At 52.4% G+C, this 115,343-nt stretch carries 105 protein-coding genes and 1 pseudogene (1 of these 106 running past the window's edge); 68 read left to right on the forward strand and 38 right to left on the reverse strand.

Going from position 1 to position 115,343, the window contains the following annotated elements:
* Positions 1-131: IS1 family transposase (locus tag BL249_RS12220; RefSeq protein WP_342633895.1), on the reverse strand; the 131-nt coding region annotated here is incomplete at its 3' end.
* 28 nt (positions 132-159) lie between these two features.
* Here BL249_RS12220 and BL249_RS12225 point away from each other — a divergent pair.
* Entirely contained in the window at positions 160-2,580 is a 2,421-nt protein-coding gene (locus BL249_RS12225) for a membrane-bound PQQ-dependent dehydrogenase, glucose/quinate/shikimate family (RefSeq protein ID WP_099704960.1), read from the forward strand.
* A gap of 290 nt (positions 2,581-2,870) precedes the next feature.
* Positions 2,871-3,833 (forward strand): chemotaxis protein, encoded by a 963-nt coding sequence (locus BL249_RS12230; protein WP_099704961.1) that lies wholly within the window; start codon positions 2,871-2,873, stop codon positions 3,831-3,833.
* 128 nt (positions 3,834-3,961) lie between these two features.
* Here BL249_RS12230 and BL249_RS12235 read toward each other — a convergent pair whose 3' ends face one another.
* The 7 genes from BL249_RS12235 to BL249_RS12265 form a co-directional block, all read right to left on the reverse strand.
* Positions 3,962-4,978: a sensor domain-containing diguanylate cyclase gene (locus BL249_RS12235; protein WP_099704962.1), complete on the reverse strand. Its 1,017-nt coding sequence runs from the start codon at positions 4,976-4,978 to the stop codon at positions 3,962-3,964.
* Positions 4,979-5,142: 164 nt separating this feature from the next.
* Complete coding sequence (gene proP, locus BL249_RS12240; protein ID WP_099704963.1) at positions 5,143-6,648, reverse strand: glycine betaine/L-proline transporter ProP; 1,506 nt, start codon at positions 6,646-6,648, stop codon at positions 5,143-5,145.
* 401 nt (positions 6,649-7,049) lie between these two features.
* A complete protein-coding gene (locus BL249_RS12245; RefSeq protein ID WP_241898884.1) occupies positions 7,050-8,639 on the reverse strand; it encodes an EAL domain-containing protein in 1,590 nt (529 codons plus the stop codon).
* A 171-nt stretch (positions 8,640-8,810) separates the two neighbouring features.
* Positions 8,811-9,842 carry an AI-2E family transporter gene (locus BL249_RS12250; RefSeq protein WP_099704965.1) on the reverse strand — a complete coding sequence of 344 codons (1,032 nt, stop codon included), beginning with the start codon at positions 9,840-9,842 and terminating at the stop codon, positions 8,811-8,813.
* A gap of 86 nt (positions 9,843-9,928) precedes the next feature.
* Complete coding sequence (locus BL249_RS12255) at positions 9,929-11,584, reverse strand: ABC transporter permease (RefSeq protein WP_099704966.1); 1,656 nt, start codon at positions 11,582-11,584, stop codon at positions 9,929-9,931.
* Positions 11,585-11,630: 46 nt separating this feature from the next.
* Positions 11,631-12,602: an ABC transporter substrate-binding protein gene (locus tag BL249_RS12260; protein ID WP_099704967.1), complete on the reverse strand. Its 972-nt coding sequence runs from the start codon at positions 12,600-12,602 to the stop codon at positions 11,631-11,633.
* Complete coding sequence (locus BL249_RS12265) at positions 12,599-13,303, reverse strand: ABC transporter ATP-binding protein (RefSeq protein WP_099704968.1); 705 nt, start codon at positions 13,301-13,303, stop codon at positions 12,599-12,601. Before BL249_RS12265 ends, BL249_RS12260 begins: the two co-directional genes overlap by 4 nt.
* Before the next feature lie 254 nt (positions 13,304-13,557).
* Here BL249_RS12265 and BL249_RS12270 point away from each other — a divergent pair, with 254 nt between their 5' ends.
* The 4 genes from BL249_RS12270 (at position 13,558) to BL249_RS12285 (ending at position 17,979) form a co-directional block, all read left to right on the forward strand.
* Positions 13,558-14,766: an MFS transporter gene (locus tag BL249_RS12270; protein ID WP_099704969.1), complete on the forward strand. Its 1,209-nt coding sequence runs from the start codon at positions 13,558-13,560 to the stop codon at positions 14,764-14,766.
* A gap of 342 nt (positions 14,767-15,108) precedes the next feature.
* On the forward strand, positions 15,109-16,614 hold the full coding sequence (locus BL249_RS12275) for a CoA-acylating methylmalonate-semialdehyde dehydrogenase (RefSeq protein WP_099704970.1): 1,506 nt from the start codon (positions 15,109-15,111) through the stop codon (positions 16,612-16,614).
* A gap of 22 nt (positions 16,615-16,636) precedes the next feature.
* Positions 16,637-17,455, forward strand: a complete 819-nt coding sequence (iolB, locus tag BL249_RS12280) for a 5-deoxy-glucuronate isomerase (RefSeq protein WP_099704971.1) — start codon at positions 16,637-16,639, stop codon at positions 17,453-17,455.
* A gap of 161 nt (positions 17,456-17,616) precedes the next feature.
* A complete protein-coding gene (locus BL249_RS12285) occupies positions 17,617-17,979 on the forward strand; it encodes a hypothetical protein (RefSeq protein WP_099704972.1) in 363 nt (120 codons plus the stop codon).
* Here the strand turns inward: BL249_RS12285 and BL249_RS12290 are convergent.
* Together BL249_RS12290 and BL249_RS12295 are read right to left on the reverse strand one after the other, a co-directional pair.
* Entirely contained in the window at positions 17,976-18,818 is an 843-nt protein-coding gene (locus tag BL249_RS12290) for a MurR/RpiR family transcriptional regulator (RefSeq protein ID WP_099705067.1), read from the reverse strand. The genes BL249_RS12285 and BL249_RS12290 overlap by 4 nt on opposite strands.
* 225 nt (positions 18,819-19,043) lie before the next feature.
* The gene (locus BL249_RS12295) at positions 19,044-20,963 is read right to left on the reverse strand and encodes a bifunctional 5-dehydro-2-deoxygluconokinase/5-dehydro-2-deoxyphosphogluconate aldolase (RefSeq protein WP_099704973.1); all 1,920 of its coding nucleotides are present in this window, start codon (positions 20,961-20,963) and stop codon (positions 19,044-19,046) included.
* A 534-nt stretch (positions 20,964-21,497) separates the two neighbouring features.
* Here BL249_RS12295 and iolD point away from each other — a divergent pair.
* From iolD to iolE, 3 genes are all read left to right on the forward strand, one after another.
* Positions 21,498-23,438, forward strand: coding sequence for a 3D-(3,5/4)-trihydroxycyclohexane-1,2-dione acylhydrolase (decyclizing) (gene iolD / locus BL249_RS12300; protein ID WP_099704974.1), 1,941 nt, complete (start codon positions 21,498-21,500; stop codon positions 23,436-23,438).
* 68 nt (positions 23,439-23,506) lie between these two features.
* Positions 23,507-24,520, forward strand: a complete 1,014-nt coding sequence (locus BL249_RS12305) for a Gfo/Idh/MocA family protein (protein ID WP_099704975.1) — start codon at positions 23,507-23,509, stop codon at positions 24,518-24,520.
* A 223-nt stretch (positions 24,521-24,743) separates the two neighbouring features.
* Positions 24,744-25,640 (forward strand): myo-inosose-2 dehydratase, encoded by an 897-nt coding sequence (iolE, locus tag BL249_RS12310; RefSeq protein WP_099704976.1) that lies wholly within the window; start codon positions 24,744-24,746, stop codon positions 25,638-25,640.
* Between the two features lie 119 nt (positions 25,641-25,759).
* Here the strand turns inward: iolE and BL249_RS12315 are convergent, their stop codons facing one another.
* A complete protein-coding gene (locus BL249_RS12315) occupies positions 25,760-26,308 on the reverse strand; it encodes a DcrB family lipoprotein (RefSeq protein ID WP_099704977.1) in 549 nt (182 codons plus the stop codon).
* A gap of 338 nt (positions 26,309-26,646) precedes the next feature.
* Positions 26,647-27,312, reverse strand: a complete 666-nt coding sequence (locus BL249_RS12320; RefSeq protein ID WP_099704978.1) for a 7-cyano-7-deazaguanine/7-aminomethyl-7-deazaguanine transporter — start codon at positions 27,310-27,312, stop codon at positions 26,647-26,649.
* A gap of 214 nt (positions 27,313-27,526) precedes the next feature.
* On the opposite strand from BL249_RS12320, the gene tusA reads away from it, so the two are divergent.
* A complete protein-coding gene (tusA, locus tag BL249_RS12325; RefSeq protein ID WP_099704979.1) occupies positions 27,527-27,778 on the forward strand; it encodes a sulfurtransferase TusA in 252 nt (83 codons plus the stop codon).
* 18 nt (positions 27,779-27,796) lie between these two features.
* On the opposite strand, the gene BL249_RS12330 is transcribed toward tusA, so the two are convergent.
* Entirely contained in the window at positions 27,797-30,091 is a 2,295-nt protein-coding gene (locus BL249_RS12330) for a zinc/cadmium/mercury/lead-transporting ATPase (RefSeq protein WP_099704980.1), read from the reverse strand.
* Between the two features lie 96 nt (positions 30,092-30,187).
* The gene (locus tag BL249_RS12335; RefSeq protein WP_099704981.1) at positions 30,188-30,814 is read right to left on the reverse strand and encodes a lysoplasmalogenase; all 627 of its coding nucleotides are present in this window, start codon (positions 30,812-30,814) and stop codon (positions 30,188-30,190) included.
* A gap of 179 nt (positions 30,815-30,993) precedes the next feature.
* Between BL249_RS12335 and BL249_RS12340 the strand changes: the two genes are divergently transcribed.
* Positions 30,994-31,362 carry a DUF2500 domain-containing protein gene (locus tag BL249_RS12340; RefSeq protein ID WP_099704982.1) on the forward strand — a complete coding sequence of 123 codons (369 nt, stop codon included), beginning with the start codon at positions 30,994-30,996 and terminating at the stop codon, positions 31,360-31,362.
* A gap of 18 nt (positions 31,363-31,380) precedes the next feature.
* On the opposite strand, the gene BL249_RS12345 is transcribed toward BL249_RS12340, so the two are convergent.
* Both BL249_RS12345 and rsmD read right to left on the reverse strand, forming a co-directional pair.
* Positions 31,381-31,653, reverse strand: a complete 273-nt coding sequence (locus BL249_RS12345) for a DUF1145 family protein (protein WP_099704983.1) — start codon at positions 31,651-31,653, stop codon at positions 31,381-31,383.
* On the reverse strand, positions 31,643-32,245 hold the full coding sequence (gene rsmD / locus BL249_RS12350; protein ID WP_099704984.1) for a 16S rRNA (guanine(966)-N(2))-methyltransferase: 603 nt from the start codon (positions 32,243-32,245) through the stop codon (positions 31,643-31,645). The genes BL249_RS12345 and rsmD overlap by 11 nt, the downstream gene beginning before the upstream one ends.
* 178 nt (positions 32,246-32,423) lie before the next feature.
* Here rsmD and ftsY point away from each other — a divergent pair, with 178 nt between their 5' ends.
* From ftsY to rpoH, 4 genes are all read left to right on the forward strand, one after another.
* Positions 32,424-33,785 (forward strand): signal recognition particle-docking protein FtsY, encoded by a 1,362-nt coding sequence (gene ftsY, locus BL249_RS12355; RefSeq protein WP_099704985.1) that lies wholly within the window; start codon positions 32,424-32,426, stop codon positions 33,783-33,785.
* 5 nt (positions 33,786-33,790) lie between these two features.
* Complete coding sequence (ftsE, locus tag BL249_RS12360; RefSeq protein ID WP_099704986.1) at positions 33,791-34,459, forward strand: cell division ATP-binding protein FtsE; 669 nt, start codon at positions 33,791-33,793, stop codon at positions 34,457-34,459.
* Positions 34,449-35,438 (forward strand): permease-like cell division protein FtsX, encoded by a 990-nt coding sequence (ftsX, locus tag BL249_RS12365; RefSeq protein ID WP_099704987.1) that lies wholly within the window; start codon positions 34,449-34,451, stop codon positions 35,436-35,438. The genes ftsE and ftsX overlap by 11 nt, the downstream gene beginning before the upstream one ends.
* A gap of 277 nt (positions 35,439-35,715) precedes the next feature.
* Positions 35,716-36,573 carry an RNA polymerase sigma factor RpoH gene (gene rpoH / locus BL249_RS12370; protein WP_099704988.1) on the forward strand — a complete coding sequence of 286 codons (858 nt, stop codon included), beginning with the start codon at positions 35,716-35,718 and terminating at the stop codon, positions 36,571-36,573.
* Positions 36,574-36,651: 78 nt separating this feature from the next.
* Here rpoH and panM read toward each other — a convergent pair whose 3' ends face one another.
* Complete coding sequence (gene panM, locus BL249_RS12375) at positions 36,652-37,056, reverse strand: aspartate 1-decarboxylase autocleavage activator PanM (RefSeq protein ID WP_099705068.1); 405 nt, start codon at positions 37,054-37,056, stop codon at positions 36,652-36,654.
* Positions 37,057-37,457: 401 nt separating this feature from the next.
* On the opposite strand from panM, the gene BL249_RS12380 reads away from it, so the two are divergent.
* The 10 genes from BL249_RS12380 to ugpQ all read left to right on the forward strand — a co-directional run bounded on the left by BL249_RS12380 (position 37,458) and on the right by ugpQ (position 47,631).
* Positions 37,458-38,585, forward strand: coding sequence for a branched-chain amino acid ABC transporter substrate-binding protein (locus BL249_RS12380; protein WP_099704989.1), 1,128 nt, complete (start codon positions 37,458-37,460; stop codon positions 38,583-38,585).
* A 157-nt stretch (positions 38,586-38,742) separates the two neighbouring features.
* Positions 38,743-39,669 carry a high-affinity branched-chain amino acid ABC transporter permease LivH gene (livH, locus tag BL249_RS12385; protein ID WP_099704990.1) on the forward strand — a complete coding sequence of 309 codons (927 nt, stop codon included), beginning with the start codon at positions 38,743-38,745 and terminating at the stop codon, positions 39,667-39,669.
* Positions 39,666-40,937, forward strand: coding sequence for a high-affinity branched-chain amino acid ABC transporter permease LivM (locus BL249_RS12390; RefSeq protein ID WP_099753255.1), 1,272 nt, complete (start codon positions 39,666-39,668; stop codon positions 40,935-40,937). The genes livH and BL249_RS12390 overlap by 4 nt, the downstream gene beginning before the upstream one ends.
* Positions 40,934-41,701 (forward strand): high-affinity branched-chain amino acid ABC transporter ATP-binding protein LivG, encoded by a 768-nt coding sequence (livG, locus tag BL249_RS12395; protein WP_099704992.1) that lies wholly within the window; start codon positions 40,934-40,936, stop codon positions 41,699-41,701. Before BL249_RS12390 ends, livG begins: the two co-directional genes overlap by 4 nt.
* 1 nt (position 41,702) lies before the next feature.
* Positions 41,703-42,416, forward strand: coding sequence for a high-affinity branched-chain amino acid ABC transporter ATP-binding protein LivF (livF, locus tag BL249_RS12400; protein ID WP_099704993.1), 714 nt, complete (start codon positions 41,703-41,705; stop codon positions 42,414-42,416).
* Positions 42,417-42,685: 269 nt separating this feature from the next.
* Complete coding sequence (gene ugpB / locus BL249_RS12405; RefSeq protein ID WP_099704994.1) at positions 42,686-44,002, forward strand: sn-glycerol-3-phosphate ABC transporter substrate-binding protein UgpB; 1,317 nt, start codon at positions 42,686-42,688, stop codon at positions 44,000-44,002.
* A gap of 83 nt (positions 44,003-44,085) precedes the next feature.
* The gene (ugpA, locus tag BL249_RS12410) at positions 44,086-44,973 is read left to right on the forward strand and encodes a sn-glycerol-3-phosphate ABC transporter permease UgpA (RefSeq protein WP_099704995.1); all 888 of its coding nucleotides are present in this window, start codon (positions 44,086-44,088) and stop codon (positions 44,971-44,973) included.
* Positions 44,970-45,815: a sn-glycerol-3-phosphate ABC transporter permease UgpE gene (gene ugpE / locus BL249_RS12415; protein WP_099704996.1), complete on the forward strand. Its 846-nt coding sequence runs from the start codon at positions 44,970-44,972 to the stop codon at positions 45,813-45,815. Before ugpA ends, ugpE begins: the two co-directional genes overlap by 4 nt.
* Before the next feature lies 1 nt (position 45,816).
* Entirely contained in the window at positions 45,817-46,887 is a 1,071-nt protein-coding gene (locus BL249_RS12420) for a sn-glycerol-3-phosphate import ATP-binding protein UgpC (protein WP_099704997.1), read from the forward strand.
* 3 nt (positions 46,888-46,890) lie between these two features.
* Entirely contained in the window at positions 46,891-47,631 is a 741-nt protein-coding gene (ugpQ, locus tag BL249_RS12425) for a glycerophosphodiester phosphodiesterase (RefSeq protein ID WP_168174279.1), read from the forward strand.
* Here the strand turns inward: ugpQ and BL249_RS12430 are convergent, their stop codons facing one another.
* On the reverse strand, positions 47,632-47,919 hold the full coding sequence (locus BL249_RS12430) for a DUF2756 domain-containing protein (protein WP_099704999.1): 288 nt from the start codon (positions 47,917-47,919) through the stop codon (positions 47,632-47,634).
* Positions 47,920-48,334: 415 nt separating this feature from the next.
* Here BL249_RS12430 and BL249_RS12435 point away from each other — a divergent pair, with 415 nt between their 5' ends.
* The 4 genes from BL249_RS12435 to BL249_RS12450 all read left to right on the forward strand — a co-directional run bounded on the left by BL249_RS12435 (position 48,335) and on the right by BL249_RS12450 (position 51,857).
* Complete coding sequence (locus BL249_RS12435; protein ID WP_099705000.1) at positions 48,335-49,030, forward strand: pirin family protein; 696 nt, start codon at positions 48,335-48,337, stop codon at positions 49,028-49,030.
* Positions 49,031-49,155: 125 nt separating this feature from the next.
* A complete protein-coding gene (gene gntR / locus BL249_RS12440; protein WP_099705001.1) occupies positions 49,156-50,151 on the forward strand; it encodes a gluconate operon transcriptional repressor GntR in 996 nt (331 codons plus the stop codon).
* A 159-nt stretch (positions 50,152-50,310) separates the two neighbouring features.
* Positions 50,311-50,841: a gluconokinase gene (gntK, locus tag BL249_RS12445; RefSeq protein ID WP_099705002.1), complete on the forward strand. Its 531-nt coding sequence runs from the start codon at positions 50,311-50,313 to the stop codon at positions 50,839-50,841.
* 413 nt (positions 50,842-51,254) lie between these two features.
* Positions 51,255-51,857: a hypothetical protein gene (locus BL249_RS12450; protein ID WP_099705003.1), complete on the forward strand. Its 603-nt coding sequence runs from the start codon at positions 51,255-51,257 to the stop codon at positions 51,855-51,857.
* On the opposite strand, the gene BL249_RS12455 is transcribed toward BL249_RS12450, so the two are convergent.
* Entirely contained in the window at positions 51,850-52,755 is a 906-nt protein-coding gene (locus BL249_RS12455; RefSeq protein WP_099705004.1) for a LysR family transcriptional regulator, read from the reverse strand. The two genes, BL249_RS12450 and BL249_RS12455, sit on opposite strands and share 8 nt — an antisense overlap.
* A gap of 137 nt (positions 52,756-52,892) precedes the next feature.
* On the opposite strand from BL249_RS12455, the gene BL249_RS12460 reads away from it, so the two are divergent.
* From BL249_RS12460 to BL249_RS12490, 7 genes and pseudogenes are all read left to right on the forward strand, one after another.
* Positions 52,893-54,446, forward strand: a complete 1,554-nt coding sequence (locus BL249_RS12460; RefSeq protein ID WP_099705005.1) for an ABC transporter substrate-binding protein — start codon at positions 52,893-52,895, stop codon at positions 54,444-54,446.
* Between the two features lie 154 nt (positions 54,447-54,600).
* Positions 54,601-55,485: a dihydrodipicolinate synthase family protein gene (locus tag BL249_RS12465; RefSeq protein WP_099705006.1), complete on the forward strand. Its 885-nt coding sequence runs from the start codon at positions 54,601-54,603 to the stop codon at positions 55,483-55,485.
* Positions 55,482-56,435, forward strand: coding sequence for a nucleoside hydrolase (locus BL249_RS12470; protein ID WP_199073472.1), 954 nt, complete (start codon positions 55,482-55,484; stop codon positions 56,433-56,435). The genes BL249_RS12465 and BL249_RS12470 overlap by 4 nt, the downstream gene beginning before the upstream one ends.
* Positions 56,432-57,382 carry a nucleoside hydrolase gene (locus BL249_RS12475; RefSeq protein ID WP_099705008.1) on the forward strand — a complete coding sequence of 317 codons (951 nt, stop codon included), beginning with the start codon at positions 56,432-56,434 and terminating at the stop codon, positions 57,380-57,382. Before BL249_RS12470 ends, BL249_RS12475 begins: the two co-directional genes overlap by 4 nt.
* A gap of 12 nt (positions 57,383-57,394) precedes the next feature.
* Entirely contained in the window at positions 57,395-58,372 is a 978-nt protein-coding gene (locus BL249_RS12480; RefSeq protein WP_099705009.1) for an ABC transporter permease, read from the forward strand.
* Positions 58,369-59,292, forward strand: a complete 924-nt coding sequence (locus BL249_RS12485; RefSeq protein WP_099705010.1) for an ABC transporter permease — start codon at positions 58,369-58,371, stop codon at positions 59,290-59,292. The genes BL249_RS12480 and BL249_RS12485 overlap by 4 nt, the downstream gene beginning before the upstream one ends.
* A pseudogene (locus tag BL249_RS12490) lies at positions 59,289-61,090 on the forward strand (ABC transporter ATP-binding protein). Before BL249_RS12485 ends, BL249_RS12490 begins: the two are co-directional and overlap by 4 nt.
* 102 nt (positions 61,091-61,192) lie before the next feature.
* Here the strand turns inward: BL249_RS12490 and BL249_RS12495 are convergent.
* Entirely contained in the window at positions 61,193-61,597 is a 405-nt protein-coding gene (locus BL249_RS12495) for an H-NS family histone-like protein (RefSeq protein WP_099705011.1), read from the reverse strand.
* Positions 61,598-63,106: 1,509 nt separating this feature from the next.
* On the opposite strand from BL249_RS12495, the gene BL249_RS12500 reads away from it, so the two are divergent.
* Together BL249_RS12500 and BL249_RS12505 are read left to right on the forward strand one after the other, a co-directional pair.
* A complete protein-coding gene (locus BL249_RS12500; RefSeq protein WP_099705012.1) occupies positions 63,107-63,547 on the forward strand; it encodes a MarR family winged helix-turn-helix transcriptional regulator in 441 nt (146 codons plus the stop codon).
* Positions 63,548-63,592: 45 nt separating this feature from the next.
* Positions 63,593-64,663, forward strand: coding sequence for an AbrB family transcriptional regulator (locus tag BL249_RS12505; RefSeq protein ID WP_241898885.1), 1,071 nt, complete (start codon positions 63,593-63,595; stop codon positions 64,661-64,663).
* A 100-nt stretch (positions 64,664-64,763) separates the two neighbouring features.
* Here the strand turns inward: BL249_RS12505 and BL249_RS12510 are convergent, their stop codons facing one another.
* Positions 64,764-67,154 (reverse strand): glucose/quinate/shikimate family membrane-bound PQQ-dependent dehydrogenase, encoded by a 2,391-nt coding sequence (locus tag BL249_RS12510; RefSeq protein ID WP_099705013.1) that lies wholly within the window; start codon positions 67,152-67,154, stop codon positions 64,764-64,766.
* Positions 67,155-67,683: 529 nt separating this feature from the next.
* On the opposite strand from BL249_RS12510, the gene msrA reads away from it, so the two are divergent.
* Positions 67,684-68,220 carry a peptide-methionine (S)-S-oxide reductase MsrA gene (gene msrA / locus BL249_RS12515; RefSeq protein WP_099705014.1) on the forward strand — a complete coding sequence of 179 codons (537 nt, stop codon included), beginning with the start codon at positions 67,684-67,686 and terminating at the stop codon, positions 68,218-68,220.
* On the opposite strand, the gene BL249_RS12520 is transcribed toward msrA, so the two are convergent.
* Entirely contained in the window at positions 68,210-68,803 is a 594-nt protein-coding gene (locus BL249_RS12520; RefSeq protein WP_099705015.1) for a YhgN family NAAT transporter, read from the reverse strand. The genes msrA and BL249_RS12520 overlap by 11 nt on opposite strands.
* Positions 68,804-68,978: 175 nt before the next feature.
* On the opposite strand from BL249_RS12520, the gene asd reads away from it, so the two are divergent.
* Positions 68,979-70,088: an aspartate-semialdehyde dehydrogenase gene (asd, locus tag BL249_RS12525; protein ID WP_099705016.1), complete on the forward strand. Its 1,110-nt coding sequence runs from the start codon at positions 68,979-68,981 to the stop codon at positions 70,086-70,088.
* Between the two features lie 181 nt (positions 70,089-70,269).
* On the opposite strand, the gene glpD is transcribed toward asd, so the two are convergent.
* Positions 70,270-71,778 carry a glycerol-3-phosphate dehydrogenase gene (glpD, locus tag BL249_RS12530; protein ID WP_099705017.1) on the reverse strand — a complete coding sequence of 503 codons (1,509 nt, stop codon included), beginning with the start codon at positions 71,776-71,778 and terminating at the stop codon, positions 70,270-70,272.
* 217 nt (positions 71,779-71,995) lie between these two features.
* Here glpD and glpE point away from each other — a divergent pair, with 217 nt between their 5' ends.
* The 3 genes from glpE (at position 71,996) to BL249_RS12545 (ending at position 74,011) form a co-directional block, all read left to right on the forward strand.
* Positions 71,996-72,325, forward strand: coding sequence for a thiosulfate sulfurtransferase GlpE (gene glpE / locus BL249_RS12535; RefSeq protein WP_099705018.1), 330 nt, complete (start codon positions 71,996-71,998; stop codon positions 72,323-72,325).
* A 64-nt stretch (positions 72,326-72,389) separates the two neighbouring features.
* Entirely contained in the window at positions 72,390-73,208 is an 819-nt protein-coding gene (gene glpG, locus BL249_RS12540) for a rhomboid family intramembrane serine protease GlpG (protein ID WP_099705070.1), read from the forward strand.
* Positions 73,209-73,252: 44 nt separating this feature from the next.
* A complete protein-coding gene (locus BL249_RS12545; protein ID WP_099705019.1) occupies positions 73,253-74,011 on the forward strand; it encodes a DeoR/GlpR family transcriptional regulator in 759 nt (252 codons plus the stop codon).
* A 101-nt stretch (positions 74,012-74,112) separates the two neighbouring features.
* Here the strand turns inward: BL249_RS12545 and nfuA are convergent, their stop codons facing one another.
* Both nfuA and gntX read right to left on the reverse strand, forming a co-directional pair.
* Positions 74,113-74,688 carry a Fe-S biogenesis protein NfuA gene (nfuA, locus tag BL249_RS12550; RefSeq protein WP_099705020.1) on the reverse strand — a complete coding sequence of 192 codons (576 nt, stop codon included), beginning with the start codon at positions 74,686-74,688 and terminating at the stop codon, positions 74,113-74,115.
* Positions 74,689-74,746: 58 nt separating this feature from the next.
* Entirely contained in the window at positions 74,747-75,430 is a 684-nt protein-coding gene (gene gntX, locus BL249_RS12555; protein WP_099705021.1) for a DNA utilization protein GntX, read from the reverse strand.
* A 34-nt stretch (positions 75,431-75,464) separates the two neighbouring features.
* Between gntX and bioH the strand changes: the two genes are divergently transcribed.
* Together bioH and BL249_RS12565 are read left to right on the forward strand one after the other, a co-directional pair.
* Positions 75,465-76,235 (forward strand): pimeloyl-ACP methyl ester esterase BioH, encoded by a 771-nt coding sequence (bioH, locus tag BL249_RS12560; protein WP_099705022.1) that lies wholly within the window; start codon positions 75,465-75,467, stop codon positions 76,233-76,235.
* Between the two features lie 228 nt (positions 76,236-76,463).
* Positions 76,464-76,730, forward strand: coding sequence for a YdgH/BhsA/McbA-like domain containing protein (locus BL249_RS12565; RefSeq protein WP_099705071.1), 267 nt, complete (start codon positions 76,464-76,466; stop codon positions 76,728-76,730).
* 191 nt (positions 76,731-76,921) lie between these two features.
* Here BL249_RS12565 and BL249_RS12570 read toward each other — a convergent pair whose 3' ends face one another.
* Positions 76,922-79,252, reverse strand: coding sequence for a Tex family protein (locus BL249_RS12570; protein WP_099705023.1), 2,331 nt, complete (start codon positions 79,250-79,252; stop codon positions 76,922-76,924).
* Between the two features lie 269 nt (positions 79,253-79,521).
* A complete protein-coding gene (gene greB / locus BL249_RS12575) occupies positions 79,522-79,998 on the reverse strand; it encodes a transcription elongation factor GreB (protein WP_099705024.1) in 477 nt (158 codons plus the stop codon).
* A gap of 418 nt (positions 79,999-80,416) precedes the next feature.
* Between greB and ompR the strand changes: the two genes are divergently transcribed.
* Positions 80,417-81,136 carry an osmolarity response regulator transcription factor OmpR gene (ompR, locus tag BL249_RS12585; protein ID WP_001157751.1) on the forward strand — a complete coding sequence of 240 codons (720 nt, stop codon included), beginning with the start codon at positions 80,417-80,419 and terminating at the stop codon, positions 81,134-81,136.
* Positions 81,133-82,500, forward strand: coding sequence for a two-component system sensor histidine kinase EnvZ (gene envZ / locus BL249_RS12590; RefSeq protein WP_099705026.1), 1,368 nt, complete (start codon positions 81,133-81,135; stop codon positions 82,498-82,500). The genes ompR and envZ overlap by 4 nt, the downstream gene beginning before the upstream one ends.
* Positions 82,501-82,549: 49 nt before the next feature.
* Here envZ and pckA read toward each other — a convergent pair whose 3' ends face one another.
* The 4 genes from pckA to BL249_RS12610 form a co-directional block, all read right to left on the reverse strand.
* Positions 82,550-84,169 (reverse strand): phosphoenolpyruvate carboxykinase (ATP), encoded by a 1,620-nt coding sequence (pckA, locus tag BL249_RS12595; protein ID WP_099753256.1) that lies wholly within the window; start codon positions 84,167-84,169, stop codon positions 82,550-82,552.
* 302 nt (positions 84,170-84,471) lie between these two features.
* The gene (gene hslO / locus BL249_RS12600) at positions 84,472-85,353 is read right to left on the reverse strand and encodes an Hsp33 family molecular chaperone HslO (RefSeq protein ID WP_099705028.1); all 882 of its coding nucleotides are present in this window, start codon (positions 85,351-85,353) and stop codon (positions 84,472-84,474) included.
* A gap of 121 nt (positions 85,354-85,474) precedes the next feature.
* The gene (gene hslR, locus BL249_RS12605) at positions 85,475-85,876 is read right to left on the reverse strand and encodes a ribosome-associated heat shock protein Hsp15 (RefSeq protein WP_099705029.1); all 402 of its coding nucleotides are present in this window, start codon (positions 85,874-85,876) and stop codon (positions 85,475-85,477) included.
* A 172-nt stretch (positions 85,877-86,048) separates the two neighbouring features.
* Positions 86,049-88,196, reverse strand: coding sequence for an IgaA/UmoB family intracellular growth attenuator (locus BL249_RS12610; protein WP_099705030.1), 2,148 nt, complete (start codon positions 88,194-88,196; stop codon positions 86,049-86,051).
* 403 nt (positions 88,197-88,599) lie between these two features.
* Here BL249_RS12610 and nudE point away from each other — a divergent pair, with 403 nt between their 5' ends.
* Complete coding sequence (gene nudE, locus BL249_RS12615; RefSeq protein WP_099705031.1) at positions 88,600-89,166, forward strand: ADP compounds hydrolase NudE; 567 nt, start codon at positions 88,600-88,602, stop codon at positions 89,164-89,166.
* A 47-nt stretch (positions 89,167-89,213) separates the two neighbouring features.
* On the opposite strand, the gene mrcA is transcribed toward nudE, so the two are convergent.
* Positions 89,214-91,769, reverse strand: a complete 2,556-nt coding sequence (gene mrcA, locus BL249_RS12620) for a peptidoglycan glycosyltransferase/peptidoglycan DD-transpeptidase MrcA (protein ID WP_099705032.1) — start codon at positions 91,767-91,769, stop codon at positions 89,214-89,216.
* 118 nt (positions 91,770-91,887) lie between these two features.
* Here mrcA and pilM point away from each other — a divergent pair, with 118 nt between their 5' ends.
* From pilM to trpS, 12 genes are all read left to right on the forward strand, one after another.
* A complete protein-coding gene (pilM, locus tag BL249_RS12625) occupies positions 91,888-92,733 on the forward strand; it encodes a pilus assembly protein PilM (protein ID WP_099705033.1) in 846 nt (281 codons plus the stop codon).
* Positions 92,721-93,266: a PilN domain-containing protein gene (locus BL249_RS12630; protein ID WP_099705034.1), complete on the forward strand. Its 546-nt coding sequence runs from the start codon at positions 92,721-92,723 to the stop codon at positions 93,264-93,266. Before pilM ends, BL249_RS12630 begins: the two co-directional genes overlap by 13 nt.
* Positions 93,259-93,798, forward strand: a complete 540-nt coding sequence (locus tag BL249_RS12635; protein WP_099705035.1) for a HofO family protein — start codon at positions 93,259-93,261, stop codon at positions 93,796-93,798. The genes BL249_RS12630 and BL249_RS12635 overlap by 8 nt, the downstream gene beginning before the upstream one ends.
* Positions 93,752-94,183: a HofP DNA utilization family protein gene (locus BL249_RS19505; protein WP_099705072.1), complete on the forward strand. Its 432-nt coding sequence runs from the start codon at positions 93,752-93,754 to the stop codon at positions 94,181-94,183. Before BL249_RS12635 ends, BL249_RS19505 begins: the two co-directional genes overlap by 47 nt.
* On the forward strand, positions 94,083-95,324 hold the full coding sequence (gene hofQ, locus BL249_RS12645) for a DNA uptake porin HofQ (RefSeq protein WP_099705036.1): 1,242 nt from the start codon (positions 94,083-94,085) through the stop codon (positions 95,322-95,324). The genes BL249_RS19505 and hofQ overlap by 101 nt, the downstream gene beginning before the upstream one ends.
* Before the next feature lie 361 nt (positions 95,325-95,685).
* Positions 95,686-96,207 (forward strand): shikimate kinase AroK, encoded by a 522-nt coding sequence (aroK, locus tag BL249_RS12655; protein WP_099705037.1) that lies wholly within the window; start codon positions 95,686-95,688, stop codon positions 96,205-96,207.
* Between the two features lie 48 nt (positions 96,208-96,255).
* Positions 96,256-97,353 carry a 3-dehydroquinate synthase gene (aroB, locus tag BL249_RS12660; RefSeq protein WP_099705038.1) on the forward strand — a complete coding sequence of 366 codons (1,098 nt, stop codon included), beginning with the start codon at positions 96,256-96,258 and terminating at the stop codon, positions 97,351-97,353.
* An 83-nt stretch (positions 97,354-97,436) separates the two neighbouring features.
* Positions 97,437-98,441 carry an SPOR domain-containing protein gene (locus tag BL249_RS12665; protein WP_099705039.1) on the forward strand — a complete coding sequence of 335 codons (1,005 nt, stop codon included), beginning with the start codon at positions 97,437-97,439 and terminating at the stop codon, positions 98,439-98,441.
* A gap of 127 nt (positions 98,442-98,568) precedes the next feature.
* Positions 98,569-99,384: an adenine-specific DNA-methyltransferase gene (dam, locus tag BL249_RS12670; protein ID WP_099705040.1), complete on the forward strand. Its 816-nt coding sequence runs from the start codon at positions 98,569-98,571 to the stop codon at positions 99,382-99,384.
* A 67-nt stretch (positions 99,385-99,451) separates the two neighbouring features.
* Positions 99,452-100,138 carry a ribulose-phosphate 3-epimerase gene (rpe, locus tag BL249_RS12675; RefSeq protein ID WP_099705041.1) on the forward strand — a complete coding sequence of 229 codons (687 nt, stop codon included), beginning with the start codon at positions 99,452-99,454 and terminating at the stop codon, positions 100,136-100,138.
* Positions 100,122-100,799 (forward strand): phosphoglycolate phosphatase, encoded by a 678-nt coding sequence (locus BL249_RS12680; protein ID WP_099705042.1) that lies wholly within the window; start codon positions 100,122-100,124, stop codon positions 100,797-100,799. Before rpe ends, BL249_RS12680 begins: the two co-directional genes overlap by 17 nt.
* Positions 100,800-100,813: 14 nt before the next feature.
* Positions 100,814-101,818: a tryptophan--tRNA ligase gene (gene trpS, locus BL249_RS12685; protein WP_099705043.1), complete on the forward strand. Its 1,005-nt coding sequence runs from the start codon at positions 100,814-100,816 to the stop codon at positions 101,816-101,818.
* Between the two features lie 205 nt (positions 101,819-102,023).
* Here trpS and tsgA read toward each other — a convergent pair whose 3' ends face one another.
* On the reverse strand, positions 102,024-103,229 hold the full coding sequence (gene tsgA / locus BL249_RS12690) for an MFS transporter TsgA (protein ID WP_099705044.1): 1,206 nt from the start codon (positions 103,227-103,229) through the stop codon (positions 102,024-102,026).
* A 254-nt stretch (positions 103,230-103,483) separates the two neighbouring features.
* On the opposite strand from tsgA, the gene ppiA reads away from it, so the two are divergent.
* From ppiA to argD, 3 genes are all read left to right on the forward strand, one after another.
* Positions 103,484-104,056 carry a peptidylprolyl isomerase A gene (gene ppiA, locus BL249_RS12695; RefSeq protein ID WP_099705045.1) on the forward strand — a complete coding sequence of 191 codons (573 nt, stop codon included), beginning with the start codon at positions 103,484-103,486 and terminating at the stop codon, positions 104,054-104,056.
* Positions 104,057-104,277: 221 nt separating this feature from the next.
* Positions 104,278-104,853 carry an aminodeoxychorismate synthase component II gene (locus BL249_RS12700; RefSeq protein ID WP_099705046.1) on the forward strand — a complete coding sequence of 192 codons (576 nt, stop codon included), beginning with the start codon at positions 104,278-104,280 and terminating at the stop codon, positions 104,851-104,853.
* A gap of 86 nt (positions 104,854-104,939) precedes the next feature.
* Positions 104,940-106,160: a bifunctional acetylornithine/succinyldiaminopimelate transaminase gene (argD, locus tag BL249_RS12705; RefSeq protein WP_099705047.1), complete on the forward strand. Its 1,221-nt coding sequence runs from the start codon at positions 104,940-104,942 to the stop codon at positions 106,158-106,160.
* 74 nt (positions 106,161-106,234) lie between these two features.
* Here argD and BL249_RS12710 read toward each other — a convergent pair whose 3' ends face one another.
* The 5 genes from BL249_RS12710 to BL249_RS12730 form a co-directional block, all read right to left on the reverse strand.
* Positions 106,235-108,307, reverse strand: coding sequence for a YccS/YhfK family putative transporter (locus BL249_RS12710; RefSeq protein WP_099705048.1), 2,073 nt, complete (start codon positions 108,305-108,307; stop codon positions 106,235-106,237).
* A 65-nt stretch (positions 108,308-108,372) separates the two neighbouring features.
* Positions 108,373-109,005: a cAMP-activated global transcriptional regulator CRP gene (gene crp, locus BL249_RS12715; RefSeq protein ID WP_003852956.1), complete on the reverse strand. Its 633-nt coding sequence runs from the start codon at positions 109,003-109,005 to the stop codon at positions 108,373-108,375.
* Positions 109,006-109,429: 424 nt separating this feature from the next.
* On the reverse strand, positions 109,430-110,299 hold the full coding sequence (locus tag BL249_RS12720; protein WP_099705049.1) for a phosphoribulokinase: 870 nt from the start codon (positions 110,297-110,299) through the stop codon (positions 109,430-109,432).
* A gap of 58 nt (positions 110,300-110,357) precedes the next feature.
* Positions 110,358-110,576, reverse strand: coding sequence for a YheU family protein (locus BL249_RS12725; RefSeq protein WP_099705050.1), 219 nt, complete (start codon positions 110,574-110,576; stop codon positions 110,358-110,360).
* Position 110,577: 1 nt separating this feature from the next.
* Positions 110,578-111,594 carry a hydrolase gene (locus BL249_RS12730; RefSeq protein ID WP_099705051.1) on the reverse strand — a complete coding sequence of 339 codons (1,017 nt, stop codon included), beginning with the start codon at positions 111,592-111,594 and terminating at the stop codon, positions 110,578-110,580.
* Positions 111,595-111,654: 60 nt separating this feature from the next.
* Here BL249_RS12730 and BL249_RS12735 point away from each other — a divergent pair, with 60 nt between their 5' ends.
* From BL249_RS12735 to tauD, 5 genes are all read left to right on the forward strand, one after another.
* On the forward strand, positions 111,655-112,257 hold the full coding sequence (locus BL249_RS12735) for a LysE family translocator (RefSeq protein ID WP_099705052.1): 603 nt from the start codon (positions 111,655-111,657) through the stop codon (positions 112,255-112,257).
* A gap of 160 nt (positions 112,258-112,417) precedes the next feature.
* The gene (tauA, locus tag BL249_RS12740; protein ID WP_099705053.1) at positions 112,418-113,398 is read left to right on the forward strand and encodes a taurine ABC transporter substrate-binding protein; all 981 of its coding nucleotides are present in this window, start codon (positions 112,418-112,420) and stop codon (positions 113,396-113,398) included.
* A 9-nt stretch (positions 113,399-113,407) separates the two neighbouring features.
* Positions 113,408-114,175 carry a taurine ABC transporter ATP-binding subunit gene (gene tauB, locus BL249_RS12745; RefSeq protein ID WP_099705054.1) on the forward strand — a complete coding sequence of 256 codons (768 nt, stop codon included), beginning with the start codon at positions 113,408-113,410 and terminating at the stop codon, positions 114,173-114,175.
* Positions 114,172-114,999, forward strand: coding sequence for a taurine ABC transporter permease TauC (gene tauC / locus BL249_RS12750; RefSeq protein WP_099705055.1), 828 nt, complete (start codon positions 114,172-114,174; stop codon positions 114,997-114,999). The genes tauB and tauC overlap by 4 nt, the downstream gene beginning before the upstream one ends.
* A protein-coding gene (tauD, locus tag BL249_RS12755; RefSeq protein WP_099705056.1) for a taurine dioxygenase crosses the window boundary here: on the forward strand, positions 114,996-115,343 show its 5' end (the start). It continues 501 nt past the right edge of the window; 348 of the gene's 849 nt are visible here — the first part of the coding sequence; it begins with the start codon at positions 114,996-114,998; its stop codon lies beyond the right edge, outside the window. Before tauC ends, tauD begins: the two co-directional genes overlap by 4 nt.

Raw genomic sequence — 115,343 nt, forward strand, 5'->3', positions numbered from 1 at the left:
TAAGCGTAAGTGAGTTGAAACACGCGGTGGCAGTCACGGCAGCGAAATCTGTCATAGCCTTTAGGGTTCTGACCATGGCGGTAAACCTGAACAGACTGACAACGGGGACAATGAACGTTAACGCTGGCCATAAGAGAACCTCAAAAGCCCGCATTATACATCAGATTCAACCAATTAGAGGCATCACCAGGTGGCGGCTGGCTGGTTGCCGTCGGTGGAAACTGGTATCACTTGCTGGCAGGTATTGGCAGCATTCTGGCTGGTATTCTGATATTACGACGACGTACTGCCGGCGCTTATTTATTTGCGCTGGTTTTCGTCGGTACCTTACTCTGGACGATAGCGGAATCTGGCCTTGATTACTGGGGCTGGGTGCCGCGTTTCGATATTATGCTGCTGCTGGGAATTATTTTTGCCTGGCAGCTGCCCGCGCTGCGTCCGGGCACCAGTCGCCGCTTTTCCAGAGGGCTGACCACGGTGCTGATTCTGGGGCTGGTGGTGGCTGCCGCTCTGCCTTTTGCCCCGCTGAATGTGACAACCGCCAGCAATGTCCCGGAAGCTGGTAGCGAGTCTTTTGCCACCGATACCGGCAGCGGTAAAGCCTCCAACCCCGATGCAGGCGACTGGTATACCTACGGCGGTTCACTGGCATCACAACGCTTTTCCAGTGCCAGTCAGATCACCCCTGAAAATGTGAAAAACCTCCGGCTGGCATGGCAGTTCCGCACCGGTGATTTGCCTCAGTCACGTTGGGGCGCGGAAAACACCCCGATTAAAATCGGCGATACGCTATATACCTGTACACCGCATAATCAGGTGTTTGCGCTGGATGCTGCCACAGGTAAACAGAAGTGGCATTTTGATCCTAAAGTTAGTGATAAATCCATTCCCTATACTGCAGCTTGTCGTGGTCTGACGTGGTATGACAGTCAAACCAGCAGTCACGTCACCAGTGGTCAGAACACCGCCAGCGTGACGCCAGCCGCCGCTGGCGGTCAACAGAGCGCCTCAGCCTGTAGCCAGCGTATTATTCTTGGGACGCTCGACGCCCGGGTGATTGAACTGGATGCCAGTACCGGAGAAGTTTGCCGTGATTTTGGTGATCAGGGTACGGTGAATCTTGCTGCGGATATGGGTGAGGTGTACGACGGCTACGTGGCAATCAACTCTGCGCCGGTGGTGATCCGTGACACGTTGGTGGTTGCTCATCAGACCATTGATGGGCAGCGTGCCTTTGGACCGCCCGGTGTGATTAAAGCGTACGATGTCCGCAGCGGCAAACTGAAGTGGGCATGGGACGCGGCCGCTCCGGATACCAGCACACCGAAAACCGGCCCTGATGCCTATAAACGCGGTTCACCCGACGTCTGGACTTCTTTTACCGGTGACGACAAGCTGGGACTGGTTTATCTGCCTCTGGGGAATTCTTCCGGTGATTACTGGAGCAGTTCGCGCACCGAGGCAGAAAATAAATATGCCGTGTCGCTGACAGCCATTAATGTTGAAAGCGGTCTGCCGGTCTGGTCATTCCAGACGGCGCATAAAGATGTCTGGGATTACGATCAGGGTTCCCAGCCAACCTTAATTGATTATCCGGCAAAAAACGGTGAGAGAATCCCGGCAATGATTGTTCCGACCAAGCAAGGGGAAATTTATGTGCTTGATCGGCGTAATGGCAAATCGCTGTTCGGGGTGGAAGAGCGCCCGGTCCCGGGAGGTGGGGTGGAGCCTGACTCACGGTCGCCGACTCAGCCATATTCGCTGTTCCACCATCTTAGCAAGCCCGACCTGACGGCGAAGGATATGTGGGGGCTGACGCCTTTCGATCAAATGGTATGTCGCATTCAGTTCCAGAAAGCGGCCTATAAGGGCCAGTACACGCCGCCGGAATCTGAGCGCCATAGTATTGAATATCCAGGATATAATGGCGGATCGGACTGGGGCAGTGTGGCTGTCGATCCGCAGCGTGGCATTATCATTGCCAACTACAATGACATGCCAAACTACAATATTCTGGTGCCGCGAGCCAAAGCCGATGCGCTGGGATGGAAACCCCGCGATCAGATTCCTTATAACCCGCATGATGTTGGCCATGCCGAAGGGGCCGGCGATCCGCAAATTGGCGTGCCTTATGCGGTTAATGTCAATGCTGGCTGGCGTCTGCCCTTTACCGGTATGCTGTGCAAACAGCCGTCTTATGGCGGTATCCGTGCCATTGACATTCGCGATGGTCGCACGATCTGGGATCGTCCGTTGGGTACCGCACGTCGCAATGGGCCGTTCGGCTTGCCGACCGGGTTGCCAATCAATATTGGCACGCCGAATAACGGCGGTTCGGTGGTAACCGCCGGTGGACTGGTGTTTATCGCCGCGGCGACCGACGACCTGATCCGCGCGATTGATATTAAAAGCGGTAAAACGGTCTGGAGTACGCCGCTGCCTGCCGGTGGCCAGGCAAATCCGATGGTTTATACGCAAAATGGTCGGGAATATCTGGTGATTGTCGCGGCGGGTCATCATTTTATGGAAACGCCGGCCGGCGATTACGTGCTGGCTTATGCGCTGCCGGAAGGTCGCTGACAGATGGCAGGATAGTAAACCGGGCGCCAGGGAAGGCGCACTAAACTGGCCGCAGCGTTTTGCTTCTCTGCACGGCAGGCCGCGGCGATGGCGGTTAGTTGCATACAGAGGGCGTTTTGTCGCTGATACGCCGTGAGTGCGTTAGCCATTCCCGACTTTTTCACTCTTCCCCCCTCTTTTTTTCTCCGGCAGCGCCGATAGTAACTATAGCCCCTGGCCTTAATGCGCCACATGGCTGGCCGCCTGCGCGGCATTTTGTGCACGAACAACCAGCAATCAGAGAGAAGGGCATGGATAATATTCAACGAGACATTGATGAACGTGCCAATCTGGCGCTAACCAATAAATTTGAACTTCTGCTGTTCAGGCTGGGGGTCAACGCGGCAAAAGAGACGGCGGAACTGTACGGTATTAACGTGTTTAAGCTGCGGGAAATCGTGCCAATGCCGGAAATTACCAAAGCCGCAGGTATGGTATCACCGCTGCTTGGCATGACCAGCATTCGCGGACAGATTATCCCGGTGATTGATTTAGCGGCGGTTGCCGGCTGCGTGCCTGAAAGCGGACATAATTTGCTGCTGGTCACCGAATATGCTCGCAGTACTCAGGCTTTTGCCATTGAATCTGTTGATGACATTGTGCGGCTTGAATGGCGTCAGGTTCACCAGGCTGAAATTGCGCTGAACGCGAAATATGTGACCAGTATTGCTTCGCTGGAAGGGATTTCGGGCGATGAAAAAGGGCTGGTGCAAATTCTCGATGTCGAGCAGGTTTTGCATGAAATCATCCCATCGATACGGGAAGTGGACGATGACAGCGTCGTGCAGGACAGAACCATTAACATCAAGCCTGGATCCTGCGTCATCGTCGCTGAAGATTCAAAGGTTGCACGCCAGATGCTGGAAAAGGCCATGAGGGTGATGAAACTGCCGGCGATCATGCATGCCACCGGGCTGGAAGCCTGGAAACATATTCAGCAGATTGCCCGTGAGTCTCTGGAAAGCGGTCGCCCGGTGAGCGACAAAATTGCTCTGGTATTAACCGATTTAGAAATGCCAGAGATGGATGGTTTTACCCTGACACGCAGTATCAAAGGGGACAAGGTGCTGGCGGGGATCCCGGTAATTATCCATTCATCCCTTACCGGCAGCGCTAACGAAGAACATATTCGTAAAGTGCGTGCGGATGGCTATGTGGCAAAATTTGAAATCAATGAGCTGTTTACCGCCATTAAAGGCGTTCTTCAGCGCTGAGGTCGCTGACGTCCCCGGCTATGCATGTTTGCAAGTCATTACTAACATTGTCGTTATATTCATCAGCGGGCCGGGGAGAGCGGTTGCCCCGATGCGGAGAAACCCGCACCGCTAAAAGCCGAAAGCTGTCACTGCAGACCCTTGATTGTCTGGTCATCTGGCGGGTTATCATTGCCGCTGCGGCTGTTGTGACGATGCTGTTTATGCCGGTACATTTTGTTATCACTCTGCTCCAGAAGCTGCTCAAGCGTGAGTGGGTGCTGCGGATCGAAGCCGACAACACCATGAGAAAAGTTCAGCTGATAACGGCGGTTAAGGTTCTCTGCTTGCTGGTGCAGATAGCGGGTGAACGTTTCCAGCAGCGCTTCTGCTTTATCCTGTGGGGTATCATGAAACAGGACCACAAATTCGTCGCCGCCAAGCCGGGCAAACAGGTCAGCATGGCTGAAAATTACCTTCATGGCATCGGCAAAATCCATCAGCGCCCGATCGCCTTCCCGGTGTCCCAGCGTGTCGTTAATGGTTTTAAATTTATCGAGATCGAGAAACGTCAGGCTGGCATGAATGCCGCGCAGCTGACATTGATTCAGCATCATCTGGCCCAGGGTAATAAAGCCACGCCGATTGGTGATCTGCGTCAGCTCATCTGAGGTTGCAGCCTGAAAGGCGATCAGTTCAGCTTCTGCCATCGACGCCAGATCGCGCAGGGTGTGATTATCGTCTTCACTGAAGCGGCGTGGCTTACTGTCAAACAGGCACAACGTGCCGACACGCGCACCGCCAGGTGTGCGCAGCGGACAACCGGCGTAAAAACGGATGTGCGGGATTTCGGTGACCACCGGGTTATCGTGAAAACGATCGTCTCTGCGGGCATCTTCTACCACCAGTACGTCGTCACGCAGAATCGCGTGCGCACAAAAGGTATTTTCCCGTTCAATGGGTTTCGGGTCATAGCTGGCAGAGGATTTCAACCACAAATAGTTATCTTCCAGCAGTGCGACCACTGAATTGGGAACGTTAAATAAGCGTTTTGCTAACCGGGTGAGGCGATCAAAGCGCTCTTCGGCCGGCGTATGCAGCAGGTTGAGGGCACGCAGTTCACGCAGCCGGTACTGCTCATCGGCAGGAGTATCAGGTTTTTTCATAACCGGAACCTTATTACGCTTGTCGGAATGGGGAGCAGACTGCCTCAACGGGTCAGTAGTCTCCGTTCAGAGTAATCGTTTTTATCCGGATTGCCATCATTCCGGGCAAAAAAACAGCAATGCAGGCAAAAGTTTCCCCCGTTAACCGGGGGAAGGTCAGGTCATTATTCGCTAATGGTCGGATGCTGCTGGACCAGTACTTTGCGTTTTGCTTCCAGCTCGTTAATCTGCGCATCAATATCTTCAATCTTGTGCTCGATATTGTCATGATGCTCTTGCAGGATTTCGCGGGCTTCCTCCATGTCAGAAGCGGCAGGTGCCGCGCCGCGCAGAGGCTTGTTGGCAGTCTCTTTCATGACAATGCCGGTAATCAGGCCAATAACGGCAATCACCATCAGATAATACGCCGGCATATAGAGATTTTCGGTAGTCTCAACCAGCCAGGCCGCTGCGGTGGGCGTCAGGCCGGCGATCAGAACCGAAATATTAAAGGCACTGGCAAGCGCACTGTAGCGGATGTGGGTGGGAAACATCGCCGGCAGCGATGCTGCCATCACCCCGGTAAAGGCATTCAGTACGATTGCCATCAGCAGCAGGCCGACGAAAATCAGGCCAAGTACATTACTGTTGATCAGCATAAAGCAGGGAATGGCCAGAATAAACAGGGCGATACTGCCAAAAATGACGAACGGGCGGCGACCGAACTTATCGCTCATCAGCCCCATAACCGGTTGCACAAACAGCATGCCGATCATCACCGCGATGATAATCAGCACGCCGTGATCTTCACTGTAATGCAGGTTATGTGACAGATAGCTCGGCATGTAGGTAAGCAACATGTAGTAAGTCACGTTAGTGGCAATAACCAGGCCAACACAGGTCAGCAGACTTCGCCAGTGGCGGGAAGCCACTTCCTTAAAGGAGATCTGTGGGCCCGCTGCCAGCCCTTCGCGGTCACCTTGTTCCAGTTTATCCACATGCTGCTGAAAAGCCGGCGTCTCCTCCAGCGCATTGCGCAGATAAAGACCAATCATGCCAAGAGGTAGCGCAAGGAAAAAGGGAACGCGCCAGCCCCAGTCGAGAAATTTTTCCTGGCCGACAATGGTCGAAATGACCACTACCACCCCAGCGCCGAGCACAAAGCCGGCAATAGAACCGAAGTCCAGCCAGCTTCCAAGGAAACCGCGTTTACGATCGGGTGAGTATTCGGCAACAAAAATTGATGCGCCGGTATATTCTCCTCCCACCGAGAAGCCCTGGGCCATTTTTGCCAGCAGTAGCAGAATCGGTGCCCAGATGCCAATGGAGGCAAAAGAGGGAATCAAACCGATAGCAAAAGTGCTAAGAGACATAATGACGATGGTAATGGCGAGAATTTTCTGGCGGCCGTAGCGATCGCCCAGTGCGCCAAAGAACATACCGCCGAGCGGGCGAATTAAAAAGGGAACTGAGAATGTTGCCAGGGCGGCGACCATTTGCACGCCGGGGTTGGCATCGGGGAAAAAAACCTGGCCCAGTGCGTAAGCAACAAAGCCGTAAACGCCAAAATCAAACCACTCCATTGCATTACCGAGCGCGGCGGCAGTAATGGCTTTTCGTAACTTCGCATCATCTATAATAGTGATATCTTTTAAGCCAATTGGTTTAACACGCTTCCTACGTAACTTCATATCAAACACCCTGTAGTTACAAATCCTGTGAAAATCCGGTAGAACTTTCCTGCCATGGTTATCCATAGTGGATGAACCAGAGAATCGCCGTAAGGCTTGAGGTTAAAAACAGATCTGAATGACATGATTTATCTTCAATTCATCAGGTCAACAGCGCGTTATCTTAACGTTTTCCTTCATGTTTGCATAACGCCTCAAGGTGATGAACCGCTATTTCCAGATTTACCGCCGGTTTTTTTATCGTCAGCAGAGGGTGAACTGTGCGGCAGGATTTTTTAGTAATCTTTTGTAATTATAGCTTTTTTTTGATTATTTTTTGCAGCATGGCCCGATGTGTGCAAGAAAGAACATCAGCCAAAACAGGCTTGTATGGCAACAAAGTAACAACGAAAGTTACGTTTTTATCCTGGGGTTTTGCTGTCAGGTGGAAAGGTCGGCGGATTTTTTAACCAGCGCATTAAGGCGTCACTGCGCATGGGATGTGCGTACAGATACCCCTGGATATAAGCGACGTTGCGTTGCTGCAAATAGTGAAGCTGGATCGGGGTTTCGACCCCTTCAGCTACGGCCTGTAATGCCAGTTTGTGACTTAACTGAATGATAGTATCGAGCACCGGTGTTTCACCCTCGATATCCTCAATAGCAGCGACAAAGCCTTTATCAATTTTCAGATAATCAAGCGGGAACGTTTGCAGGTATGAGAGCGTACAGTGGCCGGTACCGAAATCATCAATGGCGACGTAAAATCCTTCACGACGTAACTCATTCAGCTTGCCAATCACCGCCTGGGGGTCGCCAATCAGGCTGCGTTCGGTAAGTTCCAGCAGGATTTTCAGCTGCCGAGTGTGCAGCGCCATATGGCGGGCAAACCGGCGGATATCGTCAAGAAAACTTTCATCCTGCAGGTGCTCCGCTGCAACGTTGAGCGCAAGGTGAAAGCCGTCCGGAACCTGCCAGCCAGCGCTGTCGCGGATGATTAAAGAAAGCAGATGGCGGGTTAACGGGATGATCATCTGTTCCGCTTCCGCTGCGGCAATAAACATGTCGGGATTTACCCATTCACCATTAGGTCGTTGCCAGCGTAACAAGGCTTCCATACCGCTGGCTGTTCCGGTCTGGTTAGAGTAAACCGGCTGGTAAACAACGAAAAATTCATCTCTGGCGATGGCCCGGCGCATTTCATCGCGAAAAGAATGCCTGCGTTGCAGCCAGTTGTTTGCCAGCAGAATAAAAATCAGGGCCAGAATGATGCCAAGCGACAGGAAAGTCAGCAGTAATTGCAACCAGATACGGATAAATTCGCTGGCGGAAGCGTCCACACTCAGGGTGATGGGATAACGTGCGGAATGCAGCGTCAGATGAAAATTGTGCCAGAGCAGGGTGTTGTCTGGGGCCAGCTGGCTATTGCGAATGGCATAGCCGTCACCAACCTGCAGGCTGAATACATCATTCTGATGGCGACCGACGGCATTCATAAAATCAAGCAGATACTGACCATCAATAATCACGTAGCTGCCACTGCCATCCTGATTACGCTGTACAAACAGGATGGCCGGACGGTTAGGGACACCATAGGTTCCGGCAATCGACAGGGCGGATACCTGACCGGCTTGCAGTGAAAACCAATCGGGTACCAGGCTGTTTAGCGGCCTGACAAGGGAGCCATAGGCAGATGAACACAGGATCTCATGATGTTCAAACAAACCGATGGAGCGAAAATAGGCATTAAGATTGCTAATGCGCTGAATATCAATCAGCACTCTATTACACGGCTGAGCGGAAAACGGTTGCAGCCGATTAAGCATGGCTGCGGCGCGATCGCTTATCTGTTCACTATGATTCATCAGACTTTCGCCGATGCTGCTCATATGATGGCTAAGCTGATTGCGAGCCGCGAAATAACTGAAAATCAGGCTAAGTAAAAGCGGTAATAACACCGCAGCCAGTAGCGACCAGTGTCTGACAATTGGCTTAGAGATCCGTTGTTTCACGGCAGATTCCTCGCTCTGAACCGCAATCATAGCATGACACTGTCAATCTGTCGGGGTTTAGGATGCCGGGCAAGCGCCGGTTATTAAAAAATTGATGCGGCGTTTAATCTTAACCCGCGCAATAGCATTTGCTGATATTCCCTGTTATCGCGCATTGATAACGCCATCGGTTCAGGGGCGACCATTACCCAGTAAAATAGCCAGTTTGCTGCCGCCCGGCGTGGTTTCCATCAGGATTTTACACACGCTGGTCAGGGGGACGGACAATAGCATACCTACCGGACCAAGCAACCAGCCCCAGAAGATTAATGATAAAAACACCACCAGCGATGACAGGCCCAGTCTTTTACCCATAATCCTTGGTTCCAGCATATTGCCAAACACCATATGAATCGCGATAAACAGCAGCGCCACCAGTCCGGCCGTCAGCGGGGTATTCAACAGCAGTGTCTGGGCCAGCGGTGGGATACCGGCAATAATCGGCCCGATATTAGGAATAAAGTTAAAGATAAAAGCCACCAGTCCCCACAATGGTGCGAACTGAACGCCCAGAATCCATAGCGACAGCCAGACAGCAACACCGGTACACAGGCTGACCAGGGTTTTCAGCGCCAGGTAGTGAGTAACCCCTTTCAGTGCGCGATGTAAACCGGCAATACGAATCCGTGGATTCACCAGCGCAAAACGCAGTTTATAAGGCAAATGATGCACTTCCAGTAGCATAAAAATAACGGTCATCAGCAGCAAAACGAAACCGGACATGACGCCGGAAAACTGGCTAAGCAATGTTGATGCCATACTCACCAGAGTATTGGGATCGAGCCGCTGAGCCAGCGCATCGGTGGACACGTTAAGAGGGAAAGGCGCCGCCAGACGCTGTAACCAGTGCATGCGATGCGCAATTTGCGTTTGTAGCTGAGGATAAATTTCGCTGAATTCATGACCCGATCCCGCCAGCACTGCACCTATCAGCGCGAACAGTATCAGTACCACCAGCATCACCAGCGCAATGGAAATGCCACGGCGCAGACCGTGGCGCATCAGCCATGACACTAACGGATTGAGAACAATAGCAATGAACAGCGAAAGTAAAAACGGTACCAGAATTGTCGAGGCAGCATGAATACCCGCGAGCAGAATCACCAGCGTTGCCAGTTTTATCATCAGGTTCTGTCCAATCCGTTCTTGCTGGGGTACCGTCATTCGCGTTCCTTATTTACAGGGTATGCCGCTAAAGTGTAGAGCTTTCTGCGGGCCGCGTTTTCGCGCCGGTCAGTAACGGATTAATCTCATCGACGCTGACTGCGCTGCATAAGGCCGATGGCGGTCAGCATTAACAGCAGCCCGACTAAGGCGGCCAGACTGGCCATCGCCATGCCCTGTCCGACCGACCCCTGTTCAAACTGGCGCCAGACAAACACCGAAATGGTCTGGGTACCGGCCGGGGCCAGCAGCAAGGAGGTCACCAGCTCCCGCAAGGCAACGGCAAAAACCATCAGCATGGATGCCAGCAGACTGGGAAAAATCAGCGGCAGAATAATCAGTCGTAGTGTGTTTAGCAGGCTGGCTCCATGCACCCGTGCGGCCGCTTCAAGGTTGCTTCCCAGCTGGCGTAGCGCACTGCTGATATAACGTACCGGCCAGGGTAACAGCAGGCAGCAGTAGGAGAGCAGCAAAATAAGCGGACTGTTATAGGGGGTGAAGGGCCAGAAAGGCTGATTCCACAACAGGATCAGGCCGACGCCGACCACCACGCCCGGTAGTGCTGCCGGTAGCAGGGAAAGTGCATCAATAAATGCCCCACAGCGTAAGCGGCGGGTGACAACCAGCCAGGCACTGATCAGCCCTAGTGCGCCGGCGATAAAGGCGGATGCCAACGCCAGGCCAATACTGGTTGTCAGTGCCTGTAACGCTTCACCCTGCTGTGAAAAAAGCAGGGAAAAGTGGCGCAAGGTAAAATTTTCGCTGCTGATGCCGCCTGAGAGCGTGGACAAAAACGCTGTCAGTAGCATGGAGGCCATGGGTAGCGCTACCGCCAGCAGGGCAACAAGCGTAAACAACAACACTGCCGGTACCGTCCAGCCTGCCAGCGTGATTCCCTGATTTTCCGTCGGTTTACCCGTAATACTGGTCACCTCTTTCTTGCCGATCAGCTGACGTTGCACTATCCAGCCTGCCAGTGCCACCAGCACTAACAACAAAGAAAGCAGTGCCGCGCCGGAGAGATCGATTGGCCAGTCCGCCAGCTTTTTCTCAATTGCGACCGTCAGCATCAGTACCCCTGAACGGCTGCCCAGTGCGGCAGGTACACCGTACTCCTCAATCGCCATGGTAAAGGACAGCAGCATTCCTGCTGCCAGCGCCGGCAGCAGCATTGGCAGGGTGATATGCCAGAAAGCGCGACAGGCGCTGGCGCCGTGTACCCGACCGACGGTCGCCAGGCGCTGTCCGCTGGCCAGCAGGCTGCGCGAGACGGCAAAATAGACCACCGGAAAAATATTCAGCGTCATCACCAGGATAACTCCCGTTGCACTGAACAGCAGAGCGTTCAGATCGAAACCGATCAGCTGGGCCAGATAACCATGGGGCTGTAGCGCCAGTATCCAGGAGAGCGCTGCAATATAAGGCGGCGTCAAAAATGGGATCAGAAACAGCAAATCCCACCAACGTGCCGCCGGTAAATTGAACAGTCCGCGCAGTACGCCCAGCGGTAAACCTAATAGCGCGCTGGCCGTGGCAACAGCAAGACCAATACCGAGGGTACCGCCGAGCAATGCCCCGGATTGTCTGTCATGCCAGAGTACCAGCAGAGGCGTAAAAGCCCCGCGCAGCGAGCCTTCACTAAACGCCGGAAAGATGGCCTGTAGCAGAATAAATAACAGCGGTAGTGCCACCAGCAGTATCAGCAGGCCGATGGTCAGAATAGTGATAGCGTGGATTTTCACGACGGCGTCCTGAAAAGGCGGGTAAATACCCGCCGCAGCCTGAAGATTAGCGGGAAAAAAGCCGGTTAAAACGTTGCAGAACCTGTGCGCGATCGCTGCCGCCCTGATTACTGACGGGCAATAGCTTCAGGTCACGTAACAGCGGGCGCTTTGCGTTAACGTCTGAACGGGCCGGCATCAGCCACGCATCCGCCACCATTGACTGACCTTCCGCAGAGAGAACATAGTCAATAAAGGCTTTCGCTTCGCTGGCATAGCGGGTGCTTTTCAGGATCATCATAGGGCGCGGCGCCGCGACGGTCCCACTGGCCGGAAAAATCACCTTAATGGCTTCTCCGTCTTTAATGTTCTTATAGGAGACATAATCCACCGCGCCAAACACCGCAGCTTTAGCACCCTGCATCACCGGTGTGACCGCCTGTGCATTGGGGCCGCTGATGACCATTCCGTTATCTTTCAGCTGGTTGAATAATTGCCATGCCTGATCATCAAGGCTGTTTTGCAGACCGATTAACAGATCAAGTGAGGCGCCGGAAAGCGCCGGATCCGGGGTCGTGACTTTGTCTTTAAATGCCGGAGTGGTCAGATCCTGCCACTCTTTCGGTTCCGGAGTGCCGCTGCGGGTATTCCAGACGATAGCCAGTGCTGATATCCCCTGTGCCACATAATCCGACGTTTTCAACGCAGCAGGGACCTGTTCTGCATTGGCACTTTGGTAGGGCAGGAGCCAGCCACGATTATGCAGCTCTTCCGCAGTATCCCAGGAGGCGGAGATCAGAATATCTGCCAGCGGATTCGCCTGTTCGGCCTCCAGGCGGGCCATAACCTTCCCGGTGGTTGCCTGAAAGATATTGACCTTGACGCCGGTTTTTTTCTCATAGCCTGCGGCAAGATTTTTCGCCAGTGAACCGGGACCGGCAGTGTAAACGGTCAGCGCGCGCGCCTCATTCATCATCATGGCGGAGGTCAATATCATGGTGAAGATCGCTCCTGTTTTATACTGGCTTAACCATTTCATGCAGATTTCCCTGTAGGTAAAGTAGCGGTTTGGATGGCCGTAACCTGGCCGGAGGAGAGTTGCACAATGCGATCGGCCAGTAGCCCGGCTTCATGACGGTCATGGGTCACGTAAACCGCCGTGGCGCCCAGCTGACGTAGTAACACGGCAATTTCGTGGCATAGTTCTTCGCGCAAGGTGCTATCAAGATTGGACAGTGGCTCATCAAACAACAGTGTGCGTGGTCCGGCCACGATGGCGCGCGCCAACGCAACACGTTGCTGCTGACCGCCTGAAAGATCCGACGGTTTTCGCTTAGCCATATTTGCCAGGCCAACCCGGCTTAATGCCGTTTGCACGCGCTGCTGGCGTTGCGATGACGGAATTTTTCGCATCCGCAAAGGGAAATCAACATTTTGCGCGACCGTCATGTGGGGCCACAGGGCGTAGTCCTGAAAAACCATGCCTAAATCACGTTGTTCAGGTGGCAGCATCCCGCCGGCGCTGGCAACCAGCCGATCGCCAAAGAATATTTCCCCGCATTGCGGCTGCAGCAAACCCGCCAGCAGTTTCAGGAGCGTACTTTTTCCACAGCCGGACGGCCCGAGTAAGGCGACCACTTCACCTGGTTCAATCGTCAGGCTGAGGGCATTGAGCACCTTATTGCCGGCAAAAGCGTAATCAATATTGTGCAGTGAGATACCGCCAGCTGAGAGCGTCATACCGTCACCTGACCGCAGGCAACAGGGCACGCCAGAGCCGCAGTCAGCATCCGGCAGGGGGCTCTCACCTGTGAGAAAGACAGGGGAGTCGACATGTTTTTATCCTCTTTGGGATTTGATGGAGCGCAGTATAGAGAGGCTGTATGAAGGTTTTATTAAATGGCGGTGAGGCGTGGCCGGGACTTTGTGGGTTAAACTCTTAGCAGGCGTATAGTATGCTGAACGTTAACTTTTGCCGATGAGCTATTTTTTTCATGTCTGAGCCGGCCGCCCCGCAACCTGTGCAAAGCGCGTTACGTCTTAATCTGCGCATTCTTTCGGTGATTATTTTTAATTTTGCCAGTTTCCTGACGATTGGCCTGCCGCTGGCAGTGCTTCCAGGCTACGTACATGATGTCATGGGTTATAGCGCCTTCTGGGCTGGATTGGTTATCAGCCTGCAATATTTCGCCACCCTGTTGAGCCGGCCACATGCGGGTCGCTATGCCGACCGCTGGGGACCCAAAAAAGTGGTGGTGCTCGGTTTGTGTTGCTGTTTTCTCAGTGGACTGTGTTATTTGCTGGCCACGCTGTTTCTCTCCACGCCACTTGTTAGCCTGATCCTTTTGTGTAGCGGGCGGTTAATTCTCGGCGTCGGACAAAGTCTGGCCGGTACCGGCGCCTCGCTTTGGGGCATTGGTGTTGTGGGGTCTTTGCACATCGGACGGGTGATTTCCTGGAACGGTGTTATGAGCTACGGTGCAATGGCGGTCGGTGCGCCGCTCGGGGTACTGATTTACCAGCATGGCGGGTTATTCATGCTGGCGGTAACTATTTTAACTATCGCACTGGTGGCAATTGCCGGCGCCTTGCCGCGCACGCCGGTGGCCGGAAGTAAAGGTAAATTGCTGCCGTTTCGCGCGGTACTGGGCAAAATCTGGCGTTACGGTATTATTCTGGCATTGGGGTCAGTGGGTTTTGGCGTTATTGCAACGTTCATTACCTTGTTTTATCAGTATAAAGGCTGGCAAGGCGGCGCTTACGCACTGGCGCTGTTCAGTGCGGCTTTCGTGCTGACCCGCTTGCTCTTTCCCAACGCCATCAACCGCTATGGTGGCATGAGGGTTGCGGTGATCTGTTTTGGCGTCGAAGCACTGGGCTTACTGCTGGTTGGCGTGGCTTTTTCGCCGTGGCTGGCAAAACTGGGGGCGCTGTTAACGGGCTGCGGATTTTCACTGGTCTTTCCGGCCATTGGCGTGGTAGCGGTAAAACGGGTACCGCCACAAAATCAGGGAAGCGCACTGGCGACCTATACCGCATTTATGGACTTATCATTAGGACTGACTGGTCCGTTGGCCGGATTAGCCATCAGCTTTGCCGGGGTGCCGGCGGTTTATCTGCTCAGTGCCGCCCTGGTGTTAACGGCGCTGTTGCTGACCATCAGGTTGAAACGAGGTACGCCTCTACCGGCGGCGTCACAATGAGCCGGGCATTGAATACCGGCATCTGACGGATTGCGTCTGAAAAGAAATATTTATTTCATTTTTTATTATTCCAGTCGGCTATCATTTTAATCTGTTGTCTGATCGTCATCGCCCTCTGATACTTGTTTTTCTCCTGTTATTGCTGAAAATTCGCTAAATAAAGGCGTGGTGGTTTTATTTTTCTGAGAAAAATGCGATCAATCACGCTAAAAATGATTTTTCTAAAAATTCATATTTGAAAAAAATATTCCATTATTATACTGTTTTGTGATGTAGACGGCTTGTCCGGCCGGCCCATTTTTCAGCGGCTACAAGGATCTCTCACTTTACAGAGGCAACAACATGCAAATCACAGGAAACTTTATCGGTGGTCAAACTTCGCTGAGCGCCACTAACGAAACGATCCCGGTGTACGATCCCGCAACCGGTAAAATTATTCGTGAACTGACGCAAAGTTCATCTGCGGAAGTATCGCAGGCTATTGCTGTGGCCCACGAGGCCTTCGACCGCTGGTCACACACTTCGCCGCTGCGTCGTGCCCGGGTACTGTTTAACTTTAAAGCGTTGTTAGAAAAGCATCGTGACGAACTGGCGGCGCTGATTGTTAGCGAACATGGCAAGGTCTGGTCGGACGCGCAGGGAGAGCTGACGCGCGGAATGGAAGTGGTTGAGTTTGCCTGTGGAATTCCGCACCTGCTTAAAGGCGAATATTCCGCCAATGTCGGCACAGGGGTTGATAGCTACTCATTAATGCAACCGGTCGGTGTTGTTGCCGGTATTACACCGTTCAATTTCCCGGCGATGGTGCCGTTATGGATGTTTCCTGTTGCGCTGGCCTGTGGCAATACCTTTGTGCTTAAGCCGCCGGCTATGGACCCTTCTGCTGCGGTGCGTATGGCGGAGTTACTTAGCGAAGCGGGCTTGCCGGAAGGCGTATTTAACGTTATTCACTGCTCAAACCAGGCGGCAGAACAGCTTTATCAGGACCCGCGTATTGCCGCCGTCAGCTTTGTCGGATCTTCCGGCGTAGCCGAGCATATATACAAAACGGCCAGCGCCTTTGGTAAACGTGTGCAGGCATTTGGTGCGGCAAAGAACCATGCCATTGTCATGCCGGATGCTGACCTTGATGCAACGGTGAATGCAATTATGGGCGGCGCCTTTGGCTCTGCCGGTGAACGTTGTATGGCATTGCCGGTGGTGGTTGCTGTCGGTGATGACACCGCCAATACCTTAATTGCACGTTTAACACCGCTGATTAAAGCGCTGCGTGTCGGGCCTGGCAATCAGCGAGGCGATGAAGAAAACCAGATGGGACCGCTTATTTCCGCTGCTCACCAGCAAAAAGTAGTGGGTTATATCAATAAAGGTGAACAGGAAGGGGCTACCCTGGTGATTGATGGGCGGCACTGCAAGGTCGCTGGTCACGAACAGGGTTATTACGTAGGTGGAACGCTGTTTGATAACGTCACGCCGGACATGACAATCTGGCGAGAAGAGATTTTCGGACCGGTACTGAGCATTGTGCGCGTCGCTGACTACCCGCGTGCGTTGCAGCTGGTAAACAGCCATGAATTCGGTAATGGCAGCGCTATTTTTACCAGCAATGGTCATACGGCGCGTAGTTTTGTCCAGGACGTTGAGGCTGGAATGGTCGGGGTTAACGTGCCGGTGCCGGTACCGATGGCTTTCCACAGTTTTGGTGGCTGGAAACGCTCGGTGTTTGGTGCGCTTAACGTGCATGGTCCTGATGGGGTGCGTTTTTATACGCGCATGAAGACGGCAACAGCCCGCTGGCCGGCGGGTGAACATATTGTTTCTGAATTCAGCATGCCCACGCTGGGATAGGCTTCTGACAAGGAGAAAGCGAATGACCTTACTGTCTAAACGGCAGCAGCCGGATGCCCGCGGTTGCATTCAACAAATCACACCGCAGACTGCCGGATGGCATTATGTGGGGTTCGCGGCATATCAGCTTAATCAGGGGCAGCGACTGACGCTGGAAAGTCATGATAATGAACTTTGTCTGGTGCTGGTGGCCGGCCTGGCGTCGGTAAAAACCCGTCAGGGAGAATTTCCGCGTATCGGTAAGCGTTTATCTCCTTTCGAGCGCACCCCCCCCTGGTCAGTGTATGTTCCGCCGGGGGATTGCGTTGAAGTGCTGGCCGATACCAATCTGGAGCTGGCGGTTTGCAGCGCACCCGCTACTGGCGGTGGGCTGCCGGCACGGCTTATTGCCGCTGACGATGTAGGTATTGAACAGCGTGGCAAAGGACGTAATAAGCGGCTGGTGCATAATATTCTGCCTGACAGCCAGCCGGCAGACTGTCTGCTGGTGGTTGAAGTGTACACTGATGAAGGCGACACCAGCTCATACCCAAGTCATAAGCATGATCAGAAGCACTCTGCGGATGAAACGTATCTGGAGGAGACCTACTATCATCGTTTTGACCCGCCACAGGGGTTCGCCATGCAGCGGGTTTATACTGACGACCGTTCTCTGGATGAGTGTATGGCGGCATACAATCAGGATGTTGTGATGGTTCCACGTGGTTATCATCCGGTTGCGACAATGGCGGGTTATGATAATTACTATCTTAATGTGATGGCGGGCCCGGTAAGGCGCTGGAAATTTACCTGGGAAAAAGATCATGTCTGGGTAAACAGCGACAGCTATCCGCGTCGTTAATTCTAATTGCTGCGGATTTTACGCTAAAATTGCCTCAGGCTGATTGTTGGAATTTTTTGTTTTTAAAACAGGCCATTTGTGGCCTGTTTTTTTAATCGCTTTCGTCTGCTGGCCCGCTGTGGCACTGTGACAGGCTGAAATTTTATCGTCTGAGTTGTCATATGAATGCATTAAAAAAACAGCGCGTGCTACCTGCGATCCTGTTATGCAGCGCTGCGATTGTCACCGGCTGGTGGGCGCAAAAACCCAGGGTCAGTGAACAGGATAAACAATATTATGCCTCGTTACTCTGCGCTCTGGTTGCCAGAGAACACCGTGCAGTGCCGTCGGCGCAGCTGAGGAAAGAAATAAGCCAGGCTGTTGAACAGGGTAATAACGATTATGCTCTCAGCCGGCGCGATTTTAATGATGCCGCCGCCAGCATGGTGCTTGACCGCTGGCAACAGCTCCGCCCGGAGATACAACAGCAGCTGCGCCAGCAGCAGGAGCACTGCCAGCAGCAGCTCACGCAGGGGGAAAATTAGCGGTCGCTGGCATTGTTGAGGGCCAGTGATACCGCCAGCGTCTGCGCCAGGCAAAGCGAGGCGACCTGTGAACGGAAACCGTCTACCTGCGCCTCGCGTACAACAAAACAGACGTCGCTGAAGGCGACCAGCGGGCTGACCTGGCTGTCGGTAATGGCAATTTGCTGTGCGCCATGGCGGGCACCGAGCTCAACCAGCTCTACCGCTTCGCGGGCATAAGGTGAGTAGCTAATAGCGATAACCACGTCTTTTGGTTTCACCATGCTCAGCTGTTCGGTAAACATACCGCCGATACCGTCAATGAGGAATGCTCTGCGCTCAAGGTGGCGCAGGGCATAAGTGAGATAGGAAGCGACGCTGAATGATCGGCGCAGGCCAATAACATAGATGTTTTCGGCCTGTGATAGCAGCGCCACTGCTTTATTGAGCTGTTCCGCATGGGTCTGCATGGCCAGCTGTTGTAACGCCTGGGTATTCACCATAGTGAACATGTTAAGTATTTCTGCCGGGCTTTCAGGCGCACTGATATCTTCGCTTGCCGTCTGGCGGAACAGCCTGGCCCGTTCAGTATAGCTGGCCGTTTCTTCCATCAGATGCTGACGAAAAACTTGTTTCATTTCATTGAAGCCGCTGAAACCAAATGCATTGGAAAAACGGATCAGGGTTGAGGGCGGAACATCTGCCTGTTGTGCAATAGATGCGACGGTGTCAAAAGCAATATTATTGCTGTTATCAAGAATATAGCGAGCTACCTGCTTTAATCGCTTGCTGAGCGTATCGTAACGGCGGCGGATGTCGTCCTGCAACATCGTCAGCTGGGTAGTGTTGGAAGTGCTCATTGCTTTGTGCTCGCTAAAGTAGGCAAAAATGTCCGATGGGAAATATCTTAGCAAAATGAATAAAAATTTCATTTTAATCCTGAGGTCATCAGCTTTATTTCATTACGCAGATCGCATCGTTACAGCATTAATTGAGCGATATGGCCGGACGGAGCCGGACGCTTGCTGACAGAATGCCTATGGACGGGCTTATTTAGCGCCCCGTGGCGGGGCGCGGAGGGATATTTATCTTGCCGGGCGCACCTCACGCCAGTAGTGAATTAACGTTTGATAATTCTCTTTCACCTGGCTGACCAGCGCCTCATCGTTAATTTTACCTTGCAGCCACTCCCGGGATGGCTGGCCAAAGATGGTGCGACCCACGGCAAATCCTTTTACCCATGGCGCGTCGGCTGCAGCAGCAAAACCCGCTTTAAGGGTCTCTTCCGGCGCATCCAGTCCCAGCAGTAAAATACCGCGACAATGGGGGTCCTCTTTCTCAAGCAGTGTGCCGGCTTCACGCCAGCTGGCGGCAGACAGGGGCGGAAGTTTCCACCAGTCTGGCTGAATACCGAGAGCATAAAAATGGCGCAGAATATCCAGATAAAAGGATTCGTTCTGGTCAGCCTGATTCGGCGACAAAATAATCTCCAACAGAAGTTCATGGCCGGATTGATTACAACTGTGCCAGATATCCAGTATTAGTTCATCCTGCTGCCTGCAGACGACTTCGCCATCGTGCGGATGGTAAAATACCAGACATTTCACCACGTGTTCCTGTGGCCAGTTGATGAGCTGTGAACCAATATTGCCATGCTCAAGGCGCAACGGATGAGCGCCGGGTAACTCAACGGGACGGCCAATCCACCATCCTTTGCCGCTAATGGCATTCAGCGTGGGCTGGCCGTAGGTTGTATCGGCAAGAATGCCACTGCGTCCTTGCAGACCGGCTGCGGCGGCGGTTTCCTGGGCGGCGCGCAGCAATAACATTTTCAGTCTGGGCAATAATGCGCTATCTGCCCCTGCCTGCCGCGCCATATCTTCCAGCTGTTTACGGTGGTCAAAAGCAAACACGCAAAGTTCTGGCCAGTGCTGTTTGCGGGTGGTCACCCGATGTAAATGATTGAGACGGATATCTTTATCCGGGCGTGGTACTAATGCTGTACGTTGCAGATAGTCGTCCAGTTCTTCTTTAGTAGGCATTGCCGGGGCGCAGCCATGGCGTGACACCACCAGCGCGCCGCAGGCGTTAGCATAGCGGCATGCCTGCTCCCAGCTTTCATCATTAAGCCAGCCTCGCAATAATCCGGACATAAACGCGTCTCCTGCGCCCAGCACGTTCAGTACCTCAACCCGTACGCCACGGTGTATTTCCGCTTCCTGCCAGTCCAGGGGGATAGCCTTTTCCAGTACGACGCACCCGAGGGCGCCGCGTTTGCAGACCAGTGTTGCTTGCGTTTTCTTGCGTACCTGTTGCAGCGCGGCCAGGGTGTCGGTGCTTCCTCCGGCAATGTGAAATTCTTCTTCCGTGCCGACAATTAAATCAAAATAATGCAGCACATCCTGTAGTTCTTCAGTTACGCGCTGCGATTCTATATAACGGGTTTCCCCGTCGCCCAGTGATGTCAGGCCCCACAGGACCGGCCGGTAATCAATATCCAGCGCTGTTTTCAGTCCATGTCGCCGGGCTATTTCCAGTGCTTTGAGCACGGCAGCACGCGTATCCTGATGAGACAGATGGGTTCCTGTCACAGCCAGCGCCCGGGATGAGGCAATATAGTCTTCATGAATATCTTCCGGAACCAGCCCCATATCTGCGCACTTTTCACGGTAGAAAATAAGCGGAAAGGTATCCTGATCTTTAATACCAAGAATCACCAGTCCGGTCAGCCGTGTTTTGTCAGTAAATAAGCAGTGGGTATCCACACCGGCCCGTTGAAGCTCTTCACGTAAAAAACGTCCCATGTGTTCGTCACCGACGCGACCGAGCATGCCTGATTTAAGACCCTGAATCGCGGTTCCGTAGGCGACGTTTCCGGACGAGCCGCCGAGATATCTGGCAAATGAACTGGCATCTTCCAGCCGGGCGCCAATCTGCTGACTGTAGAAGTCAACTGCGATACGTCCAATACAAATCACGTCAAGCTGTGAATGTTGTCTTTGCATACCGGTAATTCCTTCGGTGAACAGTGGACTGCGCTGAATTTCGTTGTGTGACGTCAGCGTTAGCTAGTAGTAGCCCATCCAGTGACAAGAAAATGTATGACCAGAATAGGAAATAAAAATTTCATTTTCAAAATAAATTGAAATTAACAGGTCAGAAGTGTGAGCCAGATAAAAGTCTGTCTGCCAGTCGGGATTTACCGGCTTTAACTGGCTTTATCTTCCTTGCTGGGGGTGGGAGGTGATCGCTAACCGGATAATAAAAGGGGCATCATTAGGTTATTATTCCTTACTATTCATTAAGATAGATTGATGGCTGTTGACGCGCCCGGTCAGCATCTTTACCAAACCTTCTGGTTGATATGCGATCTCACTCGCAGAATGAAATGTTTTTTCTATTGTTCATATATAGTGGAAAAAAAATTTGTTTATAATCGCTCTATGTTTCATCTGTTCCCGTAATATTCAGCCGGCACAATCGCTTTGGCGTTAATGTCTGGCTGGTTATATCGCGAACCAGAAAGCAAAGGACGATTTATGAGCACCATCCGATTAACTACCGCCCAGGCCCTGGTCAGATTTCTTAATAATCAGTATTTGTCGGTCGACGGTGTTGAACATCGATTCATCCAGGGTATTTTCGCAATCTTTGGTCACGGTAATGTGCTGGGTCTTGGGCAGGCACTGGAGCAGGAAGGCGGCGATTTGGTGGTGTATCAGGGGCGTAATGAGCAGGGAATGGCCCATGCAGCCATTGGTTTTGCCAGGCAAAAGCTGCGGCGGGAAATTATCGCCTGTACGTCGTCGGTGGGGCCTGGCGCGGCCAATATGATCACCGCTGCTGCCACGGCGACGGCTAACCGTATTCCTTTGCTGTTGCTGCCTGGTGACGTATTTGCAACCCGTCAACCCGACCCGGTATTACAGCAGATTGAGCAAAGTCACGATCTGAGTCTCAGCACCAATGATGCTTTTCGTGCTGTCAGCAAGTACTGGGACAGGATCAATCGCCCGGAACAGTTGATGAGCGCATGTATCAACGCGCTGCGCGTGTTAACCGACCCGGCAGAGACAGGCGCTGTCACGCTCTGTTTACCGCAGGATGTGCAGGGCGAAGCCTGGGATTTTCCTGATTATTTTTTCTGCAAGCGGGTTCATCTTCTCGATCGCCGGCTGCCTGGTGAAGAGCAGCTGGAAGCGGCGCTTTCATTGCTGTGCAGAAAGAAAAAGCCGCTGATTATTTGCGGGGGCGGGGTGAAATACGCCGGGGCAGGTCAGGCATTGCGTCAGTTTGCAGAACGTTTTCAACTTCCTTTTGCTGAAACCCAGGCCGGTAAAGGGACGCTGACGTCCGATCACCCGCTTAACCTTGGGGGAATTGGTGAAACGGGTTGTCTTGCTGCCAATCTGCTGGCAAAAGAAGCCGATCTCATCATTGGTATCGGCACGCGTTATACCGATTTTACAACCTCATCGAAGTGGTTATTTCAGCATCCGCAGGTGGATTATCTCACTATTAATATCAGCCGTTTTGATGCCTACAAGCTGGACGCCGTTCAGCTGGTGGCCGACGCGCGTGCAGCTATCGGTGCACTGGAATCCAGGCTTATCGACAGCGAGTTTCACAGTCACTGGGGTGACAGTATTCAACAGGCACAGAAGAAACAATATGCGGAAACTCAGCGGGTATATGACGCCACCTACCGTGATGACGGTTATGTTCCGGAAATAGACGATGCGTTGGATCGCCAGGCCGTATTTACCGAGTTTCATCGGTTGACCGACTCTTTCCTGACGCAAACCAGCGTGCTGGGTGTGCTAAATGAACAACTGCCGGCTGACGCTGTTATCGTTGGCGCGTCTGGCAGTTTGCCCGGGGATTTGCAACGAATCTGGCGCACCAGAGGTGACAACAGCTATCACGTCGAATACGGCTATTCCTGCATGGGCTATGAAGTGAATGCCGCACTAGGCGTGAAACTGGCAGAACCCCATCGTGAGGTTTACAGCCTGGTCGGTGACGGTGCTTTTATGATGCTGCATTCCGAACTGGTCACTTCCCTTCAGGAAAATGCTAAAGTGAATGTCATCCTGTTCGACAATATGACCAATGGCTGTATCAATAATCTGCAAATCGGCCACGGTATGGACAGTTTCAATACTGAATTTCGTTTCCGCAACCCCCACACTGACGCGCTTAATGGTGACCTGATTCCGGTTGACTATGCCGCTATTGCCGCAGGCTATGGTTGTAAAACCTGGCGGGTTACTACCCTCAGACAACTGGAACAGGCATTGACAGAAGCTCGTCACTCCTGCGTATCCACGCTGATTGATATCAAGGTATTGCCAAAAACCATGGCACATAACTATCTCAGCTGGTGGCATGTAGGTGGTGCCCAGGTTGCCAGGTCTGAACGTATTACTGCGGTTGCTCGTACCCTCAATCAACACATTGAAAAAGCACGTAAATATTAAACCGGTATCGCTGTCAGCCTGACTGACAGCCCTTTTTTACCAACCTTACATTCTACGAAGGTAGCTCTATGACATTGAAACTTGGCGTAATAGGCTGCGGGGCGATTGGTCGCGAACATATTCGTCGCTGTAGCAAAGTACTACAAGGTGCTGAGGTGATAGCCGTTTCAGATATTAATGCGCAAGGTGCCAGAGACGTGGTCAACAGTCTGGGACTGAACGCCGAAATTTACGCGGATGGGATGGATGTGATTAACGCACCACAGGTTGATGCCATCCTGGTGACATCGTGGGACCCGACCCACGAAGCATTTACCCTGGCGGCAGTAGCGGCGGGTAAATATGTGTTCTGCGAAAAGCCACTGGCTATGAGCGCGGAAGGCTGCCGGCGCATTGTTGATGCGGAAATGACCCAGGGAAAACGCCTGGTGCAGGTTGGATTTATGCGCCCTTATGACAGTGGTTACCAGGCGCTGAAGAAGGTGATTGATCGGGGTGATATTGGCGAACTGCTGATGCTGCACTGTGCCCATCGCAACCAGAGTGTGGCTGAAAATTATACTACCGATATGGCCATCACCAACACCTTGATTCATGAACTGGACGTACTGCGCTGGTTAACCGACGATGATTACAAAACGGTACAGGTCGTATATCCGCGTACAACCACAAAGTCCCACAGCGGGCTGAAAGATCCACAGATTGTCCTGTTTGAAACCCAGAAGGGAATTCGCATTGACGTGGAAATATTCGTCAATTGCTCATACGGCTACGACATCCAGTGTGAAGTGGTGGGTGAAGACGGAATTGCACGTTTGCCTGAGCCTTCTTCTATCCAGCTACGCAAAGAGGCCCGTCTGGCCAATACCATTCTGACTGACTGGAAAGATCGCTTTATCGACGCTTATGACGTTGAGTTACAGGCATTTATTAACGATGTCAAAGCAGATCGACTAACCGGGCCTTCTGCCTGGGATGGTTTTGCCGCGTCGGTGGCGGCAGATGCCTGCCTCAGAGCGCAGCAGAGTGCCGCTATCGAGCCGGTGAGTATGCCGCCGCGTCCGTCGTTCTACGGTAACTAATAATCTGCCGGGCCAGACGGGAAAACAGTACGCCCTGACGGGAAGGCGGCATCCAATCCTGTTTGCCGTTGTGATGGAAAACGGATGCCGCAGACCGTTGCGGCTAAGGTGCACGCAACAGGAAACGAATACCCCCAGGGCTGAAACGAATAAAAGAAAAGCGCTGACGTTGGTCAGACGTAATGTTAACGGACAGGAACAGTAAATAAGTAAGGCAGGCATCATGAATAAAAATAATGTCAGGTTGGCTATTGCCCCAATTGGCTGGACAAATGACGATTTGCCGGAATTAGGGAAAGAAAATACCTTTCAGCAAATTATCAGTGAAATGGCGCTGGCAGGTTTTAGTGGCAGTGAAGTCGGCAATAAATATCCACGCGATCCGGCGATATTAAAACCCATGCTGGAGATGCGGGGAATAGAGATTGTTAACGCCTGGTTCAGTACTTTTTTTGCCTGTGGTGAAAAAGCGAAAACCCTTGATGAGTTTATCAATCATCGTGATTTTCTGCATGCAATGGGCGCAAAAGTGATTGGTTGTTCAGAGCAGAGCCACAGTATTCAGGGAACGGATAAAGCAGTGCTGGATGAAAAGCCGATCTTTAGTGATGAAGAGTGGCGTCTGACGGCGGAAGGTTACAATGCGCTGGCCAGACTGGCGGCAGAAAAAGGCATGCAGGTTTGTCTGCACCATCACATGGGAACAGGTATCCAGACAACGGAAGAAATCGATCGCTTTATGGCGATGACCAATGACGATGTCTTTTTACTGTATGATACAGGTCATGCATATTATTCTGAGGGCAGTCAGCAAAAAATGCTGGCGATTCTTAACCGCTATCTGCCCCGCATTAATCATATTCATCTGAAAGATGTCAGAAACCACGTTATTGACCAGGTGCGCCTTGAACACCTGTCATTTCTGGATGGTGTCAAGCGCGGTACCTTTACCGTGCCTGGCGATGGAGATATCGATTTCCGGCCGGTGTTTGATGCGTTAGATAAAGCCAATTATTGTGGCTGGATGGTGGTGGAAGCAGAACAGGACCCGGCGCTGGCTAACCCGTTTGAATATGCGCTGAAGGCCCGACGCTATTTGCGGGAAACGGCTGATATTTGATAGGTGAGTCTGTTCTGACTGAATATTCCTTACAGGCATGCCATGAGGAAATAAAAAGAACGGTAAAAAAAGCGCCTGTTAACCAGGCGCTTTGCTGGTAATTCGCTACCCTGTAAACACTATTTCAGTTTCAGGGAATCAATGATTTTTTTAGCGTCCTGTTGTGCCTGCTGCTGGTTATCTGCTGGCAGGGAAATCTGCATGGTGACAATTTTATCGTCAACCCGGGTCAGAATAATTGAGGACCAGCTGGTCTGATTATGCGCGGAAATCACCGTGTCCAGCTCCTGCGCCTCATGGCCGTTGAGCGTCAGCGACTGATTGCTGATTACCTGAAGCTGGGGATCGCGGCTGCGCTGTTCGTCTTCCAGACGCCTGGCAAACACGTCCAGTTTCTGACGGGTATTATCGCCGATGAGAACAATGATGGTCCGTTGCTGCGTATTGTCAGCATAAACGTGCATGTTGCTGGCCTGGGTGGCAAGCTTGTCACTTTTATCGCTGATGCTGGCAGGCAGAGAGAAGGTCAGCTTGCCATCCATCAGTGAAACTTGTTGTGCTGCCTGAGTGCTGCTGTTTTCGCCGCTGGTTTGATCTTTTTTTCCGTCACAGGCCGCCAGACCAATCACCAGTAAACCTATTCCTGCATATTTCAGTAGATTTCGCATCCGTTTCCCTTAGTTAACGTCTCGATTTTCCTGTCACAGTCAAGCGTATTGCGTCGGTAAAAGCAACCTGTTGTGGTTTCCCGTATTGTTTCGCGGCCGAGTTTAGCGCACTGGCAGTGCCGGCTTCTCTGGCGCTACCAGTGGATAATCATGGCTGACCAGCAATAGTTCGTCTTGCTTTGATGCGATCACGGCCGGTGACACAGCGCCGGGCTGTGAATTCCGGCCGCGGGTTGTCAGGCAGGCAGAGGGATCTCTTTTCGCCTGGGGTGGCGAAGTATGACAGATATGGCGATCTCCGGTTTTGCACGAATCGCCATTGCTGTCACGGCTTAATTTCAGCCGAAGTTGAGGTGTGGCTGCTGGGATTTCTCTGCCAGTCTTTTCAGCAAAGCATTGAGTAATACACCATAGGCCGGTAGAAAGAAGATCATGCAGATCAAAACCTTGAAGCTGTAATCCACCAGGGCGATTTCTACCCAGTGCTGGGCCATAAACGGGTCCGGGCTTTTGTAGAAAGCGATAAAGAAAAAAGCCAGCGTATCGCTGATATTACCCAGGAACATTGCTGCAGCGGGGGCCAGCCACCACTGTGCTTTCTGGCGCAGGCGATTAAAGACATGGACATCCAGTATTTGTCCCAGTACGTAGGCCATAAAACTGGCGCAGGCAATACGAGCAACAAACAGGTTAACCTGCTGTAAGCCGGCCATCCCCTGCCATTCACCGTTAAACCACAGTGCCGAAATCAGATAGGAAATGAAAAGCGCCGGCAGCATGACAGCCAGAATAATACGCCGTGCCAGCGGTGCGCCAAAAATACGTACCGTCAGGTCAGTGGCAAGAAAAATAAAGGGAAAGCTGAATGCACCCCAGGTGGTGTGAAAGCCAAAAATGGCAACAGGTAACTGTACAAGGTAGTTACTGGAGGTAATCACCAGCAGGTGAAAAAGCGATAGCCAGAAAAGCGCATGCCTGCGCTGATGTAATGTAAAAGCGATCATAATGAACCTTTTTATATTGGGGTGAGGGAACCCTGCGTTAATCTGTCACAACAGATAGTCGCATAAATAAAAGAAACGGCGGCATGATACGTGAAACACCATAAGATGCAATGGTTAATTAATGCGCAAACGTTGGCGTCAATATGAGAGTTTGCAGCTGGCATAGCAGGCGCTAAACTAACGTCCCGGTTTTACTTGTGTTGGTGATACGACAATGGCAGGCAACATTGATGTTCATGCGGATAAAATTCTGGATGCGTTGGGATTGCGCTGTCCGGAACCGGTTATGCTGGTCCGCAAAGCGGTACGTGATATGGTGGCGGGAGAAACCCTGTTAATTATTGCTGATGATCCGGCAACTACCCGCGATATTCCGGGCTTTTGTACCTTTATGGAGCATACTTTGCTGGCGCAGGAAACTGACACTAAGCCGTACCGCTATCTGATAAAAAAAGGGATGGCCTGATCCCTCAGGCCACGGGGGTTAGTCAGCGCGGCGCAACAGTCGCAGCGCATTAAGCGTGACCAGCGCGGTTGCGCCAGAGTCCGCCAGAACCGCCAGCCACAAACCGGTGATACCCAGCAGCGAGGTGATAAGAAAAATTCCTTTCAGTCCCAGCGCAATGCCGATATTTTGCTGAATATTCCGACGTGTGCGGCGTGCCAGGCGAATGAGCGGAGCCAGCGCGCTCAGCCGGCTGTGGGTCAGCGCCGCATCTGCTGTTTCCAGCGCAATGTCGCTTCCCCCGCCCATCGCAATTCCAAGCGTCGCGGCCTTCATGGCGGGAGAGTCGTTAATGCCATCGCCGATCATCGCCACCGGCTGTGTTTTGCTAAGTCGCTCGATTTCGTTGACTTTGTCTGCTGGAAGCAAACCTGCGCGCCAGTCAATTTTTAGCTCGGTGGCAATCGCCTGTGCGGTTTGCGGATTATCGCCGGTTAACATCACGCAGTGCAGGCCGAGCTTTTGCAATTCAGCCAGCGCCTGCCCGGCGCTGTCACGCAGCCGATCGCGTAGCGCCAGCAGGCCTTCAGGTTGTCCATCACGCAGCAATATCACCACCGTATTGCCTTTTTCTTCCAGACCACGGACCTGTAACCATTGTCTGGCATCCAGCAGAGCCGGATTCAGGCTTGCAGGTGAGCTGAGCGTTAATAACGATGTGCCGAGCCGGGCGGTGACGCCTGTACCGGCTTGTGCCCGATGATCGCGCGTTGCCGGCAGCGTCAGTTTGCGCGTTTTGGCTTCGCGGATAATGGCTTGTGCCAGTGGATGGCTGGCATTTTGCTCGGTGGCGGCCGCCAGCGCCAGAACGGTGTCAGAGGTAGCGGTGGTGAAACTTTTAACGGTGGTGATGACGGGCTGGCCAGCGGTCAGCGTGCCGGTTTTATCAAATGCCAGCGTGCGAACCTGACTCAGTTGTTCCAGTGCAGCCCCGCCTTTAATCAGTATCCCCAGCCGGCTGGCAGACGCCAGCGCGGAAGTAATGGAGGCAGGGACAGAAATGACCAGTGCGCAAGGGCAACCGATCAGCAATAACGTCAGCCCCTTATATAACCATTCATGCCACGGCTGAGCAAAGAACAAGGGGGCGAGGGTGGCGGTTAGCAGCGCCAGGACCATGATGCCAGGGGTATAAAGGCGGCTGAAACTATCAATAAAACGTTCCACCGGTGCCCGGTGACTTTCTGCCTGCTCAATTAATTGCAGAATACGATCAATTGCGCTTTCTCCAGGGCGTGAGGTGACGCGCAGCTGCACGCTGGCATCAATACTGAGCGCCCCCGCCATCAGCGCTTCACCCGTCTGATGGGCAACCGGCATAGACTCGCCGGTTAATGCGCTCTCATCAAAGCTGGCCTGCGGCGAAAGCAATACTCCGTCGGCAGGCAAACGGCCACCGGGAGAAATGACAATGGTATCGCCTGGTTGCAGGGCGGACAGCGGCACGGTCTCCTGTCCGTTACCATTGATACGCTGCGCTGTTTCAGGTTTTAACGCCATGAGTGCGCTGACGCCACGGCGAGCGCGCTGCGCGGCAAAGGCTTCCAGGCGCTCACCTATCATAAACAGTAACAGCACCATGGCGGCTTCAGCGCTGGCACCAATCAGCAATGCTCCCAGCGTAGCGATACTCATCAGTGTTTCAATGGTAAAAGGCTGCCCATTGCGCAGCAGGCTCCAGGCGCGGCGGGTAACCGGCAGCAGGCCAATAAGCACGGTAACGCTAAAAGCGTAGTTAGCAGCCCCTGGGAGCAGGTGCGCTACCAGCAAACTGGCAGCGGTTAATACCGCAATCAGTAGCAGCGCGGCATTATCACGCCAGATGCCGGACCAGGTAGTGGCTGCGGCGGCAACGTTTTCTGTTTTTAACGCGAAGCCAGCCTGGGCAACCGCCTGTTCAATGGCCGGTAGCAGGTTTGCATGCGCCTCAACCTGTAATATCTGGGTGCTGAACAATACCTGCGCCTGGCTGACGCCAGGGATCCGCCGGGTTACCGCTTCGATTTTGCGTGCGCAGGAAGGGCAATCCATCCCGCTTATCTGCCAGCGATGAGAGAGGGGGCGGCCTGCGCTGTCGCTGTCACTGCCGTCGTCGGGGCTGTCAGCGCTGCTACTGCCACCGCAGTCAGCGTCGTTATCGCAGCAGGTTGCACTACTGCATGTGAGTGGATTGATTTGGCTGATTTTGCCCAGAGCAGGACGCGCGCTGATGCTGCATCCCTGTTGACGGGATGTATGTTTGTGGCCGCAGCCACAGTCAGAGTGTGCGTGCATAGAAACCTCCGATAAGGTAACGGCGGCAAACTCTGCCGCCGTCCGTATCTTACACTCTGGAGTCGACTCCAGAGTCAAGTCTCTTTAATCTGGTCATCACAGCCAGAGCGATCGCACTATCATAAAGTGGCCGGCGAAATAACAGGCGGCGATAAGCGCGCTGTCGGCACGAAAGCGCCGGCGATAATGGCTCAGCAGCCAGATAATAATACCCAGTAGCAGCAGAATGGCACCCACTGCGATGGAAAAACTGCGATCTGACGGCAAAATAATGTAGCTTTCTGTAGCAACCCAGACCATCAGTAACGTCATGCCAGTCAGGGTGCAAACGGGCCAGCGTAAGGTCTCCAGGCGGGTCCAGATGGCGGCGATCACCACGGCGCCAATAACCAGTAATATCAGAGGAACTGGCCAGTAAAAATGCAGCACCATATTGCTGGTAAAGCTAATGGTATACAGCAGATGGGAAAGGAAAAACGCGCCGATTGCGTAAAGCAGACGTTTTTGCGGCAACAACATCAGCGCATCGCCAACCAGGGTTGCCAGCAAACCAAACACAATCAGATATTCGGTGGTACGCAGCATTGGCGCCTGCCAGGCCCAGCCAAGCAGCAGCAGTAAAGTAACCGGCTTAAATACCCAGCGTTGCCATTGGGGGCCGCGATAAGAGGCATCCACATACAGCCAACCGGAAAACAGTACCGCCAAAAAAGACCAGATCATAGTTGTTCCTTTTAAACGGAATATGCAGAACCTGAACCCTGCATAAAAACCAAAGTGTAAATCGAAATCCATTATTGCGCTGACAGTGTAGGTGAGGCCGGGGTGATGTGACAATCAGCGCGCACGGGTTGAATCCTGTCATACTATTCTGATAGAAAAACCGCTGGAGGCGTTAAGTCATGAGTAAACCACCGTTATTTTTCATTATTATTCTGGTTGTTATTGCTGTTCTGGCCTCCCGGCAGTTTATTAAACAGCGACGGGAGTCGGCGCTGAATGACGCTTCGCCGCTGCGTAGCATTCAGGCCGAAGTGAAAGCCAGGCGGGAATATCCGGCTTCCGATTTGCACTCACGTCAGCGTGAGGTGATTGCCGGGGAAGAAATGCGTTATGAGGTCTGGTTTCATCCGTTAAATGGCGCAGAAGATTTTAAATTCACCCTGAAGGAAGCAGAATACCGCCAGCTTAACGAAGGTGAACGCGGAACCCTGGAGCTGCAGGGCTCGCGTTTTATCCGCTTTGTGCCTGCCAGGCCAGCAGCCCGCTGAGGTAGAACGTGGCGGGCGCTATTTTCGTTTTGGATAATATTTTTTTTGCCAGGCCAGTAATTCAAATACACCAAAAATAAACACTTTTAGCTGAGTTTTACCGCTCAGCGGCGCGGCGTCTTTTGGCTGGGTGGCCTTCATAAGGGTAAGCTGCAGCCCGTGCATAATGACCATGAAGAAAAGCGCAACGTGAATAAAATAGCGTAACGGCTTCGGAAAAGGTTCAACCAGATTCCACAGTAAAAATAACCAGACACATAACATCAGCAAGCGACCGATATTAATCATCATGTTCAGTTCCCAGGTGCATTGGCTGGCGTTGATACAGGCGATAAGCAACCTGTCCGGCGATTTTTTCGCGGTATAAATGCCAGTTAACCGGCACCGGCGGTGGTCCGCTTTCTATTTCACTTTCAATATAAACCATAGCTTCCGCTGACAGCCAGCCGTGATCTTCCAGCAAAGGCAGCATCTGTTGCAGTAACCCTTTGCGGAAAGGGGGATCGATAAAAACCACGTCGTAAGCTTCGCCACGCTGAGATAGCCAGTTCAGTGCATCTGTATTAATGACTGCGGCATCACGGGTTCCCAGCGCCTGGCAGTTTTTTTCCAGCTGTTGCGCAACCGGACGCTGTAACTCTAGTAACGTCGCCTGGCTGGCATAGCGGGACAGGGCTTCAAGGCCGAGCGCCCCACTGCCGGCGAAGCAGTCCAGACAGCGGGCGCCGGCCATCACCGGCATCAGCCAGTTGAATAATGTCTCACGGACCCTGTCAGTGGTTGGCCGCAGTCCGTCGCTATCCGGAACCGGTAGCTTACGTCCGCGCCACTGGCCGCCAATAATGCGAATCTGGCCTTCAGCCCGGCCGCGTGGTTTTTTCATGTTTACAACTCGTCATAATTTTTTGCGTAGTTTAACGGGCTTACCGCCCGCTGGAAACGGTAAAAAGGGTGCTGTTTTGCGTCCGCCGGAAAGTGTTAGACTAATGAATTCATTAACTGAACACTAAAAGAACCGGGCGCCTGATGCCGGATCAGCCATCAAGGGGTGTCGTAACACAATGGCAAAAGAGAAAAAACGCGGCTTTTTTTCCTGGCTAGGATTAGGGCAGGATGAACAGAAAGATGCCGGTCAGGCCGCGCAGCAGGATGAAACTGAAACCGCCTCGCGGGACCAGCAAACGCCAGCGCTTGCTGATGAGGATCGCCAGGCGGTTGACACGCCGGTATCTCAAAGCCATAACGCACCGGAATTACCTGAAGATGCCGGACTGGACACAGATCCGCAGCCATCTGCCGGCATACCCGCTGCCGATAACAATGATCTTCTCAGGCCACTGGATGTGATTTCGCCGCCAGCGACAGGCGACAGCGATGCGCAGTCAACGGCCCCGCTGGCGCAACAAGCCGATCGGGACGAACCGCCTTTAGGCAGTGCAGCGCAACAGATACAGCCTGAGAGCGACGATGTGCCGCTGCCTGCAGAGCAGGAACGGCCGACGCGCGAAGGTTTTTTTGCCCGGCTTAAACGCAGCCTGGTTAAAACACGTCAGAATCTGGGTTCCGGATTTATCGGCTTGTTCCAGGGTAAAAAGATTGATGACGATCTGTTCGAAGAGTTAGAAGAACAGTTGCTGATAGCCGATGTCGGCGTGGATACCAGCCAGCGCATTATTAACAGCCTGACGACTCAGGCCAGCCGCCGGCAATTGCGCGATGCAGAAGCGCTGTATGGCCTGCTAAAAAGCGAAATGGCGGCTATCTTGGCGAAGGTTGATGCACCGCTGGACGTTAGCCGTAACACCCCGTTTGTTATCCTGATGGTTGGGGTGAACGGCGTGGGTAAAACGACCACGATTGGCAAGCTGGCGCGCCAGTATCAGTCTGAAGGAAAATCGGTGATGCTGGCGGCGGGAGATACCTTCCGCGCGGCAGCGGTGGAGCAGCTTCAGGTATGGGGCCAGCGTAATAATATTCCGGTGGTGGCGCAGCATACCGGCGCGGATTCCGCATCGGTGATTTTTGATGCCATTCAGGCAGCGAAAGCGCGCAATATTGATGTACTGATTGCTGACACTGCGGGCCGGCTGCAGAATAAAGCACACCTGATGGAAGAACTGAAAAAGATCACCCGGGTCATGAAGAAACTGGATGAAGACGCGCCGCATGAAGTGATGCTGACGATTGATGCCAGCACCGGACAGAATGCCATCAGCCAGACCCGATTGTTTCATGATGCCGTTAATCTGACCGGAATTACCCTGACGAAACTGGACGGCACGGCGAAAGGTGGGGTAATTTTCTCGGTTGCCGATCAATTTGGTATTCCGATTCGTTACATTGGCGTTGGCGAAGGCATTGAGGATTTGCGTCCGTTCAACGCTGATGATTTTATTGAGGCACTTTTTGCCCGGGAGGAGTGATTAGGATGATTCGCTTTGAAGAGGTCAGTAAAGCTTATCTCGGCGGCCGCCAGGCATTGCAGGGCGTGGATTTTCATCTTCGTCCCGGTGAGATGGCCTTCCTGACCGGCCATTCCGGTGCCGGTAAAAGTACACTGCTAAAATTAATCTGTGGTATTGAGCGCCCGAGCGCCGGGCAGATTTGGTTTAGCGGTCATAATATCAGTCGGCTGAAAAACAGTGAGGTGCCTTTTCTGCGGCGGCAGATCGGCATGATTTTTCAGGACCATCATCTGCTGATGGATCGTTCTGTTTATGACAATGTGGCGATTCCCCTGATTATTTCCGGATCCAGCGCCGAGGATATACGCCGGCGGGTGTCTGCCGCACTGGATAAGGTCGGCCTGCTGGACAAAGCGAAGAGTTTTCCCATTCAGCTCTCTGGTGGTGAGCAGCAGCGGGTGGGCATTGCCCGGGCGGTGGTCAACAAGCCGGTGGTGCTGCTGGCGGATGAACCCACCGGTAATCTCGATAATGCACTTTCTGAGGATATTTTGCGCCTGTTTGAGGAGTTTAACCGTGTCGGGGTTACCGTGCTGATGGCTACCCATGATATGGGACTGATAGCCCGTCGCCAGTATCGTGTGATGACGCTTAACCAGGGCCGACTGCATGGGGGGCATCATGGTGAATAAGCGTAATAAGCGCCCAGCCAGCGCTAAAGTGCAAAAGCCGAAGCCTGCAAAAAGCAAAGCGCTGAAAGGGGGCTGGCAGGAGCAGTGGCGTTACGCATGGCGCGGCACGCTTTCTGACATGTGGCGTCAGCCGCTGGCGACGCTGCTGACTGTTATGGTTATCGCTATTTCGTTGACGTTGCCGAGTATCTGTTACATTGCCTGGAAGAATGTCCATCAGGCGGCAACGCAATGGTACCCGGCACCGCAGCTGACGGTGTATCTCGATAAAACCCTGGATGACGATGCGGCAGAAAATGTGGTCGCCACGTTAAAAAAAGAATCCGGTGTGGAAAAAGTAAATTATCTGTCGCGCGAGGAAGCGCGTGGGGAGTTCCGTAACTGGTCTGGTTTCGGCGGTGCGCTGGATATGCTGGAGCAGAATCCGCTGCCGGCAGTGGCGATTATTACACCTAAGCTGGATTTTCAGAATGCCGCCACCATGAAAACCCTGCGCGATCGGGTGGCGCAAACCTCGGGCGTGGATGAAGTGAAAATGGATGACAGCTGGTATGCCCGACTGGCAGCATTGACGGGCCTTGCCGGACAGGTCGCCACCATTATTGGCGTGCTGATGATTATTGCGGTGTTCCTGGTGATTGGGAACAGTGTACGACTGAGTATTTTTGCCCGTCGTGACACCATTAATGTGCAGAAGCTGATTGGCGCCACCGATGGTTTTATATTGCGTCCGTTTCTCTATGGCGGGGCATTGCTGGGCTTTATCGGTGCGGTCTTTTCGCTCATCTTATCCGGCGTGCTGGTGTTACGCCTTGAGTCCGTCGTCTCGCAGGTGGCGGCAGTTTTTGGTACCACCTTTACCCTGCATGGACTGTCATGGGATGAAGGTTTGCTGCTGCTGCTGCTGGCCGCTATTATCGGCTGGAGCGCTGCTTTGCTGGCGACAGCACAACATTTACGTCGATTTACGCCACAGTAATCCCCTTTCACATTTTTTTGATATAATCTTTCCCTGCTGCATGGTAGAGCCGGCAGGGAAAGATAACGTTAACGTCATTTTTTTCTGCTATATCTTCATTATGACGGGTCTGGCGAGACACAAATTTATACACAAGGGTAAAGGAACTTGTGGATAAGTTTAGAGTCTGACTTATAATGAATAAGCACGGATGGCTTCTGATGTTCAGTTGCGGTTAGCTTAAGCTGACTTCGCGTCAGGAATGCAGCGTCTGAATTGACTAATTGAGAGGGTTTGAATGACCAAAGAAATGCAAACTTTAGCTATTGCTCCTTTAGGCAACCTGGATTCTTACATCCGGGCGGCCAATGCCTGGCCTGTGCTGACGGCAGAAGAGGAAAAAGCGCTGGCTGAACGGCTGCATTACCAGGGCGATCTGGATGCGGCAAAGACGCTGATCCTGTCTCACCTGCGCTTTGTTGTTCATGTCGCTCGTAACTATGCAGGTTACGGCCTGCCGCAGGCGGACCTGATTCAGGAAGGTAATATTGGCCTGATGAAAGCGGTACGCCGTTTTAATCCGGAAGTGGGCGTGCGTCTGGTGTCGTTTGCCGTTCACTGGATTAAAGCGGAAATTCACGAATATGTGCTGCGTAACTGGCGTATCGTGAAGGTCGCGACCACCAAAGCGCAACGCAAGCTGTTTTTTAACCTGCGTAAAAACAAGCAGCGTCTGGGCTGGTTTAATCAGGACGAAGTGGACATGGTCGCGCGCGAACTGGGAGTATCCACCCATGACGTTCGCGAAATGGAATCCCGGATGGCCGCGCAGGATATGGCCTTCGATATGGGGGCCGATGATGAACCGGGCGAAGGCAAGCCCATGGCTCCGGTGCTTTTTCTGCAGGATAAAACTTCCGACTTTGCCGATGGCATTGAAGAAGATAACTGGGAAGATCACGCGGCGGACAAGCTTTCCCTGGCGATGGAAGGGCTGGACGAACGTAGCCAGCACATCATCCGGGCCCGCTGGCTGGATGAAGATAACAAAACCACGCTGCAGGAACTGGCCGATCGCTATGGCGTTTCCGCTGAACGAGTCCGTCAGCTGGAAAAAAACGCAATGAAAAAATTGCGTATGGCGATTGAAGCCTGACGGCAGGTCATAGTGAAGCTTTACCGCTAAGCGCTCCCAAAAGGAGCGCTTTTTTACTGGCAGAAAAACAGCAGGTCCTTATTCAGCAATCCGCACACGTTTTACCCAGCCATCCACTTCAGCACGAAAGCCGCAGCTTTGCATAAATGCCGCGATGGTCCCGGGTTCTCCACTATCGTCATTGGCGACATGCCACATGGTCAGGGCACTGTTCCGGGCGATAACTTCCTGTAGCAGGTATTTTCCGACGCCGCGCCGCCGGGTCACATCGCGTACTGCCAGCTGTTGTATCCGGCCGAGTGTGCCGCTGACATCCAGCTGCAACGCTGCCAGCAGCCGATCGTTAAAGCGGGCAGCATAGAGTTGTGACTGCTCGCTAAGGGTTGCCGTCAGCGAAGCGATGTCGGTGTGTGGCCAGATCTTGCGCAGATCTGCCAGATCTTCAGGAGTTGGGTGGGTTAAGCGAATAATGGTGAGTTGCATCGTCAGATCCATCATGGTTAGCCGGAATACTGTAGTGATTTTGAGCGAATATAACGCAAATGCTTCGTTACTGATTGACATCACGAACTCGCCATATTTCAGCGAGCAGGCAGACGAAAGCGGTAAATATCAGACAAAAAGCCAGCATTTTACGCTAGTTATTTGCCTGAAATGCCACCAGAACTATTAGCGAAATAGTCTGAAAGCGGCGCCATTTTCGTCATGAGTGTGTTGATTTAAAGCAGAAAATTCCTGTTTAATAAACTGAATTTAAAAGCCTTATCAATAAAATCGACCAGCTTATTAAGCTAACTCATTATCCACAAAAGAGTTTGCGTTTTTTCTGGTCAGTATAACTAACAAAGCAAACCACAACGCTAAATACAGATGGGGAAGTGCCAATGAAAATGAGTAAAGGTAGCGCACTGCTAGCCGGATGCGTCGCGCTGACAATCAGCCATGCCGCTCTGACAAAAGATATTAAGATCGCAATCGTCGGTGCTGTTACTGGTCCGGTGGCACAATATGGTGACATGCAGTTCACCGGTGCGCAGCAGGCGATTAAAGACATCAACGCCAAAGGTGGGGTAAACGGCGATAAGCTGGTTGGCGTCGAATATGATGATGCCTGCGATCCGAAGCAGGCCGTTGCCGTTGCGAATAAAGTCGTCAATGATGGCATCAGATACGTCATCGGCCACCTGTGCTCGTCTTCCACGCAGCCGGCTTCGGATATTTATAACGATGAAGGTGTCCTGATGATTACTCCGGCAGCGACGGCGCCGGAGCTGACATCACGCGGCTATGAACTGGTGTTGCGTACTACCGGTCTGGACTCCGATCAGGGACCAACGGCTGCGAAGTATATTCTCAGTGAGGTGAAGCCAAAACGCATCGCGGTCATTCATGATAAGCAGCAGTATGGAGAAGGCCTGGCGCGTTCGGTACAGGATAGCCTGAAACAGGCGGGTGCAAATGTGGTGCTGTTTGAAGGGATCACCGCCGGCGATAAAGATTTTTCTGCGCTGATTGCCCGCCTGAAAAAAGACAATATCGACTTTGTCTATTTTGGTGGTTATTACCCGGAAATGGGACAAATTCTGCGCCAGTCGCGGGCTGCAGGATTACAGGCTGGTTTTATGGGCCCGGAAGGGGTAGGCAACGCCTCGCTGTCTAATATTGCCGGTGATGCCTCGGAAGGTATGCTGGTTACACTGCCGAAGCGTTATGACCAGCTGGCCGATAACAAAGCCATTGTTGAGGCGATTAAAGCCAATAAAGCGTCTAACCGTAAAGATCCCACCGGTCCGTTTGTCTGGACGACCTATGCTGCTATTCAGTCGCTTGCCGCCGGTATTGAACGCAGCAAAAGCGATGAACCGGACGCTATTGCCAAAAATCTGAAAACCGGCGCGCCGGTGCCCACGGTGATGGGCAATCTCAGCTGGGATCAGAAGGGCGATCTGAAAGGTTTCGAGTTCGGCGTATTTAAATGGCATAAGGACGGCTCATCCAGCGCCGTGAAATAAAATCAGGTTTTTATCCTGTCCGGCTGGCGTGGCTGCGCTGAGGCAAACGCGTTGTGTTCTGATTGAGCGCCGCCGCGCGGGCCGGATGTGACAATAACGTCTTGTGCAGCGCCAGACGTTTCTGCCTTTCTCAGGCAGGTTGGTAAGGTGTTCAGGTATGTCCGAGCAGTTTCTTTATTTTATTCAGCAGATGTTTAATGGCGTGACCTTAGGCAGCACTTATGCGCTGATCGCCATTGGCTACACCATGGTTTATGGCATTATCGGCATGATCAACTTCGCCCACGGCGAGGTGTATATGATTGGTAGCTATGTGTCATTTATCGTTATTGCGGCACTAATGATGATGGGGATTGATATCGGCTGGCTGTTGATTACTGCCGCCTTCATCATGGCTATTATTATTGCCAGTGCCTATGGCTGGAGTATCGAACGGGTGGCTTATAAGCCGGTGCGTTCATCCAAACGCCTGATTGCCCTTATTTCGGCCATTGGCATGTCGGTTTTTTTACAGAACTATGTCAGCCTGACACAAGGCTCGCGTGACCTGGCGCTGCCCGGTCTGATTAGCGGCCAATGGATACTGGGTGAAAGCAACGGTTTTGCCGCGACGCTCTCTACTATGCAGCTGGTTATCTGGCTGGTGACCCTGACAGCCATGCTGGCACTGACGCTGTTTATCCGCTATTCACGCATGGGACGGGCCTGCCGCGCCTGTGCGGAAGATCTGAAAATGGCCAGCCTGCTGGGCATTAATACCGACCGTGTGATTTCTCTGACGTTTGTTATTGGCGCGGCGATGGCTGCGGTTGCCGGCGTGCTGTTAGGCCAGTTTTATGGCTCGATTAACCCCTTTATTGGTTTTATGGCCGGAATGAAAGCTTTTACCGCCGCGGTGCTGGGGGGAATTGGCAGTATTCCCGGCGCGATGATTGGCGGGCTGGTACTGGGTATTGCCGAAGCACTTACCAGCGCTTATCTGAGTACCGAATATAAAGATGTGGTCTCTTTCGCCCTGCTGATTGTGGTGTTGCTGGTGATGCCGACTGGCATTCTCGGTCGACCGGAGGTGGAGAAAGTATGAAACACGTCAATCTGGTCAACGCGCTGATTTCATCGCTGGTATTGCTGGTCTTAGCGACTTTTTTTATGGGAATGCGTCTTGACCTCGACGGAACCAGGCTGGTGGTGGTTAACGCCGGTTCACTGCGCTGGAACTGGATTTTTATCGCCTGTGGGGTGGTATTTCTGTTTCAGCTGCTGCGCCCATTGTTTCAGGGCGTGCTGAAACGCAGCGGCAAAGGCCTGGTATTACCGGGTTTTGACGGTTCAACCGGCAGACAAAAACTGCTGATGGCGCTGGTTATTCTGGCTGCGGTGGTCTGGCCATTTCTGGTCTCGCGTGGCACGGTGGATATAGCCACCCTGACGCTGATTTACGTCATGCTTGGGCTGGGACTGAACGTCGTGGTAGGGCTTTCCGGACTACTGGTGCTGGGTTATGGCGGTTTTTATGCCATCGGCGCCTATACCTTTGCCTTACTCAATCACTACTTCGGGCTTGGCTTCTGGCAGTGCCTGCCGCTGGCGGGACTGCTATCGGCATTATTTGGCCTGTTGCTGGGGTATCCGGTGCTGCGTCTGCGTGGCGACTATCTGGCAATTGTCACCCTGGGGTTTGGTGAAATTGTCCGTATCTTGCTGCTAAATAATACAGCGCTAACCGGTGGGCCGAATGGGATCGCGCAGATCCCCAAACCTACCCTGTTCGGTCTTGAGTTCGGGCGCCGGGTAAGTGAAGGGGGCTGGGGCACGTTTCATGAATTTTTTGGCCTGAAGTACGATCCGGCCGATCGGGTCATTTTTCTTTATCTGGTCGCGCTGTTGTTGGTGGTGCTGACGCTGTTTGTTATTAACCGGTTGCTGCGAATGCCGTTAGGGCGGGCATGGGAAGCGCTGCGTGAGGATGAAATTGCCTGCCGTTCCCTCGGGCTGAGCCCGACGCGTATTAAGCTAACTGCTTTTACCATCAGTGCCGCTTTTGCCGGTTTTGCCGGCACTTTGTTTGCTGCTCGTCAGGGCTTCGTCAGTCCGGAGTCCTTTACTTTTGTCGAATCGGCATTTGTGCTGGCGATTGTGGTGCTGGGGGGAATGGGCTCGCAGCTGGCGGTGATCCTGGCGGCAATACTGCTGGTGGTCTCGCGTGAGCTAATGCGTGATCTTAACGAATACAGCATGCTGGTTCTTGGCGCACTGATGGTCCTGATGATGATCTGGCGTCCGCAGGGGCTGCTGCCGATGAAGCGCCCACAGCTTAAGCTGAAATCAGGCAGCGGGGGAGAGCAGGCATGAATCAGCCTTTATTAGCGGTAGAGGGATTAATGATGCGTTTTGGCGGCCTTCTGGCGGTTAATAACGTAGCACTTGAGCTTTATCCGCAGGAAATTGTGTCGCTGATAGGACCGAACGGTGCCGGGAAAACCACGGTATTTAACTGCCTGACCGGTTTCTATAAGCCGAGTGGTGGCACGATTAAATTACGCGATCAGCAGCTGGCAGGACTGCCAGGACAAAAAATTGCCCGTATGGGCATCGTGCGTACCTTTCAGCATGTACGTTTATTTCGTGAAATGACGGTGATTGAAAACCTTCTGGTTGCCCAGCATCAGCATCTGAAAAGCGGCGTGTTTTCCGGTCTGCTTAAAACCATGGCTTTTCGTAAAGCAGAGAGTGAAGCATTAGATCGGGCAGCCGGCTGGCTGACGCGCGTTGGCCTGCTGGATATGGCTAATCGTCAGGCGGGTAACCTCGCCTATGGTCAGCAACGCCGACTGGAAATTGCCCGTTGTATGGTGACTCAGCCGGATATCCTGATGCTGGACGAACCGGCAGCGGGCCTTAACCCGCGCGAAACTCACGAACTCGATCGGCTGATCGCCGGGTTGCGCGACCAGGATAACGTCACGGTGTTACTGATAGAACATGATATGAAGCTGGTTATGGGCATCTCCGATCGTATTTACGTGGTAAATCAGGGGACGCCACTGGCGCAGGGAACGCCGGAAGAAATCCGTCACCATCCGGATGTTATCCGCGCATATCTGGGAGAGGTATAATATGGCTGAGCCACTCTTAACGCTGACCGATGTTAGCGCACATTACGGGCCTGTTCAGGCTTTACATGGCGTCAGTCTGCATATTCAGCAAGGCGAAATTGTCACGCTGATTGGCGCGAACGGCGCCGGCAAAACCACGCTGCTGGGAACGCTGTGCGGTGAGCCACGCGCCAGTAGTGGCACCATTATTTTTGATGGTAAAACCATTACTGACTGGCAGACCGCGCGCATTATGCGGGAGGCGATTGCCATTGTTCCTGAAGGCCGGCGGGTTTTTGCACGTATGACGGTGGAAGAAAATCTGGCAATGGGGGGATTTTTTGCCAGCCGGCAGGTTTATCAGCAGCGTATCCATCAGGTTTACGCCTTGTTTCCTCGTCTCGAAGAGCGCCGCACGCAGCGAGCAGGCACCATGTCAGGGGGGGAACAACAGATGCTGGCCATTGGCCGGGCGCTGATGAGCCAGCCACGGCTGTTATTGCTGGATGAACCTTCACTGGGACTGGCCCCCATTATTATTCAGCAAATTTTTGAGACCATTGAACAACTACGCCAGGCCGGCATGACGATATTCCTCGTGGAACAAAACGCAAACCAGGCGTTAAAGCTGGCAGATCGCGGCTACGTGCTGGAAAACGGGCGGCTGGTTCTTGAGGATAGCGGCGAGGCGTTACTGGCAAATGAAGCAGTACGCAGTGCATATTTAGGTGCCTGACCCGGTTTCCGGGCCAGTTTTTCTTCTGCGGATGGCGGCGGGTCTGATTACCGGCCCCGCCGTTTTTTTTTCTGTACCCGGTCTGTTTATCCTCCTGCGCCTGAAAAGCTGGCGCAGGACGGCATCTCAGAATATTAATTCTGTCACATTTTTGTAATATTTCAGTTATTTAACTGTCATTTTTGCGTGTCATGTTACTTCGCGAACAAAAAATGCGTGTTCTAATTCGTTTTTTCGCGCTTACCAATAAAATGGCACAGGAACCGGATATGTCATCGTTTACTTTGCGTCATACCACGCTCGGCGTCATGCTGGGTCTGGCAGTTAGCAGTAACGTTTTTGCCGCCACGGAAATTCCTTTCTGGCATTCAATGGAAGGCGAGCTGGGAGTTGAAGTCGACTCTCTGGCAAAGCGCTTCAATGAATCCCATCCCGATTACAAAGTGGTGCCGGTCTACAAAGGCAACTATGAACAAAGCCTGGCCGCCGGTATTGCTGCAGTACGCACCGGTAAAGCACCGGCTATTTTGCAGGTGTATGAAGTTGGCACGGCAACCATGATGGCTTCTAAAGCCATTGTCCCTGTCTATCAGGTTTTCAAAGATTCTGGCGTTGCTTTTGATGAGAAGCAATTTGTGCCTACCGTTGCAGGTTACTACAGCGATGCCGAAGGCCGCCTGATTTCCCAGCCATTCAACAGCTCCACACCGGTGCTGTATTACAACAAAGACGCGTTTAAAAAAGCCGGCCTGAATCCGGATGAACCGCCGAAGACATGGCAGGCGCTGGCAAAAGATGCCGCCGCGCTGCGTAAAGCGGGCATGAGCTGCGGCTATGCCAGCGGTTGGCAAGGCTGGATTCAGATTGAAAACTTCAGCGCCTGGCATGGTCTGCCGGTAGCCACCAAAAATAATGGATTCGATGGCAGCGATGCCGAACTGGAATTCAATAAGCCGGTTCAGGTCCGCCATATTCAGATGCTGGAAGAGATGAATAAAAAAGGTGATTTCACCTATTATGGCCGTAAAGATGAACCGACCGCCAAGTTTTATAATGGCGATTGCGGTATCACCACCGCCTCTTCTGGTTCACTGGCCGATATTCGTCAGTACGCTAAATTCAATTTTGGTGTTGGCATGATGCCTTATGATGAGACGGTAAAGAATGCGCCGCAGAATGCAATCATTGGCGGAGCCAGCCTGTGGGTGATGAAAGGGAAAGACGCTACCACCTATAAAGGGGTTGCTGAGTTTATGAAATTCCTGGCACAACCTGAAATTGCCGCCGAATGGCACCAGAAAACCGGTTATCTGCCCATCACCACCGCGGCGTTTGAACTGAGCAAAAAACAGGGCTTTTACGACAAAAATCCGGGAGCGGATACCGCCACCCGGCAGATGCTGAATAAGCCACCGTTGCCTTATACGAAAGGTATGCGTCTGGGGAATATGCCGCAGATCCGCACCGTTGTTGATGAAGAGCTGGAAGGTGTCTGGACCGGTAAACAGTCACCGCAAGCGGCACTGGATAACGCGGTAAAACGCGGTAATCAGCTGCTGCGTCGCTTCGAACAGCAGGTTAAATAACCCGGCTAAATCGCTGTGACTCATCCGGTGCCGCTGGCACCGGTTGTTTCCGGTTACTGTTTTTCATTGCTACAGAGCTCGTTATGTCATCATTCCGTCCCGGATTTCGTACCAGTCCGCTTCCTTACCTTCTGGTGCTACCACAGTTACTGATCACGGCGATTTTTTTTATCTGGCCGGCGGGTGAAGCGCTGTGGTACTCGTTACAAAGCCTTGATCCGTTCGGTATCTCCAGCACCTTCGTGGGTCTGGATAACTTCAAACATCTTTTTAGCGATAGCTACTACCTCGATTCTTTCTGGACCACGATTGAGTTCAGCGCGTTAGTGACCGTGTTTGGTATGGCATTGTCTTTATTTCTCGCGGCGCTGGTCGATTATGTTGTCCGGCTGAAAAAACTCTATCAGACTTTACTGCTGCTGCCTTATGCGGTCGCGCCGGTTGTCGCTGCGGTATTATGGATGTTTCTGTTTAATCCGGGGCTTGGGCTGTTCAGTCATCTTCTCAATCAGCTTGGCTACAACTGGAACTATGCACAAAACAGCGGCCAGGCGATGTTTTTGATCGTGCTGGCATCGATATGGCAACAAATGAGCTATAACTTTCTGTTTTTCTTTGCTGCCTTGCAGTCTATTCCCCGTTCATTAGTGGAAGCCGCCGCCATTGACGGTGCCGGTCCGGTACGTCGATTTTTCAACCTGTCTCTGCCGTTGATTACGCCGGTTAGCTTCTTCCTGCTGGTTATTAATCTGGTGTATGCCTTTTTCGATACCTTTCCGGTTATTGATGCCGCCACTGGTGGCGGACCGGTTCAGGCAACCACCACGCTCATCTACAAAATATACCGGGAAGGTTTTGCCGGGCTCGATCTTTCCACTTCGGCGGCGCAGTCTGTGGTGCTGATGTTGCTGGTTATTGGCCTGACGGTACTTCAGTTTCGCTTTATTGAGCGTAAGGTTCGTTACCAATGATAGAAAACCGACGCGGGCTGGATATTTTCAGCCACACCCTGCTTGTTCTCGGGGTGTTGACGATTTTGTTTCCCTTGTATGTGGCGTTTGTGGCGGCGACGCTGGATGGCCATGAGGTCTACAACGTGCCAATGACGCTGATACCCGGTAATCATTTATGGCAAAACGTTTCACATATCTGGACCCATGGCGTTAACGGCAGCGGGCCGGCATTCAGTCTGATGATGTTCAACAGCCTGGTGATGGCGCTGGGTATAACGTTTGGCAAAATAGTGGTATCAATACTTTCTGCTTTTGCGCTGGTCTGGTTTCGCTTCCCGCTGCGTACGCTGTTTTTCTGGCTGATTTTTATTACCCTGATGCTACCGGTGGAGGTTCGTATTTTCCCGACGGTTGAGGTCATTTCCAGTCTGCATATGCTGGACAGTTACAGCGGTCTGACCCTGCCATTAATGGCTTCTGCCACCGCCACCTTCCTGTTTCGTCAGTTTTTTATGTCACTGCCGGATGAATTACTGGAAGCGGCGCGCATTGATGGCGCCGGCCCGCTACGTTTTTTCTGGGATATTGTGTTACCGCTGTCAAAAACTAATCTGGCCGCGCTGTTTGTGATCACCTTTATTTACGGCTGGAACCAGTATCTCTGGCCGTTGCTTATCATTAACGATGCCGGTTTAAGCACCGCCGTTGCCGGTATTAAAAGCATGATCTCCACCAGCGGTTCGCCGACACAGTGGAATGAGGTAATGGCGGCAATGTTGCTGACCTTAATACCGCCGGTGATTGTTGTATATGTAATGCAGCGTGCCTTCGTACGTGGTCTGGTAGAGAGCGAGAAATAATATGGCAGTGGTTAAACTTCAGGCGGTAACGAAGTCCTACGATGGCAAAACCCCGGTTATTCATCCACTGGATGTCACCATTGAACAGGGCGAGTTTATGGTGATGGTGGGTCCGTCTGGCTGTGGTAAATCAACCTTGCTGCGTATGGTCGCGGGTCTGGAGCGTGTGAGTAGTGGCGATATTTATATCGACGCGACCCGGGTGACTGAACTGGAACCGAAAGATCGTGGTATTGCTATGGTATTTCAGAACTATGCACTTTATCCACATATGACGGTGGAAGAGAACATGGCCTACGGTCTGAAAATTCGTGGTTTGGGTAAAGCGCAAATCGCCAAAAAAGTGCAGGATGCTGCCCGGGCGCTGGAGCTGGAACCTTTGCTAAAACGCCGCCCGCGCGAATTGTCCGGTGGCCAGCGTCAGCGCGTTGCCATGGGGCGGGCAATTGTGCGTGAGCCCGCCGTTTTTTTATTTGATGAACCGCTGTCTAATCTGGATGCTCGCCTGCGGGTGCAAATGCGTCTTGAGCTACAACAGTTGCACCGTCGTCTGCGTACCACCAGTATTTACGTTACCCACGACCAGGTGGAAGCGATGACGCTCGCCCAGCGAGTGATGGTAATGAACAAAGGACGGCTGGAGCAGCTTGGCACTCCGGTGGAGATTTATGAACGCCCGGCAACCCTGTTTGTCGCCAGTTTTATTGGCTCTCCGGCAATGAATTTGCTGGCGGGGGTGGTGAGTGACGACGGCCTGACGCTGCAACTCGGTGAATTCAGTCTGGCATTACCGGAAGCCAAAACGGCCTGGGCGGGGCGTAAGCTCACGGTGGGTATTCGTCCCGAGCATCTGACGGTCAGCAGCGGCGCGCGTGCAACCGTCGCACTGATCGTTGACACTTTAGAAATGCTCGGTGCTGATAATCTGGTGCACGGAAAATGGGGCAACAGTAACGTAGTCGTGCGACTGCCTCATGCCGAGCGGCCTCAACCCGGCAGCACATTGTGGCTGCATTTACCGGCTAAATCACTACACTATTTTGATACTGAAACTGGACAACGGATTGAGTAAATGATGAAAAATGACTGGCCTTATCCGGCTATTGTCGCTCACCGTGGCGGCGGTTCACTGGCGCCGGAAAATACGCTGGCAGCAATCGACAAAGGCGCCGGATTTGGCCATAAAATGATTGAATTTGACGCAAAATTATCACGTGATGGCGAAATATTTCTGCTGCATGATGATACCCTTGAACGCACCAGTAATGGCCGCGGAGTGGCCGGTGAGTTGACGTGGGAAACACTCCGTCTGCTGGATGCGGGGAGCTGGTTTGCTCAGTCGTTTGCTGATGAGCGGCTGCCTTTACTGTCACAGGTTGCCGCACGCTGTCGTGATTATAACATGATGGCCAACATCGAAATTAAACCGACAACGGGACTGGCACGGGAAACCGGCAGCGCGATTGCGCGGGCGGCGCAGGAACTGTGGCAGGGAATGACACCGCCGCTGCTTTCGTCATTTGAATATGATGCGCTTATGGCAGCAAAAGAAGCGGCGCCCGCCCTGGCTCGCGGTTATCTGTTACATGAATGGATTGATGACTGGCAGGAGAAAGCGGCCGAATTACAATGCATTTCTTTGCACTTTAATCATCGTGTACTCAGCCGCGCGCGCGTGGCGGCGATAAAACAGGCTGGTCTGCGGATTCTGGTTTATACCGTCAATGAGGTGGAGCGGGCGCGAACCTTGTTAGCATGGGGAGTCGATGCCATCTGTACCGATCGCATCGACCTGATTGGCCCCAATTTTCGGTAATCACGGATTGTTCTGCGGCGTGGTCTGGTTCCCCGGTTGTAGCTGAATGGTACGTTGCTGCGCCTGGTCACGCTGTTCCTGAATTTTTTGTTGCATCTGCTGCTGTTCCTGCTGCAATTTAAGCTGCTGATTTTGCTGCTGGTTACGCATCTGGTTTTGCATACGCTGGGTGCTGGCATTGTAACCCGGTTTAAACGGTTGATTAGTTTGCAGCGCATTACTGTTATTCAGCATGCTTGCCATTGCGCCAGAAGGTAATACGACCGCCAGAAAAATTAACCATTTCATACTGAGTCCTCCTTGTGATTATCACTTTATTGTAAAACATCCGGCACCATTCTTTTCCAGGAAGGCTCTGGAATAACGTCCAGGGTACTTTTTCTATAATTCCTTTTAAATATCATGGCTTTTGACAATAAACTTTCCTGAAAAAATTGATGAAAAATCTTTGCAATTGCGAATGATAATAGTTACTATTCTCTTCGCCTTCAGGGGATGCCGGAGATCTTTGGTGTTTCTCCTGGTGGCATGACATTGCTCACATTGCTTCCAGTGTTTCTTGGCCAGCCCGGTGCTGGCTTTTTTTTTGGAAATTCTGCGTCAAACTTCTTCGGTAAATTTGAACAGAGGCGTCAATTCTCTCCGCTATCTTATTGCCAGTTGTTACTGCACACTGAAGAAAAAATAGTGTGGAGGCAGCAACATGATTTATTTACGCCAGGCAAACGATCGGGGTCATGCCAATCATGGCTGGCTTGATAGCTGGCATACCTTCTCCTTTGCCAATTACTACGATCCTGACTTTATGGGTTTTTCAGCCCTGCGGGTGATTAATGAAGACGTTATTGCGCCAGGCCAGGGCTTTGGTACCCATCCGCACAAAGACATGGAGATTCTGACCTACGTGCTGTCTGGCACCATTGAGCATCAGGACAGTATGGGTAATAAAGAGCAGATCCCCGCCGGGGAGTTTCAGATTATGAGTGCCGGCAGCGGCATTCGTCATTCTGAATACAATGCCAGTAGTGAAGAGCCGCTGCATCTGTATCAAATCTGGGTGATTCCGGACAGTGTCGGTATTACACCACGCTATGAACAGCGGCGTTTTGACGATCGTCAGGGACGTCAGCTGGTATTGTCTCCGGATGCCCGTGATGGCTCGCTGAAGGTTTACCAGGATATGACGCTGTCGCGCTGGGTATTGTCTGCAGGTGATCACGATGCGCTCGATCTACAGTCCGATCGGCGTTACTGGCTGCAGGTGGTCAAAGGTGACCTTAGCGTTAACGGAAAGGCGGTGACCACCAGTGATGCCCTGGCTATCTGGGATGAAAGCCACCTGGCGGTCACCGCTGGCAGTGAGGCGGAAGTTTTGTTGTTTGATCTGCCAGCAGTATAACGATTAGCAGGCGCAGGGTTCCCCTGCGCCTGCTGTTATCAGCGCGCGATATATCCCTCATCCCCCGCCGGCGCAATTTTGATACACTCAGTATCAGATTCTTTCATCCAGGCTGATGCTGCAACATGAAAAAGAAAAGGCCGGTTTTACAGGACGTAGCCGATCGCGTTGGTGTTACCAAAATGACGGTCAGCCGTTTTTTACGCAACCCGGATCAGGTTTCGCCGATGCTGCAAAGTCGCATTGCGGTGGCGCTTGATGAGCTGGGTTATATTCCCAATCGCGCTCCTGACATTCTGTCAAATGCCACCAGTCGGGCCATTGGCGTGCTGCTGCCTTCTTTCACAAATCAGGTGTTTGCGGCGGTACTGCGCGGTATTGAAAGCGTTACCGATGCAGCGGGTTATCAGACTATGGTGGCACACTTTGGTTACAGTCCGCAGAAAGAAGAACGGCAGATGCGTTCGTTGCTGGGCTGGAATATTGATGGTCTGATTCTTAGCGAGCGTAGCCATACCCCTGCCAGCCTGCGTATGATTGAAACCGCTGGTATTCCGGTCGTTGAAATGATGGACAGCGTTTCTCCCTGTCTGGATATGGCGGTAGGTTTCAACAATTACGAAGCGGCCCGGCAGATGACGCATGCTATTTTACAGCAGGGTTATCGTTATCCGGTCTATCTGGGAGCGCGCATGGACGAGCGCACGCTGCAAAAACAGCAGGGTTATGAGCGCGCGATGCGGGAAGCAGGTCTTGAACCGCGTAGCCTGATGATGCCGGAAGCGTCAACCTTCTCCGCTGGCGGTACGCTGTTGCGTGAAGCGCAAAGGCGTTATCCTGAAACCGATAGTCTGTTTTGCACCAATGATGACCTGGCGGTAGGCGCCCTGTTTGAATGCCAGCGTCAGGGGCTACAGGTGCCACAGCAGATGGCGATTGCCGGTTTCCATGGACATGATATCTCACGGGTGGTCAATCCGCCGCTGGCGACAGTGATTACGCCGAGAGAAGAGATGGGCAATATGGCTGCCAGCATGCTGCTGGCACGTATTCAGGGCGAGACCGTTGCACGTCAGTCAGTTGATATGGGGTTCACCCTTTCGCCTGGCGGCAGTATCTGAGTGGCTGCCTGCCTGCGGAGAGGCGATTGAGGCGACAAAAAGCCATTTTTATGAGCAAGGTCACAATTTTGAGCTTTTCGCCCTGCGCCTGTTGCCATATCAGGCTGTGATTCGGACAATGTTACCGATAACATTACTGAAGGTTTTCCCGGAGTCGTTATGACAACATCTGCTTGTGCTAATCATGTTTTTGTTCTGATGGGAGTTTCAGGAAGTGGTAAATCCGTGGTTGCCAGCGAAGTGGCCTGGCAGATGAAAGCGGCGTTTGTGGATGGTGATTTTCTGCATCCGCGTGCCAATATTGAAAAAATGTCGCACGGCCACGCCTTAAATGATGATGACCGCCGTCCATGGTTACAGGCCATAAACGATGCGGCCTTTGCAATGCAGCGGACCCATCGCATTTCTCTGATCGTCTGTTCAGCGCTAAAAAAGAATTATCGCGATTTACTGCGCGAAGGTAATGATAATCTCTCCTTTATCTACCTGAAAGGCGATTTTGACACCATTGAAAGTCGTCTGCGGGCGCGTAAAGGGCATTTTTTCAAGCCACAGATGCTGGTTTCCCAGTTTGAAACCCTGCAGGAACCCGGCAGTGATGAACCGGACGTGCTGGTAGTCGACATTAATCATCCACTGGATGAGGTGGTGGCGAATACTATTGGTACTATTAATAATCAAATGAGTTAGTGCTTACTGACTTTTCGCTGCTCTGTCTGGGGTTCACTGACGCCAGACAGTTGCATCGCTAATGCGTTAGCGCCAGGCCGCGCGCTTGTTTGTGCAGATATCCTGCCTTTGTTGTTTTTATTTCCCTCCACCGGCGTACCGCCCGGCTGTTACTTCGGTGTCTGTTGCTTGCCTGTCAATTATTTCGCGACCAAATCCGTAAAGCAGGCGTGTGACACAATGGCTTTCTGATAAAGTAAAATTCTGTAACGACGTAGTGGCCGGCGCCTTTTCGCAGTATATTGCGCATTTGTTACGTCAATCAGGACCGGGTAGCATGGGGATAAGGTAATCTGTATGGGCGATAAAATGATGAATAAAGATAATAACTTACCCTGGCATTTAGCAGAGTGTGTGATGTCAGGGCCACCGGAATGAACCAGCAAACGTCCCCGCATGATTCCAGCTTTGCGCTTCAGCCTGAAGACATTGCGCGTGAAGAAGAGTGGTTTTTTGCCGTCGTTAGCGGTGAGACAACTTCAGCAGTGGCGCCAGTTTGTTTTCGTTTGCTGGCAGCCAACGCCATTTATGATGCCATTGCCGGCGTGGCAGAAGCTTTTCGCAGCCAGCGCTGGGTATCACAGATTGCCAGCGAGCAGGCGTTTGCCCCTCGTGACGAGTATGACGAGCCTTTTCAGGCCGCGTTTGCAAAGATTGTCGACGCCAGCCAGCGGCTGGTGGTGGGTATTCAGCTGATGCCAACTTTTCTGGTATTGATGCCGGCGTTCAGTGATGAGGAAACGGCGCGTATCCGGCAGCATCAGCAGGCTCTGCAAAATGAAGCCGCGTTGCAACAGTCTCATCCGGGTGGCGAAGCGATCGCCCATTACCTGCGTCGACAGAGTGACATTATTGGCCTTCATCTGGCGGATAATTATTATCGCCATCATCATGAAATGAAAGCGATTAAAAGTTTTATCAGTGCGGGCGGAACGCTGGAATGGTTCGCAGCCGCGAATAAAAGCGCGCTTAATTAAACGCCGGCCTCTCCAGCATCGCCAGTTTTTCCCGCATCTTCTCAACCAGTTGCTCAACCACCATACTGCGCCCGTGCTGTGGCGGAAAAATCGCCAGCCATGCCACTTCAATCAATGGCTCAAAGGGTTTCATGACTATTTCCGATGGGCTGGTTTTCGCGGTGACAATATCGACCACGGCAATGCCCAGTCCGGCAGCGGCCAGGTTACAGCACTGAACCAGTGACGTTTCTATCGGACTAAACAGGGTTAAATCTGCCTCGCTATGCAGCTGAGCCAGGCGTTCGCGCATTACCGTTTTACGTCCCGGCAGGATAGCGCGGTACCTTGTCAGGTCCTGCAAGGTAATTTTGGGCTGCTGACTCAGCGGGTGATCGATCGCCATCACCGCGACAGCCTGGCTTACCCCCAGCAAATCGGCGCGCAAACCTTTCAGCGTCGGGCGACCATAGATAAAGCCGACGTCGTATTGGTTACTGAGCACCATATCAATAATGGACGTGGTACTTTCCACATCCATAAACAGTGACAGTTCAGGATTGTTACGTAGCAGAGACGGTAAAATCGATTCGGTACAAAGCGCAGAAAGCGCAGAAACCGCACCGACGCGCAATACGCTGTTTCGCGACTGACGGATGTCATCGGCAATACGGGCAATATGGTCGAGGCCAAGATAAATGCGCTCAACTTCGCGAAACAGCTTTAGCGCTTCTTCGCGTGGCTCAAGGCCTCGGCCATCGCGATCAAACAGCTTAAGGTTGAGTGCATATTCAAAATCTTTGATCAGCCTGCTGACCGCAGGTTGGGTAATATTCATCATATTGGCCGCCTGCGTAATGCCGCCGGTCAGAATGACTTTGTGAAACGCTTCTACCTGCCTTGGATTGATTCGGCTCATGCCCGCCCAACTTAAATATAATGTTTACTTATGAAAAGAATACAAAATACAATTTTTCATCCAGATTATCACCTCCTAGACTGAAAACGTCACTGCTCTACAAATAACCAGAAACAATGACAACAGAGGCAAATGGAATGCATAAGGCAAAACTGGCCGTTTTTTTTACGTTACTTTTTTCCGGTGCCGGTCTGGCACAAGCGGCCGATCTGACCATTGGTCTGGCTTCATCAACCACGTCAATGGACCCGCAGTTTTATGTCGGCGGCGCAAACAGCGCGATGGCGCGCAATTTGTTTGATGGTCTGGTGAATCAGGATGCCCGGCAAAAAATCACGCCGGCGCTGGCGGTTTCATGGCAGGCGATTAATAAAACGACCTGGCATTTTTCACTGAGGCCGGGGGTTAAGTTTCATGATGGCTCGCCGCTTACCGCCAGCGATGTGGTTGCCAGTATTAAGCGCGTGGCGCTGGCCGCGAAAAGCAGTCCCAGCGCTTATACACCTTATGTTGCTGACATTGCTGAGGTTAAAGCACTTGATTCGATGACGGTTGAAATCGTGACCCGTACGCCAGCGGCGTTGTTGCTAAATAACCTCAGTCGTATTGCCATTATGCCGGCCCGGCTTGAGCATACGCCCAGCAGTACCCTCAATGAGGGGAAAGATGTGATTGGTACCGGCCCCTTCAGGTTTGTGTCCTGGACGCCGGACGATCAGGTCGTACTGGCACGTAATGATGATTACTGGGGTGAGAAAGCGCAGTGGGATAAGGTTATCCTGAAGCTGTATAAAAATAGTAGCGCCAGGGTGGCGGCATTACTTTCTGGTGATGTCGATATGATTGAGGCCGTGCCTTCCGCTGACGGAAAAACCCTTGCTGCTAAAGATACGTTGCGTATGGTCACCGTTCCGGGAAATCGCGTACTGTATTTACATCCGGATCAGGATCGTGAGCGTTCGCCGTTTGCCAAAGGGGCTGATGGTAAGAACCCGCTGCGCAAAGTGGAAGTTCGCCAGGCCCTTTCGCTGGCGATTAATCGCCAGGCGATCGTCGATCGTATTCTCGATGGTCAGGGCATGCCAGCCTCACAGTTGGTGCCCAATGGTTATTTTGGTTACTCACCGGCGGTTGCTGAGGCGAAATACGATCCGCAGCAGGCAAAACAGTTGCTGGCAAAGGCGGGTTACCCGAAAGGTTTTTCGCTAACTTTCCATGCCTCAAATGACCGCTATCCGAATGATGCGCGCATTGCTCAGGCACTGGGACAGATGTTCAATCGCGTTGGTATTGATACCAGTGTGGTGACCATGCCGGGCAGCGTCTATTTTTCGCGTGCCGCCAGGCGTGATTTTAGCCTGGTGATGGGCGGCGCGGCAGACGAAACAGGCGAGGCTTCAGGAGTACTTGGCCCGTTACTTGAAACCTTTGGCCCGAATGCCGGCCAGGGAAATCGCGGGCGATACAGTAATCCGCAATTTGACCGGTTACTTAATCAGGCCCGGTCAACGCTGGACGATAATCAGCGTGAAAAGCTGCTACAGCAGGCGACAGATCTTGCGATGCAGCAACAGGGGGTTATTCCTGTTTTGTTTTTCTCTAATAGCTGGGTAATGAAAAAGCAGTATCTCTACCAGGGGCGTTCTGACGGCTATACCTTGCCGTATTACATTCACCCCGCAAAAAAATAAAATCATCATGCACTAAATCAGGCCAACACCAGGGACCTGAACATCCTCTCCGTGCCGCTGCGATTGCAGCGGCACGGAGAAATAAGCCAACACCAGGGCTTTTATCATTAACCACGTCAATATCAGGGTAATTTCTTACAATGAGAGAGAAGCCATGACTTCTTTTAATGGGGTATTTCCGTATCTGGTTTCCCCGGTGATGCCTGATGGTTGCATTAATAAACCGGTGCTGACGGCGCTGGTTAATCATCTTATTGATTGCGGCGTCCAGGGATTGACTGCGTTGGGAAGTACCGGTGAATTTGCCTATCTTAATAATGCTCAGCGCCTGGAGATTGTGCGTACGGTGGTGATGGCCGCCCGCGGACGGGTGCCGGTCATCGCCGGGGTGGCGGCAACCACGGTGCAGGATGCCGAGGCGCAGACCCGGGCGTGTCTTGCTGCCGGCGCTGATGGCATTCTGGCTATTCTGGAAGCCTATTTCCCGCTGAATGATGACGCCATTGAATGCTATTTCCGCGCGATTGCCACCGCCGCCGGCGATAAACCGCTGGTCCTTTATACCAACCCACAGTTTCAGCGGGCCGATCTCAGCCTGCCGCTGATTGAGCGTCTGAGCTATGTTGAAAACATTGCGTATATTAAAGACGCTTCCACTAACACCGGCCGTTTGTTGTCAATTATTGAGCGTACTCGCGGACGCATGCAGGTTTTTTCCGCTTCGGCGCACATTCCGGCCTGCGTAATGCTGATCGGTGGCGTTGGCTGGATGGCGGGGCCGGCCTGTATTGTGCCACAGCAAAGTATTGCGCTGTGGCGTGCTGCCGCTGCCGGTGACTGGCAGAGCGCCATGGCGCTTCAGCGCCCGTTATGGCGGGTTAACGAAATTTTTGCCAAATATTCCATTGCCGCCTGTATTAAAGCCGCGCTGGCGTTACAAGGCTTTGCCGTTGGCGATCCGCTGGCGCCGCAACAGCCGCTCAATACGGCCGCGCGGGATGAAATCGCGGCCGTGCTGCGTGATGTTGGAGCGCTATAATGGCGCGACCGGTGATTATTGATTGCGATCCGGGTATTGATGACGCGATTGCATTACTGACGGCTTTTGTTTCGCCAGAACTGGATATTCTCGGGATTACCACCGTTTGTGGAAACCAGCCGCTGGCTATTACCCAGCGTAATGCCTTGCAGATCGCCGCGCTGGCGGGGTGTGACGATATTGCGGTATTTGCCGGCTGCTGGCGTCCGCTGTTACGTCAGCCTATTTATGGGCAGTTTCATGGTCATAATGGATTAGGTAATCTGGTATTACCGGCACCTGAACGCGATGTCAGCAGTCTTCATGCGGTCAATTTTATCATTGAGAGTTGCCATCGGGCACAGCGGCAGGCCAGGCCGCTGACGCTCTGCTGCCTGGGGCCGTTGACCAACCTCGCCGTCGCGCTGCGTATCGATCCGACTATTAGCAAAGGAATTGAACGAGTGGTGCTGATGGGCGGAGCGTTTCGTGATAACGGTAACCGCACGTTCAGCGCCGAATTTAATATGCTGGCCGATCCTCATGCTGCGCACATCGTTTTTTCTCAGGATTTTGCCATCACCGTGTTGCCGCTGGATGCCACGCATCAGGTGATACTGACACCTGACTATGTCAGCCAGTTTACCCGGCATGCTGGCAGACTGGCCGGACCATTGGGCCAGCTAATGGCATTCTGGGATCGTAATGATGTGGTGCGTTACGGATCGCGTGGTGGCCCTTTACACGATCCCCTGGTGATTGTCTGGCTGCTGGATAATACCTTGTTTAGCAGTCAGCAAGCCCGGGTATTTGTCGAATATGACAGTCCGCAGTTTCTCGGTCATACCCAGGCAGACTGGTACGGCAAGTCTGGTCAGTTGGCCAACGCCAGCGTGGTGACCGGCGTGAACGCCCGCGGGGTATTTGAATTGATGCTGGCAAGAATTGCCCGTTATGGAGAACAATCATGAGCCGCCAGCGTATTATCATCGATACCGATCCTGGCGTTGATGACGCTATTGCTATTCTACTGGCGCTCGCCTCACCAGAGCTGGAGGTGTTGGGGATTACCGCCGTAGCCGGCAACGTTCCGCTGAATGCCACGCTGGCAAATGCGTGTAAAATTGTTGCGCTCTCAGGGCGTTCCGTTCCGGTTTTTGCCGGCGCGCCAGGGCCGTTGATGGGTAAGCAGGTTTATGGGCGTTATGCCCATGTGGGGGCTTTCAGTGATGATCTGATGCCTGCAACCGAACGACAACCACAAGCGGAATCGGCGGTTACGTTTATTGTTCGTCAGGCACGTCAGGCGGTAGAATCCGGTGAATTACTGACGCTGTGTGCTATTGGTCCGATGACCAATCTCGCCCTTGCCCTGGTGCAGGATCCGCTGGTTAGTCAGGGAATTAGCCGGATAGTGACCATGAGCTGTGCGTTTACCGCGCTAGGTCATCGGGTGCCGTGGGCAGAATTTAATGTTTATGCCGACCCTCATGCGGCAGATGTCGTTTTTAACAGCGGCATTCCATTGACGGTGATGCCACTGGATATGACGTTTCAGGCATTGGTCACTCGCGATCATATTCAGGATTTTGAGCAGCGGGGTGGTGCGGCTGGCCGCGCCGTTGCCGCCCTGTTACGGCGTTTCGATCGCAGCGATATAAAACGCTACGGGCGCGAAGGTGGGCCGGTGCATGATGCGACCACCATAGCCTGGTTACTGGCACCACAACTTTTTTCCGGCGTGCAGTCACGGATAGGTGTTGCTACTTCCGGACCGACTGCCGGTTATACCTGGGCAGATTTTCACTGTAAGCAGCAAGAGCCACCCAACGCCGATGTGATGCAGACCATCGACGAGTCCGGTTTTCTCGATCTGCTGTCACAGCGGCTGGCCGTTTATGGTGGTAGCGAAACTTAACAGGAGAGAGGGATGCTGGGATTCTTGCTGGGGCGTATCGGGCAAACCGTGCTGACGTTGTGCGTCATGTCGCTATTAGTGTTTGGCGGCATTCATCTGGTGGGGAATCCTATCGACATGCTGCTGGGTAGCAATGCTACGCCAGCCGATCGGCAGGCTGTCATTCATGCGTTTGGTCTTGATCTGCCAGTCTGGCAACAATACGGGCTGTTTGTTGTCAACCTGCTGCATGGCGATCTTGGCAATTCCTATGTGTTTAATCAGCCTGCGGTTGATCTGATTTTTCAGCGCATGCCCGCCACGCTTGAGCTGGCGTTAGTGGCATTTGTCATTGCGCTGCTGGTGGGGATCCCACTTGGTGTGGTAGCCGGAATGCGTCCTGATGGCTGGATTGCTAAATCTATCATGACTTTCTCCATTCTTGGTTTTAGCCTGCCAACCTTCTGGATTGGTATGATGATGATCATGCTGTTCAGCGTTAAGCTTGGCTGGTTGCCGGCATCGGGACGCGGAAATACCATTGAATTACTTGGTGTGCCGGTCAGCCTGTTTACCGCCGATGGTCTGGTCCATTTGCTGCTGCCCGCCCTCAATCTGGCCTTGTTTAAAATTTCGCTGATTATTCGTCTGACCCGCGCCGGGGTCGTCGAGTGCCTGCAACAGGACTATGTCCGCTTTGCCCGGGCGAAAGGACTATCTGAAGCACGCATTCTCTTTATTCACGTACTGCGTAATACCTTAATTCCTTTAATTACGGTGATTGGCCTTGAATTGGGATCGCTGATCGCGTTTGCCGTGGTGACAGAAACAATTTATGCCTGGCCGGGTATGGGGAAGCTAATTATCGATTCGATTGGCGTGCTCGACAGGCCGGTTATTCTGGCTTATCTGATGATGACGGTTCTGATGTTCAGCCTGATTAATCTGCTGGTGGATGTGTTATATGCCGTCGTTGATCCCCGGGTGCGCCTCAGCGGAGGTAACCCATGAGCGACCAGAGTATTCACGACCCGCGCGGACAAGGGCCGGATTATGGTGCCTGGCAGCGCACCTTGCGAGGATTACTGCGTAACCGGCTGGCGCTAACTGGCATCATTGTACTGGTTGTGATTGTGATTGCCGCCGTGCTGGCACCGTTACTGGCGCCACAAAATCCTTACGACTTATCTCAGCTGGATATTATGGATGGTCGCCTGACGCCGGGTAGTCAGAGTTTGTCTGGGATGACTTACTGGCTGGGTACCGACGATCAGGGACGCGATCTGCTGAGTGCGATTTTATATGGTACCCGTACCAGCCTGCTTGTTGGTGTGGTCAGTGCGGTGCTGGCGCTGGCAATTGGCATGCTTCTTGGGCTAATCAGTGCCTGGCGCGGCGGCAAAATCGATACGTTAATTATGCGTATTGTCGATATTCAGCTTAGCTTCCCACCCATTCTGATCGCCTTAATTCTGCTGGCATTACTGGGGCAGGGCGTGGATAAAATCATTCTGGCGCTGGTGGTCACACAATGGGCTTACTATGCGCGCACCATTCGCGGTGCCGCTCTGGTGGAACGTCAGCGTAGCTATATGGAAGCCGCGCGTGGAATGGCGTTACCGGTACGGCAAATATTACTGCGTCATTTATTGCCCAACTGCCTGCCGCCGTTAATTGTGGTTGCGACTATGCGCGTTGCTTACGCCATTATGCTGGAGGCAACGCTGTCCTTTCTTGGCATTGGTTTGCCGGTGACAAAACCGTCGCTGGGGCTGCTGATTGCCAATGGCTTTGACTATCTGATGTCCGGAGATTACTGGATCAGCCTGTTTCCTGGCTTAACGCTGCTGTTACTGATTGTGGCGATTAACCTGATTGGCGACGCGCTGCGCGATTTGCTCAATCCCCGTAGTGAGGAGGCGCAACAATGAGTCAGCCGCTGTTGCAGGTAGAAAATCTTACCACCGAATTTCAGGTACAGGGGGGATGGTTACCGGTGGTTCAGGATCTCTCCTTCACGCTTGATCGTGGGGAAACTCTGGCACTGGTTGGTGAATCTGGCTCGGGAAAAAGCGTGACCGCGATGTCACTGATGAGGCTGCTACCGTCTATGCAGAGCCGTATCCGTGGTCGGCTACACTTTGCCGATCGTGATTTGTTAACCTTATCCCCCCGGCAGATGCGATCCATTCGCGGTAATCGTATCGGAATGGTGTTTCAGGAACCCATGACCAGCCTCAATCCGGTGATGAACATTGGCAAACAGATAACCGAAGTGTTGCAGCGTCATCGCGGGATGAATGGCGCTGAGGCAAGAGCTGAAGCGTTGCGTTTGCTGGAACAGGTACGGATACCCGCCGCTCGTTCACGACTGGATGATTATCCACTGAGTTTTTCCGGGGGAATGCGTCAGCGTGTGGTGATTGCTATTGCTCTTGCCTGTCAGCCCGATTTGCTTATTGCCGATGAACCGACGACGGCACTGGATGTGACTATTCAGGCGGGTATCCTGGATTTGCTGAAGACGCTGCAGGCAGAAAATGGCATGGCGATGCTGTTTATTACCCATGATATGGGCGTGGTTGCCGGGATGGCTGACAATACCCTGGTAATGTATCAGGGACGGGCGGTGGAGCAACGCCCTACCCGGGCACTATTTGCAGCGCCACAACATCCCTATAGCCAGCAACTGCTGGCCGCCGTCCCCCGCCTGGGCGCGATGAAAGGTATTGCACAACCGCAGCCTTTTCCACTGCCGGATCCACCTGTTACATCACCCCAGGTTTCTGCCGCCGTGTTATCCCAGGGGCATCCGGTGCTTGAGGTCAACGGCCTGGTACAGCGTTTTGCCGTGCGAAGCGGCTGGTTAAGGCGGGTGACAGGCCAGGTTCATGCGGTAGAAAATGTGTCGTTACGTATTGCTCCCGGAGAAACCTTGTCGCTGGTCGGCGAATCCGGCAGCGGTAAATCAACCACCGGGCGGGCAATCCTGCGTTTCAGTCAGCCGCAAAGCGGAGAAATTATCTTGTGTGGCGAGGATATGCGCGCCGCACAGGCGGCGCAGCTGGCGCAGTTGCGTACCCGGGCGCAAATGATTTTTCAGGACCCTTATGAAAGCCTTAATCCGCGTATGCGGGTCGGTGAGGCGATTGCTGAACCTTTGCTTAGTCATGGTCTGTCTGACAAGTCCCGCGTAGACCAGGACGTGGCGCGTTTGCTGACACGGGTAGGATTACGACCTGATATGGCTTCGCGTTTTCCCCATCAGTTCTCCGGTGGACAGCGCCAGCGTCTTTGTATTGCCCGGGCGCTGGCATTAAAACCGGCATTAATTATTGCTGACGAAGCCGTTTCTGCCCTTGATGTGACGGTTAAAGCACAAATTATTAATTTAATGCTGGAGCTTCAGCGCGATAGCGGGCTGGCTTATTTATTTCTCATGATATGGCGGTCGTCGAACGCATTAGCCACCGGGTGGCGGTAATGTACCAGGGGGAAATCGTTGAAATTGGTTCACGAGCCGATATTTTCGAAAATCCCCAGCATGCTTATACCCGTCGCTTATTGTCAGCGGTCCCGGTGCCTGATCCTACCCAGCCACGGCCTCAGGTTGCGTTAAATGGCGACCTTGCCGGGCCTTTAAAACCTGCCGGTTATCAGCCACCCCAGCGGCAATATCGCCAGATAAGTCAGGATCATTTTGTTCAAATCGTTTGTGAAGGAAAATAAAAAAGCAGCGCATAAGCGCTGCTATAAAACCGGCTGTTAGCGGACAAGCGAAAGAAAGCCTGGACTTTAACCATGACGGTAGTGTGTGCCCGCCATATTCACTTATTTGATCAGGAAATCTTCCAGCTTTTTACCATCGTCGAGAGCCTGTTTAATCACGGCAGGCGTGCGACCCTGGCCTGTCCATGATTTTTCTTCGCCGTTTTCATCTTTGTATTTGTATTTAGCCGGGCGCGGAGCGCGTTTTGCACGAGGTTTAGAAGAAGTGCTATCGCCTGCGGTCAGTTCATTAAGATCAATACCGTCTTCCAGAAGCATCTGGCGATATTTAGCCAGCTTCTCTTCTTTCTGGCGTGCTTCTTCAGCAATTGCGGCTTCGGCCTCACGGCGTTCGCTGACAACAGAGTCAAGTTTTTCCAGCATTTCTTCCAGCTCGGCCAGCGGAAGTTCACGAGCCTGCGCACGGAGAGTTCGGATATTATTTAAAATCTTCAGAGTTTCGCTCATAACACAGTCCGTAGAGTAAAGTTGATTAATCGCTTTAGTGTCATTTCGCGGTTAAGTGTACCGGGAAATGTCTATTTTAAAAATAGTTAATTTAAATAAATTTGTCTATCTGACAAGTGATATGTTACCGAACATTAACTCATTGTTTAAAAATATTGTTTTAGTGAGATGATTCCTGGATGGTTGTTACTGTCAGATATTATATTCAACAAGGTAGCATTATGCTGTTGCTTGCGCTACCTAATTCAAGCCTGGATACGTCATATTGCCAGCAGGCATATTGCGTTCAGTGTAGTCGATTTTCTCAGCACAGGAATGGCATGCGTGAGGCGACGCCAGGCTTTAAATAGTCAATGAATAGTACGACGGATAACGGCTGTCTAATTATTCTCTGGTTTTGTCTGGTCAATAGTATGCAGCAAGCAGAAGCGAGTCAGATAGTTGTATACTATTTATTATCATAATTACCTCTTCATTAAGTAAAAAAAATCAAAAATCATCCCCTGAATGCGGTGTTAAGTCTGTCCGGTGAGGTTAAATTATCCCGCTCATCGCTTATCTGCCGGCCACAGGATAGGTGTTTTTATCACTCTGCTTCAGCAGGCTGGCAATAGATTCGCGTTCTGTAGCAGGCTTAAGACAGGCCAGCCTGCGGTAACCTAATTATAAGCCGTGGACATGTTATCGCTACAATGGCCAGCCAGCGGATATTAGCGTTTCGCATGTTAATGCCTATAATTTATTTGGCGATAACTGCATTGTTGTGGTTTTTTGTCCCATAATGCTTTCCCCGCGTACTTGCCTTTTACAGATAAGGCAACATGCTACGTTGCTGCCGGAGATATCCCTGCAATTATTCGTCATTTTTTTGTTTGCAAGTCGTCAGCGTAACGTTAACAAAACAAAGCCCCTCACTGCCGGAATTGTGTTAATTAAATTAGCTTCGTTAAAGGGGCGGGATGGGGTTAAGTCTTATTATCTGTGCTGAACACCGGTAAGTTGCGGTTACTGAGTCAGGATACGATCCTGCCGTTTTTCTACTGATATTTACAGAAAGATAAGAGTAATCCTAATAATTATCGGGTTACGGTTCGGCTGGCACACACAGAAGTTATTAGATTTTGCCGTTGAATGGTGATGGCGAGCATAGCTGATACGTAAAACCACTGCTGCCATCACCACTGTTTATACCCCTGGTATGGGTTTAAATTTTACTACTCAGAAAAAAAGTCCCACCAGACAAACCATACTGGTAGCGACAATACCAATCTCAACCATTTTAGTTCTCCAGATGATACCTGATGCAGGTTAAACCTGCTTATGACGCTGATAGTCAGAGGTTTCAGCGATTGGGCTACTTTACGTGTTTTACCGGCGGGTACTATGAGACTGCTCTGTATAATGTTCTTTTCAGAAAATGCTGTTTGTATGATCATGATATAGAAAGTTTAGCTTCACTGTTTAGCCGCTGAGGAGGATACTGCCTGCAGGTTACGTGAGGATACACCGATGAAAGATATCTTAGGCATGGCCGCTGAATTACGTCAGGCCGTCGGTAAGCTACGGCGCCGGCTCAGGGAAGAGGCCCCTGGTGGCGAGCTGACCTGGTCGCAAATAGCGGTGTTAGGGCATATTGCGCGTAACGGCCCGATGACCGTCACCGATCTGGCGCATGCCGAAGGTATGCGTTCACAGTCAATGGGGGCGATTGTTGCTGCTTTGCAGCTGGCAGGCATGCTGCGTGGAGAGCCAGATCCACAGGATGGACGTAAAACACAGTATCATTGTACTCCGCGTTGTGACGATTTTATTCGCGCTAACCGCGCGTTGCGTGACGACTGGCTGGCAACCACTATTGATCATGAATTGAGCGCCGAAGAGCAGCAGTTGTTACAGGGCGCCATTGGGCTGTTGCAACGCATTGCCGGCAGTACCCGCCCGCGTCAGTGAAGCGATCTCATCCGTTAAATACTTTATCTGCTGCTGGAGTTGTTAATGGCTGATTATACCACGGTGACCACGCGGATAATGCGCTGGCTGGGCCTGATATTGCTTTCTGCTTTACTGATTACCCTGCTTGAACTGATTCATTTACCGGCGGCACTTTTGTTGGGACCGATGGTTGCAGCCATTGTGTTTGCTATCAGCAACCGGCGACTCAGCGTGCCGTCTTTACTGTTTCAGCTGTCACAAGCCGTGGTCGGGGCGATGATTGCCCGGGTGATTCCTGCCTCGATATTGAGTGAGATTGGCCGTCAGTGGCCGATCTTCTTCAGCTGTGTATTTTCGGTGTTAATCATCAGCGCAATGTTTGGCTGGTTACTGGCCCGTTTTCAGGTGCTGCCGGGGTCAACGGCGGTATGGGGTTCTTCGCCCGGCGCGGCAACGGCAATGGTACTGATGGCCGGCAGCTTTGGCGCCGATGTGCGACTGGTAGCATTTATGCAGTATTTGCGGGTCATGATCGTTGCCCTGGTTGCCACGCTGGTGGCGCGTTTCTGGCATCATAGCGAAAGTGCACCGCTGGTTTCAGGTTTTCAGCTGGTTACCCCCATCCACCGCGAGGCATTTGTCCTCACCTTGTTACTGATTGCGATAATGACCTGGTGCGGGCGGCGCTGGAAAATTCCTGCCGGTCCTATGCTGCTCACGCTGCTGGTGGGGAGCGTATTGCAGGATAATCATCTGTTGCAAATTGAACTGCCGCCCTGGTTACTGATGCTGGCTTATGCCGTGGTGGGTTGGAGTATTGGCCTGCGTTTTAGCCGTGATATTTTAAAATATGCAGCGAAAGCATTGCCGCGAATTTTATTATCAATTCTTTGCCTGGTAGTGCTCTGCGGGGGATTTGCCGCACTGTTGGTCTATTTTGCTGGTATTGATCCGCTGACCGCATACCTGGCAACCAGTCCCGGAGGGGCGGATTCGGTTGCTATCATCGCGGCGTCCAGCCAGGTAGATATGCCCTTTGTGATGGCGATGCAAACCGGTCGTTTTATTGTGGTTCTGATTTGTGGCCCGGCGCTGGCCCGGCTGATTGCCCGGCTGGTAGAGCGAAAATCCTGAGGCATCTGAGGTAAAAAAGCCGCGATCTGCTGATCGCGGCCGGTTTTATTGCACAACCCGCTCATCCGTTAGCGCCGAACATCCGGCGCACTGTTGGCATTTATTGCTTGCTGTCTGGCAGGGCATAGGCAATGACATAATCACCCAGTTTGGTTCCGAAGGAACCGTGTCCGCCTGCCGCAATCACAACATACTGTTTGCCGTTCACTTCATAGGTCATCGGCGTGGCCTGTCCGCCAGCTGGCAGCCGCGCTTGCCACAGCTGCTTACCGTTGCTCACGTTAAAGGCGCGCAGATAATTATCTGCCGTGGCTGCGATGAAGAAGACGTTACCGGCAGTGGATACCGGCCCGCCCAGCATCGGCATGCCCATTTTGAATGGCAGTGGCAACGGGGAACTGTCGCGTACGGTGCCGATACGTTTTTTCCAGACAATCAGGTGGGTTTTTAGATCAACGCCAGAAATATAACCCCAGGCAGGTTGCTTACACGGCAGACCGAAAGGTGACAGGAACGGGTTCAGAGTTACACCATAAGGCACTCCATACTGGGGCTGAATGCCAGTTTCCGAACCGCTACCACCTTTGCTGTTCTCATCAGGCTCAATCGGGTTACCGGGGCCGCGAGGTATCAACCGCGAGACGAACGGCAGGGCAATCGGGTTAGCAATCGCCAGCTGGCGATCGGTGTTCACCGAAATGCCGCCCCATTCAAACATGCCCAGATTGCCCGGGAAAACCAGGGTCCCTTGCTCAGAAGGCGGGGTGAAAATACCTTCATAGCGCAGACGATGGAACATTACCCGGCATACCAGCTGGTCGTACAGGGTTGCGCCCCACATATCTTTACCGCTGAGATTGTTCTTCGGGCGGAAACTCAGATCGGAGAAAGGTTGGCTGGCGGAAACATAATCGCCTTTCGCCGCGCCCTGAGGTACGGCTTTTTCTGGGGCCCCAACAACCAGCTTGCCGCTGCGTCTGTCGAGCACAAAGATATTCCCGGTTTTCGCCGGAGCGTAGATGACCGGAATGGTCTGACCGTCTTTCTCAATATCTGCCAGGGTCGGCTGGGCAGGAACATCCATATCCCACAGGTCGTGATGAACGGTCTGGTAGAACCAGGCCAGCTTACCGGTGGTGGCATTCAGTGCCAGGATGCCGCTGGCAAAGCGTTCCATTTCCGGCGAGCGGTATCCCCCCCAGATATCAGGCGTTGCCACGCCCATTGGCAGGTAAACCAGATCCAGTTTTTCATCATAGGCTGCCGGTGCCCAGGCATTGGGTGAGTTAGGGACGTAATGTTGTTCGCCTTCGGGAATAACGTTAGGGTCTTTAGCGCCAGGGTCGAAGGCCCACAGCAGCTTGCCGCTATTAACGTCAAAGCCACGGATAACGCCGGAAGGCTCTTTTGTTGAATAGTTATCAGTCACCGCGCCGGCAACCACAATAACCTTATCAGTCACAACCGGCGGAGAGGTGGGTTCGTAAGCGCCCGGTGTGGCATAAGGCATATTTGACTGCAGATCCAGTTCGCCGTTATTGGCGAAATTCGGACAGCGTGCGCCGGTTTCTGCATCCAGTGCGTAGAGTCTGCCATCGTTAACCGGTAATAAAATGCGTCGTGCACAGAGGGCTGGGGCACGATCAGCGGCCGCATTCAGCGCCGCCTTATCTTCATGATAAGAGACGCCGCGACAGGTGACATGCTGGAACGTAGGATTGGTTTTCAGACCCGGGTCAAATACCCATTTCTGCTTACCGGTTGCTGCATCCAGCGCAAACAGTTTTTGATGCGGTGAGCAGAGATAAAGGGCATCAGCAATCTTAATCGGCGTGACTTCATCTGTGATCTCACCCGGATCGCTGGCAGTTTTCAGGTCACCGGTGCGAAACGTCCAGGCCACCTGTAAGTCTTTAACATTTTTGTCATCGATCTGGCTAAGCGGCGAATAGCGGGTTCCGGCCTGGGTACGCCCATATGCCGGCCAGTCGCCAGGGGGCACGCTGCTGTCACTGGCCGGCGCTGACGCGTTATCTGCGGTTGCCAGGGTTCCATTAATTTCCTGCGGATCGTGGAATACTGCCCAGCCTAACGCCAGTACGGTGATCAACAGCACCGCACTCAGCGCGCCGCGTGCGGCGGCATTCGGTACCACCATTGCTTTTGCGATAAAAGGTAATATCAGCCATACACCAAGGAAGAACAGTACGTCGAGGCGTGGCGTCAGGGCCCAGAAGTCAAAACCTACCTCCCAGACAGACCAGACTAAAGTGGCGAGCAGAAAAACAGCATAAAGTAGCAGTGAAATGGCATTACGCCGGTACAGTAGCCAGGCGGTAAGCAATAACACGATCCCGGCCAGCAGATAGTATAGCGAGCCGCCGATACTTATCAGCCAGATGCCGCCGCCGGACAGGTAGATGCCACTCAAAGCGGTAAATAAAGCAGTGAGTATCACCAGTAAACGTGATATTGGTGCTTTCGATTGCATAGTAATGACCTTTACGTTTTCCTTTAAACGCTGATATTTATAGAAAATTCAGCATGTGGTGCTTATTTATGATGCTTTTGTTTTGACCGTGCAGACGTGAGCAACAGACTGCAGTAGGTGTAACGGCCCCTTTCAGGTTCGAAAACAGCCTGATTGCGCTTTAAGAATAGAAGCTGATGAATAACTCTCCACTTCAGGGATGACTTTTCTCAGTAGCAGACAGATCTGCCTTGAATGGGTTGTGAATCACTATTTTCGCGGCGTAAATTACCATTGTAAAAGTGTTAACGGAATCACATTTTTTTAATAAATGTCAGATGTTGTTGTACTTTAAAGAAAAATTTTGAGGAATGGTTAAGATATGGCGCGGGCGCCGGTGAGAGGAAAGATTGTGCGCTGACTGACGCTATCATGGACATTCGGATGCGACTATGGCAGTTTCTGAACGATAGCGGGGATAAATCCGCAGGGCAAAGACGGTGTGAACGCCCCCGGGGCGTGCGGGCAAAGTGACAATTGGGGAAAAGTGATGTCGACGGAATATGCAGTACTGGCAGGCGGCTGTTTCTGGTGTACCGAAGCCGTATTTAAGCAAATTAATGGCGTGCTGAGTGTGGAAAGCGGTTATACCGGTGGGCAGACGGTGAATCCCACATACGCAGAGGTGTGTTCCGGTGAAACCGGGCATGCGGAAGCTATTCGTATCGGTTTTGATGCCAGTCAGATTGCCTACGCCGATTTGCTGGCTATTTTTTTCGCCACGCATGACCCTACCCAGCTAAACCGGCAGGGTAATGACATTGGTACCCAGTACCGTTCGGCCATTTTTCCCCAGAATGCGGGCCAGCAGCAGGCCGCACAGGAAGCGATACAGCGGGCACAGGCGGATTATCCGGATGCAATAGTGACGGCCATCGAACCAGCAGCAACCTGGTATCCGGCGGAAGGGTATCACCAGGACTACTGGGATGGTGAAGGCCAGCAGAACCGCTATTGTCTGGCGGTGATCCCCCCTAAACTGCAAAAGTTGAAAAAGCAGTTTGCCAGCCGGCTGACTAAAGCCTGAGATAGCTGCGGATGCCATCCAGAAACATCTGGGTGGCCAGCATAATCAGCAGAAGTCCCATCAGGCGTTCCAGCGCGTTGACGCCTTTCTCGCCAAGAAGCCGTAGAAAAACACCCGACAGCAGCAGAATCAGCACGGTGATCCCCCAGGCGATTAACAGGGCGCCGACCAGATGCCCCATCTGTAACGGATATTGATGCGACAGCAGCATCAGTGTTGCCAGCAGCGATGGCCCGGCAACCAGCGGAATAGCCAGCGGAACAAGAAAAGGTTCTTCACCGGCAGAAAGTCCGCTGCTGTTGTTATCATGGGCGGGAAAAATCATCCGGATTGCAATTAAGAAAAGGATAATGCCACCGGAGATAGAAACGGTTTCCGTGCGTAAGTTAAGGAACGTGAGTATTTTTTCACCGGCGAATAAAAACAGTAGCATGATGACCAGGGCAATGAGCAGTTCCCTGATTAACACCGCCCGCCGCCGTTTCGGTTCCAGATGCTTCAGTACCGACATAAAAATCGGTAAGTTGCCCAGTGGGTCCATAATTAGCAACAATAATACCGTTGCGGAGATCATTTCATTCATCTTTGCCGTTCTCTTAATTTGCGTCTGTCCCGGACGTTATAAGCTGTATTGCTAAAAAATCAGAGCAAATCGAATTAATTCACTTGCCTGATGAGCTGCATTTTGTAGAGTTGTTTGTCAGAGGTAAACCAAATTATACGATGCCAGCAGCGGTATCACAGCGGCAGGGGTAAAAATGAAAACAGTGGGTCTGATTGGCTGGCGTGGCATGGTAGGTTCCGTGCTGATGCAGCGTATGCATGAAGAGCGTGATTTTGACGTCATTCATCCGGTTTTTTTCTCGACATCTCAGCATGGTATTGCGGCGCCTGACGTTAATGGCCGCCCCGGTGGTATTTTGCAGGATGCTTACGATCTCGATGCGCTCAAGGCGCTGGATATTATTGTTACCTGTCAGGGGGGTGACTACACCAGCGAAGTGTATCCGAAATTACGCAACGCAGGCTGGCAGGGTTACTGGATTGATGCCGCCTCCACGCTGCGAATGAACGATGACGCTATTATCATTCTTGATCCGGTAAATCAGCAGGTTATCAGCCAGGGGCTGGATAAAGGCATTAAAACTTTTGTGGGTGGTAACTGTACGGTTAGCCTGATGCTGATGTCGCTCGGCGGATTGTTTGCTCACGATGCAATTGAGTGGGCCTCTGTTGCAACCTACCAGGCAGCTTCCGGTGGCGGCGCGCGTCATATGCGTGAATTGCTGATTCAGATGGGCCTGTTGCACAATGGCGTTGCCAGCGCGCTGCAAAACCCGGCATCGGCTATTCTCGATATCGAGCGTCACGTGACGGAAATGTCACGCAGCGGCGTTTTGCCGACGGACAATTTCGCGGTGCCGTTGGCCGGCAGTCTGATCCCATGGATTGATAAGCAGCTGGAAAATGGTCAGAGCCGCGAAGAGTGGAAAGGTCAGGCGGAAACTAACAAGATCCTGGCGACGCGTCATACTATCCCCGTGGATGGTCTGTGCGTGCGTGTTGGCGCGCTGCGTTGCCATAGCCAGGCTTTCACCCTCAAGCTGAAAAAAGATATTCCGCTGGCTGAAATTGAACAGATGCTGGCGCAGCATAATGACTGGGTAAAAGTGGTGCCAAACGATCGTGATATCACCCTGCGTGAACTGACGCCGGCAGCAGTAACCGGTACGCTGGCAACACCTGTCGGTCGTCTGCGTAAGCTGAATATGGGACCACAATACCTGTCTGCTTTCACCGTCGGCGATCAGCTGCTATGGGGAGCGGCAGAGCCGTTGCGTCGTATGTTGCGTCTGCTGGTCGCCTGAATCTGTTCTTTTATCCTGAGCCTGCCATGATACCGGACGGCGAAAGTGGCGTCAGAGTAGCCTCAGTCGGGCGTACAGCCTGACTCCGGTTGACGGAAGCCCAACCGATAGCGCGTCAGCAAGCAAAAAGCGCCGGCCATTGCCTGCGCTTTTGTTTTCTTTTGCCAGCCATTCAGGGCGGTCAGGAAGCCATCGACAAGGCTGGTTTTTCAATATGGTTGTCGAGCCATTCACTGATACGCGCTTTTTCCGCCTCGTTCAGCCACATGCCCTGTTTAGTCCGCCGCCAGATAGCATCATCCAGCTTGCGTACCCATTCGTGTTTCACCAGGTAACGTAGCTCGGCTTCGTAGAACTCATGGCCGAAATTTTCCCCCAGCTCAGTCAGTGACTGGGCTTCACCCAGTAATACTTCGCTATTGCTGCCGTAAGTGCGGGCATAGTGGCGTGCCATGCCTTCACTAATGAACGAGTAACGGCGCCGCAGACTGACGGCATAATCATCGCGGCTGCCGGAAAAATTGCCGCCGGGTAAGACGCCGTTGCGTGTCCAGGCCGCGCCGGCGGTGGGATAATATTTCGCCAGTTTCTCCATCGCGTGTTCAGCCAGCTTGCGGTAGGTGGTGAGCTTGCCACCGAATACCGATAGCAGAGGAGCCTGGCCATTATCATCATGAACATCCAGCGTATAGTCACGGGTAATCGCCTGCGGTGAGTCAGATTCATCGTCACACAGTGGACGTACGCCGGAATAGTTCCACACCACATCCTCTTTGCTCAGCGTTTTTCTGAAGTGGGCATTGTAAACTTTCAGCAGATAATCAATTTCATTGTCATCAATGCGGACATCCTGCGGGTCGCCCTGGTACTCAACATCGGTGGTACCAATAATGGAAAACTCATCCATCCAGGGAATCACAAATACAATGCGGTTATCTTCATTTTGCAGAATGTAAGCCTGTTTCTGATTGTGAACACGCGGTACAACAATATGGCTACCCTTGATCAGGCGGATGCCATAAGGAGATTTAAGATGCAGTTTGTTATCGAATAACTCACGTACCCATGGACCGGCAGCATTAACCAGCCCTTTGGCACGCCAGCTGAAGGTTTCACCGCTGTCAATATTTTCAGCTTCCACGACCCAAAGGCCGTCTTCACGCCATGCGCGCGTTACTCTGGTGCGGGTGCGTACTTCACTGCCGCGACGCACCACTTCCTGGGCATTCAGCACCACCAGACGCGCATCGTCTACCCAGCAGTCAGAGTACTCGAAACCGCGCACTATCTCTGGTTTAAGTACGGAATCTGCGTCAAAACGCACGCTTTTACTCCCCGGCAGGCTGGTACGTTTACCAAGATGATCGTACATAAACAAGCCGATACGAATCATCCAGGCCGGGCGAAGATGGGGGCGATGGGGTAAACGAAAACGCATGGGAAAAGCTATATGAGGGGCTAGCTTCAGTAATACTTCGCGTTCGGCCAGCGCTTCGCTAACCAGACGAAATTCGTAGTGTTCCAGATAACGCAAACCGCCGTGAATCAGTTTGGAACTGGCAGAGGAGGTCGCACACGCCAGGTCTTGCGCTTCGAGCATCAGTACTGACAGGCCGCGTCCTGCGGCATCAGCCGCAATACCGGCACCGTTAATACCGCCACCGATAACGATCAAGTCTTTGGTTTCCACGTCATCTCCTCCGATGTTCGGGTATGTTCTTTAATGTTCGTTTTCGAGCATGATTGTACTCGTAAACAACCATAGGTGCCAGTGTTAACCTGATAAAAACATTCAGGCGTGATTTGGATAACAAAATTGACACAATAACCTTTTTCTTTGCCGGGTTATTGTGGCGCAGGTTCGCGGTAAACTATCTGGCAGATACCCGGTTCAGAGATGAAAAGTAATGGAACAATTTGAGTGTATCAGCGTACATCAGGCTAGCGAGATGCTGGCGCAAGGGGGGGCCCGGTTGGTGGATATTCGTGATCCGCAGAGTTTTGCCCAGGCACACGCTGTCGGAGCCTTTCATCTGACCAACAGTAGTCTGACTGACTTTCTTCAGCAAACCCAGTTTACTACGCCGTTGCTGGTAATGTGTTACCACGGCGTCAGCAGCAAGAGCGCCGCGCAATACCTGCTCAGCCAGGGATTTGAGTCGGTCTATAGTATTGATGGTGGTTTTGAACGCTGGCATCAGACTTTTCCACAACAGACTGAATCTGAGGCGCGTTAAGTCGGCAGTAACCTGTCGGCGCGTTATACTGCGTTTTTGCAGAAGTTAACCAGGGAAGCACATGATCCGTATTGCGCATTTTACGCATCCACGTCAGGCGCAGGCGTTTATCGATTATATGTCCAGCAAAGGGATTCACCTTCGCGGTGAGCCCGGCGATGGCGTGACGCTCTGGCTGGATGACGAAGCGAACCGGGAAACGGTAGAAAACGAACTGCATGCATTTGTGCGTGAACCACATCATCCACGCTACCAGGCGGCCAGCTGGCACAGTGGCACCACAAGCAGCGGCTTGCATTACCGCTCTTTTTCCATGCTGTCGGCGCTGAAAGAACGGGCCGGGCCGCTGACCCTTGGGGTAATTATCGCCAGTGTGTTGGTGTTTATCCTGATGCAGCTGCTGGGGCAGACCCGGGTAATGAGTCAATTATCCTGGCCTAATCAGGATCAGTATTTTCAGCTGTGGCGTTGGTTTTCGCATATTTTTCTGCATTTTTCGCTGCTGCATATCGTATTTAACCTGATGTGGTGGTGGTATATCGGCGGTGTTGTTGAAAAACGCCTGGGAAGCGGCAAACTGTTTGTGATTACGCTGATTGCTGCGTTGCTGAGCGGCTGGATGCAGGCGCATTTCAGTGGCATCCTGTTTGGCGGTCTTTCCGGTGTGGTTTACGCACTGATGGGCTATGCGTGGCTAAGAGGCGAGCGCGATGCTGAAAGTGGTGTCCATCTTGAGCGAGGGCTGATAGGCTTCGCTGTTTTATGGCTGTTAATCGGTTACCTGGGCTGGTTTGGTATCGCTATCGCCAACGCGGCGCACCTGACCGGATTGTTGTTGGGCCTGGCGATGGCCTGGGTTGATACCCGGCACAACGCTCGCTGACTCAGCACCGTGATGAAAGTAGATAATAACAGCAGGAGACTCTCGTGAAGCAGACCCAGCGGCATGACGCCATCATTGATATGGTGCGTCGGCAAGGTTATGTCAGCACAGAGGAGCTGGTGGACTTTTTTGCCGTCAGCCCGCAGACCATCCGTCGCGATCTGAATGAACTGGCTGAACAGAATAAAATTCATCGTCATCACGGTGGCGCGGCGTTGCCTTCCAGCTCGGAAAACACCGCCTGGCAGGATCGTAAAATGATGTGGTCAGCGGAAAAGGCACGCATTGCCCAGCGGGTGGCCAGCCAGATCCCCGACGGCTCCACGCTATTTATTGACATAGGCACTACGCCGGAAGCGGTGGCTTACGCGCTGATGAATCATACTAATTTGCGTATCGTCACCAATAATATCAACGTTGCGACGCTACTGATGGGCAAAAATGATTTCCGTGTGATCCTGGCCGGTGGCGAAGTGCGTAACCGCGATGGCGGCATTATGGGAGAGGCCACCCTCGATTTTATTTCACAGTTCCGGCTTGATTACGGCATTCTTGGCATCAGCGGCATTGATATGGACGGATCGCTGCTGGAGTTTGATTACCATGAAGTCCGTACCAAGCGGGCGATTATCGAAAATTCGCGCTGCGTGATGCTGGTGGTTGACCACTCAAAGTTTGGTCGTAATGCCATGGTGAACCTGGGAAATATGAGCCTGATCAATTACCTGTTTACTACTGACCGGCCGCCGGAAAGCGTGATGCGGGTGATTGAGCAGCATGAAGTGCATCTCGAATTGTGCTGAGCAAGCGGTGCGGCGGGCGCCAGCAATTTTTGCTGGCGTGAGTCGCATTTAACCTGAGCAGCGTACCGGCAAGGGCGCGGCGATGCCGGAGAGATGTGCACTTAATAGAATGAGTGCTCACCGCGCTGGTGTTCGGTCAGGTCGCGCACGCCTTTCAGTTCCGGGAAGGTATTCAGCAGCTCTTTTTCGATCCCTTCTTTCAGCGTGACATCCACCATTGAACAGCCATTGCAGCCGCCGCCAAATTGCAGGATGGCATAGCCGTCATCGGTAATCTCCATCAGCGAGACGCGGCCGCCGTGGCTGGCCAGCTGCGGATTGATTTGTGCCTGAAGTTGATATTCGACCCGCTCAATTAATGGCGCGTCGTCAGCTACCTTGCGCATTTTCGCATTGGGCGCTTTCAGCGTCAGTTGTGAACCCAGGTTGTCGGTGACGAAATCGATTTCTGCCTCTTCCAGATAAGGCGCGCTCAGTTCATCAACATAAGCAGAGAGTTTTTCGAACTTGAGTTCGGTGTCGCTGGCTTCTACCGCATCCGGTGGACAATAGGAAACGCCGCACTCTGCCGTGGGTGTACCCGGATTGATAACGAATACGCGAATCTGGGTGCCTTCTTCCTGATTTGAGAGCAGTTTTGCGAAATGTTCTTGTGCTGCATCAGTGATACGGATCATGGCGATTGCTCAATAGTTGACTAAATTACCAGGTTATTATAAGCCGGTACCGGCCTCTTCACAAGGTACGGCACAGGCACCAGATATCTACGCGGGCGGCCCCTGAACGCATCAGTAAACGACTGAGTTCGGTGACGGTGCTGCCGGTGGTGACTACATCATCCAGTAGTACTATATGCCGACCACGCACGTCGATTTCAAGGCTGAATGCACCGCGCAGGTTACGCCTGCGCGCACTGGCAACCAGCTGATGTTGTACTTTACCGGCCCGCCGGCGGATGAGCGCCGCAGGTTGCCACGGAATTGTCGTCCAGTGCGACAGCCACTTAGCCAGCGGAGCCAGCTGGTTATAACCGCGTTTCAGTGCGCGCTTATGGTGCAGGGGAACCGTTAGCATCAGATCGGGCCGCGCGAGCAAATATTCACGCCGTGCTGTTAACCAGGTTAGCAGAATCAGCCGGGCAAGCATTACCGCACGTGCGGTACCCTGCGAAAATTTCAGCTGATGTATTTGCTTGCGTAATGGTTCGCGGTAATCGCTGACCAGTATCATTCGCTGCCAGGGTGGTGGATGCAGCAGGCAACCACCACAGCGGGTCTGGCTATTACTGGCCGGTAAACCACAACAGGGGCAGACCGGTGGTGGCGACGGGAGTGCCTTCAGACAAACGCTACATATTCCATGTTGCGGCAGATGAAGGGGCATCTGACATAGCCAACAGCAGGTTGGGATTGTTAGCATAGCATCCTCATAGTTAAAACAAGGACCATAACCGATGACCTCCCTCTACTGGCAGACAACCGGCCAGGGTAATCGTGATTTTGTGCTGTTGCACGGCTGGGGATTAAATGCCGGGGTGTGGCATGACATCGTGCCACGACTCAGTACGCAATTTCGCTTGCATCTGGTAGATCTGCCTGGTTACGGCCGTAGTCAGGGATGGGGGGCTATGTCGCTGTCACAGATGGCCGGGATGCTGCTGGCTCATGCGCCGCAACAGGCCGTCTGGCTGGGCTGGTCGCTAGGCGGGTTGGTTGCCAGTCAGGCCGCTTTGCTGGCTCCGGCGCGCATTTCCGCACTGATTACCGTCGCGTCCTCGCCCCGTTTTGCCGCTGGTGACGATTGGCCGGGCATACAACCCGGCACCCTGGCGGATTTTCAGCATCAGCTGAGTGAAGATTATCAGCGAACGGTAGAGCGATTTCTTGCCCTGCAGACTCTGGGAACCCGTAATGCCCGGCAGGATGCCCGCGCGCTGAAACAGATTGTGCCGGCGCAACCGGCACCGCCAGTTGCGGTGTTAAACGGGGGACTGGAGATACTCAAACACGCCGACCTGCGTGATGAGATGGCGCAATTACAGCCGCCGTTATTGCGTATTTATGGTTATCTTGATGGCCTGGTGCCGGTACGAATTGCTCAGCGACTGGACGCATGCTGGCCTGACAGCAAGCAGCTGATCATCCGTCAGGCAGCGCATGCGCCTTTCATTTCACATCCTGATGCGTTTTGTGATGGCGTAATAAAATTTATTGCCGGCTGCTGAGCAATGTTTATCTTCTTTGCCGCCGGCTGGCGTAAGTTTTTTCAGTGCCCGTCTTATCAGGTAAACGCCGCCAGCGGAAGATTACGGTGTTCGCTGCCGGCGTTTTGCTGTATTTTTTTATCGTTTGCACTAAAACTATTAAGCGGAGCAGAATCGCACATTGGCTGGCAACGGTTTGCCATTACCACTGACGATCTGTATGGACGTTCTTTTCTCAGGAGAGATAAAATGAAACTACTTAGCACCCTCACCACCGCAGCCCTCATCAGCACATTGTCCTTCAGCGCTTTTGCCGCGCAGGAAATTTCGCGGGAAAAAGCCAAAGAGATGAAACTGGAAATGATTGGTACTGTCGACACTAACTCCACGTTAAGCCCGATTGATGCCAAAAAACACCTGTCTGATAAAGCGGATGCGAAAGGCGGCAAGTACTATGTCATTATCGCCGCTGCCGGCAAGGGACATATTCACGCGACTGCTGAGGTGTTTAAATAGTTTGGCTTGTCAGCGTTAAGGTGGTTAAGCGGCCGCAAAACGAGGCGTATCGCCTTTTGAACGCCGTAACTGAAGCGTAGATTGGGAGCCGTTAGCCGGCTCCTTTTTTGTTAGCAAATCGCTACAACCGCCTTGTGACCGGGTGCGGGGTTGTCACGGGCGTTAGCCTGTTGCTGGCAACGCCCGTGAAGTCAGCGCTTTTTGCCCAATGCGGCGGCCAGCGCATCACCCATCGCGCTGTTACCTGCCGGGGTGGAGAGCGTCCGTTCGCGTGCTTTACTGTTTTGCTGGCCACGGGGCGTGTCGCGGGACGTTGGGTTTGCAGCGCCCCGCCGGCTGTGACTGTCACCGGGCTGTTCGTCAAGGCGCATTGTCAGGGCAATACGCTTGCGCGCAATATCCACCTCCATCACTTTCACTTTAACAATATCGCCGGCTTTTACGACCTTATGGGGATCCTCAACGAATTTGTCCGACAGGGATGAAATATGCACCAGGCCATCCTGATGAACGCCAATATCGACAAAAGCACCGAAGTTAGTGACATTGGTGACCGCGCCTTCCAGAATCATCCCCGGCTGCAGGTCGTTAAGCGTGTCGATGCCTTCAGCAAACTGGGCGGTTTTAAATTCCGGGCGCGGATCGCGTCCCGGCTTTTCCAGTTCCTTAAGGATGTCGTTTACGGTGGGCAGACCAAAACGTTGGTCAGTGTAGTCAACGGCTTTGATGGTTTGCAGCGCCCCGGCATTTCCCATCAGTTCTTTGATGGTCTTGCGTGTGGCATGCAGAATGCGCTCAACGACAGGATAAGCTTCCGGATGCACGCTGGATGCATCCAGAGGGTTGTCGCCCTGGGTAATACGTAAAAAGCCGGCGCACTGTTCAAAGGCTTTAGGCCCGAGCCGGCTCACTTTCAGCAGCTGCTGACGATTCTGGAAGCGCCCGTATTCATCGCGCCAGGAGACGATATTTTGTGCCATCATTTTGCTTAATCCGGCGACGCGGGTTAGCAGCGCCACCGAGGCGGTGTTGAGATCCACGCCAACGGCATTAACGCAGTCTTCCACGACCGCATCCAGCTTTTTGGCCAGCTGACTCTGGCTGACATCGTGCTGATACTGACCAACGCCAATTGATTTCGGGTCGATTTTTACCAGCTCAGCCAGGGGGTCCTGCAAGCGGCGGGCAATGGAGACCGCCCCGCGCAGCGAGACGTCAAGATCGGGAAATTCCAGCGCGGCTAATTCGGAAGCGGAGTAAACCGAGGCTCCAGCTTCACTGACGATAACTTTTTGCGCCTGCACCTGTGGGAACTGTTTTTGTACCTCAAGGAAAAAACGTTCAGTTTCCCGTGATGCGGTGCCGTTACCGATAGCAACCAGTTCCACCTGATGCCGGGTACAGAGCGCGGCAACCGACGCTGCCGCTTTTGCCGCCTGACCGGTGTGGGGATAAATCGTATCAGTGGCTACCAGTTTGCCGGTGGCGTCTACTACGGCCACTTTCACGCCGGTTCGTAATCCCGGGTCCAGACCCATTGTGGCGCGCTGGCCTGCCGGCGCGGCCATCAGCAGATCGTGCAGGTTTCGGGCGAAAACCTTAATGGCTTCTTCTTCGGCCCTTTCACGCACCAGGCTCATTAATTCTGTTTCCAGATGCAGCAGAATTTTAATACGCCATGTCCAGCTGACGACGGCACGACGCCAGGCATCAGCAGGTGCGTTATTCAGCTGTAAATTCAGGTGGTGCACGATAATCTGTTCACCGTGACTTTCACGGGGGGGCTCATCAAATTGCGGATCCGGATTGAGCGTCAGCTGCAATATGCCCTCATTGCGGCCACGCAGCATCGCCAGCGCGCGATGTGAAGGCACCGTCGCCAGCGCTTCATGGTGATTGAAGTAATCGCGAAATTTGGCGCCTTGCTCCTCTTTGCCTTCAACAACCCGGGCAACCAGATGAGCATTTTTCCACAGATATTCACGTACTTTTGCCAGTAAGGTCGCGTCTTCCGCAAAGCGTTCCATCAGTATGTAGCGTGCGCCATCCAGCGCGGCTTTGCTGTCCTCAACGCCTTTTTCACTGTCAATATAGCGTTGCGCCAGACTTTCCGGCTGCTGGGAAGGGTCCTGCCAGAGGGTGTCAGCCAGTGGCTCCAGGCCGGCTTCAATGGCAATTTGTCCGCGGGTACGGCGTTTAGGTTTATAGGGAAGGTAAAGATCTTCGAGTTCGGTTTTGCTGAGGGTTTGGCCGATAGCGCTGGCCAGTTCATCGCTCAGCTTGCCCTGTTCCTCAATGGATTTAAGAATGGTTTGTCGCCGTTCCTCCAGTTCGCGTAAATAGCCAAGGCGGCTTTCCAGCTGACGTAGCTGTGTGTCGTCCAGCCCGCCGGTGACTTCTTTACGGTAACGTGCGACAAACGGCACGGTATTTCCTTCATCCAGTAAACGAACGGCAGCTTCAACCTGTTCGTCCCGGACGTGCAATTCGGTTGCGATAATACGGCTTAGCGAATGACTCATCTTTGCGGATACTTAATGGCTAAAGAAACAGGGGACAGTTATACGGATTGAAAAGAGAAAATGCCAGTCATTGGCCGGGCTTTACGCCGAATCTTTTTCGTCAGCGCTCATTTTAGTTGGCTGTCGGCTGGTGGGGGATGATACCGGTTTTGCCAGAAAAACCGGTGTAACTATCTGGTGATGAGCCGCCAGCGGCGGCCTGTGTTTCGTGGGTACAGCCAGGCTAAGTTGTTGACGTAGCCAAAGGGCAGAAAGGCGACTGGTCGCCATTATTTAGGGTATTCAATGGCGGTTACATACCATTTTTTTATCCCTTCCGGCGTGGCGACTTCGCATTCATCATCAACCTGTTTTTTCAGCAGCGCCCTCGCCATTGGCGAATCAATGGATATGTAGTCTTTATTCTCGCCATAAATTTCTTCCGGGCCGGTGATACGAAAACGCCGGCTGACGCCGCTGTCGTTTTCAATGGTCACCCAGGCACCAAAGAACACCCGTCCTTCCTGTTGCGGCGAATAATCTACAACCTGCAATGCCGGCATGAGTTTGCGTAAAAAATGGACCCTGCGGTCAATCTGGCGCAACAATCTTTTGTTGTAGGTGTAATCTGCATTTTCTGAACGATCGCCAAGGCTGGCGGCCCAGGCAACAATTTTGGTTATTTCAGGTCGCTTAACCCGCCATAAATAATCATGTTCCTCTTGCAATTTATTGAAACCTTCACGGGTGATTATTTTTGTCGGCATGACAGGCAGTTCCGTTAAAATTTTAACTATAAACAGGAGAATATAGTCAGTCAACGCGCGCTGATTGACGCGCGGGTGAATATGGCGCGTGCATATTTAATGGCGGCTGAAAGGTGAAGGTTGGCGGATTTTTAGCACAGCGGACCTGCTTTTCCGGCGGAGCGGCGGAATTCGCGTTAATGTTGTCAGGACAATAAAAGTGGCGGTTGTTTGATTGTTTGCGCACAATAAATGGCATTCTTAAGCGATCGGTTTTGTCTGCACAAAACGCCTTCTTTTCCATAAAGTTTCAAGATAAGCTGCTGTTTAATATGCTTTGTAACAATTTCGGCTAGAATATAAACCATTATGATTTGTCACAACCGCCCGAGTTTTTGAGAATACAGGTTCAGGCAATAGCGCCTTTGGGAGTATTGAAATGCAAGAGAACTACAAAATTCTGGTTGTAGATGACGACATGCGTCTGCGTGCGCTTCTGGAGCGTTATCTGACAGAACAAGGTTTTCAGGTGCGCAGCGTGGCGAATGCCGAGCAGATGGATCGCTTGCTGACACGTGAATCCTTTCATTTAATGGTGCTGGATCTGATGCTACCGGGTGAAGACGGTCTGTCAATTTGCCGCCGGCTGCGTAGTCAGAGTAACCCGATGCCAATTATCATGGTGACGGCGAAAGGTGAAGAAGTCGATCGCATCGTCGGGCTGGAAATCGGAGCGGATGATTACATTCCCAAGCCGTTTAATCCGCGCGAGCTACTGGCACGTATTCGTGCTGTGTTGCGACGTCAGGCGAACGAACTGCCTGGTGCGCCTTCACAGGAAGAAGCTGTGATTGCCTTTGGTAAATTCAAGCTGAATCTGGGCACCCGTGAAATGTTCCGCGAAGATGAGCCTATGCCGCTCACCAGCGGCGAGTTTGCCGTACTCAAGGCGCTGGTAAGCCATCCGCGTGAGCCACTTTCCCGCGATAAGTTAATGAATCTGGCCCGGGGACGAGAGTACAGTGCGATGGAGCGCTCAATCGACGTACAAATTTCGCGTCTGCGCCGCATGGTTGAAGAAGATCCTGCTCATCCGCGCTATATCCAGACGGTATGGGGGTTAGGCTACGTTTTTGTGCCGGATGGCAGTAAAGCATGAGGCGATTGCGCTTCTCACCCCGCAGTTCTTTTGCCCGCACTCTGCTGTTAATCGTTACCTTGCTGTTTGTCAGCCTGGTAACGACCTACCTGGTGGTGCTTAATTTCGCGATTCTTCCGAGCTTACAGCAGTTTAATAAAGTGCTGGCGTATGAAGTGCGCATGCTGATGACCGATCGGCTGCAGCTGGAAGACGGCACTCAGCTGGAAGTTCCTCCGGCCTTTCGTCGCGAAATCTACCGCGAATTGGGTATTTCGCTGTATACCAACGAGGCGGCCGAAGAGAGCGGCTTGCGTTGGGCGCAACACTATGAGTTTCTCAGCCAGCAAATGGGGCAGCAGCTTGGCGGGCCAACGGATGTTCGGGTTGAGGTGAATAAAAATTCACCGGTGGTGTGGCTTAAAACCTGGCTGCAGCCTGACATATGGGTTCGGGTGCCGCTCACGGAAATCCATCAGGGGGATTTTTCTCCATTATTTCGTTATACCCTGGCTATTATGTTGCTGGCGATAGGCGGTGCCTGGCTGTTTATTCGTATTCAGAACCGGCCGTTGGTTGACCTTGAACATGCCGCTTTGCAGGTGGGTAAAGGCATTATTCCACCACCGCTGCGGGAATACGGTGCCTCGGAAGTTCGTTCGGTAACCCGGGCGTTTAATCAGATGGCATCCGGTGTAAAGCAGCTGGCAGACGATCGCACTTTATTAATGGCGGGCGTCAGCCACGATTTGCGTACACCGCTGACGCGGATCCGTCTGGCGACGGAAATGATGAGCGAGCAGGATGGCTATCTGGCGGAGTCAATTAATAAAGACATTGAAGAATGTAATGCCATCATCGAACAATTTATCGATTACCTGCGTACCGGGCAGGAAATCCAAACCGAAAGGGCGGATCTGAATAGCGTCCTGGGTGAAGTGGTTGCGGCAGAAAGTGGCTATGAGCGTGAGATTGAAAATGGCATCCAGCGCAGTGAGCTGATGCTCGATATCAACCCGTTATCGATCAAGCGGGCGGTAGCCAATCTGGTGGTGAATGCCGCCCGTTATGGAAACGGCTGGATTAAAGTCAGTTCCGGTGTCGAATTACAGCGGGCCTGGTTCCAGGTTGAAGATGACGGGCCGGGAATTAAACCGGAGCAGCTTAAGCATCTGTTTCAGCCTTTTGTGCGTGGTGATAGCGCGCGCAGTACCAGTGGTACCGGACTGGGGCTGGCGATTGTACAGCGTATCATTGATGCTCATCATGGGGCGCTGGACGTCGGTGACAGTGAGCGCGGCGGATTACGTATTCGTGCCTGGCTGCCGTTACCCGATACACGTACCAGCGTTATGGTGCCGCCAGCAGAGAAACCGGCCAAATAAAAAAGGGAGCACTGCTCCCTTTTTTAGCCGGTTGTAACAGGTAACCGTTTTACAGCTGGGGACCTGCTGCCACCAACGCCGCCCCCGCAGCGGTGTCAGTATATTTATCAAAGTTGGTGATAACACGCTGCGCCAGCTCAGCGGCACGCCCGGTCCAGGCATCGCTTGAAGGCCAGCTGGTGCGAGGGTCAAGCACTGTGCTATCGATGCCTGCAACGCTTTGCGGTATCGACAGATTGAAGATGGGTAGCGTTGTCATTGGCGTTGCCTGCAGTTCATCATTGAGAATGGCGTTAATAATAATACGCGTCTCTTTGAGTGAAATGCGTTTACCAGCACCATTCCAGCCGGTATTAACCAGCCATGCCTCAGCGCCTGCCGCCTGCATACGTTTTACCAGCACTTCAGCATAACGGGTTGGGTGCAAGGTCAGAAATGCAGCACCGAAACAGGCAGAAAAAGTCGGCGTTGGCTGCGTGATACCACGTTCGGTGCCCGCCAGTTTCGCCGTAAAACCTGAGAGAAAATGGTATTGCGTTTGCGCCGGGGTTAAGCGTGCAACCGGCGGCAGCACGCCAAAGGCGTCGGCCGTAAGGAAAATAACCTTGCGTGCGTGTCCTGCCCTGGATACCGGTTTGACAATATTTTCAATGTGATAAAGCGGATAAGATACGCGGGTATTTTCGGTCTTGCTGCTGTCAGCATAATCCACGCTACCGTCGCTGCGTACTGCGACATTCTCCAGCAGCGCATCGCGGCGAATGGCGTGGAAAATTTCCGGTTCGGCGCTGGCCGACAGATTAATTGTTTTGGCGTAGCAACCGCCTTCAAAATTAAACACGCCGTCATCATCCCAGCCGTGTTCGTCATCGCCGATCAGCTGACGGCAGGGATCGGTAGACAGGGTGGTTTTTCCCGTGCCGGAAAGGCCAAAAAATATTGCAACATCGCCTTTTTGACCGACATTCGCCGAACAATGCATTGAGGCGATACCCCGTTGTGGCAACAGGTAATTCATCACGGTGAACAGGCCTTTTTTCATTTCACCGCCATACCAGGTTCCCCCGATTAGCTGCATTTTTTCCGTCAGATTAAAGGCCACAAAGTTTTCGGAATGCAGGCCATCTTGTTGCCAGTTGGCATAGTGACATTTAGCCGCGTTGATAACGACGAAATCAGGTACAAAATTGCGCAGTTCTGCGTCATCAGGACGAATGAACATGTTTTTTACAAAATGTGCCTGCCAGGCAACTTCAGTGATAAATCTTACGCTGAGGCGGGTATCCGGGTTGGCACCACACCAGCCATCCACAACGAACAGACGCTTGCCGGAGAGTTGCTGTGTTGCGCAGGATTTCAGTCGTTGCCAGGTTTGCTGACTCAGCGGCTGATTGTCATTTTTACCCTTACCCTGATCGTTCCACCACAGGGTATCGCGGGTGGTGTCATCGCGTACAATGTATTTATCTTTCGGCGATCTTCCGGTGAAAATGCCAGTATCAACGGCAACGGCGCCGGATTCAGTGACAACGCCTCGCTCAAAACCCTGCAGTTCCGGGCAGGTTTCTTCTTTAAACAGGGTATCGTAATCCGGATTATAAACGATGTCGGTTGCATCGTTAATGCCATACTGAGCAAGGTCCTGAGGGGTCAGGCCGTGAGTGTGCATATGACTGCTCCTTTATCGATGACGGGAAAAACCAAAAACAGCCATGCTGAACAAAGCTGGCTGTTAACGCGCGAAGTTTACAACGGGTTAGCGGTAGTGTAAGGAGAGTGCAACAAAAATGAGAGATGGAACAGTCTTTTTTGCTGAAAGTAGCTGAAGTTAAATTTTTCAAGTTAATTAATGAGTTGAGTAATTAAATTTATTCGGGAATACTCCGAAAAATCGACGTCAGCAAGGTTCAGCAAGGTCATTAAACAACGGGAGCCAGATTGCTCCCGTATCCGTCCGGGCGAACATTACCCTTAATGGGCGTGCTCACTGCTGCCGTTTGCCGCATCGTTGCGCAACGCGGCAATATCCACTGCGTCATAGAGATAGTGGCTGCCGCAGTAATCGCAGTGCATATCAATTTTTCCGTCTTCCTGCAGAATCTGGTCAACTTCTTGCGCCGGCAGCGTTTTCAGCACTTCCTGACAGCGCTCCCGTGAACAGCTACAGTGAAAAACAATAGGCTGCGGATCGTAGAGCGTGACGTCTTCCTGGTGGTAGAGGCGCCACAGTACTTCTCGTGCCGGCAGATCGAGCAGCTCGTCGGTTTTCAGGGTTGAAGTCAGCGTTGCCAGATGCTCAAAGTCATTGCTATCACTATTCTGTGCCGGTAAAACCTGCAATAAAATGCCGCCGGCACCGGCCTGCTCACCGTCGATGCGGCTGTGAATATACAGGCGGGTTGGCAACTGTTCAGAGCGCATAAAATAATCTTCCAGACAGGCGGCAAGGGTGTCGCCTTCCAGACCAACGACGCCCTGATAGCGCTCCCCCTGTGAAGGCGTAATGGTAATCACCAGATAGCCTTTACCCACCATCTGTTTCAGGCTGCTACCCGGTGGAATTTCGCCTTGCATACGCGCAATGCCGCGCATTTGCTGGTTATTCGAACCATTAATCACCGCCAGCGTCAGCGGGCCATCACCCTGTAGCTGAACGGTGATATCCCCTTCAAATTTCAGCGTCGCGGTGAGCAGACTGGTTGCCACCAGAAGTTCAGCCAGTAATTGTTGTACCGGCTGTGGGTAATCATGGTCTTTAATCATTTCACGCCAGGTATTGCTGACGGTCACCAGTTCGCCGCGAACGGCGTAGTTTTTAAACAGGTAACGATGGAGTTGATCGGCATTCGACATAGTTTTCTCTCATAGTGGGCGCCAGGTCCCTTCAGCCTGATAGTGCTAAACGGGGCAGCGTCCGTTACTGAAGCGCTTCTGGCGATTGCGCTGGCTGATAACGTGATCATGATTGGGCGATTTATTCTTCGCCGGCGTTTTTAAATTTGAGCAGGTCGCGACGCTCTTTTTTATCCGGCCGTCGATCGGGATGCGGCATACTGAGCGCATTCATTTTACGTGCCTGCGCTATTTTTTCGCGTTTTTCAATACTCTGTGCTGTTTCACGGTAAAGCTGGCGGGCTTCGCTGGCCGGACGCCGGCAATCGCTTAGCGCACAGACGATGATTGTCAGCCGATCGTTACCCTGCAGCAGCGTGAGCTCTGCGTCGGGTTCGACCAGTTTACCTGGCTTGCAACGCTGGCCGTTGTAATGGACTTTTCCCCCCTCGATCATGTCGCGGGCGATCGCACGGGTTTTATAAAATCGGGCTGCCCATAACCATTTATCAAGCCGCACATTGCCGTTTGCGTTTTCTTTCATACTTTTTTTCCTGCCCTGGCCGGACAATGTTCGCCGTTATAAAACCATTATGGTCAGCATAGACCCCCGATGCGAGGATGGGTTATTACTGTGTGGGTAAAATCACGGATATCAAGGGCGCAGGTGGCGCAGATTAACACAATGCCAGCAAAAACGCGTACCGGCTTGTGGCTCAGAATAGTGAAGTCATTGGCGGCAGTGGCGATAATGCCGGATTCATACAGCTTTCATAGTGTTGCTGAATTTTTTGCATACGCACCCGGTTACGATGGATTCTCAGCAGGGCTAACAGGCTGTTAACCAGTAGACTGAGAAGGAGTAAACAAAGCAGTAAGCTGATACCCAGATAGTGCCACAGGGTAATGCTATCCGGTTCATTGTGTATGGCGATATGCCGCGTTCCGTTCGCATCAGCATTGATACTGGTAATCACCCCCGATGCTGAAAACGGCGTATGCAGTAACATTCCGGCCAGACGCTGTAATTCTGGCCACTGTTCCGGAGCGTTATAGTCAAACAAAGAGACCGTCGGCGCCGGCTGGTTGACCAACGGATGACCTTCATCACTGATAATGAGAAAACCGCCTGGCGGTGGACTGTTTAGCGCGTCTGCTGCCCGTCGGGTTTCACGGTAGAAAAATGATGTGGTTGCCGTGTTCACCAGATTTTCCAGCGCTTCGGCACTGACCGGACGCAATAATACGTTCATGCCGTTGAGCGCACCGGAGTCGGCGCGGCGCACCAGCGAACTCCAGTCTTTAGCGTTGCCAAGATTTACCAGCGCATTTTTCAGTCTGACGCAATCCTGTTGCTGACCACATAAATCCTGTGTTTTCAGCACGATGTCAGCGAAGTCATCCAGTAAAATCATTCCCGATTTCTGAATAGCGGTTGCCAGCTGTGGATTGAGTTTGGGGTCAGTGGTGGTTTGCGGGTGTAACTGCTGATGAGTACTGTTAAGCAGCGCAGTGGCTTTATCAATAATATCTGACTGGGGAAGTGGCAATGGTGCGGCGTTATTCCAGTAAACTGCAGAGCAGTCAAAAGGCATGAAAACGTAGCTGCGATTTCCCTGATAGGTTGACGGAATTGAACACATGCCATAACCGTTGATATTCAGCCGATCGCCAACATGCAGCATGGTTTTTTCCAGCTGCCCGACGTCGTTGACGTGAATACTTTCTGTGCCCTTAAGCCAGGCAACGCTGAGTTTAAGCGGCATACTGAGTGGAATCCAGCTTACCAGCAGGGCCAGTACTAACAGTGAGCCAGCGGCCAGCACCACGTTCTTACGCCAGCGCTGTACCGGAAAAAAACGCGCTTCATCATGCAGCGAAAGGAAGCGTCCCTGACGTACCACGTGATGGTTGAGATACATCTCAACCTCGGTGGTTTGTCCTAAATCATGAGCGACATAAGGCAGCCAGTGCGACGGGTAAATAAGATCAATACTCCCCAGAGAGAGATTATTCATCTGATTCTGACTGCTGGCCTCACTGAATAACCCCCATCTTTTCAGTGCGCCACGCAGACAGTGAATATCGCGCAACGATTTTTTCCCCGGCGTGCGATAATATAACCAGGCACTGACGGCAACAATTATCATCCCGCTAGCAATCAGCCATGGCATCAGTAACAGTGGACCTGCCAGACTGATAAAGAACAACAGCAGGGCGAAGCAGATAAGCAGTGCTTCACGGGTTCCATCGGCGCGGCTCAGGGTATATTCCGGCAAGGTTTCTTTGCGTACGCGCACTAACTCAATATTTTCAAATGCTTCCTGGCGGATAGACGCGTTACGCCCCACCGGCGGCACCGTTGGCGTAAGCGTGGCGCTTTCGCTATTATCATTGGTCAGCGTATGGCCGTTTAACGAGATAATCAGCGGCACCGGATAGGTTCTTACCAGCTCAACGTAGTTTTCATCGGTAATATATTGTTCCCACTGCGGGGGTAAATGCACTTCGACCTCATCAAGGTAGTAGCGCCATTTATCCGGATTGTCAGTGGACAAACCGTAGCGGGTGATTGCGCGAGTCAGCGGATAGACATTGTGACTGAATGACGTCAGCGTGAGATTATCGTGACTGTGGCTGAGGTTTTCCTCAGCAAAAAGACGCGTGTCGCGGCGCTTTGCCAGTGAGTCGATGTAGCGCTGTATGGCGCGCTGTTCGTCAAAGGTCAGTTTACGATGCGGGGGTTCAAGAAAAAGCTGGGGTTCTGCCGATTGAGACTGACGATGTGATTGATACCAGAAATAGCCGGCTATCAGCAGTGAGCAAAGCAGCACAAGCAATACTATAACAGCTATTGTATTCATGCTTCCCTCGCTGGCAGCAAATGACTCCTCAGGAGTAAAATGACGATACAGGCCTTGGTCATAACTGTTTTAATCAGTACGCGCACACAGGCTGTATAAACTCAGCGCTGGCATGATAAAAAAAGCATAAAATCATTTGATTAGAATAATTATAGAGTGACGCCTTAGCCAATCTTATCAATCATGACCAGGTGCAGGTATCGGTATAATCCTATTTTTTTTCATGTTGTTGACATCCGGTATTATATTTGAGTAATTGCTGACTAAAAATGTTAAAAAAAGGAGTGATGGCGCGGGTTTTGATTGGCTTACGCCAGTGACTGCCGCACAATATTATTCCAGGCGGTTTATCTCATGCGCTACAGGTTTTGCATTAACCCTACTCGTACCATCAGAGGCCAGGATGACCAAAGAAAGACAAAAACCGGTGATTCATCGCGTTGCTGAAATAGCCCGGTCGCGACTTTTTACCATCGAATCAGTGGATCTTGAATTCAGTAATGGCGTTCAACGGGTCTATGAACGTATGCGACCTTCCGGACGGGAAGCGGTACTGATTGTTCCGGTTATTGATGACCATCTTATCCTGATTGAAGAGTATGCTGTGGCGCTGGAAGCTTACGAACTGGGATTTCCCAAAGGACTTATCGATCCCGGTGAGAGCGTATTTGACGCGGCTAACCGCGAACTAAAAGAAGAAGCCGGCTTCGGCGCTGAACGGCTTTGTGCGCTGAGTAAGCTGACCATGGCCCCGTCTTATTTCTCCAGCAAAATGAATATTGTGGTGGCAGAAGGATTATATCCGGAAAAGCTGGAAGGGGATGAACCTGAGCCGCTGCCGTTACGTCGCTGGCCGCTGGCAAATCTGATGGCACTGCTTGATGAACCGGATTTTCGCGAAGCGCGTAATGTCAGTGCGTTGTTTCTGGTGCGCGAATGGCTGGTCCGTCAGGGCCGTTTAAATTACTGACAATATCTTGCTAACGCGCCGGCCTGTGACCGGCGCGATGAGAAAGTTTAAAACAGTTCGTGACTCTCGCCATTTTCCTGCAAGGTTGTGCCAACGTCATGGGTTGCATATTCCGTTGGCTGGGTGCCGTCGATAAAATATTCCTGGCGGGTATAACCGCCACCTTTCGCCAGTTTTCCGGTCGCTTTATCGATAGTCACTGTGACCACGCCCTCCGGTGGGGTGAGTGGTTGCACCGGAACGCCCTGCAACGCCGCGGCCATAAACTGATCCCAGGCCGGCTGCGCACTCTTAGCACCGCCTTCGTAGCCAGAGATCTGATCTTTAATCACACCGGAAGCCGTTGAGCGGCCAAGATCGCGGCGATGATCGTCAAAACCAATCCAGACCGTTGCCACTACCCCTGGCCCATAGCCGGAGAACCAGGCATCTTTAGAGCTATTGGTGGTCCCGGTTTTGCCTCCAATATCATTACGTTTCACATCGCGACTGGCACGCCACCCGGTGCCCATCCAGCCTGGTTCACCAAAAATATTGGAATTAAGGGCGCTTTTAATCAGGAAAGCCAGCGGTGTATTAATCACGTGAGGCGCGTATTTCTCTGCGCTCCCCTGGGCGGTACTATTCGGGGCTACCTGTTCCAGCTGCGGAGCGGGGACGGCATTATTATTGCCTTCCTGTGAAACCGCCACGTTTTCGACGCTTTCACTGTTCAACGCCAGTGATTTTTGGGTTTCACCGTAAACGACGGGCAGATGACATTGCGGGCAGGCAATTCGCGGTTGGGCTTCATACAGCATGTCACCCTGCTCATTTTCTATTTTGGCAATGAAATAGGGATCGACCAGAAAGCCACCATTGGCCATCACAGCGTAGCCGCGCACCATTTGCAGCGGTGTGAAGGAGGCTGAGCCAAGTGCCAGCGATTCGGTATGAACAATATTCTGCGCCGGGAAGCCAAAGCGCTGCAGATATTCTGCGGCATAATCCACGCCCATCGCCCGCATTGCCCGCACCATTACCACGTTCTTCGACTGACCAAGACCTTGTCGCAAACGGATAGGGCCGGCATAGGTCGGTGGTGAGTTTTTGGGCCGCCAGTCGGCCCCCGCGCCGGCATCCCAGCGTGAAATCGGCACATCGTTAAGAATTGACGCCAGCGTGAGGCCACGATCCATTGCAGCGGTATACAGGAAAGGTTTAATGTTTGACCCCACCTGGCGCAGAGACTGAGTCACGCGATTAAATTTACTCAGATTGAAATCAAAACCGCCTACCAGCGCCAGTACCGCGCCATTTACCGGATCGATTGAAACCATAGCCGAGTTAACGTCAGGCACCTGGGCCAGCCACCAGTCATCGTTAACCTTGCGCAGCCAGATTTGTTCTCCGGGTTGCACAACCTGACTGATGGTACGTGGCGTAGGGCCTTGTATCGTATCTGATTTGTATGGCCGCGCCCAGCGCATCCCGGCCAGCCCCAGAGAAACGGCGCTGCCATCGCGTAGAGTGGCTGTCGCTTCCTGAAGATTTACCGAGGTGACCACCGCAGGTTGCAGTGGTCCATAGGTGGGTAACGTTTTCAGATGTTTCAGAATGGCTGCTGGCTGCCAGGCCGGCTCGCCCGTTTTCCACAGAACGGCGGCCGGTCCACGGTAGCCATGGCGCATATCATAATTAATGACGTTATCCTGCACCGCTTTTTGTGCATCTATCTGCAATTTTTCCGTAATAGTGGTGTACACCTTATAGCCATCGGTATAGGCATTTTCACCATAGCGTTTAATCATCTCCTGACGGACCATTTCCGTAAGGTAAGGGGCAGAGAAGGCCACTTGCGGGGCATGATAACGGGCAATTAACGGTGTTCTGCGTGCTTCATCATACTGCTGCTGCGTCAGGTAATGCTGATCCAGCATGCGGGCTAACACAACGTTACGCCGTTGCAGGGCGCGTTCATGTGAATAAAGCGGGTTAAACGTTGAGGGGGCTTTAGGCAGACCGGCAATCATCGCTATTTCGCTTAGATTGAGCTGATCCGGCGTTTTGCCGAAGTAAACCTGTGCAGCGGCGCCTACACCGTACGCCCGGTAACCGAGATAAATTTTATTCAGATAAAGTTCAAGGATTTCATCTTTGCTCATCATCTGTTCGATGCGAATTGCCAGAAAGGCTTCTTTAATTTTTCGTATCAGCGTGCGTTCAGGGCTGAGAAAAAAGTTACGGGCCAGCTGTTGAGTAATGGTACTGGCGCCTTGTGAAGCCCGGCCGGAAAACGCCGCTACGCTGGCCGCACGAAAGATTCCAATGGGGTCAACGCCATGATGTTCATAAAAACGGCTGTCTTCCGTCGCAAGGAAGGCATTAATCAGCAGAGGCGGTACCTGTTGCAGGGTAACCGGGATGCGTCGTTTCTCCCCGTATTGTGCAATCAGTTTTCCGTCTGCACTGAAAACCTGCATCGGCGTTTGCAGACGCACATCTTTCAGGGTGTTTACATCCGGTAGCTGGGGCTCGATATATTTATACAAACCATAGACCGAGCCAACTCCCAGCAAAATGCAACAGAATGCAAGGATCAATAAATACTTTACGAACTTCACCTGATTATTCCCGCTTGTCGTGGTTTGGGCAGTTTATAAACAATTGCGCGGTAGTATAAATGCAAGCTAAAGGCTTTGATACGTTCTTTTGTTTCAGCCGATAGGGAGATCGCGCTCAATGGCTTTTCAGCACTGGAAAATTGGTCTTGATATTCAGAACGGTCAACTCTGTGCGCTGGCTGTTCAGCACCATCGGCGCAAAGGCTGGCTGCTGCGTCACTGGTGGTGTCATCCGCTGCCAGCAGATACGCTGGTACAGGGTGTGATTCAACATTCAGCATCACTGATTACGTTGTTGAGTCACTGGCGGCGGCGATTGCCGCAAAAGATATCGTTGCGCGTTGGCCTGCATCCTCAGCTGGTTCTGCAACGACAGCTGCAGTTGCCGGAGACGAAAAACCGGCTACGTGAACCTGAACGTAGCCGCTATATTACCGCTGCCGCAAGGCGACTGTTTCCCATGAGTCTCGAAGACCTGATTGTTGATTACCGTCAGCAATCTCCCTCCGGGGAGCTATGTCTTACCGCTGCGCATCGTTCGGCACTGGAAGCGTGGAATAGTTTTTTCCAGACGGCTGGATTAACGCCGGAGGTCCTTGAGTTAACGCCCGCAGCCCTCGCATCTCTGGCGCAAACAATGAAACTGCCTCCCCAGGCTTCGCTGGTGCATGCGCTGAGCGATCACTGGCTGTGGTTTTCTCCGCAACTTTCCCCGCCTGTTGGATGGTGTTTACGTGATGACGTCAGCGGCCTTGCCGCGTTGCTGGCATCGCGCCTGAAGGTTAACGGACCCGTATATGTTAGCGGCGTTCTCCGCGATCGGCTGGTCCCTCCCGCCTGTCAACTGCCGTCACCGTTCTCTTTGCTTAACCATTTGCAGCCACCGCTTCCCCGCCATCCGCACTGTTTTGCTCTGGCTGCCGGGCTGGCGCTGCGACCGGAGGAAAACCAATGGTATGGGTAAATCTGCTTCCCTGGCGGGAACGCTGGCTGGCGGCTCAACGCAAGCACTGGCTACGTATGTTGCTGCTACCAGCACTGCTGGTGAGCCTGTCTGTTGTCTGCGCGATTGCCTGGCAACAAGACAACGTACTTCAAACCCGGGAAAACCAGTGCTGGCAACTAGCCCAGGCACAGCTTAAGCGTGCCATCGAACGGAAAACAGCGCTGCAACAGGCAATCCATGCTGCACAGGAAAAGTTGCAGTACCTTGAGAGGCGTAATCAGCGTTTAAAGCGCTGGCAAAAGCTGGTGAGTGTTCTTGACAAAGCAGTGCCGCCGGGACTCTGGCTGGCGGAGATACGCGGTGACAATCGCAAAATAGCATTTACCGGTCACAGCAGTAAGGTGAGTGATAGCGGGCTTTTCAGGACAGTGCTGAAACAGTCAGGTTTGTTTGACCAGCTGCTGATGACGCGCCTTGAGCGTGCCGACAGCGGCCTGTTTGATTTTACGCTGACGGCCGACTGGACAAACAAGGGGCGCGGTGATGATTGAGTGCAGTATATGGTGGTTGTTAACCTTACCACCCTGGCGTAAAGCCAGCATTTTCCTGGCCTTAACTCTGCTGTTAACTGCCGGCAGCTGGCTGGCACTGGGGCGTCCCGCGGTGCGGGATGCCGCACGGCTAAAGCAACAGCAGCACGCTGTGCGAAAGCAGACGGCAACCTGTTTGCATCAGCTGGCACAATTACCACCGCTGAGCCAGTTGCATGCGCGGCAACGCCAGCAGCAGACGCAGATCGGTGCCGTTGCCAACCGTGATATCTCGTTTTCGTTATTGTTTCCTGCCGCCGCTGTACGTTTATTGCATTGGCAGACTTCAGCGTTTCGCCATTCCCTGCAGGTTAGCCTGGCCTGGGAGCAGCTTGCCATGCTGATGCAGCGGTTAGTGCAACGGGCGCCTGGCGCTTCAATCATTGGATTCAGCCTGCAACCGCACAAAGGGGAGCTGCAGATGGATATGGTTGTGGAGGGGGGAAATGCGCCGGCTGGTGGTGCCGCTATTTCTGTTACTGCTGGCCGGTAACGGTACGCAGGCGCGCGATCCTTTTCGCCCGCCCGCAGCAGATTGCTTTAGCCGGCCAGCTGTACCCTCCGGCTGGCAACTGCTGGGGGTGATTGGTCACCGTGACGATTTTACCAGTCGCTGGCAGTCGGCGCAGGGGAAGCGGCTGACGCTGAGGCAGCGGCAGAGATTCGTCCAGACAAACTGGCGGGTAATACAGATTGACATTAACGGAGTCATCCTTGCCTGGAAAGGGCAGTGTCGGACATTCCATTATTTCTTTTCATTAAAAAAAGGCCGGACAAATGCGTACATCCATGCTGGTTCTGTTGCTGCTACTGATGCGAAACACGCTGGCAGCGGAGCCGACGGTTTCGCTGACATTCAACCGGGCGCCGGTGAGTGAAGTCCTTCAGGCACTGGCTGAACAGCATGGCGCAAATCTGGTGATTGCTCCCGGCGTTGAAGGCTCGCTGACGATGAGTTTGCAACATGTTCCCTGGTCTCAGGCCTGGCATCTGGTCAGCAGAATGGCGGGTATCAGCAGTGAAAAACAGGGTAATGTTTTACTGGTGTTTCCCCGTCAGCAGTTGCCGCAAGCGGCACAGACTGATGTAGCGGTGGCGACCAGTTCAGATTTACCTCTGAAAAATCGCCTGATTCGTTTGAAATATGCCGATGCTGGCGCGCTTTTTAGCCGTCTGCAAAAAGAAAAGGGCGTGTTAATGAGCCCACGTGGTGAGATGACGCTGGATATCATGACTAACAGCCTGTTGCTGCGGGATAGCGCCCCCGCACTCCGCAACATAGCACAATGGATTGCCGCACTTGACGTACCGTTACAGCAGGTTGAACTGGTAGCACATATCGTCACTATTAATAAAGAAAAGCTGCAGCAACTCGGTGTCAGGTGGGGACTGGCAGGCGCTGACCCTATTGAACAGGCACTGCGGGCCAGTCAGTTTCATGTCAATTTACCCGTCGCAGATCCTGCTATCAGTGCCGGGTTCACCCTGGCGCACATTGATGGTCGTCTGCTGTCGCTGGAGCTGAGTGCGCTGGAACGGGAAAATCAGGTCGAGATTATTGCCAGTCCGCACTTGTTTACTTCACATCAGCAGCCAGCGAGTATTAAACAAGGCACAGAGATACCCTATGAAGTATCCAGCGGCAATAATGGCAAGACCTCAATGGAGTTTCGCGAAGCGGTGTTAGGTATGGAGGTGACGCCAGCAATTCTGGCTAACAGTAGGATTTTACTGAAACTGCATATTACGCAAAACGTTCCGGGAAAAACGGTAAAAAATGGTGACGGAGAGGTGGTTACCATCGACAAGCAGGAAATTGATACCCAGGTAACGGTACGGGATGGCCAGACGCTGGCGCTGGGAGGCATCTTTCAGCAGCAGCGCGACAGTGGCAAAACGCAGGTGCCGTTGCTCGGCAACCTTCCTTTGCTGGGACGGCTGTTTCGCCACCAGATGTCTCAGCAGAAGCGACGTGAGCTGGTGATATTTATTACCCCGCATCTGATGCATGAGCAGTAAACCCTATGAACTGACGATTGATTTTCTGCATTCAGGCGGAAGAGCGTTTGACGCACGCCCCGAATTAGCATACAAGATTAGCGGCTTACTTAATGGCTGAGTCCGGGAAGTGGCGTGACGGATTTCACAGTGCGGTTTTATTGCTCTGAAGGTCCATCCGCATGAGTATCACCCGCTCACTTTTACATGGCGAATAAAACTGCGCCAGACCAAATGAACTATTTGGTTGCCAAAGCACCGTTAGTGTTGAGATAATTTTTGGTCTGACTCTTGCACTATCGCTCATGAGGTTTCAGTTCATGTCCTGTCCTTAGATGACGGGGTATCATTAACGAATTGTCTTAGTAGTAATACCGAAAAAATGGCAGAGAAACGCAATATCTTTCTGGTTGGGCCTATGGGTGCCGGAAAAAGCACGATTGGGCGTCAGTTAGCTCAACAACTCAATATGGAATTTTTCGATTCCGATCAAGAAATTGAGCGACGTACCGGAGCGGATGTGGGCTGGGTATTCGACGTTGAAGGCGAAGAAGGTTTTCGCGATCGAGAAGAAAAAATCATTAATGAACTGACCGAAAAGCAGGGCATTGTACTTGCGACAGGCGGAGGTTCTGTCAAATCACGTGAAACACGTAACCGTCTTTCCGCGCGTGGCGTAGTGGTTTATCTTGAGACCACCATTGAAAAACAGCTGGCACGCACGCAGCGCGATAAGAAGCGACCGCTGCTTCAGGTTGATTCGCCGCCACGTGAGGTGCTGGAGTCTCTGGCGGATGAACGCAATCCGCTGTATGAAGAGATTGCCGATGTCACTATCCGTACGGATGAGCAGAGTGCCAAGGTGGTCGCGAACCAAATCATCAGCATGCTCGAAAAACGCTGAGTTGTGCTCCAGCTGAATTCATCGCTAATTAATTAAGGCAGTAAGCGCATGGAAAAGATCACCGTCTCACTGGGAGATCGTAGTTATCCTATTACCATTGCAGCGGGTTTGTTTGACGATGGGGCGTCATTCTGGCCACTCAAGTCGGGCGATCGGGTGATGCTGGTGAGCAATGAAACTCTGGCGCCACTTTATGCTGATAAAGTCCGCTTGATTCTTGAACAGGCGGGAGTCAGGGTTGACAGGTGTATTCTGCCAGATGGAGAGCAATATAAAACCCTGGAAGTGATGAATCAGGTGTTCACTGCGCTGCTGGAGGGCACCCATGGCCGTGATACCACGCTGGTCGCCTTAGGCGGCGGCGTGGTGGGCGATCTCAGCGGATTTGCCGCTGCCAGCTATCAGCGCGGCGTGCGTTTTATTCAGTTGCCGACCACGCTGCTGTCTCAGGTTGACTCTTCGGTGGGGGGTAAAACCGGGGTCAATCATCGCCTCGGTAAAAATATGATTGGTGCTTTTTATCAACCTGCCTCTGTCATTATCGATCTGAATTGTCTGAATACGCTGCCAGCGCGTGAACTGGCCTCTGGTCTGGCTGAAGTGATAAAATATGGCATCATACTTGACGGTGATTTTTTCAGCTGGCTGGAGAATCATCTCGAATCATTGATGGCGCTCGATAGTGCAGCGATGGCCTGGTGTATTCGCCGCTGCTGCGAGCTAAAAGCCGATGTTGTTGCCGCCGACGAACGTGAAGGCGGCCAGCGTGCTTTACTGAATCTCGGACATACTTTTGGCCATGCTATTGAAGCACATATGGGGTATGGCAACTGGCTGCATGGTGAGGCTGTCGCAGCAGGCATGGTGATGGCAGCCAGAACCGCTGAACGCCTTGGGCAGTTCAGCGCAGAGCAAACCGCGCGTATCATCAATTTACTACAACGGGCCGGATTGCCTACCACCGGCCCGGCAGAGATGCGCGCTGACGACTATCTTCCCCATATGCTTCGGGATAAAAAGGTACTGGCGGGCGAACTGCGTTTGGTGCTGCCACGGAGTATCGGAGTGGCGGAAGTGCGCGGCGGCGTCGCCCATGATATTGTTTTAGCAGCAATAGAAGCGTGCATGGCTAACCCACATGCCTGATTGGCGCAAGGCAGGTCGACATTGAGTAATATGCCATTCACACGGAATACCTGTGGCGAAGTCGCCAGACTGGAGGAGGATTGATGGACGAGTTTAAACCGGAAGATGAGTTAAAGCCTGATGCCAGCGATCGTCGTCCTACGCGACCGCGTAAACCGTCTTCGGCAAACCGGGTGCCAGTTTCCCGTCAGCGAATGATGATGGGTATCGGTATTCTGGTGTTATTGTTACTGGTAATTGGCATCGGTCCAGCGCTAAACGGTAACGATAAATCCGCTTCTGTCGGGAACAATAATGCCGCTGGACAAACGGCAACGGCGCAAGGTAGCAGCGGAAAAAGTATCGATCTTTCGGCATCATCTTCCATGAGCCAGACAGGCGTTTCTCCTTCCACACCGAATAGCGCTGCAGATAACAATGTGTCGTCTGCTCCGGTCAATACTGGCAATGCGCCACAGCCGCTGAATCCACCCCCTATTGCATCGACACCGACCGAAGGGCAGGCGGCCCCTGTGCCGCAAGGCCAGCATCGTGTTGAGTTACCCGGTGACCTTGGCAATGCGTTAAGCAGTCAGCAGAATCAGGTGAATGATGCCGCCCTCGGGGCCGCAGGTGACAGTGGTAGTACCCTGCCCACCGCGCCGGCTTCTGTTGCCGCTGGTGGCGCCGGTCGCACTTCGTCATCTTCTTCGTCTGCGCATGCTTCTGCACCAGTGAAGTCACCGCAGGGGACAGCCAAACGTCCGCTGCACAAAACCGAACAGGCCCATAGTACGAAGCCGGCGGCAAGGTCAGGGGGGGAACGGGTATCGAGTGTACCGGCGCACTCACATGCCGCGCCTACCGGACATTACACGTTGCAGCTCAGCGGTGCTTCGCAGCAAGAATCACTGAATAGCTGGGCGAAAAAACAGAATTTAAGTAATTATCACGTATATAAGACAAGCCGTAACGGTCAGCCGTGGTATGTACTGGTTACCGGTTCGTATGCCACAGCTGCGGAAGCAAAACGCGCCGTTGCCTCGCTACCGGCCGCCGTAAGGGCTCAGAATCCATGGGTTAAACCCCTTAGCCAGGTAAAGAAGTAAAGAAAAAATGTAAAGCAGAGCCGAAGGCACCGGCTCTGCATCGGATGACAGTGGATTGTTCAACATTCTTAAAGCGCTTTAGCTGTAGGTGATGCCGCAGCCTGAAGAGAATAATTAATATCACGGCATGAAAAAAAATCGCGCTTTTTTGAAGTGGGCAGGGGGTAAATACCTGTTACTGGATGAGATCCGTCGTCATTTACCAGAAGGTGAGTGCCTGATTGAGCCATTTGTTGGTGCTGGCTCGGTATTCCTCAATACCGATTACCCGCGTTATATCCTGGCTGATATCAATAGCGATCTGATTAACCTGTACAACATTGTTAAAACACGTACCTGCGAGTTTGTGCATGATGCCCGCAGGTTATTTAGTGAACAGTCCAATGCGGCAGATTTTTATTACGCTAAGCGGGAATGTTTTAACCATAGCGTTGATCTTTACGAACGGGCCCTGTTGTTTCTTTATCTGAATCGTTACTGTTTTAACGGTCTGTGTCGCTATAACCTCAGCGGTGAGTTTAACGTGCCATTTGGCCGTTACCGGCGACCTTATTTCCCTGAAGATGAGTTGTACTGGTTTGCTGAATGCGCGCAAAAGGCAACGTTTGTCTGTGAGTCATACGATGTTACTCTGAGTAAAGCGGATAAAGGCGCGGTTATCTATTGTGATCCGCCTTACGCACCGCTTTCGGCTACGTCAAACTTTACCGCTTACCATACCAATAGTTTTTCGTTGCAGGAACAACAGCATCTGGCAGAGCTGGCGGCCGGGCTGTCGGCAAAACAGCAAATACCGGTGCTGATTTCTAATCATGATACGCCGATGACCCGGGAATGGTATCAACGTGCGTCGCGTCTGATGCAAATTAAAGTCAGGCGCTCCATTAGCAGTCGTGGCGGTGGGCGGATCAAAGTGGATGAGATTCTGGCCCTGTATATTTAAGCTGAGTCTCTGATAACAACTGAGTTGCTAATCGCCTGAAGCCAGGCACATGAACCGGGAGAAATGGATGAAACAACCTTGGATTGCCCCTTCAATTCTGTCAGCAGATTTCGCCCGCCTGGGTGAGGATACGGCAAAAGTGCTGGAAGCTGGCGGTGATATTGTGCATTTCGATGTGATGGATAATCACTATGTTCCCAATCTGACAATGGGCCCGATGGTGCTGAAAGCGCTTCGGGATTATGGCATTCGCGCCCCAATCGATGTGCATCTGATGGTAAAACCCGTTGACCGTCTGATCCCGGATTTTGCGAAAGCTGGCGCCAGTTTTATTACCTTTCATCCGGAAGCCTCAGAACATATTGACCGCACGCTTCAGCTGATTAAAGAACACGGCTGTAAGGCTGGACTGGTGTTTAATCCGGCCACACCACTGAGCTACCTTGATTACGTCATGGATAAGCTGGATATCATCTTAATTATGTCAGTAAATCCCGGCTTCGGCGGTCAGGCGTTTATCCCGGGTACGCTGGATAAATTGCGTGCTGCACGCCGGCGCATTGATCAGAGTGGCTATGATATTCGCCTTGAGGTAGACGGCGGTGTCAAAATTGATAACATCGCTGAAATTGCCGCGGCAGGTGCGGATATGTTTGTTGCTGGTTCGGCCATATTTGGTCAGTCTGACTACAAAAATGTCATCGATAAAATGCGCACTGAACTGGAGAAGTCCCGTCATGGTTCCTTTCACTGATATTCATGGGCTGGCGTTCGATCTGGATGGCACCCTGGTGGACAGTGCCCCCGGACTGGCGCAAGCGGTTGATTTGGCGCTGGGCGAACTCAGTTTGCCAGCACCGGGTATTGAGCGCGTGGCACGCTGGATTGGTAATGGCGCCGACATTATGCTCACCCGCGCATTGCGCTGGGCGCTGGATGCCGAGCCAGAACCGGACCTGATTAACGATGCCCGTACGTTTTTTGATAAGTATTATGCCGCTACTATCAGGCAGGGTAGCAAGCTATTTCCTGATGTCAGCATGGTGCTTGAACGTCTGGCGGCACGCGGTTTACCGATGGCAGTTGTTACCAATAAACCAACGGCGTTTATTGCGCCATTGCTGCAATCTCTGGGCATTGCCCACTACTTTTCGTTAGTGCTGGGGGGCGATGATGTGGCACAGAAAAAGCCGCATCCCGCACCGCTATTTTTGGTACTGGGCACCTTCGGGCTGCTGCCCGAATCGCTGTTATTGGTTGGCGATTCGCGCAATGATATTCTTGCCGCCCAGGCTGCGGGATGTCCCTGTGTTGGTATGACTTATGGGTATAATCACGGTGAACCTATTACCGACAGCCATCCCAGCGTTGTACTCGATCATTTTAATCAGCTTTTGCCCACATTAGGGCTGTAAATCAGGATATTAGCATGAGCAAACCCATCGTTTTTAGTGGCGCACAACCTTCGGGTGAACTGACTATTGGTAATTATCTGGGTGCGCTGCGTCAGTGGGTGAAGATGCAAAAGGAGTACCAGTGTATCTACTGCATTGTTGACCTTCACGCGGTCACCGTACGCCAGGATGCAGCAAAATTGCGCAAAGCAACGCTGGACACGCTGGCGCTTTATCTGGCCTGTGGTATTGATCCCAATAACAGCATTATCTTTGTACAATCTCACGTGCCAGAACATACCCAGCTGGGATGGGTGCTGAACTGCTATACCTATTTTGGTGAGCTCAGTCGTATGACCCAGTTTAAGGACAAGGCCGCGCGCTACGAGGAGAATATCAACGTCGGTTTATTTGATTATCCTGCCCTGATGGCGGCGGATATTCTGCTTTATCAGACCCATCAGGTGCCGGTGGGAGAAGATCAAAAGCAGCATCTTGAACTGTGCCGTGACGTTGCCTCACGTTTTAATGCGCTTTATGGCGACATTTTCCGTATACCGGAACCCTTTATTCCTCAGTCTGGCGCCCGCGTGATGTCGTTACTGGAACCGACGAAAAAAATGTCAAAGTCAGACGATAATCGCAATAATGTTATTGGCCTGCTGGAAGATCCTAAATCGGTGGTGAAGAAAATTAAGCGTGCGGTGACCGATTCTGATGAGCCGCCGGTCGTGCGCTACGATGTTAAAGAAAAAGCCGGGGTTTCTAACCTGCTGGATATTCTTTCCGGCGTTACCGGCACATCGATTGCCGAGCTGGAAAAATCGTTCGAAGGGAAAATGTATGGCCACCTGAAGAGTGAAGTCGCGGAGGCGGTGTCTGACATGCTTGCTGGATTACAGGAACGTTATCACCGCTACCGTAACGATGAAGCTTTTCTGGAAACGGTGATGCGTGATGGCGCAGAAAAAGCCCGGGCAATGGCGCAGGAAACGCTGAAAAAGGTTTATCAGGCCGTGGGTTTTGTTGCCCAGCCTTAATCCACTGACGCACTGAGCTTCTCAGACAGACCCTGGCGTTACGGCGTCAGGTTTTTTTTATTTGCCGGTGTGCAACCCTATCCTGCTCTTTCCCCGCTGGCCGGACAAAACAAAAAAGCGGCGCTGGCGGCGCCGCTTTATGCTTATCTGATCCCTGTGGTGATAATGGCACCGCCATACGCTTGTCTGGCTGGCGGCTAACGGGTTAAGACGCAGGCTCTGGCGCTTCTTGTTTCCAGGTGCTGTGGCTACGATGCCTGGTGACAAAACCAAGCAGCAGACACATAAGGAACACAACAGCATACAGACAGTTAGCCGTTTTCAGCGCCATCTGAACGCCGTAATGGCTGACAATGGGTGCCGTAACGATAAAGGTCAGCATTGTGCCTACCGTACCGCAGGTCAGAATAAAGTTGACCAGTTTGGGTGAAGACACTTTGGTTTGCAGCGAACCCAGCGTAATGATGGTGGTATAAATAGCACTGGAGACAAAGCCCAGCGCCAGGATAATCCACTGCAGCATAGCTGGATTACCGTTGGTGATGAACCAGTACATCAGGACTGTGGCCAGCAACGCCAGCACGGTAACGATTCGCTGCGGATCAAAGAAACGTAATATGGCACTGAATACCCACATTCCAACCATATACGCTGTCCAGAAACTGCTAACCAGACCGCCGGCCTGTAGCATGTCCATGTGCAGATTGCTGTTAGCATACTGCGGTACCCAGGAAATGAAACCGAGCTGGCCGAGGATATAACAAAGGGCGGCAATGGCCAGCAGCGCGACGCCAACACCCCATGACTCTTTTTGTTCCGGCAGGTTTTCTTTGGGGGCGGTTTTGCCCAGCTGCGGGAAGTTGATGCTCAGAGTCAGTATGAAAATAGCCAGATAAATCAGTCCGATAAATCCGTATACTAAAAACCAGGGCAAGGAATGGGCCAGTATCCAGGCGGCTAAAAAGGGAAATAGCGTGCCCGCCATGCTGAAGAATGAATCGGTAAACAGTAAACGCGCGCCTCGCTGACGACCGTCATACAGGTGGGTGATCAGGAAGGTACCAATTGACATGGTAATGCCGCTTACCACCCCCAGCACAAACATGCATAAGGAAAATAATGCCAGGCTGTGGGTGAATGCCAGTCCGGTTACCGCCAGTAACATTAATATGAAGCCAAATATCAGCTGACGCTTGAGCGGAACAATTTCCATCAGCCAGGCATTAAGAAAGATGGCAACCAGTATGCCGCTGTTCAGAAAGGTAAACGTGTTGCTCATTTCCGACACCGGCCGGTGAAAATAGTGAGCAATATCTCCCATAACAACGCCAGTGACGATCACCAGTGAGCCGGTCAGAGCATAGGAAAGAAAACTTATCCATGTTAGACCAATGCGATCCGGATTTGACATAAATTAACCCTGTTTGTTGTAAAAAGTGCAAAAAAATGGCCACTATCTTAATCAGCAATGTGATATTCATAAATGTTTAATGAAATTTATAGTCTTATTCTCATTTTATCTGTGATTGTCATCACTTTTTATGGGGAATTGCTGAAAACGTTGCGCGTAGTGTGAGGTAAATAACGGTAAAGATCTGGCGCGCTGGTTAACCACTCTTTAAAATCTGGTGGTTTTGTGGTTGCTGCCCGATAAAGGAATAATTCATGTTTAGACGCACACTTACCGCTTTGTCTTCCGTTTTGTTGTTGTCTGCCGTTTCCACTGCAGCGCTGGCAGCAAAAGGCGATACGCACGTCATGCTGACCACGTCAGCGGGCAATATAGAACTGGAACTGAATAACCAGAAGGCTCCGGTATCCGTTAAGAATTTTGTCGATTATGTGAACAGTGGTTTTTATAACAACACGGTTTTCCACCGGGTTATCCCGGGCTTTATGATTCAGGGCGGTGGATTTAACGCTGAAATGCAGCAAAAAAATAGTAATCCGCCGATCAAAAATGAGGCGGATAATGGGCTGCTGAACAGTCGGGGTACGATTGCCATGGCGCGCACGGCAGATAAAGACAGTGCTACCAGCCAGTTTTTTATCAACGTCGCCGATAATGCATTTCTTGATCACGGGCAGCGCGATTTTGGCTATGCCGTGTTCGGCAAAGTGGTTAAAGGCATGGATGTGGCAGATAAAATAGCCCAGGTACGGACGCAAAACGTGGGTCCCTACCAGAACGTTCCGGTGACACCGGTTATTATCCTTTCGGCAAAAGTTGTCCCCTGATTGTCGGCGGGGGCGGTAGCTTGCCGCCCCTGGTTATCTGCGGCCCTGACAGGTCCGTTTTCTCACCGGCCAGAAGTGTGTGGCCCTCTGCTGGCTTTGTATGAGCAAACCGCTTATTTGCCCGGCAAAAACAGCCGGAGCTTGATTTTGCAACAAACTTATCAATATTCCCTGCTAAAAAAATGCGTAGAATAGCGGCGTTTCTTCCGGCCGGAGTGTCCATGCTGCTGATTATTGATAATTACGACTCATTCACCTGGAATCTTTACCAGTATTTTTGTCAGCTTGGCGCGGATGTTGAGGTGTATCGCAACGACGCCATTTCCCTGCAACAGATTGCCCGTCTTCGCCCGACGCATCTGGTGATATCACCGGGACCCTGCACCCCTGATCAGGCAGGGATTTCGCTGGCAGCAATTACCCATTTTGCCGGTTCTATTCCTGTGCTTGGCGTCTGTCTTGGCCATCAGGCGCTGGCACAGGCTTATGGCGGCCGGGTGGTTCGGGCGCGTCAGGCTATGCATGGCAAGGTATCGCAGATTGTTCATCAACAGCAGGGCGTTTTTGCCGGGTTAAATCAACCGTTAAGCGTCACGCGTTATCATTCGTTGGTGGTGGAGGCGGCGAGTTTACCCGCCTGTTTTGAGGTGACGGCCTGGAGTCTGCGTGACGGAGAGCCGGATGAAATTATGGGATTACGGCACCGGCATCTGGCGCTGGAAGGGGTGCAGTTCCATCCGGAGAGTATCCTGAGTGAGCAGGGGCTCCCGCTACTGAATAATTTCCTGTCACGATAAATAACCTTGTCAGTGAATGCTTTTTTATGCATATTTAATGATTATAATTTCACGCTAAATTTTAATGTCCACGGGTGAGGTAAGGCATGGCAGCAGAAAAAATAACGGTTAGCAGGGCAACGTTTGATCAGGTTATTTTGCCCGTTTATGCACCTGCCCAGTTTGTCCCGGTCAAGGGGAAAGGCAGCCGCGTCTGGGATCAGCAGGGGAAAGAATACATTGATTTTTCCGGCGGTATTGCCGTCACGGCGCTGGGACATTGCCATCCGGCATTGGTAGAGGCCCTGAAATGTCAGGGAGAAACGCTCTGGCACACCAGCAATATTTTTACCAATGAACCGGCTCTGCGTCTGGCCAGTAAACTGATTGCTGCGACCTTTGCTGAACGGGTGTTTTTTGTCAATTCTGGCACCGAGGCAAACGAAGCGGCATTCAAGCTGGCGCGTTATTATGTCGGGAAAAAGCACAGTCCCTATAAAACGAAAATCATCGCTTTCCATAATGCTTTTCACGGGCGTTCACTGTTTGCGGTGTCAGTGGGTGGACAGCCTAAATATTCTGATGGCTTTGGTCCCAAACCTGCCGATATTGTACATGTTCCTTTTAACGATCTCGCGGCGGTGCAAGCGGTTATTGATGACCATACCTGTGCCGTAGTGCTGGAGCCGATTCAGGGAGAAGGCGGGATCATGCCAGCCAGCCAGGCCTTTATCGAAGGGGTGCGTGCACTGTGTGATAAGCACAATGCGCTGCTGGTATTTGATGAAGTACAAAGCGGCATGGGACGCAGTGGTAAATTGTTTGCTTACCAGCATTATGGCGTGGTGCCGGATATACTGACCACTGCCAAAGCGTTGGGAGGCGGCTTTCCGGTGAGCGCCATGCTGACCACACATGACATTGCGTCGGTTATGGCGCCCGGTGTGCACGGTACCACCTATGGCGGTAACCCGCTGGCCTGCGCGGTGGCTGAAGCGGCGATGGATATTATTAATACCGACGAGGTGCTGAACGGCGTAATGCAGCGGCGTGCGCAGTTTGAAAGTGCGTTAAAGGCGATACATTCGCGGCTGGATGTCTTTAGTGATATCCGTGGGATGGGGCTGCTGCTGGGGGCGGTGCTGAAGCCGGAGTACGCCGATAAAGCGCGCGATATTCTTAATGCCGCTGCCGCGGAAGGCGTCATGATCCTGAATGCTGGCACTGGCGTTCTTCGTCTGGCCCCTTCATTGATCATTGAGCCGGCAGATATTGACGAGGGCATGCAACGCCTGAGCCGTGCGCTGGAAAAAGTCATTCGTGCTTAAGGGGTGGTCACTATCCTGAGGCGTTGCCGCAACCGCACAACATCCGCGGTTGCGGCCCCTGAGCACAGTTATCCTTATTTACCGAGCTTACGCGCCAGCCATTTGCCATGATGCGGCCGTTGTGACCAGGCCAGTGACGAAATGGTATGCATCACTTTCAGGTGGCTGAGGATACGCCTGACATGGCGTTCAACCACGGTAATGGGCCCTTCATGAAAATTTTCCGGCGCCTCCATAATATTGGTATCGGAGCCGGGGCCATCATATTCCAGCCGCTGCTGACAGCGTTGTAGCGCAATTTCACAAGCTTGCAGATAGCGTTCCGCCAGTGAGGCGGTGAGCATAGTGTGTTCCCGTGCCAGAATCGTCATGGCATTAATATGTTCGACAATAAACTGACTGTGGGTGACCCACAGCTTCATGTCTGCAAGATAATCCGCATTGAAGCCTGGCTCCTGCATGGCCTGATTCAGCGAGTTAAACAACGCATTATGCGCCTGATTAACCACAATCCGCTGGTAAGCCAGTTTTTCAGGTTGCTGTGCATTTCCCAGCAGCAGCTGCAGCGCTGACTGGTAAGCGCCAAGCGCATCGTGGGCGTTCTGACGCAATAAGCCGCTTTGCCACTGCGGCCACAGCCAGAGCATACCGCCAAAGGCAATCAGACAGCCAAGTAACGTATCCAGCAAACGGGGCCAGAGAAAGTCTGCGCCGTTAAGTGACAGCAGCTGTAGTGAATAGACGGCAGTGATGGTGAAGCCGATCATGGCCCAACCGTAGGATTTGCGAATAAACAGGTAGCTTACCAGGGTGATAACCAGCATCACCGGTAATACCAGGCTGTCCGGTGCATGGAAGTGTAGCGCAACCGCGGCAATCACCAGTCCGGCCAGGGTACCGAGAGCCCGGTGCTGAATACGCACCCGGGTAGCACTGTAACCGTTCTGGCTGACAAACATGATGGTCATCAGAACCCAGTAGGGTTTGGGCATATTCAGAAACAGAGCGAGGATACTGGCGAACCCCAGCATGACGGCAAAACGGCCTGCAGTACGTAATGCGGAAGATTTAAGCGATAGATAGCTGCGCAACGCCGGGATCAGCGGCAGACGCCGCTGACGATCCGCCATCAGGTCACGCTGGTACAGTGGCCGCTGGGTTCGTAGTACCCGGGCGATACGGCTGAAATGGTGATAGCAAAAATGTCCCACCGGATTGTCACGATGCTGGCGGGTGATTTTTTCGAGGGCTCCCAGCTGGTTATTCATGCTGAAACGCAGCGGCATCCGGTGATAAAGAATATCATCTGCCAGGACCCGCAGGCGGCTGGCAATGGTCTGGGCATTCCAGCGTATGACCGCTTCGGCATGGCTTTGCTCCACCAGTTTTTGCACTTCTTCAGGCTGATGCAGGCTAACGGCAATGTGCTCTTGTAAATCAAGCGCAATCTGCAGGGCGCGGGTGAGACGTTTGTAATGGTTCTGGCTGCCTGCTGACAGCATATGCATCTGCTGATAACAAAGATTAATCAGATCGACGGCTTTCTGCTGGCGGGCGAGTAGCGGCGGCAGCGCTTTTTCCGGATCGGTCAGTTTGGTCAACAGGGTATATTTTGCTTCGCAATAATCCGCCAGTTCGCGGTAGAGCAGGCTGAGGGTTTCCCGCAGAGGTTGTTCTTTCCACAGCCAGAACCAGAACCAGTTAAACAACCCGTACCAGATAGTGCCGAGGATATAAAATAGCGGCGGCTGCCAGACAGGCATCCGTCCTTCGAGGCTGATAGTAAAGATAGCGGCAATCAGTGAACCGGGTAACAGCCGCCCATGAAGTGGGCTGATTTCGCCGGTGATGCCGAGCAGCATGGTCATAACAAACATGATGACCGGCAGCGGAACGTTAAGCTGGCCGAAATACTGCAGGGCAAAGCTGCTGAATGCAAACAGACCGCCACCGACTATCAGGCGCTTAAAAAAACGCTTATGCGGTGTGTCCAGCCCGGCAATGTTGCAGCAGGCGGGGATTAACGCAAAAAGAAGCCCTGTTTGTAAATTGCCGAGCAGCCATCCTGCTGCAACCGGTAAACAAAGCACCAGCGTCTGACGCAGCGCGTAATTGACCTCAGGGTGATAAATAATTCGACGCCACATATGGCCTTTTAACAGAAATAAAAAGGCGCGATAGTGATTACCGCGCCATGTTGGTCCGGTTTGACTTAGCGGGTACCGTAAACAACGATGGTTTTACCGTGGGCAGAGATCAGGTTTTGATCTTCCAGCATCTTCAGGATGCGCCCCACCGTTTCACGTGAACAGCCGACGATCTGGCCGATCTCCTGACGGGTGATTTTGATCTGCATACCGTCCGGGTGTGTCATTGCATCCGGTTGTTTCGCCAGGTTGAGCAGCGTCTGGGCAATGCGTCCGGTAACATCCAGGAACGCTAAGTTACCGACTTTTTCGGAAGTCACCTGCAGACGTCGCGCCATCTGCGATGAAAGTCGCATCAGGATATCAGGATTTACCTGAATCAGCTGACGAAATTTTTTGTATGAAATTTCAGCGACTTCACAGGCGCTTTTTGCCCGAACCCAGGCGCTGCGTTCCTGGCCTTCTTCAAACAAGCCCAGTTCGCCAATGAAGTCGCCCTGGTTGAGGTAGGAGAGGATCATCTCTTTACCTTCTTCATCTTTAATCAGCACAGCAACTGAACCTTTAACGATATAGTAAAGTGTTTCAGCTTTTTCGCCCTGATGGATCAGGGTACTTTTTGATGGATATTTGTGAATATGGCAATGTGACAGGAACCATTCAAGAGTCGGGTCTGTTTGCGGTTTGCCGAGCACCATTCGCTGTTATCCTCTGTTTGTCAATGCGCCTGAATACAGGGGCTGAACTCCCTGACGGGCGTTAAGATATGAAAACAATTTCCCGTCGGGAAATTTATTCCGGGTCTGTTATCAGAGCGTCGCTCAGGTTTTGATCCCGCATTCACCATGTGGTCTTCCACCGGTAAATTGTTCAGCTTTGTTTGTAGCATAGCTTTATCTTACTGTCTCCTGTTGTCTCGCTTCAGCTTGATGCAGTTAACAGTGCATCATCTTTTTAAGTGAACAATACAGCTTCAGGTTAAATGCGTATGCAATGGCGCAAACAAGACGTCAGTCTCTGACGGAATTCAGAGGATGAAAGCGGGTTGGGTTAATAAATACAAATATATATCATTTACAAGTGAATGATTTGTATGCAGATCTGAAGCAGCCCGCCAGGGTGTCAGCCGATCTTTCGTCCTTCCATCAGACGCTTGACCAGGGGAGCCATAATTAACTCAATGGCCAGCCCCATCTTACCACCAGGTACCACCAGCGTATTAATATGTGAGATAAAAGAGCCTTGTAGCATCGCCAGCAGGTAAGGAAAGTCAATCTCTTCAAGGTCGCGGAAATGGATCACCACCAGGCTTTCATCCAGTGACGGGATGCCTCTGGCCGCGAACGGATTAGAAGTATCGATAGTTGGCACGCGCTGAAAATTGATATGAGTGCGGGAAAATTGCGGGGTGATGTAGTTGATATAGTCATCCATAGAGCGCACCACTGAATCCATAACCGCTTCGCGTGAATGACCGCGCTCGCTGGTGTCGCGCACCAGCTTCTGAATCCATTCAAGGTTGACGATGGGCACGACGCCAACTAACAGGTCGACCTGTTCAGCAACGTTATGCTGCTGAGTGACCACGCCACCATGCAGGCCTTCATAAAACAGCACATCGGTGGGTTCTGGCAGCGGTTGCCAGGGTGTGAAAGTTCCGGGTACCTGATTCCACGGCACCGCCTCATCATAGGTATGTAAATATTTGCGTGATCGACCGGTTCCGGAACGTCCGTACTCTTTAAACGTTTCGACCAGCAGCGAAAAATCATTGGCTTCCGGGCCGAAATAGCTGATATGGCGGCCTGAATCGCGTGCTTTGCGAATCGCCATATCCATTTCCGGGCGGGTATATTGATGAAAGCTATCGCCTTCCACTTCCGCGGCAGTTAAATCCAGCTGCTGGAAAATTTTACGAAACGCCAGGCTGGTAGTGGTGGTTCCCGCGCCGCTGGAGCCGGTGACGGCGATGATCGGGTGTTTTGCTGACATAAATTACGCTCCCTGATAAATGGCTGAATGACTTGTTACCACGTTCAGCTTACTGATGTCATCTACCAAACGATTTTTGCGGCATAATATTGACGGATTCATGTAATTCCGACCATACCAGTACCACTTCGCCGTTTTCCAGCTGGCGCCGGACATCCTCTACTTTTTGCGCAAGACTACGCTCCTGTTCACCGTAGTCGGTACCTTCGCGCAAGACAAATGCTTCCAGCAGATTATTCAGTGTTTCGGCGTCGAGTTGCTGCCAGGGAATGATCATATTATGGCTCCAGCCAGCGGGCCAGCCAGGCCGGCACACGCTGCTCCAGCCACATTTGCGGTTTTAATAGCGTTCCACCGACGAAACCGACATGTCCACCCCGGGCGGTGAGCTGATAGCTGGTGCTGGCGGAAAGCAGGCCGGCGTCTGGAATGACATCTTCCGTCATAAAGGGGTCATCTTTGGCATGAATGATCAGCAACGGTTTACGCACGCCTTGCAGCAGAGGCATTGCGCTGGCCTGGCGGTAATAATCCAGCGCATCGTTAAAGCCGTGCACGCGCGAAGTAATGGCATCATCAAAATGCCGTAACCGACGGATCTGTTTCAGCTGCAGGGCATCAATCGGCAGTGAACCGGGGAAAGCGCGCAGTTTCCTGATGGCATTTTGCTTAAGCATGGACAGCAAATAATGTTGATAAAAACGCGAAAATCCCTGCTCAAGTTTAACGCTACAGGGTTCAAGCATCAGCGGTGCTGAGATGACAACGCCTGCATCGAGCAGACAGTCGTTGCCCTGCTTACCCATCAGACAGGCCAGCATATTACCGCCTAATGAAACGCCGACTGCGGCGGTGGGAACCTGTCCCCACTGTGCTCGCAGCCAGTGCAGGAAGTAGCTGGCGTCCTCGGTCTCGCCGGAATGATAGATCCGTTTTAGCCGGTTTGGTTCGCCGCTGCAGCCGCGAAAATGCATGACGACTCCCAGCCAGCCACGCCGCTGGGCGGCTTCAATCAGGCCGTGAGCATAGGGGCTGTGAATACTGCCTTCCAGCCCGTGAAACAGTACCATGCGCGGTTTATGGGTGGCCTGCGCCGGGTTTTCACTCCAGGCAAGGTCGACAAAATCGCCATCCGGCAGCGTGAGTCGTTGCCACCAGGGACGTACGCGCATGCGCCGTCGTAAAATACGTGGCAGCAGGGTTTGCATATGCGCATTATGAAAGCCGGCAAGCGGGATAAATTCGCTTGCATCCGGCGGCTGAAAATTTATGTCGCTAATACTTGTCGGATCCATATCACACTGTTAGTTTCGGGAGATTAATTTGTTTTTTTGGGTAAGGAGTACCCGTTTTATATGGAACTGAGTCTTTTTTTATCAATGCTAGCGTTTCTCTGGGTCGCTGCTATTACCCCAGGCCCCAATAATATGTTATTGACCGCCTCGGCGGCGAATTATGGTTTTATTCGCTCAATAATGCTACTGGTTGGTATTATGATCGGCATGCAGCTGATGCTGCTCATGGTGGCTTTTGGTATCGGCGGTCTGATTCTACTCTATCCTGCACTGCACTTGTTTCTGAAAGTCGCCGGCAGTCTTTATTTATTATGGCTAAGCTGGAAAATTGCTTTCGCCCCTTATGAAACGCTCGACACCGCGCCGGTTGCCGCAAAGCCCATGCCATTCTGGCAGGGCGGCATGCTGCAGCTAATCAACCCGAAAGCCTGGCTAATGGCGCTGGGAGCGACGGCCAGTTTTTCCCTTGCCGGCGAGCAATATCTGCATTCGGTGGTGGCGATCAGCATTGCCATGGCGCTGGTTAATCTGGTTGCCGGTATTATCTGGCTTGGTTTTGGTGCCGCGATTGGCCGGATTTTACACGGACGTCGCGCCTGGAAAATATTTAATCGGGTAATGGGACTGCTGACTGCCAGCTGTGTGCTGCTGGTCTGGCACTGATCACAGCCAGCCGCGAATGTTTTCTGGTTTATGGCAATGAATTGCGTTTATTGTTCTAAAGATATTTAGTTATAAAGAATAATTTTATATTCCTTTATCGCTGATAGATTCCCCGGTTAAAACTGTCGCCATGATAGCGAAATAACCGGAGTGAAATGGAATGAGCAGAATAATAAAACGCGCTGCATTGCTTGCGGTAATGGCCGCACTGAGCCTTCAGGCTCAGGCGACTAACGTAACCGTAGCCTGGCAAACCTCGGCAGAGCCGGCGAAAGTCGCGCAGGCGGATAATACTTTTGAAAAGCTCAGCGGTGCCCATGTGGATTGGCGTAAGTTTGATAGCGGCGCCAGCATTGTGCGTGCACTGGCTTCCGGCGATGTGCAGATTGGTAACCTTGGTTCAAGCCCGCTGGCGGTGGCTGCCACACAAAATCTGCCGATTGAAGTTTTCCTGCTTGCCTCCCGGCTGGGCGATTCTGAAGCGCTGGTCGTCAAAAAAGAGATCAGGACGCCACAAGACCTGATCGGTAAACGTATTGCGGTTCCTTTTATTTCCACGACGCACTACAGCCTGCTGGCAGCCCTGAAACACTGGGGTATCAAACCTGAACAGTTGCAGATTATTAACCTGCAGCCGCCGGCAATTATTGCCGCCTGGCAGCGTGGCGATATCGATGGTGCTTATGTCTGGGCTCCGGCGGTCAATCAGCTGGAGAAGAATGGCAAGGTCCTGACAGATTCTCAGCAGGTGGGGCGCTGGGGCGCGCCGACCCTGGATGTCTGGGTGGTACGCAAGGATTTTGCCAGGGCACATCCCGATATTGTCACTGCGTTTGCCCGCAGTGCTATACAGGCGCAAAAAGCTTACCTTGATGATCCTGAAGGATGGCTGAAAAATCCTGAGAATCTGCGCAAGCTTTCCCGGTACAGCGGGGTGCCCGTTGAGCAGATTCCGTCGCTGGTTAAGGGAAATCAGTATCTGACAAACAGCCAGCAGATTGCCGATCTTGCTCAGCCGGTGAATAAAGCAATTGTGGATACGGCGGCGTTTCTTAAACAGCAGGGTAAAGTTGCGCAGGCTGGTACTGATTACCATGACTTTGTAACCAACCAGTTTGTCACCGCGGCTCAGAAACCGTAAGGAGGGGCCATGCTCAACCTCTCTCATCTTTATGCCAGCTATGAGGGACACCCTGCACTCCAGGATATCCATCTGCGGTTAGCTTCCGGCAGTCTGACGGTCGTTCTGGGGCCTTCCGGATGTGGCAAAACGACATTGTTAAACCTGATAGCCGGTTTTCAGCTGCCAGCGCGAGGAAGTATTGAGCTGAACCAGCGTAGGGTAAAGGCACCGGGAGCCGATCGCGGCGTGGTGTTTCAGAACGAAGGGTTACTGCCGTGGTTGAATGTTATCGAAAACGTGGCTTTTGGCCTGCGGCTGGCCGGGGTTGATCGCAAAACGCGGGAACAGAAAGCCGCGCAGCTGCTGGCCCGGGTTGGCCTTGCCGGTGCTGAACGACGCGCTATCTGGCAGCTTTCCGGGGGAATGCGTCAGCGTGTCGGTATTGCGCGGGCGCTGGTTAACGATCCGCAGTTACTGCTGCTGGATGAGCCTTTTGGCGCGCTGGATGCCTTTACCCGTGAACAGATGCAGACGTTGCTTTTAACGTTATGGCGTGACAGTGGTAAGCAAATTTTACTGATTACCCATGATATTGAAGAAGCGGTTTTTCTCGCCAGTGAGCTTATTTTGCTTTCTCCCGGCCCTGGCCGCGTGGTGGAACGGCTGTCGCTGAACTTTGGCCAGCGTTATGCCGATGGTGCCAGCTGCCGCACCATCAAATCCGACCCCGAGTTTATTGCGACGCGTGAAGCGGTGCTGGCTCGTTTTTTTCAGCAGCGAGAGGTGTTTGTATGAGCGTGATATCCAGCGAAAAAAATGCGCTGAAAAGCCACAGCTGGCGCTGGCCATTGTCACGCCAGCTGACCCTCAGTACGCTAACCCTGTTGCTGTTGTTAGCCATCTGGTGGGGGGTAACCGCACTGCACCTGATTGCACCGCTTTTTTTGCCGTCGCCGGGTGCCGTGCTGCATCAGTTGCTGACTATCGCCAGTCCGCAAGGATTTATGGATGCCACGCTCTGGCAACATCTGGCCGCCAGCCTGACGCGTATTCTGCTGGCTTTACTGGCTGCGGTGATAATTGGTACGCCGGTGGGTATTGCGATGGGTCTGAATGACACCGTGCGCGGAATACTGGACCCGCTGGTGGAGCTTTACCGGCCGGTCCCGCCACTGGCTTACCTGCCGCTGATGGTTATCTGGTTCGGTATTGGCGAAACGTCAAAGATTTTACTGATTTATCTGGCCATTTTTGCCCCAGTGGTACTTTCCACCCTGGCGGGAGTTAAAGGTGCACAACCGGTACGTATTCGCGCCGCGCAGTCGCTTGGTGCCAGCCGCTGGCAGGTGCTGCGTTACGTTATTTTACCGGGCGCACTGCCGGACATCATTACCGGCATACGCATTGGGCTTGGCGTTGGCTGGTCTACTCTGGTGGCGGCTGAACTTATCGCTGCGACCCGTGGACTTGGTTTTATGGTGCAGTCGGCCGGTGAATTTCTGGCAACCGACGTGGTGATGGCGGGTATTGCTGTTATTGCCATCATCGCCTTTAATCTTGAGCTGGGACTGCGTGCGTTACAGCAGCGTCTGACCCCATGGCATGGAGTTTCATCATGAATGAACGTCTGACTATTGTTCCGTTAGGGCCACATATCGGCGCGCAAATCAGTAATCTTGACCTCAGCCGGCCACTGAGCGACAGCCAGTTTGAGCAACTCTATCATGCGTTGTTGCGTCATCAGGTGGTGTTTTTGCGCCAACAACCGGTGACACCACAGCAACAGCGTGCGCTGGCAATTCGCTTCGGCGATTTGCATATTCACCCGGTGTATCCTCATGCGCAGGGGGTTGAGGAAATTATTGTCCTCGATACGCATAAGGATAATCCACCGGATAATGATAACTGGCATACCGATGTCACTTTTATCGAGACGCCGCCAGCCGTGGCGTTGCTGACCTCA

Origin of the sequence: Erwinia sp. OLFS4, assembly GCF_002752165.1 — a bacterium.
Lineage (GTDB): Bacteria > Pseudomonadota > Gammaproteobacteria > Enterobacterales > Enterobacteriaceae > Izhakiella.

Excerpts from the sequence above, each read along its gene's own strand:
- BL249_RS12230 (WP_099704961.1), top strand. The coding sequence starts at position 2,871 with ATGGATAATATTCAACGAGACATTGATGAACGTGCCAATCTGGCGCTA.
- BL249_RS12235 (WP_099704962.1), bottom strand. The coding sequence starts at position 4,978 with ATGAAAAAACCTGATACTCCTGCCGATGAGCAGTACCGGCTGCGTGAA.
- proP (WP_099704963.1), bottom strand. The coding sequence starts at position 6,648 with ATGAAGTTACGTAGGAAGCGTGTTAAACCAATTGGCTTAAAAGATATC.
- BL249_RS12250 (WP_099704965.1), bottom strand. The coding sequence starts at position 9,842 with ATGACGGTACCCCAGCAAGAACGGATTGGACAGAACCTGATGATAAAA.
- BL249_RS12260 (WP_099704967.1), bottom strand. The coding sequence starts at position 12,602 with ATGAAATGGTTAAGCCAGTATAAAACAGGAGCGATCTTCACCATGATA.
- BL249_RS12265 (WP_099704968.1), bottom strand. The coding sequence starts at position 13,303 with ATGACGCTCTCAGCTGGCGGTATCTCACTGCACAATATTGATTACGCT.
- BL249_RS12270 (WP_099704969.1), top strand. The coding sequence starts at position 13,558 with ATGTCTGAGCCGGCCGCCCCGCAACCTGTGCAAAGCGCGTTACGTCTT.
- BL249_RS12275 (WP_099704970.1), top strand. The coding sequence starts at position 15,109 with ATGCAAATCACAGGAAACTTTATCGGTGGTCAAACTTCGCTGAGCGCC.
- iolB (WP_099704971.1), top strand. The coding sequence starts at position 16,637 with ATGACCTTACTGTCTAAACGGCAGCAGCCGGATGCCCGCGGTTGCATT.
- BL249_RS12285 (WP_099704972.1), top strand. The coding sequence starts at position 17,617 with ATGAATGCATTAAAAAAACAGCGCGTGCTACCTGCGATCCTGTTATGC.
- BL249_RS12290 (WP_099705067.1), bottom strand. The coding sequence starts at position 18,818 with ATGAGCACTTCCAACACTACCCAGCTGACGATGTTGCAGGACGACATC.
- BL249_RS12295 (WP_099704973.1), bottom strand. The coding sequence starts at position 20,963 with ATGCAAAGACAACATTCACAGCTTGACGTGATTTGTATTGGACGTATC.
- iolD (WP_099704974.1), top strand. The coding sequence starts at position 21,498 with ATGAGCACCATCCGATTAACTACCGCCCAGGCCCTGGTCAGATTTCTT.
- BL249_RS12305 (WP_099704975.1), top strand. The coding sequence starts at position 23,507 with ATGACATTGAAACTTGGCGTAATAGGCTGCGGGGCGATTGGTCGCGAA.
- iolE (WP_099704976.1), top strand. The coding sequence starts at position 24,744 with ATGAATAAAAATAATGTCAGGTTGGCTATTGCCCCAATTGGCTGGACA.
- BL249_RS12315 (WP_099704977.1), bottom strand. The coding sequence starts at position 26,308 with ATGCGAAATCTACTGAAATATGCAGGAATAGGTTTACTGGTGATTGGT.
- BL249_RS12320 (WP_099704978.1), bottom strand. The coding sequence starts at position 27,312 with ATGATCGCTTTTACATTACATCAGCGCAGGCATGCGCTTTTCTGGCTA.
- tusA (WP_099704979.1), top strand. The coding sequence starts at position 27,527 with ATGGCAGGCAACATTGATGTTCATGCGGATAAAATTCTGGATGCGTTG.
- BL249_RS12330 (WP_099704980.1), bottom strand. The coding sequence starts at position 30,091 with ATGCACGCACACTCTGACTGTGGCTGCGGCCACAAACATACATCCCGT.
- BL249_RS12335 (WP_099704981.1), bottom strand. The coding sequence starts at position 30,814 with ATGATCTGGTCTTTTTTGGCGGTACTGTTTTCCGGTTGGCTGTATGTG.
- BL249_RS12340 (WP_099704982.1), top strand. The coding sequence starts at position 30,994 with ATGAGTAAACCACCGTTATTTTTCATTATTATTCTGGTTGTTATTGCT.
- BL249_RS12345 (WP_099704983.1), bottom strand. The coding sequence starts at position 31,653 with ATGATGATTAATATCGGTCGCTTGCTGATGTTATGTGTCTGGTTATTT.
- rsmD (WP_099704984.1), bottom strand. The coding sequence starts at position 32,245 with ATGAAAAAACCACGCGGCCGGGCTGAAGGCCAGATTCGCATTATTGGC.
- ftsY (WP_099704985.1), top strand. The coding sequence starts at position 32,424 with ATGGCAAAAGAGAAAAAACGCGGCTTTTTTTCCTGGCTAGGATTAGGG.
- ftsE (WP_099704986.1), top strand. The coding sequence starts at position 33,791 with ATGATTCGCTTTGAAGAGGTCAGTAAAGCTTATCTCGGCGGCCGCCAG.
- ftsX (WP_099704987.1), top strand. The coding sequence starts at position 34,449 with ATGGTGAATAAGCGTAATAAGCGCCCAGCCAGCGCTAAAGTGCAAAAG.
- rpoH (WP_099704988.1), top strand. The coding sequence starts at position 35,716 with ATGACCAAAGAAATGCAAACTTTAGCTATTGCTCCTTTAGGCAACCTG.
- panM (WP_099705068.1), bottom strand. The coding sequence starts at position 37,056 with ATGCAACTCACCATTATTCGCTTAACCCACCCAACTCCTGAAGATCTG.
- BL249_RS12380 (WP_099704989.1), top strand. The coding sequence starts at position 37,458 with ATGAAAATGAGTAAAGGTAGCGCACTGCTAGCCGGATGCGTCGCGCTG.
- livH (WP_099704990.1), top strand. The coding sequence starts at position 38,743 with ATGTCCGAGCAGTTTCTTTATTTTATTCAGCAGATGTTTAATGGCGTG.
- BL249_RS12390 (WP_099753255.1), top strand. The coding sequence starts at position 39,666 with ATGAAACACGTCAATCTGGTCAACGCGCTGATTTCATCGCTGGTATTG.
- livG (WP_099704992.1), top strand. The coding sequence starts at position 40,934 with ATGAATCAGCCTTTATTAGCGGTAGAGGGATTAATGATGCGTTTTGGC.
- livF (WP_099704993.1), top strand. The coding sequence starts at position 41,703 with ATGGCTGAGCCACTCTTAACGCTGACCGATGTTAGCGCACATTACGGG.
- ugpB (WP_099704994.1), top strand. The coding sequence starts at position 42,686 with ATGTCATCGTTTACTTTGCGTCATACCACGCTCGGCGTCATGCTGGGT.
- ugpA (WP_099704995.1), top strand. The coding sequence starts at position 44,086 with ATGTCATCATTCCGTCCCGGATTTCGTACCAGTCCGCTTCCTTACCTT.
- ugpE (WP_099704996.1), top strand. The coding sequence starts at position 44,970 with ATGATAGAAAACCGACGCGGGCTGGATATTTTCAGCCACACCCTGCTT.
- BL249_RS12420 (WP_099704997.1), top strand. The coding sequence starts at position 45,817 with ATGGCAGTGGTTAAACTTCAGGCGGTAACGAAGTCCTACGATGGCAAA.
- ugpQ (WP_168174279.1), top strand. The coding sequence starts at position 46,891 with ATGAAAAATGACTGGCCTTATCCGGCTATTGTCGCTCACCGTGGCGGC.
- BL249_RS12430 (WP_099704999.1), bottom strand. The coding sequence starts at position 47,919 with ATGAAATGGTTAATTTTTCTGGCGGTCGTATTACCTTCTGGCGCAATG.
- BL249_RS12435 (WP_099705000.1), top strand. The coding sequence starts at position 48,335 with ATGATTTATTTACGCCAGGCAAACGATCGGGGTCATGCCAATCATGGC.
- gntR (WP_099705001.1), top strand. The coding sequence starts at position 49,156 with ATGAAAAAGAAAAGGCCGGTTTTACAGGACGTAGCCGATCGCGTTGGT.
- gntK (WP_099705002.1), top strand. The coding sequence starts at position 50,311 with ATGACAACATCTGCTTGTGCTAATCATGTTTTTGTTCTGATGGGAGTT.
- BL249_RS12450 (WP_099705003.1), top strand. The coding sequence starts at position 51,255 with ATGAACCAGCAAACGTCCCCGCATGATTCCAGCTTTGCGCTTCAGCCT.
- BL249_RS12455 (WP_099705004.1), bottom strand. The coding sequence starts at position 52,755 with ATGAGCCGAATCAATCCAAGGCAGGTAGAAGCGTTTCACAAAGTCATT.
- BL249_RS12460 (WP_099705005.1), top strand. The coding sequence starts at position 52,893 with ATGCATAAGGCAAAACTGGCCGTTTTTTTTACGTTACTTTTTTCCGGT.
- BL249_RS12465 (WP_099705006.1), top strand. The coding sequence starts at position 54,601 with ATGACTTCTTTTAATGGGGTATTTCCGTATCTGGTTTCCCCGGTGATG.
- BL249_RS12475 (WP_099705008.1), top strand. The coding sequence starts at position 56,432 with ATGAGCCGCCAGCGTATTATCATCGATACCGATCCTGGCGTTGATGAC.
- BL249_RS12480 (WP_099705009.1), top strand. The coding sequence starts at position 57,395 with ATGCTGGGATTCTTGCTGGGGCGTATCGGGCAAACCGTGCTGACGTTG.
- BL249_RS12485 (WP_099705010.1), top strand. The coding sequence starts at position 58,369 with ATGAGCGACCAGAGTATTCACGACCCGCGCGGACAAGGGCCGGATTAT.
- BL249_RS12495 (WP_099705011.1), bottom strand. The coding sequence starts at position 61,597 with ATGAGCGAAACTCTGAAGATTTTAAATAATATCCGAACTCTCCGTGCG.
- BL249_RS12500 (WP_099705012.1), top strand. The coding sequence starts at position 63,107 with ATGAAAGATATCTTAGGCATGGCCGCTGAATTACGTCAGGCCGTCGGT.
- BL249_RS12505 (WP_241898885.1), top strand. The coding sequence starts at position 63,593 with ATGGCTGATTATACCACGGTGACCACGCGGATAATGCGCTGGCTGGGC.
- BL249_RS12510 (WP_099705013.1), bottom strand. The coding sequence starts at position 67,154 with ATGCAATCGAAAGCACCAATATCACGTTTACTGGTGATACTCACTGCT.
- msrA (WP_099705014.1), top strand. The coding sequence starts at position 67,684 with ATGTCGACGGAATATGCAGTACTGGCAGGCGGCTGTTTCTGGTGTACC.
- BL249_RS12520 (WP_099705015.1), bottom strand. The coding sequence starts at position 68,803 with ATGAATGAAATGATCTCCGCAACGGTATTATTGTTGCTAATTATGGAC.
- asd (WP_099705016.1), top strand. The coding sequence starts at position 68,979 with ATGAAAACAGTGGGTCTGATTGGCTGGCGTGGCATGGTAGGTTCCGTG.
- glpE (WP_099705018.1), top strand. The coding sequence starts at position 71,996 with ATGGAACAATTTGAGTGTATCAGCGTACATCAGGCTAGCGAGATGCTG.
- nfuA (WP_099705020.1), bottom strand. The coding sequence starts at position 74,688 with ATGATCCGTATCACTGATGCAGCACAAGAACATTTCGCAAAACTGCTC.
- gntX (WP_099705021.1), bottom strand. The coding sequence starts at position 75,430 with ATGCTAACAATCCCAACCTGCTGTTGGCTATGTCAGATGCCCCTTCAT.
- bioH (WP_099705022.1), top strand. The coding sequence starts at position 75,465 with ATGACCTCCCTCTACTGGCAGACAACCGGCCAGGGTAATCGTGATTTT.
- BL249_RS12565 (WP_099705071.1), top strand. The coding sequence starts at position 76,464 with ATGAAACTACTTAGCACCCTCACCACCGCAGCCCTCATCAGCACATTG.
- BL249_RS12570 (WP_099705023.1), bottom strand. The coding sequence starts at position 79,252 with ATGAGTCATTCGCTAAGCCGTATTATCGCAACCGAATTGCACGTCCGG.
- greB (WP_099705024.1), bottom strand. The coding sequence starts at position 79,998 with ATGCCGACAAAAATAATCACCCGTGAAGGTTTCAATAAATTGCAAGAG.
- ompR (WP_001157751.1), top strand. The coding sequence starts at position 80,417 with ATGCAAGAGAACTACAAAATTCTGGTTGTAGATGACGACATGCGTCTG.
- envZ (WP_099705026.1), top strand. The coding sequence starts at position 81,133 with ATGAGGCGATTGCGCTTCTCACCCCGCAGTTCTTTTGCCCGCACTCTG.
- pckA (WP_099753256.1), bottom strand. The coding sequence starts at position 84,169 with ATGCACACTCACGGCCTGACCCCTCAGGACCTTGCTCAGTATGGCATT.
- hslO (WP_099705028.1), bottom strand. The coding sequence starts at position 85,353 with ATGTCGAATGCCGATCAACTCCATCGTTACCTGTTTAAAAACTACGCC.
- hslR (WP_099705029.1), bottom strand. The coding sequence starts at position 85,876 with ATGAAAGAAAACGCAAACGGCAATGTGCGGCTTGATAAATGGTTATGG.
- BL249_RS12610 (WP_099705030.1), bottom strand. The coding sequence starts at position 88,196 with ATGAATACAATAGCTGTTATAGTATTGCTTGTGCTGCTTTGCTCACTG.
- nudE (WP_099705031.1), top strand. The coding sequence starts at position 88,600 with ATGACCAAAGAAAGACAAAAACCGGTGATTCATCGCGTTGCTGAAATA.
- pilM (WP_099705033.1), top strand. The coding sequence starts at position 91,888 with ATGGCTTTTCAGCACTGGAAAATTGGTCTTGATATTCAGAACGGTCAA.
- BL249_RS12630 (WP_099705034.1), top strand. The coding sequence starts at position 92,721 with ATGGTATGGGTAAATCTGCTTCCCTGGCGGGAACGCTGGCTGGCGGCT.
- BL249_RS12635 (WP_099705035.1), top strand. The coding sequence starts at position 93,259 with ATGATTGAGTGCAGTATATGGTGGTTGTTAACCTTACCACCCTGGCGT.
- BL249_RS19505 (WP_099705072.1), top strand. The coding sequence starts at position 93,752 with ATGCGCCGGCTGGTGGTGCCGCTATTTCTGTTACTGCTGGCCGGTAAC.
- hofQ (WP_099705036.1), top strand. The coding sequence starts at position 94,083 with ATGCGTACATCCATGCTGGTTCTGTTGCTGCTACTGATGCGAAACACG.
- aroK (WP_099705037.1), top strand. The coding sequence starts at position 95,686 with ATGGCAGAGAAACGCAATATCTTTCTGGTTGGGCCTATGGGTGCCGGA.
- aroB (WP_099705038.1), top strand. The coding sequence starts at position 96,256 with ATGGAAAAGATCACCGTCTCACTGGGAGATCGTAGTTATCCTATTACC.
- BL249_RS12665 (WP_099705039.1), top strand. The coding sequence starts at position 97,437 with ATGGACGAGTTTAAACCGGAAGATGAGTTAAAGCCTGATGCCAGCGAT.
- dam (WP_099705040.1), top strand. The coding sequence starts at position 98,569 with ATGAAAAAAAATCGCGCTTTTTTGAAGTGGGCAGGGGGTAAATACCTG.
- rpe (WP_099705041.1), top strand. The coding sequence starts at position 99,452 with ATGAAACAACCTTGGATTGCCCCTTCAATTCTGTCAGCAGATTTCGCC.
- BL249_RS12680 (WP_099705042.1), top strand. The coding sequence starts at position 100,122 with ATGGTTCCTTTCACTGATATTCATGGGCTGGCGTTCGATCTGGATGGC.
- trpS (WP_099705043.1), top strand. The coding sequence starts at position 100,814 with ATGAGCAAACCCATCGTTTTTAGTGGCGCACAACCTTCGGGTGAACTG.
- tsgA (WP_099705044.1), bottom strand. The coding sequence starts at position 103,229 with ATGTCAAATCCGGATCGCATTGGTCTAACATGGATAAGTTTTCTTTCC.
- ppiA (WP_099705045.1), top strand. The coding sequence starts at position 103,484 with ATGTTTAGACGCACACTTACCGCTTTGTCTTCCGTTTTGTTGTTGTCT.
- BL249_RS12700 (WP_099705046.1), top strand. The coding sequence starts at position 104,278 with ATGCTGCTGATTATTGATAATTACGACTCATTCACCTGGAATCTTTAC.
- argD (WP_099705047.1), top strand. The coding sequence starts at position 104,940 with ATGGCAGCAGAAAAAATAACGGTTAGCAGGGCAACGTTTGATCAGGTT.
- BL249_RS12710 (WP_099705048.1), bottom strand. The coding sequence starts at position 108,307 with ATGTGGCGTCGAATTATTTATCACCCTGAGGTCAATTACGCGCTGCGT.
- crp (WP_003852956.1), bottom strand. The coding sequence starts at position 109,005 with ATGGTGCTCGGCAAACCGCAAACAGACCCGACTCTTGAATGGTTCCTG.
- BL249_RS12720 (WP_099705049.1), bottom strand. The coding sequence starts at position 110,299 with ATGTCAGCAAAACACCCGATCATCGCCGTCACCGGCTCCAGCGGCGCG.
- BL249_RS12725 (WP_099705050.1), bottom strand. The coding sequence starts at position 110,576 with ATGATCATTCCCTGGCAGCAACTCGACGCCGAAACACTGAATAATCTG.
- BL249_RS12730 (WP_099705051.1), bottom strand. The coding sequence starts at position 111,594 with ATGGATCCGACAAGTATTAGCGACATAAATTTTCAGCCGCCGGATGCA.
- BL249_RS12735 (WP_099705052.1), top strand. The coding sequence starts at position 111,655 with ATGGAACTGAGTCTTTTTTTATCAATGCTAGCGTTTCTCTGGGTCGCT.
- tauA (WP_099705053.1), top strand. The coding sequence starts at position 112,418 with ATGAGCAGAATAATAAAACGCGCTGCATTGCTTGCGGTAATGGCCGCA.
- tauB (WP_099705054.1), top strand. The coding sequence starts at position 113,408 with ATGCTCAACCTCTCTCATCTTTATGCCAGCTATGAGGGACACCCTGCA.
- tauC (WP_099705055.1), top strand. The coding sequence starts at position 114,172 with ATGAGCGTGATATCCAGCGAAAAAAATGCGCTGAAAAGCCACAGCTGG.